99 protein-coding genes, 6 pseudogenes and 4 riboswitches (2 of these 109 running past the window's edge) are annotated in these 115343 nt (G+C 69.8%); of the genes and pseudogenes, 56 read left to right on the top strand and 49 right to left on the bottom strand.

Annotated features, from left to right (window positions below; translation table 11 throughout):
- Both OG247_RS38380 and OG247_RS38375 read left to right on the top strand, forming a co-directional pair.
- Nucleotides 1-1173 carry the 3' portion of a hypothetical protein gene (locus OG247_RS38380; protein WP_327256577.1) on the top strand. The gene continues 267 nt to the left of window position 1, outside the view, so the window shows 1173 of its 1440 coding nt (coding positions 268-1440); its start codon lies beyond the left edge, outside the window; its stop codon occupies nt 1171-1173.
- A 160-nt stretch (nt 1174-1333) separates the two neighbouring features.
- Nucleotides 1334-2428, top strand: a complete 1095-nt coding sequence (locus tag OG247_RS38375; RefSeq protein WP_327256576.1) for a hypothetical protein — start codon at nt 1334-1336, stop codon at nt 2426-2428.
- Nucleotides 2429-2619: 191 nt separating this feature from the next.
- On the opposite strand, the pseudogene OG247_RS38370 reads toward OG247_RS38375, so the two are convergent.
- The 4 genes and pseudogenes from OG247_RS38370 to OG247_RS38355 all read right to left on the bottom strand — a co-directional run.
- A pseudogene (locus tag OG247_RS38370) lies at nt 2620-3004 on the bottom strand (ATP-binding cassette domain-containing protein); the annotation flags it as partial.
- Nucleotides 2932-3186 carry a hypothetical protein gene (locus tag OG247_RS38365; protein WP_327256575.1) on the bottom strand — a complete coding sequence of 85 codons (255 nt, stop codon included), beginning with the start codon at nt 3184-3186 and terminating at the stop codon, nt 2932-2934. The gene OG247_RS38365 and the pseudogene OG247_RS38370, both read right to left, overlap by 73 nt.
- Nucleotides 3187-3410: 224 nt before the next feature.
- A complete protein-coding gene (locus OG247_RS38360) occupies nt 3411-3959 on the bottom strand; it encodes a GNAT family N-acetyltransferase (RefSeq protein WP_327256574.1) in 549 nt (182 codons plus the stop codon).
- Nucleotides 3960-4728: 769 nt separating this feature from the next.
- Complete coding sequence (locus OG247_RS38355) at nt 4729-4932, bottom strand: cold-shock protein (RefSeq protein WP_114041062.1); 204 nt, start codon at nt 4930-4932, stop codon at nt 4729-4731.
- 311 nt (nt 4933-5243) lie between these two features.
- Between OG247_RS38355 and OG247_RS38350 the strand changes: the two genes are divergently transcribed.
- Nucleotides 5244-7352, top strand: a complete 2109-nt coding sequence (locus OG247_RS38350; protein ID WP_327256573.1) for a SpoIIE family protein phosphatase — start codon at nt 5244-5246, stop codon at nt 7350-7352.
- Here OG247_RS38350 and OG247_RS38345 read toward each other — a convergent pair whose 3' ends face one another.
- Nucleotides 7353-8051, bottom strand: a complete 699-nt coding sequence (locus OG247_RS38345) for a substrate-binding domain-containing protein (RefSeq protein ID WP_327256572.1) — start codon at nt 8049-8051, stop codon at nt 7353-7355.
- Nucleotides 8052-8125: 74 nt separating this feature from the next.
- Here OG247_RS38345 and OG247_RS38340 point away from each other — a divergent pair, with 74 nt between their 5' ends.
- The 7 genes from OG247_RS38340 to OG247_RS38310 all read left to right on the top strand — a co-directional run bounded on the left by OG247_RS38340 (nt 8126) and on the right by OG247_RS38310 (nt 15242).
- Nucleotides 8126-8893 carry an IclR family transcriptional regulator gene (locus tag OG247_RS38340; protein ID WP_327256571.1) on the top strand — a complete coding sequence of 256 codons (768 nt, stop codon included), beginning with the start codon at nt 8126-8128 and terminating at the stop codon, nt 8891-8893.
- A gap of 103 nt (nt 8894-8996) precedes the next feature.
- Nucleotides 8997-10208 (top strand): 4-hydroxybenzoate 3-monooxygenase, encoded by a 1212-nt coding sequence (locus tag OG247_RS38335; protein WP_327256570.1) that lies wholly within the window; start codon nt 8997-8999, stop codon nt 10206-10208.
- Between the two features lie 28 nt (nt 10209-10236).
- Entirely contained in the window at nt 10237-11262 is a 1026-nt protein-coding gene (locus OG247_RS38330) for an amidohydrolase family protein (protein WP_327256569.1), read from the top strand.
- Between the two features lie 19 nt (nt 11263-11281).
- Nucleotides 11282-11971: a 4-carboxy-4-hydroxy-2-oxoadipate aldolase/oxaloacetate decarboxylase gene (gene ligK, locus OG247_RS38325; RefSeq protein ID WP_327256568.1), complete on the top strand. Its 690-nt coding sequence runs from the start codon at nt 11282-11284 to the stop codon at nt 11969-11971.
- A gap of 46 nt (nt 11972-12017) precedes the next feature.
- Nucleotides 12018-12935: an amidohydrolase family protein gene (locus tag OG247_RS38320; RefSeq protein WP_327257778.1), complete on the top strand. Its 918-nt coding sequence runs from the start codon at nt 12018-12020 to the stop codon at nt 12933-12935.
- A gap of 23 nt (nt 12936-12958) precedes the next feature.
- Nucleotides 12959-14266 carry a protocatechuate 4,5-dioxygenase subunit alpha gene (gene ligA, locus OG247_RS38315; protein WP_327256567.1) on the top strand — a complete coding sequence of 436 codons (1308 nt, stop codon included), beginning with the start codon at nt 12959-12961 and terminating at the stop codon, nt 14264-14266.
- Nucleotide 14267: 1 nt separating this feature from the next.
- Complete coding sequence (locus OG247_RS38310) at nt 14268-15242, top strand: Gfo/Idh/MocA family oxidoreductase (protein WP_327256566.1); 975 nt, start codon at nt 14268-14270, stop codon at nt 15240-15242.
- Between the two features lie 106 nt (nt 15243-15348).
- Here the strand turns inward: OG247_RS38310 and OG247_RS38305 are convergent, their stop codons facing one another.
- The 4 genes from OG247_RS38305 to OG247_RS38290 form a co-directional block, all read right to left on the bottom strand.
- Nucleotides 15349-15807, bottom strand: coding sequence for a MaoC family dehydratase (locus OG247_RS38305; protein WP_327256565.1), 459 nt, complete (start codon nt 15805-15807; stop codon nt 15349-15351).
- 69 nt (nt 15808-15876) lie between these two features.
- Nucleotides 15877-17424, bottom strand: coding sequence for an acyl-CoA synthetase (locus OG247_RS38300; RefSeq protein WP_327256564.1), 1548 nt, complete (start codon nt 17422-17424; stop codon nt 15877-15879).
- 11 nt (nt 17425-17435) lie between these two features.
- A complete protein-coding gene (locus tag OG247_RS38295; RefSeq protein ID WP_327257777.1) occupies nt 17436-18308 on the bottom strand; it encodes an amidohydrolase family protein in 873 nt (290 codons plus the stop codon).
- Between the two features lie 16 nt (nt 18309-18324).
- Nucleotides 18325-19236 (bottom strand): SDR family oxidoreductase, encoded by a 912-nt coding sequence (locus OG247_RS38290; RefSeq protein WP_327256563.1) that lies wholly within the window; start codon nt 19234-19236, stop codon nt 18325-18327.
- A gap of 257 nt (nt 19237-19493) precedes the next feature.
- On the opposite strand from OG247_RS38290, the gene OG247_RS38285 reads away from it, so the two are divergent.
- From OG247_RS38285 to OG247_RS38260, 6 genes are all read left to right on the top strand, one after another.
- Entirely contained in the window at nt 19494-19907 is a 414-nt protein-coding gene (locus tag OG247_RS38285) for a MarR family winged helix-turn-helix transcriptional regulator (RefSeq protein WP_327256562.1), read from the top strand.
- A 513-nt stretch (nt 19908-20420) separates the two neighbouring features.
- Nucleotides 20421-22424 (top strand): ABC transporter ATP-binding protein, encoded by a 2004-nt coding sequence (locus OG247_RS38280; RefSeq protein ID WP_327256561.1) that lies wholly within the window; start codon nt 20421-20423, stop codon nt 22422-22424.
- 94 nt (nt 22425-22518) lie between these two features.
- On the top strand, nt 22519-22929 hold the full coding sequence (locus OG247_RS38275) for an NUDIX domain-containing protein (protein WP_327256560.1): 411 nt from the start codon (nt 22519-22521) through the stop codon (nt 22927-22929).
- Nucleotides 22930-23007: 78 nt separating this feature from the next.
- Nucleotides 23008-24189, top strand: a complete 1182-nt coding sequence (locus OG247_RS38270; protein WP_327256559.1) for a tyrosine-type recombinase/integrase — start codon at nt 23008-23010, stop codon at nt 24187-24189.
- Entirely contained in the window at nt 24186-26531 is a 2346-nt protein-coding gene (locus tag OG247_RS38265; protein WP_327256558.1) for a tyrosine-type recombinase/integrase, read from the top strand. The genes OG247_RS38270 and OG247_RS38265 overlap by 4 nt, the downstream gene beginning before the upstream one ends.
- Nucleotides 26532-26652: 121 nt before the next feature.
- Complete coding sequence (locus tag OG247_RS38260; protein ID WP_327256557.1) at nt 26653-27204, top strand: hypothetical protein; 552 nt, start codon at nt 26653-26655, stop codon at nt 27202-27204.
- A 118-nt stretch (nt 27205-27322) separates the two neighbouring features.
- Here OG247_RS38260 and OG247_RS38255 read toward each other — a convergent pair whose 3' ends face one another.
- The 8 genes from OG247_RS38255 to OG247_RS38220 form a co-directional block, all read right to left on the bottom strand.
- Nucleotides 27323-27838: a hypothetical protein gene (locus tag OG247_RS38255; RefSeq protein ID WP_327256556.1), complete on the bottom strand. Its 516-nt coding sequence runs from the start codon at nt 27836-27838 to the stop codon at nt 27323-27325.
- Between the two features lie 483 nt (nt 27839-28321).
- Nucleotides 28322-28840, bottom strand: coding sequence for a hypothetical protein (locus OG247_RS38250; protein ID WP_327256555.1), 519 nt, complete (start codon nt 28838-28840; stop codon nt 28322-28324).
- A 230-nt stretch (nt 28841-29070) separates the two neighbouring features.
- Nucleotides 29071-29679, bottom strand: coding sequence for a recombinase family protein (locus tag OG247_RS38245; RefSeq protein ID WP_327256554.1), 609 nt, complete (start codon nt 29677-29679; stop codon nt 29071-29073).
- Between the two features lie 589 nt (nt 29680-30268).
- A complete protein-coding gene (locus OG247_RS38240; RefSeq protein WP_327256553.1) occupies nt 30269-32452 on the bottom strand; it encodes a hypothetical protein in 2184 nt (727 codons plus the stop codon).
- The gene (locus OG247_RS38235; protein ID WP_327256552.1) at nt 32449-33135 is read right to left on the bottom strand and encodes an ABC transporter ATP-binding protein; all 687 of its coding nucleotides are present in this window, start codon (nt 33133-33135) and stop codon (nt 32449-32451) included. The genes OG247_RS38240 and OG247_RS38235 overlap by 4 nt, the downstream gene beginning before the upstream one ends.
- A 101-nt stretch (nt 33136-33236) precedes the next feature.
- Nucleotides 33237-33608 carry a hypothetical protein gene (locus OG247_RS38230; RefSeq protein ID WP_327256551.1) on the bottom strand — a complete coding sequence of 124 codons (372 nt, stop codon included), beginning with the start codon at nt 33606-33608 and terminating at the stop codon, nt 33237-33239.
- 612 nt (nt 33609-34220) lie between these two features.
- Nucleotides 34221-34481 carry a hypothetical protein gene (locus OG247_RS38225; RefSeq protein WP_327256550.1) on the bottom strand — a complete coding sequence of 87 codons (261 nt, stop codon included), beginning with the start codon at nt 34479-34481 and terminating at the stop codon, nt 34221-34223.
- A gap of 138 nt (nt 34482-34619) precedes the next feature.
- On the bottom strand, nt 34620-35228 hold the full coding sequence (locus OG247_RS38220; RefSeq protein WP_327256549.1) for a hypothetical protein: 609 nt from the start codon (nt 35226-35228) through the stop codon (nt 34620-34622).
- 245 nt (nt 35229-35473) lie between these two features.
- On the opposite strand from OG247_RS38220, the gene OG247_RS38215 reads away from it, so the two are divergent.
- Together OG247_RS38215 and OG247_RS38210 are read left to right on the top strand one after the other, a co-directional pair.
- Nucleotides 35474-35725, top strand: coding sequence for a hypothetical protein (locus OG247_RS38215; RefSeq protein WP_327256548.1), 252 nt, complete (start codon nt 35474-35476; stop codon nt 35723-35725).
- A gap of 154 nt (nt 35726-35879) precedes the next feature.
- A riboswitch (cobalamin riboswitch) is annotated at nt 35880-35996 on the top strand.
- A gap of 141 nt (nt 35997-36137) precedes the next feature.
- Nucleotides 36138-36626 carry a DUF4430 domain-containing protein gene (locus OG247_RS38210; protein ID WP_327256547.1) on the top strand — a complete coding sequence of 163 codons (489 nt, stop codon included), beginning with the start codon at nt 36138-36140 and terminating at the stop codon, nt 36624-36626.
- Nucleotides 36627-36773: 147 nt separating this feature from the next.
- Here the strand turns inward: OG247_RS38210 and OG247_RS38205 are convergent, their stop codons facing one another.
- Genes OG247_RS38205 through aceA form a run of 3 tightly spaced genes read right to left on the bottom strand, consistent with a single transcriptional unit; the run spans nt 36774 to nt 40577 of the window.
- Complete coding sequence (locus tag OG247_RS38205; RefSeq protein WP_327256546.1) at nt 36774-37658, bottom strand: 3-hydroxybutyryl-CoA dehydrogenase; 885 nt, start codon at nt 37656-37658, stop codon at nt 36774-36776.
- Nucleotides 37655-39259 (bottom strand): malate synthase A, encoded by a 1605-nt coding sequence (gene aceB, locus OG247_RS38200; protein ID WP_327256545.1) that lies wholly within the window; start codon nt 39257-39259, stop codon nt 37655-37657. Before aceB ends, OG247_RS38205 begins: the two co-directional genes overlap by 4 nt.
- Nucleotides 39260-39296: 37 nt before the next feature.
- The gene (aceA, locus tag OG247_RS38195; RefSeq protein WP_442813689.1) at nt 39297-40577 is read right to left on the bottom strand and encodes an isocitrate lyase; all 1281 of its coding nucleotides are present in this window, start codon (nt 40575-40577) and stop codon (nt 39297-39299) included.
- Between the two features lie 401 nt (nt 40578-40978).
- Here aceA and OG247_RS38190 point away from each other — a divergent pair, with 401 nt between their 5' ends.
- On the top strand, nt 40979-42394 hold the full coding sequence (locus OG247_RS38190) for a short-chain fatty acyl-CoA regulator family protein (protein ID WP_327256543.1): 1416 nt from the start codon (nt 40979-40981) through the stop codon (nt 42392-42394).
- 15 nt (nt 42395-42409) lie between these two features.
- On the opposite strand, the gene OG247_RS38185 is transcribed toward OG247_RS38190, so the two are convergent.
- Nucleotides 42410-43324: a cobalamin-binding protein gene (locus tag OG247_RS38185; protein WP_327256542.1), complete on the bottom strand. Its 915-nt coding sequence runs from the start codon at nt 43322-43324 to the stop codon at nt 42410-42412.
- Nucleotides 43325-43385: 61 nt separating this feature from the next.
- Nucleotides 43386-43556, top strand: a riboswitch (cobalamin riboswitch).
- Nucleotides 43557-43746: 190 nt separating this feature from the next.
- Here OG247_RS38185 and OG247_RS38180 point away from each other — a divergent pair.
- From OG247_RS38180 to OG247_RS38160, 5 genes and pseudogenes are all read left to right on the top strand, one after another.
- Nucleotides 43747-45244 (top strand): annotated as a pseudogene (locus OG247_RS38180) (CoA-acylating methylmalonate-semialdehyde dehydrogenase).
- Complete coding sequence (locus OG247_RS38175; RefSeq protein WP_327256541.1) at nt 45241-46392, top strand: acyl-CoA dehydrogenase family protein; 1152 nt, start codon at nt 45241-45243, stop codon at nt 46390-46392. Before OG247_RS38180 ends, OG247_RS38175 begins: the two are co-directional and overlap by 4 nt.
- Nucleotides 46389-47474, top strand: a complete 1086-nt coding sequence (locus OG247_RS38170; protein ID WP_327256540.1) for an enoyl-CoA hydratase/isomerase family protein — start codon at nt 46389-46391, stop codon at nt 47472-47474. The genes OG247_RS38175 and OG247_RS38170 overlap by 4 nt, the downstream gene beginning before the upstream one ends.
- On the top strand, nt 47471-48373 hold the full coding sequence (gene mmsB, locus OG247_RS38165) for a 3-hydroxyisobutyrate dehydrogenase (RefSeq protein ID WP_327256539.1): 903 nt from the start codon (nt 47471-47473) through the stop codon (nt 48371-48373). Before OG247_RS38170 ends, mmsB begins: the two co-directional genes overlap by 4 nt.
- Nucleotides 48370-49155: an enoyl-CoA hydratase gene (locus OG247_RS38160; protein ID WP_327256538.1), complete on the top strand. Its 786-nt coding sequence runs from the start codon at nt 48370-48372 to the stop codon at nt 49153-49155. The genes mmsB and OG247_RS38160 overlap by 4 nt, the downstream gene beginning before the upstream one ends.
- Nucleotides 49156-49216: 61 nt before the next feature.
- Here the strand turns inward: OG247_RS38160 and OG247_RS38155 are convergent, their stop codons facing one another.
- A complete protein-coding gene (locus tag OG247_RS38155; RefSeq protein WP_327256537.1) occupies nt 49217-50629 on the bottom strand; it encodes a hypothetical protein in 1413 nt (470 codons plus the stop codon).
- Between the two features lie 139 nt (nt 50630-50768).
- Nucleotides 50769-50843: riboswitch (cobalamin riboswitch) on the bottom strand.
- 127 nt (nt 50844-50970) lie between these two features.
- Nucleotides 50971-51080: riboswitch (cobalamin riboswitch) on the top strand.
- Between the two features lie 138 nt (nt 51081-51218).
- Here OG247_RS38155 and OG247_RS38150 point away from each other — a divergent pair.
- The 7 genes and pseudogenes from OG247_RS38150 to OG247_RS44990 form a co-directional block, all read left to right on the top strand.
- Complete coding sequence (locus OG247_RS38150; RefSeq protein WP_327256536.1) at nt 51219-54026, top strand: prenyltransferase/squalene oxidase repeat-containing protein; 2808 nt, start codon at nt 51219-51221, stop codon at nt 54024-54026.
- Nucleotides 54026-54952 carry a hypothetical protein gene (locus tag OG247_RS38145; RefSeq protein ID WP_442813688.1) on the top strand — a complete coding sequence of 309 codons (927 nt, stop codon included), beginning with the start codon at nt 54026-54028 and terminating at the stop codon, nt 54950-54952. The genes OG247_RS38150 and OG247_RS38145 overlap by 1 nt, the downstream gene beginning before the upstream one ends.
- Before the next feature lie 4 nt (nt 54953-54956).
- Nucleotides 54957-56150, top strand: a complete 1194-nt coding sequence (locus OG247_RS38140) for an energy-coupling factor transporter transmembrane component T (RefSeq protein ID WP_442813519.1) — start codon at nt 54957-54959, stop codon at nt 56148-56150.
- The gene (locus tag OG247_RS38135) at nt 56147-57808 is read left to right on the top strand and encodes an ABC transporter ATP-binding protein (RefSeq protein WP_327256534.1); all 1662 of its coding nucleotides are present in this window, start codon (nt 56147-56149) and stop codon (nt 57806-57808) included. Before OG247_RS38140 ends, OG247_RS38135 begins: the two co-directional genes overlap by 4 nt.
- Nucleotides 57805-58605, top strand: a complete 801-nt coding sequence (locus tag OG247_RS38130; protein WP_327256533.1) for an ECF transporter S component — start codon at nt 57805-57807, stop codon at nt 58603-58605. The genes OG247_RS38135 and OG247_RS38130 overlap by 4 nt, the downstream gene beginning before the upstream one ends.
- 59 nt (nt 58606-58664) lie before the next feature.
- A complete protein-coding gene (locus OG247_RS38125) occupies nt 58665-59447 on the top strand; it encodes a MerR family transcriptional regulator (protein ID WP_327257775.1) in 783 nt (260 codons plus the stop codon).
- Between the two features lie 50 nt (nt 59448-59497).
- Nucleotides 59498-59622: pseudogene (locus tag OG247_RS44990) on the top strand (YnfA family protein); the annotation flags it as partial.
- Nucleotides 59623-59661: 39 nt separating this feature from the next.
- On the opposite strand, the gene OG247_RS38120 reads toward OG247_RS44990, so the two are convergent.
- Entirely contained in the window at nt 59662-60081 is a 420-nt protein-coding gene (locus tag OG247_RS38120; protein ID WP_327256532.1) for a DUF5990 family protein, read from the bottom strand.
- A gap of 130 nt (nt 60082-60211) precedes the next feature.
- Here OG247_RS38120 and OG247_RS38115 point away from each other — a divergent pair, with 130 nt between their 5' ends.
- Together OG247_RS38115 and OG247_RS38110 are read left to right on the top strand one after the other, a co-directional pair.
- Entirely contained in the window at nt 60212-61420 is a 1209-nt protein-coding gene (locus OG247_RS38115) for a cytochrome P450 family protein (RefSeq protein WP_327256531.1), read from the top strand.
- A 166-nt stretch (nt 61421-61586) separates the two neighbouring features.
- Nucleotides 61587-63200, top strand: a complete 1614-nt coding sequence (locus OG247_RS38110) for a phospholipase D-like domain-containing protein (RefSeq protein ID WP_327256530.1) — start codon at nt 61587-61589, stop codon at nt 63198-63200.
- Between the two features lie 162 nt (nt 63201-63362).
- Here the strand turns inward: OG247_RS38110 and OG247_RS38105 are convergent.
- Nucleotides 63363-63524, bottom strand: a pseudogene (locus OG247_RS38105) (pirin family protein); the annotation flags it as partial.
- Nucleotides 63525-63936: 412 nt separating this feature from the next.
- Nucleotides 63937-64461 carry a MarR family winged helix-turn-helix transcriptional regulator gene (locus OG247_RS38100; protein WP_327256529.1) on the bottom strand — a complete coding sequence of 175 codons (525 nt, stop codon included), beginning with the start codon at nt 64459-64461 and terminating at the stop codon, nt 63937-63939.
- 125 nt (nt 64462-64586) lie between these two features.
- Here OG247_RS38100 and OG247_RS38095 point away from each other — a divergent pair, with 125 nt between their 5' ends.
- Nucleotides 64587-65162 carry an NADPH-dependent FMN reductase gene (locus tag OG247_RS38095; protein WP_327256528.1) on the top strand — a complete coding sequence of 192 codons (576 nt, stop codon included), beginning with the start codon at nt 64587-64589 and terminating at the stop codon, nt 65160-65162.
- Nucleotides 65163-65281: 119 nt separating this feature from the next.
- Here the strand turns inward: OG247_RS38095 and OG247_RS38090 are convergent, their stop codons facing one another.
- The 3 genes from OG247_RS38090 to OG247_RS38080 form a co-directional block, all read right to left on the bottom strand.
- Nucleotides 65282-66433: an acyl-CoA dehydrogenase family protein gene (locus OG247_RS38090; protein WP_327256527.1), complete on the bottom strand. Its 1152-nt coding sequence runs from the start codon at nt 66431-66433 to the stop codon at nt 65282-65284.
- Nucleotides 66430-67299 carry an enoyl-CoA hydratase-related protein gene (locus OG247_RS38085; protein WP_327256526.1) on the bottom strand — a complete coding sequence of 290 codons (870 nt, stop codon included), beginning with the start codon at nt 67297-67299 and terminating at the stop codon, nt 66430-66432. Before OG247_RS38085 ends, OG247_RS38090 begins: the two co-directional genes overlap by 4 nt.
- A 140-nt stretch (nt 67300-67439) precedes the next feature.
- Complete coding sequence (locus tag OG247_RS38080; RefSeq protein ID WP_327256525.1) at nt 67440-68090, bottom strand: TetR/AcrR family transcriptional regulator; 651 nt, start codon at nt 68088-68090, stop codon at nt 67440-67442.
- Nucleotides 68091-68302: 212 nt separating this feature from the next.
- Here OG247_RS38080 and OG247_RS38075 point away from each other — a divergent pair, with 212 nt between their 5' ends.
- The gene (locus OG247_RS38075; protein WP_327256524.1) at nt 68303-69517 is read left to right on the top strand and encodes an acetyl-CoA C-acetyltransferase; all 1215 of its coding nucleotides are present in this window, start codon (nt 68303-68305) and stop codon (nt 69515-69517) included.
- 105 nt (nt 69518-69622) lie between these two features.
- Entirely contained in the window at nt 69623-71788 is a 2166-nt protein-coding gene (locus tag OG247_RS38070; protein WP_327256523.1) for a 3-hydroxyacyl-CoA dehydrogenase NAD-binding domain-containing protein, read from the top strand.
- Nucleotides 71789-71862: 74 nt separating this feature from the next.
- Here OG247_RS38070 and OG247_RS38065 read toward each other — a convergent pair whose 3' ends face one another.
- On the bottom strand, nt 71863-72633 hold the full coding sequence (locus OG247_RS38065; RefSeq protein ID WP_327256522.1) for a TetR/AcrR family transcriptional regulator: 771 nt from the start codon (nt 72631-72633) through the stop codon (nt 71863-71865).
- 346 nt (nt 72634-72979) lie between these two features.
- Between OG247_RS38065 and OG247_RS38060 the strand changes: the two genes are divergently transcribed.
- The 4 genes from OG247_RS38060 (at nt 72980) to OG247_RS38045 (ending at nt 78372) form a co-directional block, all read left to right on the top strand.
- A complete protein-coding gene (locus OG247_RS38060) occupies nt 72980-73915 on the top strand; it encodes a lipocalin family protein (RefSeq protein ID WP_327256521.1) in 936 nt (311 codons plus the stop codon).
- Between the two features lie 310 nt (nt 73916-74225).
- Complete coding sequence (locus OG247_RS38055; RefSeq protein WP_442813687.1) at nt 74226-76382, top strand: RICIN domain-containing protein; 2157 nt, start codon at nt 74226-74228, stop codon at nt 76380-76382.
- Between the two features lie 80 nt (nt 76383-76462).
- A complete protein-coding gene (locus tag OG247_RS38050) occupies nt 76463-77578 on the top strand; it encodes a glycoside hydrolase family 19 protein (RefSeq protein WP_327256520.1) in 1116 nt (371 codons plus the stop codon).
- A gap of 26 nt (nt 77579-77604) precedes the next feature.
- Nucleotides 77605-78372 (top strand): NPP1 family protein, encoded by a 768-nt coding sequence (locus OG247_RS38045; RefSeq protein WP_327256519.1) that lies wholly within the window; start codon nt 77605-77607, stop codon nt 78370-78372.
- An 80-nt stretch (nt 78373-78452) separates the two neighbouring features.
- Here the strand turns inward: OG247_RS38045 and OG247_RS38040 are convergent, their stop codons facing one another.
- The 5 genes from OG247_RS38040 to OG247_RS38020 are packed head-to-tail and all read right to left on the bottom strand — an operon-like array spanning nt 78453 to nt 84209.
- Nucleotides 78453-80231 (bottom strand): AMP-dependent synthetase/ligase, encoded by a 1779-nt coding sequence (locus OG247_RS38040; RefSeq protein WP_327256518.1) that lies wholly within the window; start codon nt 80229-80231, stop codon nt 78453-78455.
- Between the two features lie 17 nt (nt 80232-80248).
- A complete protein-coding gene (locus OG247_RS38035; RefSeq protein ID WP_327256517.1) occupies nt 80249-81151 on the bottom strand; it encodes an alpha/beta fold hydrolase in 903 nt (300 codons plus the stop codon).
- Between the two features lie 31 nt (nt 81152-81182).
- Complete coding sequence (locus OG247_RS38030) at nt 81183-82016, bottom strand: alpha/beta fold hydrolase (RefSeq protein WP_327256516.1); 834 nt, start codon at nt 82014-82016, stop codon at nt 81183-81185.
- A complete protein-coding gene (locus OG247_RS38025; protein WP_327256515.1) occupies nt 82013-83161 on the bottom strand; it encodes an FAD-dependent monooxygenase in 1149 nt (382 codons plus the stop codon). Before OG247_RS38025 ends, OG247_RS38030 begins: the two co-directional genes overlap by 4 nt.
- Nucleotides 83145-84209, bottom strand: a complete 1065-nt coding sequence (locus OG247_RS38020) for a zinc-binding dehydrogenase (protein WP_327256514.1) — start codon at nt 84207-84209, stop codon at nt 83145-83147. The genes OG247_RS38025 and OG247_RS38020 overlap by 17 nt, the downstream gene beginning before the upstream one ends.
- Nucleotides 84210-84287: 78 nt before the next feature.
- Between OG247_RS38020 and OG247_RS38015 the strand changes: the two genes are divergently transcribed.
- A complete protein-coding gene (locus tag OG247_RS38015; protein WP_327256513.1) occupies nt 84288-85007 on the top strand; it encodes a TetR/AcrR family transcriptional regulator in 720 nt (239 codons plus the stop codon).
- A gap of 16 nt (nt 85008-85023) precedes the next feature.
- Here OG247_RS38015 and OG247_RS38010 read toward each other — a convergent pair whose 3' ends face one another.
- From OG247_RS38010 to OG247_RS37990, 5 genes are all read right to left on the bottom strand, one after another.
- The gene (locus OG247_RS38010) at nt 85024-86148 is read right to left on the bottom strand and encodes a PucR family transcriptional regulator (protein WP_327256512.1); all 1125 of its coding nucleotides are present in this window, start codon (nt 86146-86148) and stop codon (nt 85024-85026) included.
- A 31-nt stretch (nt 86149-86179) separates the two neighbouring features.
- Entirely contained in the window at nt 86180-87082 is a 903-nt protein-coding gene (locus OG247_RS38005) for a bile acid:sodium symporter family protein (protein ID WP_327256511.1), read from the bottom strand.
- Nucleotides 87083-87201: 119 nt separating this feature from the next.
- The gene (locus OG247_RS38000) at nt 87202-88107 is read right to left on the bottom strand and encodes a LysR family transcriptional regulator (protein WP_327256510.1); all 906 of its coding nucleotides are present in this window, start codon (nt 88105-88107) and stop codon (nt 87202-87204) included.
- A gap of 54 nt (nt 88108-88161) precedes the next feature.
- Entirely contained in the window at nt 88162-89097 is a 936-nt protein-coding gene (locus OG247_RS37995) for a dihydrodipicolinate synthase family protein (RefSeq protein ID WP_327256509.1), read from the bottom strand.
- A 33-nt stretch (nt 89098-89130) separates the two neighbouring features.
- On the bottom strand, nt 89131-89916 hold the full coding sequence (locus tag OG247_RS37990; RefSeq protein ID WP_327256508.1) for an SDR family oxidoreductase: 786 nt from the start codon (nt 89914-89916) through the stop codon (nt 89131-89133).
- A 240-nt stretch (nt 89917-90156) separates the two neighbouring features.
- Between OG247_RS37990 and OG247_RS37985 the strand changes: the two genes are divergently transcribed.
- Together OG247_RS37985 and OG247_RS37980 are read left to right on the top strand one after the other, a co-directional pair.
- Nucleotides 90157-91260, top strand: coding sequence for a zinc-dependent alcohol dehydrogenase (locus OG247_RS37985; RefSeq protein ID WP_327256507.1), 1104 nt, complete (start codon nt 90157-90159; stop codon nt 91258-91260).
- Complete coding sequence (locus OG247_RS37980) at nt 91250-92428, top strand: DUF3500 domain-containing protein (protein ID WP_327256506.1); 1179 nt, start codon at nt 91250-91252, stop codon at nt 92426-92428. The genes OG247_RS37985 and OG247_RS37980 overlap by 11 nt, the downstream gene beginning before the upstream one ends.
- Before the next feature lie 72 nt (nt 92429-92500).
- Here OG247_RS37980 and OG247_RS37975 read toward each other — a convergent pair whose 3' ends face one another.
- Nucleotides 92501-93139 carry a TetR/AcrR family transcriptional regulator gene (locus tag OG247_RS37975; RefSeq protein WP_327256505.1) on the bottom strand — a complete coding sequence of 213 codons (639 nt, stop codon included), beginning with the start codon at nt 93137-93139 and terminating at the stop codon, nt 92501-92503.
- 193 nt (nt 93140-93332) lie between these two features.
- Between OG247_RS37975 and OG247_RS37970 the strand changes: the two genes are divergently transcribed.
- Nucleotides 93333-94430 (top strand): lipocalin-like domain-containing protein, encoded by a 1098-nt coding sequence (locus OG247_RS37970; RefSeq protein ID WP_327256504.1) that lies wholly within the window; start codon nt 93333-93335, stop codon nt 94428-94430.
- A 127-nt stretch (nt 94431-94557) separates the two neighbouring features.
- Nucleotides 94558-96084, top strand: coding sequence for an MFS transporter (locus OG247_RS37965; protein ID WP_327256503.1), 1527 nt, complete (start codon nt 94558-94560; stop codon nt 96082-96084).
- Here OG247_RS37965 and OG247_RS37960 read toward each other — a convergent pair.
- Nucleotides 96027-96725: an MmyB family transcriptional regulator gene (locus tag OG247_RS37960; protein ID WP_327256502.1), complete on the bottom strand. Its 699-nt coding sequence runs from the start codon at nt 96723-96725 to the stop codon at nt 96027-96029. The two genes, OG247_RS37965 and OG247_RS37960, sit on opposite strands and share 58 nt — an antisense overlap.
- Nucleotides 96726-96883: 158 nt before the next feature.
- On the bottom strand, nt 96884-97849 hold the full coding sequence (locus OG247_RS37955; RefSeq protein ID WP_327256501.1) for a pirin family protein: 966 nt from the start codon (nt 97847-97849) through the stop codon (nt 96884-96886).
- A 127-nt stretch (nt 97850-97976) separates the two neighbouring features.
- On the opposite strand from OG247_RS37955, the gene OG247_RS37950 reads away from it, so the two are divergent.
- Together OG247_RS37950 and OG247_RS37945 are read left to right on the top strand one after the other, a co-directional pair.
- Nucleotides 97977-98345: a tetratricopeptide repeat protein gene (locus OG247_RS37950; RefSeq protein WP_327256500.1), complete on the top strand. Its 369-nt coding sequence runs from the start codon at nt 97977-97979 to the stop codon at nt 98343-98345.
- 169 nt (nt 98346-98514) lie between these two features.
- The gene (locus OG247_RS37945; RefSeq protein ID WP_327257773.1) at nt 98515-99711 is read left to right on the top strand and encodes a methyltransferase; all 1197 of its coding nucleotides are present in this window, start codon (nt 98515-98517) and stop codon (nt 99709-99711) included.
- Between the two features lie 122 nt (nt 99712-99833).
- On the opposite strand, the gene OG247_RS37940 is transcribed toward OG247_RS37945, so the two are convergent.
- Nucleotides 99834-102608: a penicillin acylase family protein gene (locus OG247_RS37940; RefSeq protein WP_327256499.1), complete on the bottom strand. Its 2775-nt coding sequence runs from the start codon at nt 102606-102608 to the stop codon at nt 99834-99836.
- Between the two features lie 145 nt (nt 102609-102753).
- On the opposite strand from OG247_RS37940, the gene OG247_RS37935 reads away from it, so the two are divergent.
- Nucleotides 102754-103053 (top strand): DUF2087 domain-containing protein, encoded by a 300-nt coding sequence (locus OG247_RS37935; protein ID WP_327256498.1) that lies wholly within the window; start codon nt 102754-102756, stop codon nt 103051-103053.
- Here the strand turns inward: OG247_RS37935 and OG247_RS37930 are convergent.
- Nucleotides 103026-103790 carry a metallophosphoesterase gene (locus tag OG247_RS37930; RefSeq protein ID WP_327256497.1) on the bottom strand — a complete coding sequence of 255 codons (765 nt, stop codon included), beginning with the start codon at nt 103788-103790 and terminating at the stop codon, nt 103026-103028. The two genes, OG247_RS37935 and OG247_RS37930, sit on opposite strands and share 28 nt — an antisense overlap.
- A gap of 101 nt (nt 103791-103891) precedes the next feature.
- Between OG247_RS37930 and OG247_RS37925 the strand changes: the two genes are divergently transcribed.
- Together OG247_RS37925 and OG247_RS37920 are read left to right on the top strand one after the other, a co-directional pair.
- The gene (locus tag OG247_RS37925; protein ID WP_327256496.1) at nt 103892-104467 is read left to right on the top strand and encodes a TetR/AcrR family transcriptional regulator; all 576 of its coding nucleotides are present in this window, start codon (nt 103892-103894) and stop codon (nt 104465-104467) included.
- 102 nt (nt 104468-104569) lie between these two features.
- Complete coding sequence (locus OG247_RS37920; protein ID WP_327256495.1) at nt 104570-105358, top strand: SDR family oxidoreductase; 789 nt, start codon at nt 104570-104572, stop codon at nt 105356-105358.
- 58 nt (nt 105359-105416) lie between these two features.
- Here the strand turns inward: OG247_RS37920 and OG247_RS37915 are convergent, their stop codons facing one another.
- Entirely contained in the window at nt 105417-105968 is a 552-nt protein-coding gene (locus tag OG247_RS37915; protein ID WP_327256494.1) for a winged helix-turn-helix domain-containing protein, read from the bottom strand.
- A 710-nt stretch (nt 105969-106678) separates the two neighbouring features.
- Here OG247_RS37915 and OG247_RS37910 point away from each other — a divergent pair.
- The 4 genes from OG247_RS37910 to OG247_RS37895 all read left to right on the top strand — a co-directional run bounded on the left by OG247_RS37910 (nt 106679) and on the right by OG247_RS37895 (nt 110096).
- Nucleotides 106679-107884 (top strand): acyl-CoA dehydrogenase, encoded by a 1206-nt coding sequence (locus tag OG247_RS37910; protein ID WP_327256493.1) that lies wholly within the window; start codon nt 106679-106681, stop codon nt 107882-107884.
- A gap of 120 nt (nt 107885-108004) precedes the next feature.
- Entirely contained in the window at nt 108005-108463 is a 459-nt protein-coding gene (locus tag OG247_RS37905) for an RrF2 family transcriptional regulator (RefSeq protein WP_327256492.1), read from the top strand.
- Nucleotides 108464-108608: 145 nt separating this feature from the next.
- Nucleotides 108609-108707 carry a putative leader peptide gene (locus OG247_RS37900; protein WP_327256491.1) on the top strand — a complete coding sequence of 33 codons (99 nt, stop codon included), beginning with the start codon at nt 108609-108611 and terminating at the stop codon, nt 108705-108707.
- 276 nt (nt 108708-108983) lie between these two features.
- On the top strand, nt 108984-110096 hold the full coding sequence (locus tag OG247_RS37895; protein WP_327256490.1) for an aliphatic sulfonate ABC transporter substrate-binding protein: 1113 nt from the start codon (nt 108984-108986) through the stop codon (nt 110094-110096).
- An 88-nt stretch (nt 110097-110184) separates the two neighbouring features.
- Here OG247_RS37895 and OG247_RS37890 read toward each other — a convergent pair whose 3' ends face one another.
- From OG247_RS37890 to OG247_RS37870, 4 genes and pseudogenes are all read right to left on the bottom strand, one after another.
- Nucleotides 110185-110934 (bottom strand): nucleoside phosphorylase, encoded by a 750-nt coding sequence (locus tag OG247_RS37890; protein ID WP_327256489.1) that lies wholly within the window; start codon nt 110932-110934, stop codon nt 110185-110187.
- 47 nt (nt 110935-110981) lie between these two features.
- Nucleotides 110982-111239: pseudogene (locus OG247_RS37885) on the bottom strand (hypothetical protein); the annotation flags it as partial.
- Between the two features lie 369 nt (nt 111240-111608).
- Nucleotides 111609-112313 (bottom strand): annotated as a pseudogene (locus OG247_RS37875) (ATP-binding cassette domain-containing protein); the annotation flags it as partial.
- Between the two features lie 35 nt (nt 112314-112348).
- On the bottom strand, nt 112349-113542 hold the full coding sequence (locus OG247_RS37870) for an MFS transporter (RefSeq protein ID WP_327256488.1): 1194 nt from the start codon (nt 113540-113542) through the stop codon (nt 112349-112351).
- Nucleotides 113543-113714: 172 nt separating this feature from the next.
- Between OG247_RS37870 and OG247_RS44985 the strand changes: the two genes are divergently transcribed.
- Nucleotides 113715-113900 carry a putative leader peptide gene (locus OG247_RS44985; RefSeq protein ID WP_442813514.1) on the top strand — a complete coding sequence of 62 codons (186 nt, stop codon included), beginning with the start codon at nt 113715-113717 and terminating at the stop codon, nt 113898-113900.
- A gap of 334 nt (nt 113901-114234) precedes the next feature.
- Nucleotides 114235-115343: the 5' portion of an ABC transporter substrate-binding protein gene (locus tag OG247_RS37865; protein WP_327256487.1), read on the top strand. The gene runs 1 nt beyond the window's last position; the window shows 1109 of its 1110 coding nt (coding positions 1-1109); its start codon is at nt 114235-114237; its stop codon straddles the right edge of the window (only 2 of its three bases are visible, at nt 115342-115343).

Raw genomic sequence — 115343 nt, 5'->3', positions numbered from 1 at the left:
CTGGACTACGACGACGGCCTGTCGGCCTTCTCGGCCGTGCGGACGAGGAGCGCGGCGGTGCCGGGGGCGCGGGCCCCGGCACCGGACGGCCCGCCGGAGGGAGCCACCTTCCACGACTTGGCCGACAGGATCGTCAAGGAGCTGGGCGACAGGGCCTCGGACCAGAACCAGGGGCACACCGGGGTCGAGGGACTGCTCGACCGCCTCACCGCCGCCCCGGGCGGCCCCGGTGCGACCCGGGTGATCCTGGTGCGCGGTTGGCAGGAACCGGCTCCGACGGCGGCGACCGAACTGCTGCGCCGGCTGTCCGCCACCGTCAAGGCGGCCGGCCTGCCTCCCGAACGGCGCCCCCGGCTGCTCGTACTGGCCACGTCGGCGGGGCTGCCCGTGGAACTGCCGGAGCAGATCGCGCGCGAGGACATCGGCGTGCACTGGTGGTGGGGCGCCCTGGGCCGGCTGGACACCGCCACCGTGGTCGCCATGGCCCGGCCCCTCCCGTCCGGCCCGGCCGCCCGCCACCAGCTCCTCGAAGCGGTGGCGCAGGCCACCGTGGTCGAGGTGTGCGGGCCCTTCCTCGACCTCGCCGCGCGGCTGGCGGTGGAGTGGGACGGACTCCCGGATAGTCTTCCCGCGCAATTGCGGCTGCTCACAGGCGGCCGCGTACCCGAGCGGACCGCCGGGCCCGAGCGGAGCTCCGTACCCGGGCCGACCTCCGTACCCGAGCCGCGGAGGTCGGAACCCATCGCGGCCCTGCTCCATCCGAACGCCTCGCTGCGCCCCGAATGGGACCTGGGCAGGCTGGACCGGTGGGACGGACGGCTGCGCCACCGCCCCGGCGGCGCGGCCGAGCACGAGCACAGCGTGCGCACCCGCATCTGGCTGGCCCAGAATCACGCCTTGCTGCCCCTGCTCGACGAGGCCCGTGAGCAGTTCACCGAGGTGATCGGCGTCCGCTCGCGCCTCCCCCGGCCCGAACTCGCCGCCCTCTACGGCCAGCAGGCCGAAATGGAACTCGGGGTGATGTGGCACGCCCACCTGCAGGGCCACGTACGGCTCACGCAGCCGGAGGCCAACCGGCTGCGGACCCTGCGGGTGTCCCGCAACAAACTCGCGCACCGCACCGCGCTCGACAACACCGCTCTGGAGGGCCTGGTGCACGTACTGTGCTCCTGAAAATCCGGGCACGTTTCTTCGTGTCGCGGTCGGGGCAGGGCTCGGGCGTCGTGCCGTTCCCGCCGCCCGGGGGATCAACAGGGGTGGGCGGGTGCGTCCGGCGCCGTGTCAGTCCGAGAAGACAGGGGAGATCTTCTTGATACCCGTGGTGGTTTCCGCGATGTTATCCGTGATGGTGGCGCCCTCCGCGCTCTCCGCGCCCTCCGGCGTCGCCGTCTCGATGTACGAACTGCCGCTCCTGGCAGGCCATTCCAGTAGTTCGGCCCAGGCGATGAACGACGCCGGGGACGTCGTGGGGCTCTCGCTGGACGAGAACGAGGAGGGTTACCTCGTACGGTGGGGCGCCGACGGCTCCCTCACCCGCCTGCAGGCCGTCTCCGGAGGTTCGGGCGGGCAGGCGGTCAAGATCGTCGAGGACGGCACCGTGGCCGGCTTCACCGCCACGGCGGACGGCGTGCGCCATGCCGCCCGTTGGGACGCGTCGGGCGCCCTCACCCGGCTCCAGGAACCGCCGGGCTACGTCGACGGCGAAGCCCAGGACATCAACGACGCCCACGTCGCCGTGGGGCGTCTGTCGACGGCCGGGCGCACGCGCCCGGTGCGCTGGGGCGCGGACGGCCGGGCGACCGTACTGCGCCTGCCCGCCAGGGCTGAGGGGGGCGTGGCCACCGGGATCAACAAGCGGGGAGAGATCGCCGGCCACGTGTTCGTGCCGGGCGAGAAGACCCGGGCCGTGCGCTGGGACACAGCGGGCCGTGTCCACGATCTCGGCTCGCTCGGGGGCTCGTACAGCGAGCCGGCCGCGATCAACGACCGCGGCACGGTGATCGGCCGGGCGACCGACGGGGCCGGGGAGTGGAAGGCCGTCCGCGCCCCGCGCGGGAAGAGGTTCGAGGCCCTGCCGTCGCAGGGGATCGGCGCGCGGTCCGTGAGCGTCAACAACTCCGACGTCGTCGTCGGGAACGTCAAGGACCATGCCGTGAGGTGGGACGGAAACGACACCACCGAACTCGAGGTGCTGCCCGGCACGGGCCGGGTCTTCGTCAACGGGATCAACGACGCGGGGACCGGCGTCGGCACCTCCGACGAGCGTGCCGTGACATGGGACCCACGGGGGCGGGTCACCGCCCTTCCCCTTCCCGCCGGCATCGACACGACCCAGCCGCTCGCGATCAACGCGAGCGGGAACGTCGCGGCTGACGTGGGCAGTTCGAGGAGCTGGCCGGTCCGCTGGCGCGCCGTCGTCTGGCGGTAGCCGGCGCGGCGCCCGACCTCCCGCCGCTGCCCGCCCGGCCGGGACCACCCGTGCGGTGGTCCCGGTCCGGCCCCGGCGGGCACTTCTTGACGATCACGTGAACGTTCACGATCTTTCTGCCGCGTGCGGGACCGATCGGGTTCTCCTTGCCCGAGGTGACGTGGACTTCCGTCCGTCACCGGTACGCCATCGCCGTTCGGTGGCGAGGTCGAGCGCTGCGGTCGCCTCGTCGAGCAACAGGATGTCGGGGTCGACGAGTTCGGCCCGGGCGAGGGCGAGCAGCTGGCGCTGGCCCGAGGAGAGGCCGCGTCCGCGTTCCCCGATCTGCGTGAGGTACCCGTGCGCGGGCGTGGCCACCATCTCGTGGGCTCCGACGGCCCGGGCCGCCGCCTCCACCTCCGTGTCGCTCGCCTCGGGGCGTCCGTAGGCGATGGCGTCGCGGACACTGCCGCCGAACAGGTGCGGCTCCTGCGGGACGATGCCCAGTCGGCGCCGGTAGTCCGTCAGGTCGAGTTCGCGCAGGTCGTGGCCGTCGACGCGGACGGTTCCGGAGGCCGGATCGTAGAAGCGGGCGAGTGGGCATCGGTGTCTTCCGGACGGTCCGAGGTGGACAGCGGGGACCGGAAGAGGGCCGAGCGGGCGCGCAGTTCGGCCGGTGTGCCGATGTCGGTGATCCGGCCGCCGTCCATCAGCGCGACGTGGTCGGCGAGCTCGAGGGTGGACTCGCGGGGGGCGACGATGAGGCGCCCCGCCCGCAACCGCGAGGGCGAAAATCCACGGCGAACACCGGGTGACGGGCCGCCCCGCCGGCGGCCGCCGGGGGCGTCACCCGGGGCCGGCCGACACTACATCGGCATGAGTTGTACATGTTACTCGCGCCGTACGAGGGACCGCGGCGGCCCTCCTCCGGCGAGGCCGTGGCGCACACGGCCTCCCGGCCGGCGATCGGTGGTCTCGCGGACCCGCGCCGTCGAGCACGAGCTCAACCGGGCGGCAAGGCCGAGGACCACACGCCGAACCACTGCTCGGCGCCGTACTCCTCGAACCGCTCCAGCTCAGTGAACCCCAGCTTCGCCGCGAGACGCATCGAGCGGTCGTTGGCCGTTTGGGTGCAGAGCACCACCCGCTCGCCGGGAAGCGCGTCGGCGAGCCAGTCGAGTGCCGCCGCGCACGCCTCGGCGGCGTACCCGCGTCCCCATGCTCCGGGCAGCAGCATGTAGCCGAGTTCGGCCTCGCCGCCATCGGGGCGAAGGCGCCCCGGACGGTCTGCGTCGCGCCGATCGAGCGATACCGTGCCGATCATCTCTCCGTCGAGATCGATCACGAAAACGCCGGGTCGCCGCCCGGGCACCTCAGGCACCGCGCGTTCGAGTTCATCACGCGGTCGAGGGCCGCCCAGGTAGGTGCGCACCTCCGGCAAGGCGAACAGCTCGATGAACGCGGCACGGTCCCGGGCCTCGGAAACGCGGAGCACGAGCCGCTCGGTCCGTATCGGGTCAGGTGGCCAAGTGACGGGTCCAAGATCAGTCATGGCGGGCAACCTATCGTTCGAGGAGCACGACGACCGGTGTTCCCGGCCACTCGGATTCCCATACGGTGCACCGGAACCGGCCCGAGGCGGTGGACCCCGCAGGTCTTCGGCGCCACCGCCTCGGGCGAGAAGTACAGCCAGGACCTTCGACGATCAGTCGCACCGGCCGCACAGGTACTCGCGCGGCAAGGAGGACCGGGGATGGGCCACCCCCGGCACGGGGGCCCACCGGCCGCGGTGCGCCCGGTGCGACGGCGGACCGTACGGCGACTGCCAGGCCGGCCGGTCGCTTCGGCCCGAGGCGGCCGGGTCGCGGAGCCAGGCGTCGAGGAGCTTGTGGTGCGCGTTGACAAGGAGGTCGCCGTGCACCCGGAAGCGCCCGGAAGGGCACCTGTGGCAACGGCGGAGAACGATCGGCAGGCAGGTGGGAACGACCACCCGGGTTCGGGACATGGAGATACACCGGTTCCAGTGAGAAGACCGCAGCGGAAAGGAGCGCGGCGCACGGGTGCGACGCGCGACGGTTCAGCGCTCGGGGTGTCTCACTTGGTGTACAACGGCACGTCCTTGCCGGGGCGACTGCGGGCGGGAGCACGCTAACGGCCCACGGGAGCACGGGTCCACTGGTTTTCGGGCGCGGGTGGCGACGCAAGGTCCATCCGTCGGACTTCGGGCCAAACGAAAGCCCGGCCGGCACACCGTGCCGGCCGGGCTGTCATACAGCGGCGCCCGCTGTTACCGCGGCGCGCCCGCTATGAGGAGGTGAGCCTCAGGCGGGGGTGATGTTCTCCGCCTGGGGGCCCTTCTGGCCCTGGGTGACGTCGAAGTTCACCTTCTGGCCCTCCTGGAGCTCACGGAAGCCCTGAGCGGCGATGTTCGAGTAGTGGGCGAAGACGTCCGGGCCGCCACCCTCCTGCTCGATGAAGCCGAAGCCCTTTTCCGAGTTGAACCACTTCACGGTTCCGGTGGCCATGTGTCCTCCAAAGGACTAGAAACCGGTCCCGCACCATGCGGGAGCCGGAGGTGATCGCCCTGGTCCTCAGAGACTGTGAACAGCAAAATCGCCCGTGAAAGGTGCACTCACGGGCGACCGGTACTTCGGAACCATGACAGCTGCAGCTGACGCTACACGCACAGTCGCGCTCGCACCACGAGAACGCCTGTCCCGCTTGCCAGGACTGCCGACCGGATCGGGCGGGGGGAGGATGAGAGGAGCGCTTCCGGGCCTGTGAGGGGCTGGATCTCCGGCTCCGGGGCCCGCCGCACCGGTGAAGGAGGTCGGCCATGGTCACGACCGAGGCGTCCCGGGCCGGCCCCGGCCCGGTGAGAGTCGTTCCCTCCGAGCCCGGAGGTCTCCTGGACATACTGAGCGTGGCCGCGGTGGTCCTGGACACCGGGGGCCGGATCACCTTGTGGAGCCCTCAGGCTCAGGAGCTGTTCGGCTGGTCGGCCGAGGAGGCGCTGGGCAGCCACGCGGCGAAGCTGCTGGTCGCCGACGAGTACGTCGGCCTGGTCCTCGAACTGTTCGCCAAGGTCATGGCCGGGGGCGGCACCTGGGCGGGCGTCTTCCCCGTGCGGCACAAGGACGGCTCCACGCGGCTGGTGGAATTCCGCAACATGCGGCTGCAGGACGAGGACGGCGGCGTCTACGCCCTGGGGATCGCCTGCGACGAGACCGTCCTGCGGGGCGTGGAGCGCGACCTCGCGCTTTCGGTGCCGCTGGTGGCGCAGTCACCGCTCGGGCTGGCCGTGCTGGACACCGACCTGCGCTACGTCTTGATCAATCCGATGCTGGTGCGGATCAACGGCCTGCCGGCCGAGGAGCATCTGGGCCGTACGCCCCGGGAGGCATTGCCGTTCCTGGACACCGACGTGATCGAGGCCTCCATGCGCCAGGTCCTGGACACCGGCACGCCGCTGCTGGACCAGTACGGCGTCGGCCGTACTCCCGCCGATCCGGGCCGGGACCACGCCTGGTCGGGCTCGTACTACAGGCTGGAGGACCCCCGCGGGCGGGTGATCGGTGTTGCCCTCGTGGTGGTGGACGTCACCGACAGCTACCGCGCGGCCGAAGAGGCCGCCGAGGCCCGCAGGCGCCTGGACCTCATCGCCCGGGCGTCGGTGGCCGTCGGCACCACCCTCGACCTGGAACGCACGGCCCGCGAGCTCGCCGGCCTCGTCGTGACCGACCTGGCCGACCTCGCCTCGGTCGACGTACTCGACTCCGCCCTGGAAGGCAGTGCGGCCACGGCGCCCGGCCCCGGTACGAAACCCCTCTTCATGGCCCTGGCCGTCGCGGCGGCGTACGAGACGGACGCGCTCCGTGCCGCCGACCCGGTGGGCGAGCGCACCACGTATCCGGCGGAGCGCCTGGTCACCCACTGCGTGAGCACCGGGCGCCCCGTCCTGGTGCCGCGCACCACCGCCCGGGACCTGGGGCGCATCGCGCGCGACGACGCCTCCGCCGAGCTCCTCGCCCAGGAGGGCGCGCACTCCTACCTGGCCGTACCGCTGACGGCCCGCGGACAGGTCCTCGGAGCCCTCGGACTCCTGCGCACCCGCAATCCGCTCCCCTTCGACCACGACGACGTCACCCTGGCCGGCGAGCTGGCCACCCGCGCCGCCATCGCCATCGACAACGCCCGCTGGTACCAGCACGCCGCCGACACCGCCCTGACCCTCCAGCGCCATCTCCTCCCCCACCCTCCGCCCCGGTCCGCGGGCCTCCAGATCGCCTACCGCTACGAGCCGGCGGCAGCGGCCAGCGGCATCGGCGGCGACTGGTTCGACGCGATCCCCCAGCCCAAGGACAAGACCGCTCTCGTGGTCGGCGACGTCATGGGGCACGGTGTCCACGCCGCCGCCACCATGGGACAACTGCGCACGGCCACCCGCACCCTGGCCGACCTCGGCCTCGCCCCGGCCCGGGTCCTGCGCCACCTCGACCACATCACCGCCGAACTCGACGGGACCATGGCGACCTGCGTCTACGCCACCTGGGACCCGCACCGTTCCCGTTGCCGCGTCGCGCTCGCCGGCCACCCGCCACCCGTGGTGATCCGGTCGGGGCGGGCCCCCGAGTTGCTGGACCTTCCCGTCGGGGTGCCGCTCGGCACGGGCGGCCTCGGCGACGCCGACTTCGAGACCACCGCCCTCGACCTGTCGCCCGGAGACCGGCTGGTCCTGTACACCGACGGCCTCGTCGAAACCCGCGACGCCGCTCTGGGCGACCGCCTCGACCTGCTCCTGCGCCTCCTCGCCGATCCCGGTCTCTCCCCCGAGGCAACCTGCGACCGGCTCCTGTCCGCCCTGCGCCACGCCGACGCCACCGATGACGTCGCGCTCGTCATCGCCCACGTCCGACCCCACCCGCCCTGCTCGCCGGCGGACTGATCACTGGTCCGCGAAGGCCCGCATGCCCTTGGCGCGGGCGGTCTTCCACGCCGGGCCGGAGCCGAGGAAGTCGAGGACTGCGCGGGCACGGTCCGGCCGGGAGGAGACGGCCAGGACTCCCCCGCAGAACGTCGAGCTGATCGCGTGCTCGCCCGGCAGCGGGCCGGCCACGACGACGCCCGGCAGGTCCATCAGCTCGCTGTGCTGCTGGAAGGCCAGATCCGCCCGGCCGGACGAGAGCAGGCTGCCCGCGGGCACCCCCGGTGGCGCCTGGACGAGCCGGTCCCCCAGTGCGCCGGCGAGGTCCAGCCGGGTGATCAGTCCGACGAGGGCCGTACCGCTGGGGCCCGTGGAGTAGGCGATCCGCTTCGCCGACAGCAGCACGGCCCGCAGGTCGGATTCGGAGCGCAGTGCCGGGACCGGTGTCCCCTGCGGCACCGCGGCGACGACCTGCGAGACCCACAGCGGGCGCAGCGAATCACCGAGGACGTACCCCTCGTCGGCCAGCCCGGCCAGCGCCTCCTCCGCGAGCACGAGCACGTCGGACTCGGCGCCCGCGCGCACCCGCCGCGCGATCTCGACGCCACCCGCGGAATCGAAGCGCACCGCGAGCCCTTCGGCGCGCCGGATGTGTTCGGTGAGCTCGGCGAGTACGGGCCGCGTCGCCATCGAGGACAGCCCGGAGATCTCTTGGTCCACGTCTCCTCCTTGGTGTCCGGCAGATGGTACGGCGGACCGGGGGGGGCTCGAGACGGGTCTGCGAGACTGACCGCGTGAGCACAACCCGGAACACCGCGGCCGGAAAGGTCCTTCTCGTCCTGTCGGCCTTCGACCGCGAACACCCGTCGCAGACCCTGTCGGAGATCGCCCAGCGGACGGGTCTGGCCCTCAGCACCACCCACCGCGTGGTGGCGGAGCTCGCGGCGTGGGGGGCTCTGGAACGGGTCGAGGACGGGTCGTGGCACGTCGGGCTGAGGCTCTGGGAGATCGCCTCCGGTTGCCCGCGTACCCAGATCCTCCGGGACACCGCCCTGCCGTTCATGCAGGACCTCTACGAGGCGACGCACGAGAACATCCAGCTCGCGGTGCGCGAGGGCCTGGAGCTCGTGTTCGTGGAACGGATCGCCGGGCACCGGTCGGTGCGGCTGCTGACGATGGTCGGGAGCCGCTTCCCCATCGGTTCCACCGGAATGGGCCGGGTGCTGTTGGCGCACGCCCCGCGGGAGATCCAGGAGGAGGTCCTGGAGGCGCCGTTGCGGTCCTGGACCCCGCACACCGTCACGGATCCGAAGACGCTGCGCGCCCAGCTGGACGTCATCCGCCGCGAGCAGGTCTTCGTCAGCGACCGGCAGCTCTCCGAGGACACGGTCGCGGTGGCCGCGCCCGTGCGGATCGGCCGGACCGGGCCCGTCAGCGCCGCCCTGGGGATCGTCGTGGCGGCGCGTAGTGCGAACCATGCGCGGGGACTTCGGGAACCGCTGCTCAGGGCGGCGTACGCGATCTCCGACGAGCTCGGCCGGCGGGCCCGCACGGCGGACTGACGCCGGAGGGGCTTCCGCCTGGCGGAAACACCGGCGACCGGCACGGGCTCCGGCTGCCAACGTTCGGGGTGTCCGGAACGTTCGCAGCCGCTCAGGAGATGCCATGGCCGAAGCCCCCGTCGACACCGTTGCCTCGGTACCCGTCGCCGTCATCGGGGCCGGTCCGGCCGGCCTGATGCTGGCGCACCTGCTCGGGCGGGCGGGAGTCGAGGCGATCGTGGTCGACGTCCGCTCCCGCCACGAGATCGAGACGACGCAGCGGGCGGGCATCCTCGAGGCCGGTGCGGCCCGCGACCTGGTCGAGACCGGAGTCGGCGACCGGATCCTGCGCGAGGGCCACGAACACGAGGGCATCGAGCTCCGCTTCGGCGGCCGGCCGCACCGCATCCACTTCAAGGAGCTCGTGGGCGCCTCGGCGTGGCTCTACCCGCAGACCGACGTGTTCGTCGATCTGGCCGATGCCCGGGCCCGCGACGGTGGCACGGTCCATTTCGGGATCAGGGACACCGAGGTCCACGACGTCACCACCAGCGCTCCCCGGGTCCGCTTCACCGCACCGGACGGCGCCCGCCACGAGATCCGGGCCCGGTACGTGGTCGGCGCGGACGGCTCGCGCGGCATGTGCCGCGATCTGGTGCCCGAGGAGCGGCGGGTGCGCTACGGCAAGGAGTATCCCTTCGCGTGGTTCGGCATCCTGGCCGAGGCGCCGACGAGCGCGCCCGAGCTGGTCTACGCCCACTCCGAGCACGGTTTCGCGCTCATCAGCCAGCGCACCGAGAGCGTGCAGCGGATGTACTTCCAGTGCGACCCCCGGGCGTCCGCCGACGACTGGCCGGACGACCGCATCTGGGAGACGCTCCAGGCCCGCGTGGCCGGCCGGGACGGCTTCCGCCTCCATGAGGGGCCGGTCCTGGAGAAGACGGTGCTGCGGTTCCGTTCGTTCGTCCAGGAGCCGATGCGCTGGGGGTCCATGGCCCTGGCGGGCGACGCCGCGCACACCGTGCCGCCGACCGGTGCCCGCGGGCTCAACCTCGCGCTGCACGACGTGAAGGTACTCGCCGACGTGCTACTGAAGGCGCTCGGCGGCGCGGGCGAGGCCGCTCTGGACGACTACCAGCCGCGGGCCCTCCAGCGGATCTGGCGGGCGCAGAACTTCTCCTCCTGGATGACCCGGCTGCTGCACACGGAGCCCGGAGCAACCCCCTTCGACCTGCGGCGCCAGCTCGGCGAGCTCGACAACGTGGTGGGCACCCGCGCCGGGCGCACGTACCTCGCCGAGCAGTACACGGGCTGGCCGGCCGGCTCCTCGGGCTGACCCCGACCACACCACCTGGAGCACGCACATGATCATCGACTGCCACGGACACTTCACCACCGCACCGCCGCAACTCGCCCGCTGGCGGGACCGCCAGGTCGCGGCGGTCGGAGCGCCCCGGGACGCACCCCACCCCGACGACCTGGTCATCACCGACGACGACCTGCGCCACGCGATCGAGGACAACCAGCTGCGGCTCATGGACGCACGCGGCTGCGACCTGACGGTCTTCTCCCCCCGGGCCAGTTTCATGGCCCACCACATCGGCGACTTCGCCGTCTCCTCGACGTGGGCGCGGATCTGCAACGACCTGGTCCACCGCGTCAGCACGCTCTACCCCACCCGCTTCGCGATGGGCGCGATGCTGCCGCAGTCGCCGGGGGTCGATCCGGCGACCTGCCTGCCCGAGCTGCGCCGCGCGGTCGAGGAGCTCGGCGCGGTGGCGGTCAACCTCAACCCCGATCCGTCGGGGGGCAAGTGGACCGCGCCGCCCCTGACCGACCGCAGCTGGTACCCGCTGTACGAGGCGATGACCGAGTACGACGTCCCGGCCATGATCCACGTCAGTACGTCGTGCAACCCGGCCTTCCACACCACGGGCGCCCACTACCTCAACGCCGACACCACGGCGTTCATGCAGCTGCTCCAGGGCGACCTGTTCGCCGACTTCCCGACCCTGCGGTTCGTGATCCCGCACGGCGGGGGTGCGGTGCCCTACCACTGGGGCCGGTTCCGCGGTCTGGCGATGGCGCTGGGCAGGCCGGATCCCGAGGCGCTGCTGGACAACGTCTTCTTCGACACCTGCGTCTACCACCAGCCCGGCATCGACCTGCTCACCCGGGTGATTCCCAGCCGTTCCCTCCTGTTCGCCAGCGAGATGATCGGCGCGGTCCGCGACGTCGACCCGCGCACCGGCCACCACTTCGACGACACGAAGCGGTACGTCGAGGCCACCCCGCACCTCTCCGACGAGGAACGCGCCGCCGTCTACGGCGGCAACGCCCTTCGCGTCCACCCCCGACTCGCCGCCCGCCTCGTCGCGGCCGGCCACTGAACTCCCAGGAGACGAACGCATGGAACACACCGAGATCGGTGTCGTCCACACATCGATCACCCGCGCCGATCCCGAGGCCGTCGCCGCACTGTCGGCGTTCGGTGTCGCGACGATCCACGAGGCCATGGGCCGCGTGGGACTGATGCGCCCCTACCTGCGCCCCGTCTACCCCGCCGCCCGGCTGTGCGGTCCCGCGGTGACCGTGCTGCTGCAGCCCGGCGACAACTGGATGCTCCACGTCGCCGCCGAGCAGATACGGGAAGGCGACGTCGTCGTCGCGGCCTGCACGACCGAGAGCGAGGACGGCTTCTTCGGCGATCTGCTCGCCACCTCGTTCCGCTCCCGGGGTTGCGCGGGCCTGGTCATCGACGGCGGCGTGCGCGACGTGGCCGACCTGGAGGAGATGGACTTCCCGGTCTTCTCCCGGGCGATCAACGCCAAGGGCGCCGTGAAGGCCACGCTCGGCTCGGTCAACGTGCCGGTGGTCTGCGCCAACGCCCTGGTCAGGCCCGGGGACGTCGTCGTGGCGGATCGTGACGGTGTCGTGGTCGTGCCGCGCGAGCGGGCGGCCGAGGTCGCCGGGGCGTCGGCCCGGCGCGAGGCCAACGAGGAGGACAAGCGCGCCCGGTTCCGTGCGGGCGAGCTCGGCCTGGACATGTACGCGATGCGCGGCCCGCTGGCCGAGCTCGGTCTGCGGTACCGGGACTGACAGGACTGCGATGACCGAGATCACCGATGGCACCGATGGCACCGAGATGACGACCTTCGAGAAGACCCCCGGCTGGCTGGACTGGTACGCCGACCCGAGCCGGCCGGCGTTCCGAGTGCCCGACGGCGCCGTCGACGCGCACTGCCACGTCTTCGGCCCGGGGGCGCGGTTCCCGTACTCCCCCGAGCGGAAGTACACCCCGTGCGACGCGTCCAAAGACCAACTGCGCGCACTGCACGACCGGTTGGGCTTCGCCCGCAACGTGGTGGTGCAGGCGACCTGCCACGGCGCCGACAACAGCGCCATGCTGGACGCCCTCGAGGCGTCGGGGGGCCTGGCCCGGGGCGTCGCGACCGTACGGCCGGGGATCGCGGACGCCGAGTTGCAGAGGCTGCACGAGGCGGGCGTCCGCGGCGTGCGGTTCAACTTCGTCAAGCGGCTCGTCGACGCGGCGCCCCGTCAGGACCTGATGGACGTCGCCCGGCGGATCGCCCCGTACGGCTGGCACGTCGTCGTCTACTTCGAGGCGGCCGACCTCGCCGGCCTGCGCGAGTTCCTCCTGTCGATCCCGGCACCGCTGGTCGTCGACCACATGGGCCGCCCCGATGTCACGAAGGATCCGCACGGCCCGGAGTTCGAGGCCTTCCTCAGCTTCCTGCGGGCCCGGCCCGACGTCTGGTGCAAGGTGACCTGCCCAGAGCGGCTCACCGTGGGCGGCCCGCCCGCCCTCGACGGGGAGCGGCACGCGTACCGGGACGTGGTCCCCTTCGCCCGGCGCGTGGTCGAGGAGTTCCCCGACCGGGTGCTGTGGGGCACCGACTGGCCGCACCCGAACCTCACCGGCCACATGCCGGACGACGGCCTGCTCGTCGACTTCATCCCGCACATCGCGCCCACTCCGGCCCTGCGGAGGGGACTCCTCGTCGACAACCCCATGCGCCTGTACTGGCCGGACGCCGACTGATCCACCCACCACCGGAGGTCACCATGTCGCTGGACAAGACGTACAAAATGGTGCCGGGGACCACGGTCTTCGATGCCGAGCAGTCCGCCAAGGGCTACCACCTCAACCAGTTCTGCATGTCGCTCATGACGGCGGAGAACCGCGCCCTGTACCTCGCCGGCGAACGCGCCTACCTGGACTCCTGGCCGCTGCGCGAGGACCAGAAGCAGGCCCTGCTCGACCGGGACCTCAACGCCGCCGTGCGCGCGGGCGGCAACATCTACTTCCTCGCCAAGTGGGGCGCGACCCTGGGGTTCTCGTTCCAGCAGATGGCCGGTTCGATGACGGGCATGACCGAGGAGGAGTACCGCGCCATGATGGCCGGCGGCGGCCGCTCCGTGGAGGGCAACCGCATCGACCGCGCCGTCCTGGAGGCGGCGCACGCCGACCCGGCGCCGCCGGACGAGCACGCGGTGGTCACCGGCGCGGTCTTCACCTCCCACGTACCGGCGATCGGCGCGGCGATGGACCACGGCAAGACCGGCGAGCCGTACTGGCGACCGGTCTTCGAGGGATACGAGTTCTCCCGTCGGTGGGAGCGGGAGAACCTCCCCGACGTGATCTTCCTGGTCTACAACGACCACGCCTCCGCCTTCGACCTGTCCCTGATCCCGACCTTCGTGCTCGGGACGGGCGCCTCCTTCCCGACCGCCGACGAGGGATACGGGCCGCGCCCCGTCCCCGGCGTCGAGGGCGAACCCGACCTGGCCGCGCACATCGCGCACACGCTCATCACAAACGACTTCGACCTCACGCTCGCCAACGAGATGCCCGTCGACCACGGACTCACCGTCCCGCTGTCACTGATGTTCGGCGACGTCGAGAAGTGGCCGTGCAAGGTGATCCCCTTCCACGTCAACGTGGTGCAGTACCCCGTCCCCTCCGGGGCCCGCTGCTTCGAGCTGGGCCGGGCGCTGCGCCGGGCGATCGAGTCGTACGACCGGCCGCTGAAGGTCCAGGTGTGGGGCACCGGAGGCATGAGCCACCAGCTCCAGGGCCCCCGCGCCGGCCTCATCAACCGCGCGTGGGACAACGCCTTCCTGGACCGTCTGATCACCGACCCGGCCGGCCTGGCGCAGGTCCAGCACCTCGAATACGTCGAGGAGGCCGGTTCGGAGGGCATCGAACTGGTCATGTGGCTCATAGCCCGGGGCGCCATGAGCGACGTGGACGGCTCCGGCCGTGCCGAGGTCAAGCACCGCTTCTACCACGTGCCGGCGTCCAACACCGCCGTCGGCCACCTGATCCTGGAAAACCACCCGGGGGCCGAGACGCCCGCCGTGAAGGAGTGACATGACTGACGACCGAATCCTGAGGGTCGCCCTCGCCGGAGGCGGCGCCTTCGGGGCCAAGCACGCCGCCGCGCTCCGGCGGATCGAGGGCGTCGAGGTGGCCGCCGTGGTGAGCGGCTCCCTCGGCAGTGCGCGGAAGTTCGCCGAGGAGCAGGGCGTCGGCCGCGGCGTCGCCACCCTCGACGAGGTGCTGGCCATGGACGACATCGACGCCGTCGTCCTCGCCACGCCCACTCCGCTGCACGCCGAGCAGACGCTGGCCTGTCTGGAAGCGGGCAAGCACGTCCAGGTCGAGATCCCGCTGGCAGCCTCCCTGGGTGATGCCGAGGCCTGTCTGAAGGCCCAGCTGAGCAGCGGGCTGGTCGGGATGGTCGGGCACACCCGGCGCTTCAACCCCAGCCACCAGTGGGTGCGGGGGCGGATCCGGGCCGGCGCGTTCTCGCTCCAGCAGATGGACGTGCAGACGTACTTCTTCCGCCGCACCAACCTCAACGCCCTGGGGCAGCCGCGGTCCTGGACCGACCACCTGCTGTGGCACCACGCCGCGCACACCGTCGACCTCTTCGCCCACCAGACCGGTTCGCCGATCGTGCAGGCCAATGCCGTGCAGGGCCCGATCCACCCCGAGCTCGGCATCGCGATGGACATGTCCATCCAGCTGCGTGCGGAGAACGGCGCCCTCTGCACCCTGTCGCTGTCGTTCAACAACGACGGGCCGATCGGCACTTCCTTCCGCTACATCGGCGACACCGGCACCTACCTCGCCCGCTACGACGACCTCGTGACCGGCAAGGACGAGCCGATCGACGTCAGCGGCGTCGACGTGTCGATGGACGGCATCGAGCTCCAGGACCGCGAGTTCGTCGCCGCCATCCGCGAGGGCCGGGAGCCCAACTCCTCCATCGCCCAGGTGATGTCCTGCTACCGGACGCTGGCCGCTCTGGAGCAGCAGCTCGACGCCTCCTGCCGCCCGTGACCCGCTCGGCGGGCTGAAACCGGGAATCGGCGGGCCGAAACGGAGAAAGGGAGCGGCGGCGACCCACGGGGTCGCCGCCGCTCCCTCGTCCTACGGCACGGCGCCGTCAGGCGTAGTGGCGGTAGACGGCCTGGGCGACGCAGGCCGGCTTGTCGTTGCCCTCGACCTCTATGGTGAACGTCAGGGGCATCTGCACGCCGTTGCCCTTGACCTCCTCCACGGTGCCGACGGCGCCGTGCAGGCGTATCTTCGCGCCGACCGGCACGGGGCTGGGGAAACGGACCTTGTCCAGACCGTAGTTGACGCTCATCTTGGTGCCGGTGATGGTGAGGAGCTCGCCGAAGAGCGGGATGATCAGGGCGAGGGTGAGGTAGCCGTGGGCGATCGGGCCTCCGAAGGGGCCGTCCTTGGCCTTCTCCGGGTCCGTGTGGATCCACTGATGGTCGTCGGTGGCGTCGGCGAAGGTGTTCACCCGGTTCTGGGTGATGTCGAGCCAGTCGGTGCGGCCGAGGTCGGCTCCGCTGAGGGCTTCGAGTTCGTCGAGGCCGTGGGCGAGGGTGGGCACGGGAGTTCCTTTCGATGGCAAGGGCCTTGATGGATACGGCCCTTGAGGGTCTGGGCGCGCCGGCTTCCGCTACGGGTGGGGGCGCGCGGCGGGACCGGGTGCGTGGGCGTCGCGCACGGCGGGCTTGATGATCTTTCCGGAGGCCGTGCGGGGCAGCGCTCCGGTCACGACGAGGGACCTGGGGATCTTGTACTTGGCGAGCCGGCCCCGCAGGTGGCCCAGGATCGCGTCCTCGTCGGCACGGGCGTCCGGCGTGAGGACGACGACGGCGCGGCCGACCTCCCCCCAGACCGGGTCGGGCACGCCGATGACGGCGCACTCGGCGACGGCGGGGTGGGTGAGGAGGACCTCCTCCACCTCGGCCGGGTAGACGTTCTCCCCTCCCGAGACGAACATGTCCTTGACCCGGTCGACGATGTACGTGTAGCCGTCGGCGTCCGTCCGTGCGACGTCGCCGGTGCGCAGCCAGCGGCCGTCGGCGAAGGCGGCCCCGGTGTGCCCGGGCAGACCCCAGTAGCCGGTCATGACGTGGGGTCCCTCGACCAGGATCTCGCCGCGCTGTCCCGGCCCGGCCGCACTGCCGTCCGGCAGCACGAGGCGGGTGTCGGTGAAGAAGTGCGGCACCCCGGCGGAGCCCGCCCTGGCCGAGGTCTGCTCCCGGTCCAGGAAGAGGACCCCGGGGGACGCCTCGGTCATGCCGTAGCCCTGGCTGAAGGCCAGACCGCGGGCGAGGTAGGCGGCGATGGTCCGGGCGGGCACGGGGGCGCCGCCGCAGTTGACGGTGCGCAGGCTGGAAAGGTCGGCGCTCTCCCAGCGGGGCCGGGCGGCCATGGCGTCGTACATCGTGGGGACGCCGAACATGTACGTCACCCGCAGCTCCTCGACGAGTTCCAGGACGCGATCGGCGTCGAAGGCGCCGAGGAGGACCACCCGGCCGCCTTTGAGCAGGGTGGGCAGGCAGGTCATGTTGAGGCCCGCGGTGTGGAACAGCGGGGCCACGACGAGGGTCACCTCGTCGCCGGCCAGGTCGGTGTCGACGAGGACGTTGACGCTGTTCCAGGTGATGTTGGCGTGGGAGAGGACGGCGCCCTTGGGCCGGCCCGTGGTCCCGGAGGTGTACATGATCATGCACGGGTCCTCGGGTGCCACGGGCTCGTCCAGCGGGCCGCTCGCGGCGCCGGCGAGCAGTTCCTCGTAGCCGGGGGCGCCCTCCTCACCGGGGCCGGCGACCGCGATCCGGTGCCGTACGCCCGACTCGGCCGCGGCGGCGCGGGCCACCTCGGCCTGTTCGGGCGCGTGGATGAGGACGGTACTGCCCGAGTCGGCCAGGTTGTACGCCAGCTCCGGCGCGGCCAGGCGGGTGTTGAGCGGGACGAAGACCGCGCCCACCGTCCCGGCGGCGAACAGGGCCTCCAGGAAGGCCGGATGGTTGGGACCCAGGTAGGCGATCCGGTCCCCCGGGGCCACTCCCAGCGCGCGCAGGGCGTGGGCGAGGCGCAGGACCCGCCCGTGCAGCTCGCGGTAGGTCCAGGTGCGGCCCTCGTGGACGAGGGCGATCCGGTCGGGGGTCTTGCGGGCCCTGCGGGCCGGCCAGGAGCCGATGCCTTGGTTCAACACGAGCGGTTCCTTCAGTCGGTGAGCAGGCCGAGCAGGCGGGCGGCGTTCTCCTTGAGGATCTTCGGCCGGACCTCGGGCTTGATGTCGAGCTTCTCGAAGTCGGCGAGCCAGCGATCGGGGGTGATGACGGGATAGTCGGAGCCGAAGAGCACCTTGTCCTTGAGCAGGGTGTTGGCGTAGCGCACGAGCTGCGGCGGGAAGTATTTCGGGGACCAGCCGGACAGGTCGATGTGGACGTGCGGCTTGTGGGTGGCCACCGCCAGTGCCTCGTCCTGCCACGGGAAGGAGGGGTGCGCGAGGATGATCCGCAGTTCGGGGAAGTCCACGGCCACGTCGTCGACCAGCATCGGGTTCGAGTACTTGAGGCGGATGCCGCCGCCGCCCGGCAGGCCGGCGCCGATGCCGGTCTGACCGGTGTGGAAGAGGGCGGGCACGCCGAGTTCCTCGATGGCCTCGTACAAGGGGTAGGCGAGCGGGTCGTTCGGGGAGAACGCCTGGATGCTGGGGTGGAACTTGAAGCCGCGGACGCCGTGCTCCTCGACCAGCCGCCGCGCCTCGCGCACGCCCGCGCGGCCCTTGTGGGGGTCGATGCTGGCGAAGGGGATCAGCACGTCGGCGTGGGCGGCGCAGCTCTCGGCTATCTCTTCGTTGGAGATCCGCGGGTGGCCGGTGGCGTGCTCGGCGTCGACGGTGAACACCACGGCCGCCATGCGGCGCTCGCGGTAGTGGCCGGCCATCTCCTCGATGGTCGGCTGCCGGTGGCCGTGCGCCTTGAAGTACGTCTCGGAGGCACCGAACAGCTCGGGGCTCAGGGCCCCGTGGCCGTCCTTGGAGACCTCCGCGTGCGTGTGCATGTCGATGGCGGTCAGCCGCTCGAGGTCCAGCGCGAGGGCGCCCATCTCAGGCCCCCGGGGTCTGGGGCGCGGGGATGCCGTAGGTCTCGGGCTCGGCTCCGACGCCGCCCGGCCACTCGGCGGCGATGGCGTCGGCGCTCCAGCCGCCGTCCGCGAAGGCGACCGCCTTCTCCTGCGGGTGCGCCCACAGGGCGAGCCGGTCGCCGCCGATGCCGATGGCCTGTCCGGTGACTCCGTCGGAGGCGTCCGAGGCGAGGAAGGCGATCAGCGCGGCGACGTCCTCGACGGTGCCGAGGCCCTCGTCCTTGCGCAGCCGGTCCGGCAGCGGCTCGCCGGTGCGCTCGGACTCCTCGATCAGTGGGGCGAAGGCCGGTATGGACTTGGTCATCTCGGTGGCGGCGACGGGCACGACGGCGTTGACGGTGATGCCGGCGCGGCCCAGTTCCATGGCCCAGGTGCGGGCCATGGCGACGATACCGGCCTTCGCGGCGGCGTAGTTGGTCTGCCCGAAGTTGCCGCGCTGTCCGGCGGGCGAGGAGATGAGGACGAGCCGGCCGCCGGTGCCCTGTTCGCGCATGCGGACGGCGGCCGCACGGGCACAGGTGAAGGTGCCGCGCAGGTGGACGCGGACGACGTCGTCGAAGTCTTCGTCGGTCATCTTCCACAGCACCCGGTCGCGCAGGATGCCGGCGTTGGTGACGAGCACGTCCAGACGGCCGAATTCCTCGACCGCCGTGTCCACCAGCTGCTGCGCCGACGCGCTGTCGCCCACCGCCGCGACGACGCCGGTCGCCGTACCGCCCTCGGAGGTGATGGAGGCGACGGCGGCGTCGACGACAGCCCGGTCGACGTCGTTGACGACGACGGCGGCGCCGGCCGCGGCGAGGGCCCGGGCGTATGCCAGACCGAGACCTCGTCCGCTGCCGGTGACGACGGCGACCTTGCCGTGGAGCTTCATGAGCGGGGCCTCTCGTACGTACGTGAAGGGGGAAGGGGGGGAAGGGGGGGAAGGGGGGAAGGGGAACGTCGAAGCACCGAAGCACCGAAGGCACCGACCGGAGCCGGGATCGACAGGAAACCTGATGAACGCCAGTCTGTGCAATCAACAGGATTCCTGTCAATGACCTAATCTGGGGAGGTGCCGCCACCCTGGTGGCACCGACCTCGGGTGGCTCGACGGGCACCCGCGCGGACCATCACCACCGGAGGACGAACGTGGGCACCTCTTTGCTCTACCTGCTCAAGAGGACGGAGCTGGCGGTCCGCGCCCGCCTCGAGGAACTGGTCAGACCCGCCGGGATCACGGCGTTGCAGTACACCGCCCTGACGGTGCTGGAGCGGCACGACGGCATCTCCGCCGCACAGCTCGCCCGCGACTCGTTCGTCACCGCGCAGTCGATGGCCGACATGATCCGGGCCCTGGAGAGCCGCGAACTGATCCGCCGCGAGCCCAACCCCGCCAACCGCCGCGAACGCCTCGTCCTGCTCGCCGACCCCGGGCGGCGACTGCTCGCCGAGTACGCGGAGCCGGCCCGCCTCCTGGAGGAGCGCATGGTGGCCGGCCTGAGCGCCGAGGAGATCGGCATGCTCCGCCAGGCCCTGGTCGGGGCCTGGCGGTCCCTGTCCTAGCGGGGCGCGGCAGCCGATCACTCAGCGAGCCCCGCGCGCATGACGTACCGGGCCGCGTAACCCCACCCGTCACACGCGTATCAACACCGGCGTTTCGGCCAGCGCCCTCCCCGGCGGGACCCGCACGCCTCAAGGGTGGATGCACCCTGCACGAGCAGTCTTCCGCGCTCCTGTACGGGATCCGCTTCGTCTCAAACACGCGTGTTCGATCCGGTGCCCCTGGTCGTTGAGCCCGACACCATCACACGACAGCAACACACCTCGCAACGAATGCAGTTGACCTCCCCCGGCATCACCGGCACGTCCTTCGGCAGCCACGCTCCACCACCGTGCCGTCCGCGGCCACGGCGGTCGGCTCACAGGCAATCGCGCTCGCGCTCGCGCTCCACCGTCGAGAGGTAATCGCATGACGCCCGCTCGTTCCGATCAACTCGACCGCGACCAACTGAGCTACGCCGGGCCCCCAGTGGCCCACCACGGCGTCCCGACACGACGGGAAGCGGGGCGGACCGTATGACGGACCGGGGACAGACCGACGAAGAGTCCTCCGCGGTGTCGGAGTCGGAGCGGCTGCTGTTCGGTGGGGAGCTGGCGTACGACGTCGGTTGGGACCGGCACGAAGGCGTCTGGCTGAAGCTCGGCCTCGTGACCATGGCCAAGGCCTTGCCCCGCATGGTCGGCACCGGATTGAAGCTCGCGCACCTCGCCGACGCACGCGCCCTGCGCGTGGTGCTCGGCGCCGAGGTCGGGCGGGGCATCGCCCAGGCGGTCGGGCTGGTCGCGGTCAACGGCGTACTGGGCCACGTCCTGGCCGGCGGCACGACCAACCAGCGCCTGGCCCAGGCCGTTCCGTCGCTCGTACTGGTCGCGATCACGGCGTTGCTGGGTTCGCTGCTGCGCTCCGCGTCGACAGCGGCCACCGGGGAACTCGAACCCAAGGTCCAGCGGGTCGCCACGGAGCGGTACCTGGGACTGGTGCACCGGGTGGAACTCGCGGCGATCGAGGACGACGAGTTCCACCGGCTGCTGGACGCGGCCCGCTACGGGGCCGACTCCGCCCGCCGGATGATCCGGTACTGCACCAACACGCTGAACTCCGGGATCTCCCTGATCGCGGCCGCCGGGGTGCTCACGGTCCTCCACGTCGCGCTCCTGCCCCTTCTGGTCCTGATGACCCTGCCCAGCGCGTGGAGTTCGCTGACGATCTCCAAGCAGCGCTACATCAGCTTCCACGCCTACGTGCAGCACGCGCGGGCCGGGCACCTGCTGGGGCAGTTGCTGACCCAGCGGGAGGCCGCCGCCGAGGTCCGGGTCCACGAGGTCGGGCCCTTCCTCCTCGGTCACTTCCGGCAGATGGCCGAGACCAGCGAGCGCGAGCAGACCCACCTGGCCCGCACCGCCGCCAAGATCGGGCTGATCGCGGACGGCGCCTCCGGGGCCGCGACCCTCCTCACGTACGGGGCACTGGGACTGCTCCTGTGGAGCGGTCGGATGGACCTGGCGGTCGCGGGCACCGCGGTGCTCGCCATCCGCGCCGGCGCCTCCAGCCTCGACGGTCTGGTCCTGCAGATGGCCGACCTGCACCAGGAGTCGCTCTTCGTCGCCGACTACGAGCGGCTGTGCGTGGAGGCCGAGGCGCGCGCGATCCCGGAGAGCGGGGAGGATCTGCCCGAGCAGGTGCGGGAAGTCCGCTTCGAGAAGGTCACGTTCACCTACCCGGGCTCCGGCGGCGAGACCCCGGAGCCGACTCTGCGCGAGGTGTCCCTGTCCTTCCCGATGGGCAAGGTCATCGCCTTGGTCGGGGCCAACGGCTCGGGCAAGTCCACCCTCGTCAAGCTCCTGGCCGGCCTGCACCTTCCCGACGAGGGCGGCGGCACGATCTGGTGGGACGACGTGGACGCCGCCAAGGCCGACCGAGGACAGATCTTCGCCCGCATCGCCCTCATGTCGCAGTCCTTCTTCCGGTGGCCGTTCACGGTGCGGGTCAACATCGGCATCGGCCGGCCCACCGTGCCCATCGAGGACGAAGCGGTGCGGGACGCGGCGGCCTTCTCCGGCGCCGACAAGTTCATCGCCGCACTGCCCCGGGGCTTCGGCACCCTCCTGGGCCGGGGATACAGGGGCGGGCGCGAGGCGTCCGGCGGAGAATGGCAGCTGACGGGCATCAGTCGCGCCTGGTACAAACGCGCGGGGATCCTGGTGGTCGACGAGCCCACCAGCGCTCTGGACGCGGTCGCCGAGCAGCGGGTCTTCGATCAGATCCGCGCGCTGGCCGCGACCGGCCAGACGATCATCTTCATCACCCACCGACTGCATTCGGTGCGGCACGCCGACGTCATCCACGTCATGAAGGACGGCCGGCTCGCCGAGTCCGGGACGTTCCCGGAGCTCATGCACGAGGACACCGGCACAGGGGACTTCAGGGACTCCTACCTGATCCAGGCGGCCGCTTTCGCGGAATCCGTGCCCGCCCAGCGTGCCCCCGCCGCGGACACCAAGGCGGAGGAGCGCGCGTGACCCTGTCCGACCCGCTTGCCGCTGCCGGCGGCCGATACCGGTTCAGCGACCACGTGGTCACCGATCTGCCGGGCCGCCGGCCCGGGGCGGCGCGGTGAGCGGCGGCGCCCGGCACACGGTGCCGGTCGACGTCCACCTCATCCTGCGCCGCGACACCGGGAACGGCCCCGAGGCGCTGATGTCCCGCCGCGCCGGACCGGTGTACGCGACGGGGCTGTGGCACCTCCCGTCCGGGCACCTCGACCCCGGCGAGACCATGGTCGAGGGGGTGATCCGGGAAGCCCGTGAGGAGACCGGCGTCCTCATCGACCCGGAGGACGTCGCCGCGGCCGTCACCGTGCACCACCGCCCTCCCGTCGGATCCAATTCCCGGATCGGCGTGTTCTTCGAGGTCCGGCGGTGGTCGGGGCGGCCCCGGGTGATGGAGCCGGACCGGTGCGACGGCATGGACTGGTTTCTCCAGGGCTCGTTAGGTGTAGCACCTTGTGGCATCTCCTACGGGTGATGTGCTGCCCGAACCCGCATCTCAGGGGCTGATGCGGTCGTCGCGGCATGTTGCACACAAGTGAGCGGAGGACCACGAGTGAAGGCGTTCCCCGTGACGTTGCCGTCCGGCGAGCGGTACTGGACGGTGCTGAACGAGCAGATGGCGGTTGTTCCGGAGGCGGATGCGTTCCTGCGGCACGTCCGGTTCGGGCGGGCACAGGCTGAGCTGACCACGAAGACGTACGCCGGCGCGGTAGCTCTGTATCTCCGGTGGTGTGCGCGTACGGGACGGGCATGGACAACTGCTGCTGCGGACCTATCCCTGTTCATGACCTGGCTTCGCTATGCCCCTGTGGAGCTGACAGGCGTCGTGGCGCCAACCATCGGCTCCGCGATGGTGATGACCGGGCCTGGCATGAAACCGCAGCGCGGTGGCGCCAGGATTGAGAACGTCCTGGTCGGCGTGCGGACCTTCCTTCGTCACTCTGTGAACACTGGCAGCGCACCTTCCTCGGTGCTTGCTCAGCTCTATGAGCTGGGAGATGAACGTGATCTGCCCTTGGAAGCCAAGAGCGAGCGCGAACGGATGGCCTATCGCCTGCGAGCCCAGCACCGCGTGAGCGTGCCCCGAGCGCGTCGGGACCGTGCGGCCGATGAGGAGGTCCTTGCTCTGCTGAAGGCTTGCCGTCTCTCGCGCGACCGGTTCATCGTGTTGCTGCTCGCTCGTGCTGGCCTACGCCGCGGCGAGGCGGCAGGGCTGCGCCGCGAGGACATGCATTTCATGCCAGATTCCTCGCCACTCGGGTGCAAGGTGAGAGGCTCCCACGTCCATGTTGTCCGCAGGGCCAACACCAACGGGGCCTGGGCGAAGTCGGTGCGCGGGCGGTGGGTTCCCGCCGACTGGCTGGTAGTGCAGGCGTACGACCAGTACGTGCTGGAGCGACTTTCGTTTCCGCATGGGGAGCACAGCGATTTCGTCCTGATCAACCTGCTGCGAGGTCAGCTCGGTGCCCCGATGCCCCCGGACGCTGTGACCGAGCTGATCGAGCGGTTGGGCCAACGTGGCAGGGTCGACCGCTCAGTGACCGCTCACATGCTCCGGCACGGCTTCGCCAGCAATGTGGGCGACAGCGGCGGCACCGTGGATGAGATCGCGAAGCTGTTGGGCCACTCCCAACTCTCCAGCAGTGAGCCGTATCTGCATCCGGCTCAGCACCGGATCCGCGAGGCTGTAGAGCGAGTTCCCTCGCCGCTTGGCGATTGGGGAGGCGCGCGGTGACCAGCAGCATCGCGTCCCGTGTCGCACCAGCGATGGCCGCCGTGCCGGCTGAGGATCTTGCGGAGTGGTTCTGGAGCTTGGTCAGGCCCGATTTCCCGGCGGAGATCGGCTTCGATCGGAACCTGAGAATCCTCAGGCCTCCGTCCGAGCATCCATTACTGGGCTGGTCATCCTGCAAGGTTGTGGGCTGCGAGGTGGTGGTCTTGTCACGTGGGATGTACTGCTCGTCCTGCGCTCGTCGCCAAAGCGAATCAGGCATTAGCGACGTCGACTTCGCCATGCTGCCTCGGCCGGACTCTCGGCGTCGCCGCTTCGTGCAGAACTGCTTGGTGGCCCGGTGCGAGCGGCCGTGGATCGACGCGCCACGCTCGTTGTGCTCGTCGCATTACTACCAACAGAGCATGGTGCTCAAGTGCTCTCTCGATGGATTCCTCGCTCGCACGGACCTGGTGCCGCTGCCCAGTCTCGGGCCGTGCTCAGTTGCGTCCTGCACCCGCCAATCCGGCGTCTTGAAGTCCTTGGTGTGCCACGCGCACAACTGCCGCTTGGTTGACGACCGACGTGCGAATCCGGATCTGGATATCGACCTGTGGAAGGCCACCCAGACACCCATCCCCGAGGGTGCCGAGGTCAGCTTCCGCGGGCTCCCCGAGCTGGTCGTGGCCCAGCTGGTCTACGGCATCCAGCAACGGTGCGCCGACGGCGCCCAGACCACGCATCACCGGCTGCGTAATCTCACCGCCTGGCTGCGCCGCCAGCAGGTCTCTTCCCTGGAGGGCATCAACCCTCTCCAAGCCGTGGCCAGCGGAATCGACCGACTCACCCGCGGCCCGCTGACGACGATCATCACATCGGTCAGGCGGGCTCGGCTGACGCCCGAGACCGAGTACCCAAAGGACTGCTGGGACCTGACCGTTTTCGGACACACCGGCACCATTGACTTCAGCGGCATCTCACAGCAATGGCTCAGGGAAACCGCCAAACGCTGGGCCCGGCACACCGCGCCGCAGGTCCGAGGGGAACAGGCCGGAGCCCACTTGCGCAAGAAGGTGAACGATCTCGGCATGCTCTCCCAAAGCCTGCGTGCCCGCACCGATCGCGGTGACGATCCCGAAGAGCTCGGCCGCCAGGACATAGAGAACTTCCTGAACCGGATGTCCCACCTGCATGCCACCGGTCGGATCAGCGCGTACAACCGCCGCGGCATCATCTACGCGACGGGCGCCATCATCAAGCGCATGCGCAGCCTGGGGCTGACCCGGACGGGCGAACCGATGCACGGGCTGCCTGACCACTTCTCAATGCTCCGAGGCGACCTGCCCGCCAAACCCGAACCGGACGAAGCCGGGCAGGATCTACCCGCAGAGGTCATGCGGCTGCTCTGCACCAAACTCCACGGCATCGAGGAGCGATCCGAGCCGGAGGTGAGAGTCGGCATCGAGCTGCTTATCGACACCGGTCGGCGACCGGACGAGGTATGCGAGCTTCCCTTCGACTGCCTTGACCAGGACGGCGAAGGCAAGCCCGTACTGATCTACAACAACAGCAAGAAGAACCGTCCTCGACGTGAGCTCCCCCTGCACGAGTCCACTGCCGAACTCATCCGTACGCAGCAACAGGCTGTGCGCTCCCGGTTCCCCAACACCCCCGCGCGCGAGCTGAAGCTGCTACCGTCGCCCATCCGCAATCCTCGCGGTGTCAAAGCGATCAACGAGGGCACGCTGAGCCAGAACACTCGGATCTGGGTCGATGCGCTCCCCGATATAGCGCTGGAGAACGACACCGTCTTCGACAAGGCGAAGATCTTCCCCTACGCCTTCCGGCACACCTACGCACAGCGGCACGCCGACGCCGGAGTTCCGGTCGACGTCCTGTCCAAGCTCCTTGATCATGACACGTTGGAAGCCACCCGGGGCTACTACCGTGTCAAGGAGAAGCGGCTGCGCCAGGCGGTCGACAAGGTCACCCGGCTGCAGTTCGATCGTCATGGAAACCGCACCTGGCAGCAGGCCAGAACCCTCCTCGATACCGAGCGCAATCGACGCTCCGTGGGCGAGGTTGCGGTGGCCTTCGGTCGCTGTTCCGAACCGACCAACGTCTCCGCCGGCGGCGGCCAGTGTCCACTTAGGTTCCGCTGCCTGGGCTGTGACCACTTCAGCACGGATGTCTCCTACCTTCCTGAACTCCGCGGCCACCTGGACGACTTGCTACGGAGCCGCGAACGGCTGAGCGCCATGATCAGCGCGGACGAGTGGGCCAAGCGCGAGGCAATGCCCTCGGACGAGGAAATCGACCGGGTCGGCGCCTCATCCGCCGAGTCACCGAGGATCTGGGCTCACTAACCGAACAGGAGCGAGGCGAGATCGATGAGGCCGTCGCCGCGGTCCGCAAGACCCGGCAGGGCTTTCTCGGTATGCCCAAGATCCGGCAACCCTTGCCCGACGTCCGCCCGGAGCGTCCATCGTGACGCCCGGCCCGAGCGCAGGCGAGCGCCTCATTGAAGGCCGCCGAGCCGACTCCGCGCGACGCCGCCAGCGAGTCCTCAACGTCCTAGATGAGCTCTCACGCAATGGCGGCACCGTCTCTGTCTCCGCCGTCGCGCGCAGCGCCAGAGTCGACCGGACGTTCCTCTACCGGCACCCCGACCTGCTCGCCCACGTCCATGTGTTGGCCACCGAACCACCTCCGGGCACGGGCAAGGGCCCGACGGTCAGCCGAGCGTCGTTGCACGCAGACCTCCTGACCGCAAACGCGCGATGCACCCGGTTGTCTGAACAGGTCCGGCGACTCGAACAGCGCCTGTCCGAAGCCTTGGGCGAGCAGGTCTGGCGCAGCACCGGCATTGGACCGCCCACGGACATCGACAGGCTGCAGGTCCGTATCACCGAGCTCGAGCAGCAGAACCTCAACCTGCGCCTGCAACTAGGGGAAAAGGAAGAGGAGTTGACTGCGGCGCGGGCCGCGAACCGCGAACTGACCAAGGCCATCAACCAGGAACCCGGGAGAACCTCATGACCAGCCGTTAGCGCAACATAGTCGAGGTCTACCTGTTTCTACGCAGAGCCACCGACCGCTTCCTGGTCAGACAACGCTTGATCACAGGTTACGCGGACAGCCAGCTCTGCCGGGAGCACTACCAGGGGGCGGTCGTGCGCTCCTTGTAGAGCTGGAAGCCGTACGCGGCCATCTGCACTGCGCGTGTCGTGACCCAGACCATGATCTTGGAGTCGGTCGAGAGCTTGGTGAGTGCGACGTTTCCTACCTGGGCGACTATCTCACGCTCAAGGAAACCCATGCTATGGACATCTCCATGCGCGAGCGCGCTGCATGCGCTCCAGACGGCCTCGGCCTCGTCCGCCCCCACGCCAGGGAGATGCTCGCCAGCAGTGCGGACCATCTTTTTGTAGCCGAAGGACAATTCCCTCTTCACGTCGCTCTGCGGGATCCCGGCAGCGACAGCCAGATCCGTGATCTCCTTCGCGCGGTCGACCGTGGTGCGCGTCGGGGGTGTTCCGAGCAGCTGGTGCATGCGGTCCGAGTACGTGTTGTTGTCTGCCTGCACCGCCAGTCGGCGCTGAATGCGCGTCAATCGCTTGCCCGGCGCCAGAAGCCAGACCGCGCGAGCGCTGTTCTCGAACGCCCCGCGCAACAGAGTTGCCTGAGCGTAGGCTCTTGGCGTCGTCGCCGGCCAGGGCGCTGCCCGGCTGCACGTTCCAGGCAGACGAGGCCGTGGAGGTCAGAGCCTCATACGGCTTCGTCTGCTCCAGCTGCGTCAAGATCGCCCGAAGGTATTGCTGTTCGTCGGTGCTCGTTGTCACTGGATGAGGGTATTCGCCGAACGCAGTTACATGCGACTCACTTTCGAGTACGACTCAAGAGCCAGTTCTCTGGGTCGGCCCGTATCCCGCCCGACCTGGGGTGCCGTTAACGAGCGGCGAACCAGGTGACAAGTAACCCGTTGGTAGCTTCAGGACTTCGTGACGATGCTCTTCCTGGCCCTGTAGTCCTAGCGCGGACGCCAGGGAGCAAGTAACCCGCCAGTAGGTTCGGCTCCAAACGGCGGGAACCCGGTGGCCCGAGATCTTCTCGGGGCCACCGGGTTCCCGGCCTACGCGATCTTCATCGCAATCGGTCAGTTCGACGGAGCGGTGGGCGCGACGTTCAGCGTCGTCTCGCGCATCAACTCCTTCGCACACCGGCATGGCTGTCGCAGGTAGACCGCGACGGTGTTGCCGAAGACATCCTCGTCGGAGGAGTCGACGTATCGAAAGCGGCGGCCTCCGCACGACTGGCAGGAGTGTGCCCAGCGGTCTCCCGCGAGGAAGGGTTCGCCGGCGTGGACTCCGGCGGTGCAGTTGTCGTGTTCTGCGCGACCGCAGCCCCGGCAGAGTCCGCACACGATGTCCAGGAGGACGGGACGGTCAAGCCGTTCGGCGGGCACCATCGCCTGCTCACCCGGCTTGCTTCCGCGACCGCCGCACACGGGGCACGGCTCGCTCTCGCCCAGGTCTGGTGCGGGGATGTCGAAGACATACATCTTCGGCTGCTGTTCTGAGGCGGACTTCGCGAGGGCTCTTACGGCGGCCTGGTGGCCCTCACTGGTCGTCTCGCGTCGCCGACGGGCTTCGTTCTTCCGAGCGTGATGCTTCACCACGGCTGTCCCAGCTTCCGACGCACCGGTCCCGTGACCCTGCGCGCCTGTTCAGGGAAGCGCGTTGGTGGGGGTCGCCTTGTTGATGCGGGGCACCTTCGGGCCGTTATCGCCGCACGGTCACGGGCCGTTCGACTGGGCCGCAGCCGCCGCAACGGAGCGGCTGGGAGGCCAATCCTAGCCGGACGGCCCCGGCTCCGCCGATGGGAACATATGCCCGCCGGATGCGATCAGCCCTTGCCGGGCGTCGTCCTCTTCGGTTGGCGGGGAACGGTCTTGGCCTTGTCGAGGTGCCCGTACACCGTGGAACGGGGCACGTTGAACATGTCGGCGATCTGTTGAACGGTCTTCTCCCGGGCGTCATAGAGCTGCTGGGCGAGCTCAGCCTGGTCCTCGGTCAGCTTCGGCCGACGCCCGCCGACCCGGCCGCGGGCGCGGGCGCGGGCGGAGGCGAGTCCATCGTTGGTGTTCGCCACGATCAGCTCGCGCTGAAGCTCGGCAAGCACCGACAGCATCCCGAACATCGCCCGGCCCTCCATCGTGGAGGTGTCAATGCCCTGCTCGATGACGTGAAGTCCGATCCCGCGCTCGCGCAGTTCGGCGCCGAGGGTCACCAGGTGCAGCACGGAGCGCGAGAGCCGGTCTAACCGGGTGACCTTCAACGTGTCGCCCTCGCGCAGCAGCTGAATGACGAGGTCGAGCTTCGGGCGGGACGCCTTCGCGCCGCTGGCCTTGTCGACGTGGATGTGGTCGCGGTCGACACCAGCCCGCAGCAGGGCATCGATCTGATGCTCGGGGTTCTGGTCGGCGGTCGAGACCCGCGCGTAGCCGATGAGCATGTGTCGGAATCTATCGGCCTGACCGTTCACCGACGTTGATTTCCGACGCAAGTTGTCGACAGCGCTCACCTGCGGGTTTATGACTACAGGCCTGAGTGTCGACAGACAGTCGTTTGCCGACACATCAGCGTCGGTGCTGCGCCGTTCAGGAACGGATCGGTTGATGCACACCCTGCGTCGGACGACCCGTCACCCCTGCTGCGACACTTCGGCGGTGAGCACCACGCGACGCCGCCCGCCTCGACGACGACCAGGCGGTGCGTGGTCCCCGTGGCCGTACGGCTGCGGAGCGGGCCGCCGAGGAGGTCCCGTCCTCGGCGCCGATGCCGGAGGAGCTCCCTGGGGCTGGCCGCCGGCGGCTGGGGGCGGGACCTCAGGCGATGTCCTCGTAGTCGGACAGGATCTCGGTGTTGCGGCAGACCTTGAGCTCGACCTCGGCGTCCTCGGGCACCACGTCGTAGAGGGATGCCGTCACGAGGGCGGCGACGTCCCGTATCGGCTCCGGCTACGTCTCTGGGGCGGTGCCAGGGCCGGTGTATGGACAGCCCTGCAGGTCAACCCCGGGTCACGGACGGGCTAATGCCCGAGGTCACTCGCCAGATGGCCTCCAGGCAGCTGCCGCCGAAGCCGCCGCCCGTGCTCCCCACCACGCCATCACCACCGTGCACACCAATCCTGCGGCTCCCACCGTTGCCAGGGCTGCCAGTCTGTTCGCGCCGCTGGCCGGAAGTGGGGATGTGATGAACCACGACACGAGGACCGCGGCCACCACCGCGATGACGGCTGGTCCCAGCAATGACCATGCGGCGATCGAGTAGTACACCCGCTGGTTGCCGGCGAGCACCGAGACGGGGCCCAGTTCTCTTCCGGACCGCACGAATTGCGCCATTACCCCTAGGCAGGCCACGATCGCGACCACCGACACACCGATCAACGACAACAGTGCCAGCCACCGTTCTGCCACGAGTGCTTCTCCGGCGACGCCCATACCATTCATGCCAAAGATCTCCACCTGCGTGGACATCCCCAATTCGGCGTTGGCTGCTCGGTGTATCCGCGCCGTTGAGAGCTGCCCTCCGTCGCTTGCCAGTACGAGATACCTCGGCCCGCTGGCTCCTTGCATGGTTTTCTCCGCCTGTCCTGCGCGGGCGAAGATTCGCGTGCCCGACGTGCGTTGCAGAGCCATCGTCCGCGCGAGGCCGCTGTGCCGCACGGTCTGGATCTCTGCAGGAGCCGAGGTGCATGCGACGTTGAGCCGCTGCCACACCGGGCACTCGGCGACTACATCGATCCTTCCTTGGTCCGGCAGGGACCACATCGTCAGCATGCTGACGTCGGTGCCCAGCTGTCGCTGGAACGCTGCCACACGAGAGGCGGACGGGGGCGTCCGTACGCTCGGCGAAACCTGAAGAACACTGGTGCCCAGCTGATTCGCCAGCGTTTCAGCCCTCTGGCTCATCTCGGTGAAGATGCTGATGGCCACCTGCCCTTGAGCGGCCAGACCGATCGCGATGACCAGAGCGGCAACCAACCGTGTCACCGATCGGCTCCCGCCGGCCAAGCGGCGTCCGGCAACCAGCAGCCCAGCGCTTCCGCGGCCGGCTCCCACCTTGGCCATGGCCGGTCCGGCTGCAGCCACGATGGCGCCGACGACGCCGGGCAGCAGCGCGAGAGTGACCACCGATCCAGCCGCCAGGACCGGCAGCCGCAGGTCGAGCGGCGCCAGATCGTTACCGCGGACAGTGACGAAGAGCGCCACGGGGAACAGCCACAGCATCCACTCCCGACGCCGTCTCCCGGAGACCGGGCGGGTCGACCCGCCCGCCTTGTAGGGGGGCTGCAAGAACAGCAGGACCGCCAGCACCGCCAGCGGCACACCCGTCACGACTGCTGCCAGTTGTACTGCGGCCGCGCGTACGTCAGGGGCGAAGAGGACAAAATCCACGAGCGGCATCGGGACATCGACCACCAGCACCGGTGCGATCGCCACCGCAGCCACAAGAGTGCCGAACGCCACCGGCAGGGCCGCTTCGCCCACTGTGAACCAGCGGCGTGCGCCCGGCGAGGCGCCCAGGGCAGCCAGCACGGCAGTACGCCTGTCCCGGGCGGCGGCTCCCACCCTGGCGGCGATCACCACGAAGAGCGCGGCGGGCAGCCCCACCAGCGTCGTATAAGTCCAAAAGAACTGCTCCGGACTGAGGTTGTACAGGTGCTCACCCACCGGTGGCATCTCCTGCAGCTCGACTCCGAAGCCGGATACTTTAATCATGGCTTTGGCGTCCAGCAGGGCGGCAGAGGGCCGCACATAGGCGAAGTATTCGCCCGGCGCTTCAAGCCCTTCGGCCGAGATCGTGCCCGCGACATCTCCGAACTTGTCCGCCTCGCCGTGACCGGCGTTCTTCAGCGCTGGGGAGACGATCACCTCACCCGGCTCGGGCCACTGCGCAAGGCCCGGTGGAAGCGGCGCGTCTTCGACCAGTGGCTCGAGGTACACCACGTCGTACTGGCGGTCTTCTGCTGACGCGATCGTGGGGAACCACAGGAGCTTCGCTTCCTTGTCCGACGCGGGCTCGACGATGTGCGCCCAGCGAGCCGTGCTGCGCTCGGCGCGCCCGTCGAACGAGGCGGAAGCGAGTACGAATCCGGCCACGGCCAGGGTGGCGACAGCCGTGGCCGCCACCAGTGCGAAGAAGCGGATTCGACCCGCTTCGGCAGCCTTGGCCGCGGCCCGCCCCATACGGAGCAGCTGACGTCGCAGCATGACGTTGCTCATCGGGTTCCCTGGTTCTGCACCAGCTGCCCGCCGGTGAGGCGGAGCTGGACATCGGCACGGGCGGCAACCCCAGCGTCGTGAGTAACGACGATCAGGGCGCAGCCGTGGGCGCGTGGAGTGGCATACAGGAGGTCGGCCACCGCTTCGCGTTGTTCTTCGTCCAGTGCACCGGTGGGTTCGTCGGCCAACACCAGGCTGGGCTTGTTGATCAGGGCGCGGGCCACGGCCACGCGCTGTCGCTCCCCGCCGGACAGGGCGTGGGTGGCTGTGGCGGTGGGGACACCGAGATCGGCCAGGAGGCTCTGGGCTCGGGAGTTGGCGCTGTCCGCTGCTTCGCCGGCCAGCAGCGCAGCCAGCGTCACGTTCTCGACAGGCGTGAGCTCGGGCAAGAGCTCACCGAACTGGAAGACCATGCCCATGTGCTGGCGGCGGTGTGCGGTCAAGGCTCTGGGCGAGAGTGTGGTGATGTCCTGTCCGGCAACGGTGATATGGCCAGAGGTGGGACGTATCAGTCCCAGGATGCAGGTCAGCAGGGTGGACTTCCCGCTACCCGAAGCCCCCATCACGGCGACGGACTGGCCGGAATGCACGGTCAGGCCGGCGCCGGACAGCAAGGTCCGGTCGGCGACGGAGTAGGTGACATCGTCGAGGTGAAGGACGGGCGAAGCGGCAGGATGGGGCACGCGTGACTCCAGGGCAGCATGGCACGGAACGGGGCCGCCCGGACGGCAGGCATCCTGCCGTCCGGGCGGCCCGGCTAGAAGCGACCAGACGGGTCAGAAGGTCACCCAGTCACCCAGGAGGTGTACCTGTCCGGCGCGTTGTTCCGCACGACAACGCCTCGCAGCTTGAAGATCGTGGAGTACTGGCCGCTCTCGACGGTGCCAGGGTTTCCGTCGTTGTCGGCCGGCCCGCTAGGCCCGTTCTTGTTCCAGAGGGTCAGCATGGAGCCGGGGTTGGCGTTGCGGTAGTACTCCGACTTCACCTGGTAGCTGGTGCCAAGGTCCCGGAGGTTCAGGATGCTGTCCGAGGCTTCGGTCCACGTGACGAGCTCACCCTCATACTTGACCTCGAGAGCGAAGGCGGGTGAAGCAGCGGTGAGAGCCAAGGCCGCGACGAACCCGGCCGCTAAGCGCGCAGCGGTTTTGCTTTTCACAGTTTTCCTCCTGCTAGTGGAGCAGGGGAATTTCATGGGAACCGATGTTCCTACCCCCCGCAAGAACGCTTGAGAGTTCCACGGAGGGGGTTTCAACGTCAACGAAAAACCCTTACCGGATGATCACATTCTGTTCGCCATGGCTTAAATTTCTCCAACCAGTTGCTACGAAATACCCAAGGACGCACCCCAGGCGGCCCTCCGATAACCATCCACCCCACCCCCAACCGGGGCTTCCCAGGCAAGCGCTCTCTGTAACCAATCCCTGGTTCTTTGGCCGAGAGTGCATACCCGACCCAGGTTGAGCACTGCTTGCCGTGGCATGGCCGGTCCCGGAAGTTTCAAGTCCAGTGAGGCACGGCCACGGATGGGAGGTGCGCCAGAGCGGCCCGCTCAAGCTGTGGGACTGCCATCGAGACGGTCCTGAGTGCCTACGACACCGCAGGCCGGCCGGCCTGGGCCGGAGACGTTCCGGCTACACGTCTACGACGGCGGGCAGCACCTGCGTCACCCGCAGCCGTCCGAGCACGCGATCCACGCGTCGTTCCCGAGCGCGTACAGCGTCAGCCCCGTACGGGCGTCACACGTACGACAGGTGACCGGCATCCGCCACTATTGCCCGACCGAGGCGTCCACCCAGACCGCCTCCCCGTCGACGCGCGCCTCGTAGCACTGCTCCGTATCCATGTGGGCCTCTCCGGCAGGTCCGCCCTCGGCGCCGATGCCGGAGGAGCTCCCCGGGGTGGGGCGCCGGCGGCTGGGGGCGGGACCTCCGGCGATGTCCTCGTAGTCGGACAGGATCTTCACGTTCCGGCTGACCTTGAGCTCGACCTCGGCGTCCCAGGGCACCACGTCGAACTGGGACGCCTCCACCGCCGCGGCGACATCCCGTACGGCCTCGGGGCTGAGCCTCCAGTCCCGGGTGATGTCACAGAGTCTTCGTGTCCGCGTACATCATCGTCCTGCCCGGCCGGACCGGGTGTCCGGCCGGGGCAGAACTGGGTCGGAGGGTCACCGGCTCATGCTGGGTCCGGACAGGTCTGGTCCGTTGAGGTAGTGGTCGGTGTAGCTGTCGTAGTTGGCGGCCTGACTGCGCTTTCTGGCTCGCTCGGTGGCCGCGGCCGCCTGCTCCTTCTGCTGCTCGACGGTGCGGGCGGCGGTCTCCTGCTGGTGGAGGCGGGGGAACTTCGAGGCGATCTCGACGCGCTGTCCCTGCTCGGCCTGGGCGAGGCGCAGGTGGCTGCTCCATTCGACGGCCTTCTCCCCGGCCTTGACCGCGTTCCCGGTCAGGCGGGCGGCGTCCTGCTGGTGGGAGTCGTCGAGCCGTTGAGCGACCTGGGCCACGCGCTCGCGGATTTCGCCCAACTTCTCGCCGAGCGCACCAGTCTCCTGCGGGGCATGGCCGGTCACGCCGAGCGCGCTGGCGTATGGGCTGGTCCTCAGGGTCTCCCACGCGGCGGCCTTGGCGTCGTAGCTCGCTTGATGGGCCCGCCGCTGTTCGCCGGTGCTGTCGAGGATCTCCCCCTTGTGGTGCGAGTACATCGACTCGACTTCCTTGCGGCTGAGGCCCGCTGAGCGCAGGGCCCACCAACCCTCCTTGCGGTACTTCTCGCGCTCCATCTCCTGCAAACGGCGCTCGTCTTCGTGAACACCCTCATGATCCAGAACATGCTCGCCGCCCCGAATGGGCCGATGTCCTCACCGACGAGGACAAACGCGCCCTGACCCCGCTCTTCTGGATGCACATCCAGCCGTACGGCGAGGTCCGGCTGAACATGGGCAGCCGCCTCTTGCTCGCGGTCCCCGCTCCGGTCGACCCTGAGACAGAACCGGAGCCGGCCGCGGTTGCAGAAGGAGATCGCAATATGCAGCGTCCTGACCTGTGGAGACAGAGCTGGCTGCCGAGCGAACAGGCAGATCGAACCCAGAGAAACTGGTACCCCCTGGACGGGCTGCCGGAGCCGATGGTCGCGTACTGCCGGGCCGGCCTGGACGCCTACCGCGCCGGGCTGCCCGCCGCCGTGCACTTCCAGCACCCCGGCGACCCCGTCCAGCACGCCCCGGCCGGCCCCGACCGCAGCCGCCTCCTGCCCGGCCCGCCCACGGACGGGGTGTAGTTGCCTTACCGGCTGCGGGCGTTCGCGCCGGCGCGGCACCGGCCGTTGCCTGAGCTCCGCGTGGACGGCGAGAGGAGCCGGTGACACCGGAACGTGGCCACTAGCCACCACGTTGTTACGACCGTACGATTCGTGTGCCCGGTCGGACCGGGCGACAACTGCATCGCCGTGTGGCCAGGGGGAAGCCGGTGTGAATCCGGCGCTGACCTGCAACCGTGTGGGGCGCCTTCGCGCCCCGAGTCGGATAGCCCGCCATACGGCTCGTACCGCCTCCCACTGTCACGGACTGCAGCGCGGAGCCTTGAGTCGCCGACTCGCCACAGCCCGCTCCCGCCGCATCGGGGATCGGTCCTGCCGGGCGATGCCGCAGCGGAGGGGCCCGGCTGCGCCCGCTCTGCCCGAAAGGCAACCCATGCGCCCGAACCTCGCCCGTCGCACCCTCGTCACGACGGCCGCCCTGGGACTCGCGCTCGCCACCGCACCCGCCGTCGCCCACGCCAAGCCGGCACCGAACACGAACGCCCCGGTCAAGGTCAACCTCACGGTGCAGGGCCCCAACGGCCTTCTGTTCAAGGGGAGGATAAAGACCAAGGGGCACGACGTGACCACCCTCACCGGCGGGACGCACACCTGCGACGGCACGAACGGCGGCGCCAACCCGAGCGCCGTGCCCACCCCGACGGCCGCACTGGACGACGCCGCGAAGAAGAGGCACTTCACCTGGGACGGCACCTGGTACGCCTCGTTCGACGACTTCTCCGTCGACACGATCAAGAACGTCAGCGGTGGCGGCTCCGCCTACTGGAGCATCTCCGTCAACGGCACCCCGACCCCGGTCGGCGGCTGCCAGTTCAAGCTGAAGGCCGGTGACCAGGTCGCCTACACCTGGACCTCCTTCTAGCGGGTACAACAGCCCCGCGGTCGCGCTGCCCGCCTTCGCGCGGACCGCGCGGGCGCACGGTGGGGGTGCGGCGACACCACTCGCCACACCCCCACCGCCTCTGGGCGCCTCCGGCGCACCCTCATGGCCGGAGGTCTGCCGGGCCCCTCAGACCCGGCCGTACGTGTGGAACCCGCGACCGCTCTTGCGGCCCAGCATCCCCGCCTGCACCATCCGCTGAAGCAACGGGGGCGGGGCGTACAGCGGTTCCTTGAACTCCTCGTAGAGCGATTCGGCGATCGCCGCGACCGTGTCCAGGCCGATCAGGTCCGCCAGCTTCAGCGGACCCATCGGGTGGGCGCAGCCCATTTCCATGGCCGCGTCCACGTCCGTCGCGCCGGCGAAGCCCGATTCGGCCATGCGGACGGCCGAGAGGAGATAAGGGATCAGCAGGGCGTTGACCACGAAGCCGGCCCGGTCCTGGGAACGGACCGTGGTCTTGCCCAGCGTGTCTCGGGCGAATGCCTCCACGGAAGCGAGGGTGTCCGGCGAGGTGTGGAGGGAGGACACGACCTCGACGAGCGGCAGAACGGGCACGGGGTTGAAGAAGTGCAGGCCCACCACCCGGTCCGCGCGCCCCGTGGCCATGCCCAGCCGCATGATCGGGATGGCGGAGGTATTGGTGGCGAGGATTCCCCCGGGGTCCTCCACGATCTTGTCGAGGGCGGTGAAGACCGCCGTCTTGGCCTCCGGGTTCTCCGTCACCGCTTCGATGACGAGCTGCCGGTCGGCGAGGTCCTCCAGGTCCCCGGTGAACACCAGCCGGGCCAGGGCGTCCTCGGCGGAGCTCCGGTCCAGCTTCCCCCGCTGAACGGCGCGCTCCAGGGAGACGGCGACGCGCTCGCGGGCGGCCCGGGCGGCGGCCGCGTCCGCCTCGGCGACCACGGTGTCCAGTCCGGCGCGGGCGCACACCTCGGCGATTCCGGCTCCCATCCGGCCGCCGCCGACCACCCCGACGCGCAGGATCCGGTCCGGCCGTACGGGGGCGTTCATGCGGTCACCTGCGCGGCGAGGGAGGTACGGCGGACGAGGTGGCGGGTGTAGGCCTCGGGGGTGAAGAAGGCGGGGAGCTGCATCGAGAGGGCGGTGTCCACGAAGACCTCCCTGGCTTCGAGGGCGAGTGCCTGCGGGTCCTCGGCCTCCAGGGCGGCGCATTCGGCGTCGAGGAGGTCGATGACCGTCCGCCGGTCCACCCGGTCGTGGCGGAGCCACTGCCAGATCTGGACGCGGGCGATCTCGGCGGTGGCGGCGTCCTCCATCAGCCCGTTCAGGGCAACCGCCCCGCTGCCGCGCAGCCAGGCGTCGAAGTAGCGCAGCGCCACTGCCACGTTGGAGCGGACGCCTTCCGAGGTCGGCGGGGCGGCGATCCGGCGGACGGACAGGAGGTCGGCGGCCGCGATGTCGACGTCCTCACGGGTCCGGTCCAGCTGGTTCGGGCGTTCTCCCAGGACGTTGTCGAAGACCTCGCGGCAGACGCGTACGAGCCCGGGATGGGCGACCCAGGAGCCGTCGAAGCCGTCTTCCGCCTCCCGCTCCTTGTCGAGGCGGACCTTCGCGAGCGCGGCGGAGTTGGCTGCGGTGTCCTTGCTGGGGACGTGGGCGGCCATGCCGCCGATGGCGTGGGCCCCGCGCCGGTGGCAGGTGCGGACGAGCAGCTCCGTGTAGGCGCGCATGAAGGGGGCCGTCATGGTGACGGCGGCCCGGTCGGGGAGCTGGAAGTCGGTGCGGTGGCCGAAGGTCTTGATGAGGCTGAAGAGGTAGTCCCAGCGGCCCGCGTTCAGTCCGGCGCTGTGCTCGCGCAGTTCGTAGAGGATCTCCTCCATCTCGAACGCGGCGGTGATCGTCTCGATCAGGACGGTGGCCCGGACGGTGCCGCGCGCAATGCCGAGCAGGTCCTGGGCGAGGACGAAGACGTCGTTCCACAGCCGTGCTTCGTACGCGTTCTCCAGCTTGGGGAGGTAGAAGTACGGGCCGTGCCCGGCGTCGATCTGCCGCTGTGCGCAGTGGAAGAAGTACAGGCCGAAGTCGACGAGCGACGCCGAGACGGGCCGGCCGTCGATCGCCAGGTGCTCCTCGGTGAGGTGCCAGCCGCGCGGACGGACCATGATCGTGGCGAGGTTCTCGCCGAGGCGGTACTCCTTGCCCTCCGCCGTGGTGAAGTCGATGCGCCGCTCGATGGCGTCGAGCAGGTTCAGCTGGCCTCCTATGACGTTGTCCCAGGTGGGCGCGGTGGCGTCCTCGAAGTCCGCCATCCACACCCGGGCGCCGGAGTTCAGGGCGTTGACCGTCATGCGGCGTTCGGGCGGCCCGGTGATCTCCACCCGGCGGTCGGTGAGCCCGGGGCCCTGAGGTGCGACCCGCCAGTGGGAGTCGTCGCGTACGGCTCGCGTGGCGAGCGGGAAGACGAGCTGCTTCCCGTCGGCCAGGTGGGCGGAGCGGCGGCGCCGCTCCTTGAGGATGTCGAGGCGGCGGTCGGCGAACGCCGCGTCGAGCCGGCCGATGAACTCCAGGGCCGGGGGCGTCAGGATCTCCTCGTGGCGCTCACCCGGCACACCGAGGACCTGGACACTGCTGATCAGGGGCTTGAGTGACATGCGGATCTTCTCCTCGGCGGGGGGCGGGGGGCGGGGGCTAGTGGAACTGCTCTTCCTCGGTGGAGCCGGCCAGCGCGGTGGTGGAGGAGGCGGGGTTGACGGCGGTGGAGACGAGGTCGAAGTAGCCCGTGCCGACCTCGCGCTGGTGCTTGACCGCGGTGAAGCCCTGCGCCTGTGCGGCGAACTCCCGCTCCTGGAGGTCGACGTACGCGGTCATGCCGTGCTCGGCGTAGCCGCGGGCCAGGTCGAACATGCCGTGGTTGAGGGAGTGGAAGCCTGCCAGGGTGATGAACTGGAAGCGGTAGCCCATCGCGCCCAGCTCGCGCTGGAACTTGGCGATCTGATCGTCGTCCAGTGCTGCCTTCCAGTTGAAGGACGGCGAGCAGTTGTAGGCCAGCATCTGGTCCGGGTACTGCGCGTGGATCGCCTCGGCGAACTCGCGGGCCTGCTCCAGGTCCGGGGTGCCGGTCTCGACCCAGATGAGGTCGGCGTACGGGGCGTAGGCAAGGCCACGGGCGATCACCGGGGCCGTGCCGTTCTGCACGCGGTAGAAGCCCTCCGCCGTGCGCTCGCCCGTCACGAACCGGGCGTCGCGCTCGTCGACGTCGCTGGTGATCAGGTTCGCTGCCAGGGCGTCGGTGCGGGCGATGATCAGGGTCGGCGTGCCGGCGATGTCGGCGGCGAGGCGCGCCGCGTTGAGGGTGCGGATGTGCTGCGAGGTGGGGACGAGGACCTTGCCGCCGAGGTGGCCGCACTTCTTCTCCGAGGCGAGCTGGTCCTCGTAGTGGATGCCCGCGGCGCCGGCCGCGATCATCGCCTTCGTCAGCTCGAAGGCGTTCAGCGGTCCGCCGAAGCCGGCCTCGGCGTCCGCGACGATCGGGGCCAGCCAGTCCGTGGTGTCGGAGCCGCCTTCGGCCGTGGCGATCTGGTCGGCGCGCAGCAGCGCGTTGTTGATCCGGCGGACCACCTGGGGAACGGAGTTCACCGGGTACAGGCTCTGGTCCGGGTAGGTGTGCCCGGCCTGGTTGGCGTCGGCGGCCACCTGCCAGCCGGACAGGTAGATCGCCTGCAGGCCGGCCCGCACCTGCTGGACCGCCTGGCCGCCGGTCAGCGCGCCCAGCGCGTGGATGTAGTCCTGCTCGTGGAGCTGCCGCCACAGGCGCTCCGCTCCTCGCCGGGCCAGGGTGTGCTCCTCTCGGACGCTCCCGGACAGCCGGACCACGTCCTCGGCGGTGTACGTCCGCTCGATGCCCGCCCACCGCGGGTCGTCCGCCCACCGCTGCTTCAGCTGCTCGGCCGCCGCCGTCGCCGCCGTCATCGTCGTGTTCGCCTCTGCCATGACCGTCACCGTTTCCATCCGTCGCTTGTCTTGCCAATGCCCTGGACCGAAGCCCAGGTGGTGGCACTCTGTGCCTGAGTGCGAGATGCGGCCGCCGGACCGCCTACGGGGGGCGGAGCTGAGCAATGCTGCCGATCTACCGGAAGCGGGATGGCCGGATCACCGAAATCAGGGCATTGATCGGCGACCCGGGGTCCGTTCCGGCTACCGGTACCGGCTGGCCGCAGGACCGACTCTGGCAGTGGCACTGGATGCCATCAAGGGGGTACAACTGCCAAGGTTTGTGAATCTTCGAGGCCGAATTTGCCAAGTTTGCGAAGCCTCGGGAAAGGCGAAGTCGCCCTATGCTGACGGAGCCCGTCCGACCCTGGAGGAGTCCGGTGAGCAAGACGTACGCGGGAGCGCGGCTGCGCAGGCTGCGTGAGGAGCGCCGCATGACCCAGGCCGACCTGGCCAGGGTCCTCGGCATTTCACCCAGCTACCTCAACCAGATGGAGCACGACTCGCGCCCGCTCACCGTCCCCGTACTGCTGCGCCTGACCGAGGCGTTCGGGGTGGATCCCGGCTTCTTCTCGGAGCGTGACACCAGCCGTATGGTGGCCGACCTGCGCGAGGCCCTCGCCCAGCAGGTGGCCGAGGCCCGCGTGTCCCCTTCCGATCTGGCCGACCTGGCCACCCGGATGCCGGCCGTGGCCTCGGTGCTGCTGGACCTCGGCCGCCGGAGCCAGCTGCTGGCGGAGCGGCTCGCCGACGCCGCCGACGGCCGCGACGCGGTGGCGGAGTCTCCGCGTTCGCCCCACGAGGAGATCCGCGAGTTCTTCTACCGGCGGCAGAACTACCTCCATGACGCCGACTTCGCCGCCGAGGAGCTGGCCCGCGCGATCGGCATCCGCCCCGGGGACGTCATCCGCGCGCTGAACCTCCGACTCGCCGACCGCCACGGGATCCGCATCTCCGCGGACTCCGACCGGCTGCACCACTACGACGCCGCCGCCCGGGTACTCCACCTGTCGAACCGGCTCCGCCCGGGCCAGCAGGCCTTCCGCATGGCCACCCAACTCGCCCTGATCGAGTACGGGGACGAACTCGACCGGCTGGCCACCGAGGACTTCACACCCGGTTCCCCCACGCACGCCCTGGCACGGATCGGCATCGCGAACTACTTCGCGGCCGCCCTGATCCTCCCCTACACGGCCTTCCACACCTCGGCGGAGGAGTTCCGCTACGACATCGAGCGGCTCACCGACCACTTCGGGCTCGGCTACGAGACGGTCTGCCACCGCCTCAGCACCCTGCAACGCCCCAGGCTGCGCGGCGTCCCCTTCTCCTTCGTCCGGGTCGACCGCGCCGGGAACATGTCCAAGCGGCAGTCCGCCACCGGGTTCCACTTCTCCCGCGCGGGCGGCACCTGCCCGCTGTGGAACGTGTACGAGTCCTTCGCCGCGCCCGGCCGCATCCACGTCCAGGTCGCCGCCATGCCCGACGGGCAGCGGTACTTGTGGACCGCGCGCGCCGTCACCCGTCACCGCGGCGGCTGGGGCGAGCCGGGCAAGACCTTCGCCATCGGCCTCGGATGCGAGACCCGGCACGCGTCCCGGCTCGTGTACGCGGACGGACTGGACCTCGACAACAGGTCGGCCGCCACCCCCATCGGCATGGGCTGCCGCCTGTGCGAACGGCTCGACTGCCCCCAGCGCGCGGTCCCGCCGCTCGGCCGGACCCTGGCCGTCGACGAGAACAGCAGCACCTTCGTCCCGTACCCGGTTGCGGGCATTCCCGCCTCCGCCCGCGACTGACCGGAACCCGGCCGCTCAGTCCGTGCGGCGGGCCTCGCCCGCGGTGACGGGATCACCCGCCTGCACGCCGTGCAGGACATGGGCGAGCACCTCGGCTCCGCGTACGACCCTCGGGCCGGGGCGGTTGAAGTAGGCGGGCCCGTCCAGCACCCAGACGGCCCCTGCCCGTACCGCGGGGAGATCGTTCCAACCGGGGAGGGACGTCAGCAGGTCGCGCTCGCGGAGCGTGCGTTCGGGCGGAAAACCGCAGGGCAAGAGCAGCACCACGTCCGGGCGGGCAGCGCGGACCGCCTCCCAAGTCATCGGCTTCGTGTGCTCGCCCTGTGCGGCGAGCAACGGTTCGCCTCCCGCATACGTGATCTGCTCGGGCACCCAGTGCCCGGCGGGCCACAGCGGGTCGAGCCACTCGATGGCCACGACCCGGGGCCTGGCACGGCCTGCCGTCAGCCGCCGTACCTCCTCGAGCCGGGCGCGCAGCGCCGTCCGCCGGCGCTCCGCCCGCTCGCGCACTCCGAGCAGTTCCCCCACGGTGACCAGGCAGTCCAGTACGTCATCGAGGGTGCGCGGCTCCAGGCTCAGTACGCGGGCACCGCCGTCGAGCACGCGCACGGCTCGCGAGACTCCTTCGTAGGACACGGCGCACACGTCGCACAGGTCCTGGGTGAGGACGAGTTCCGGGGCGAGGGCGGCGAGCGCCTCCGTGTCCAGGGTGTAGAGCGAGGACCCGGAGTGGGCGGCCCCGCCCACGGCCTCGGAGATCTCCCGGCTGCTGAGGTCCTCGGCGGCGAACTCGGCCCGGGTGACCACGGGTACGGAGGCGACCGCCGCGGGCGGCCAGTCGCATTCGTGGGTGCGTCCGACCAGGTCGGCGGCGAGGCCGAGTTCCGCCACGATGTCGGTGGCCGCCGGGAGCAGGGAGACGATGCGCATGCACCGACTGTAGGCGCGCGGGCGGTGGGTCTGGACTTACTAGGACGTCCAACTATATGTTCGTGCCCATAAGGTCCGCGGTGCAGGGAAGCCGGTGAAAAACCGGCACGGTCCCGCCACTGTGACCGGGGAGTGTGCTGCCATCCACACGCCACTGACGAGGTCTGTCGGGAAGGCGGGCGGCACGCGGGGATCCGGGAGTCAGGATACCGGCCGCGGATGTTCCGTGTTGTCCACGAGGATGGAGCAGACACGCATGGCACCGGTTTGTACCCACGACCCTGGTGATCCGGCGGAGCGCGCGCACACCACTTCCGCGCGCTCGTAGTCCCACGACCTTCCCCAGCGGCGCATCCCATCGGGTGCCGTCCGCCGGCAGGCCGTGCCATTCCCCGGATCTCACCTGACGAGAGCAGGCACCCATGGTCCGCGAGCTCACCCATTTCATCGGCGGCAAGCACACGGTCGGAACCTCCGGCCTCTTCGCCGACGTGTACGACCCCAACACCGGGACGGTCCAGGCCCGGGTCCCCCTGGCCGGGCGCGCCGACACCGAGGCCGCCATCGCCAACGCCGAAGAGGCTCAGGCCGACTGGGCCCGGTGGAACCCGCAGCGCCGCTCACGCGTCCTGCTGCGCTTCCTCCAACTGATCGAAGGGGAACGGGACTCGCTCGCCCGGCTGCTGTCCGCCGAGCACGGCAAGACCGTCGCCGACGCCCACGGTGACCTGCAACGCGGCCTGGAGGTGGTCGAGTTCGCCGCCGGGATCCCGCACCTGCTCAAGGGAGAATTCACCGACAACGCGAGCACGGGCATCGACGTGCACTCCTTGCGCTCGCCGCTCGGCGTCGTCGCCGGGATCACCCCCTTCAACTTCCCCGCCATGATCCCCCTCTGGCAGGCCGCCCCCGCCCTGGCCTGTGGAAACTCCTTCGTCCTGAAGCCCTCCGAACGAGACCCGTCCGTACCGCTGCGGCTGGCCGAACTCTTCCTGGAGGCAGGCCTGCCGGCCGGCGTGCTCAATGTCGTCAACGGCGGCAAGGAAGCCGTCGACACCCTCCTCGAAGACCCCCGCGTCCAGGCCCTCGGCTTCGTCGGATCGACCCCGATCGCCGCGTACGTCTACGCCACCGCCGCCGCGCACGGCAAGCGCGCCCAGTGCTTCGGCGGGGCCAAGAACCACATGGTCGTGATGCCCGACGCCGACCTGGACCAGGCCGTCGACGCGCTGATCGGCGCCGGATACGGCTCTGCCGGGGAACGCTGCATGGCCGTCTCCGTCGTCGTGCCCGTCGGCGAGGAGACCGCGGATGCCCTGGTCGCGAAGTTGAAGGAGCGCCTGGCCACGCTGCGCGTCGGCCGCTCCGACGACCCCGAGGCCGACTTCGGGCCCCTGGTCAGCCGCGACGCACTGGACCGGGTGGACCGCTACGTCGGCATCGGAGCAACCGAGGGGCCGAACTCCTCGTCGATGGACGCGGGTTCACCGTGCCCGGGCACGAGAACGGCTACTTCACCGGGCCCAGCCTCTTCGACCGCGTCACCCCGGGGATGCGGATCTACCGCGAGGAGATCTTCGGCCCGGTCTTGAGCGTCGTACGGGCCGCCGACTACGAGGAGGCGCTGCGCCTGCCCACGGAACACCCGTACGGCAACGGCGTCGCGATCTTCACCCGGGACGGGGACACCGCCCGCGACTTCACCCGCCGGGTGGGCGCCGGCATGGTCGGCGTCAACGTGCCGTCCCCATCCCCGTCGCCTACCACACCTTCGGCGGCTGGAAGCGGTCCGGCTTCGGCGACCTGAACCAGCACGGTCCCGACTCCATCCGCTTCTACACGCGCACGAAGACCGTGACCTCGCGCTGGCCCTCCGGGGCCAAGGAAGGCGCGAACTTCAGCATTCCGACGACGGGATGAGCCCGGTGGCCACCCTGACCGAGGACCAGCTCGCCCTCGCCGAGGTCACCCTCGACTTCGCCCAGGAGCATCTCGCTCCCCACGCCGTCCTGTGGGACCGGACCAAGCACTTCCCCGTGGAGGTCCTGCGCCGGGCCGCCGGTCTGGGCCTCGGCGGGGTCTACGTCCGCGAGGAGCACGGCGGTTCGGGTCTCAGCCGGAGCGACGGGGTCCTCGTCTTCGAGACCCTCGCCACCGGCTGCCCGTCCATCGCCGGGTACCTGTCCATCCACAACATGGTCGCCTGGATGATCGACCGCTACGGGAACCGGGGCCAGCGAGAGCGCTGGCTTCCCGGCCTCTGCTCGGCGGACACCCTGGGCAGCTACTGCCTGACCGAGCCGGGCGCCGGCTCCGACGCCGCCGCCCTGCGCACCCGCGCCGAGCGGGAGGGCGACCACTACGTCCTGACGGGCGTCAAGCAGTTCGTCTCCGGCGCCGGAGCCTCGGGCGTCTACGTGGTCATGGCGCGGACGGGCGAGGCCGGCCCGGGCGGCATCTCGGCCTTCGTCGTCGAACGCGAAGACCCCGGAGTCTCGTTCGGCCCCAACGAGGCCAAGATGGGCTGGAACGCGCAGCCCACCCGCCAGGTCATCCTCGACGCCGTCCGGGTCCCCGACGATCGCCGCCTCGGCGTCGAGGGGGACGGCTTCCGCATCGCCATGAACGGCCTCAACGGCGGGCGCCTCGGCATCGCCGCCTGCTCGCTGGGCGGCGCGCAGAGCGCCCTGGACCGCAGCCTGTCCTACCTCGCGGACCGCGAGGCCTTCGGCGGCCGGCTCCTGGACGCGCAGGCGCTCCAGTTCCGGCTGGCCGACATGGCCACGGAACTCGCCGCCGCCCGCGCCCTGCTCCGGCAGGCCGCGGAGGCCCTCGACGCGGGCGATCCGCTGGCCCCGCGACTGTGCGCGATGGCCAAGCGGTTCGCCACCGACACCGGCTACGCGGTCGCCGACCGCGCCCTCCAACTCCACGGCGGATACGGCTACCTCAGCGAATACGGCATCGAGAAGATCGTCCGCGACCTGCGCGTCCACCAGATCCTGGAAGGCACCAACGAGGTCATGCGCGTCATCGTCGCGCGCGGACTGACGGAGACCCTGCGATGAACCACACATCCCCCGAAGAACCCGACCACGTCCTCCTGCGCACCGAGGGCCACGCCGCCTACATCACGCTCAACCGTCCCAAGGCCCTCAACGCCCTCACGCATCCCATGGCCCTGCGCATCGACCAGGCCCTCACCGTCTGGGAGCACGACCCGGCCGTCGAGACGGTGGTCATCGAGGGCGCCGGCGAACGCGGCCTGTGCGCGGGTGGCGACATCCGCGCGATCTACGAGGACGCCCGCAGCGGCGGCACGGCCTCGGCGGACTTCTGGCGCGACGAGTACCGCCTCAACGCCCGCATCGCCCGCTACCCCAAGCCGTACGTGGCCCTGATGGACGGCATCGTCATGGGCGGCGGCGTCGGGATCTCCGCGCACGGCACCGTCCGCATCGTCACCGAACGCTCCCGCATCGCCATGCCCGAGACCGGCATCGGCTTCGTTCCCGACGTCGGCGGAACGTACCTGCTCGCTCTGGCCCCCGGCGAGCTGGGCACCCACTTGGCCCTGACGGGGACGCCGGTCGGCGCGGCGGACGCCCTGCTGTGCGGCCTCGCCGACCACTTCGTACCCGCCGACCGGCTGCCGGCGCTGGCCTCGGACCTCGCGCACGGCTCCGTACACGAGGTGCTGGAGCGGTTCGTGGAGCCCGTACCCGTCGGCGTGCTCCACGGCCACCGGGAGTGGATCGACCACTGCTATGCCGCGGACACCGCCGAGGAGATCCTCGCGCGGCTGCTCGCCGCGGACCTCCCGGCCGCGAAGGCCTCGGCGGACACGCTGCCGGCGAAGTCCCCCACCGCGGTCAAAGTCACCCTGGCCGCGCTCCGCCGAGCCCGCCGGCTCGGCCCCCTGGAACGGGTCCTGGAACAGGAGTACCGCGTCTCCGTCGCCGCCCTGTCCTCGCCCGACCTCGTCGAAGGCATCCGCGCCCAGGTCATCGACAAGGACCGTGACCCGCGCTGGTCCCCCGCCACCCTCCAAGCCGTCGGCCCGGCGGAGGTCGAACGGTTCTTCGCCCCGCTCGGCGACCGCGAACTCCGCCTCGCCCCGTCCCCGTCGTCACAGGAGGTCGCCTGGTGACCAGCACCGTCGCATTCATCGGACTCGGCCACATGGGCGGCCCGATGGCCGGCAACCTGGTCAAGGCCGGGCACCGCGTCCTCGGCTTCGACCTCGTACCGGACCAGCTGGCGGCGGCTGCCGCCGCCGGTGTCGAACCCGCGGCATCGGCTGCCGACGCCGCCACTCGCGCCGACGTGGTCATCACCATGCTGCCGGCCGGCCGCCACGTCCTCGCCCTGTACCGGGAAGGGGGACTGCTCGCCGCCGCCCGGCCCGGCACCCTCTTCGTCGACTGCTCCACCATCGACGTCGCCGACGCCCGCGCCGCGCACGAGGCCGTCGTAGCGGCCGGTCACCGGGCGCTCGATGCCCCGGTGTCCGGCGGTGTGGTGGGCGCCGAGGCCGGCACGCTCACCTTCATGGCGGGCGGGGGCGCCGCGGAATTCGCCGCGGCGCAGCCGCTCCTGGACGCCATGGGGAAGAAGGCCGTCCACTGCGGGTCCGCGGGGGCGGGGCAGGCTGCGAAGATCTGCAACAACATGATCCTCGCCGTCTCGATGATCGGCGTCAGCGAGGCTTTCGTCCTCGCCGAGAGCCTCGGCCTGGACCACCAGGCCCTCTACGACGTCGCCTCCACCGCTTCCGGCCAGTGCTGGGCGCTCACCGTCAACTGCCCCGTCCCCGGGCCGGTTCCGACGAGTCCCGCCAACCGCGACTACCGGCCCGGCTTCGCCGCGCCGCTCATGGCCAAGGACCTCGGCCTGGCCGCCAACGCCCTGCGGGCCGGCGGTGTGGACGCGCCACTGGGCCTCAAGGCCGCCGAACTGTACGCCGCGTTCGCGGAGGGCGAGGGCGCCGGCCTGGACTTCTCGGCGATCGTCCGCACCCTGCGACCCCAGAACGGAGCCACCCCATGAGCGACGGCACCACGTACGAGACCATCCTGCTGGAACGCAAGGGACGGGTGGCCGTCCTCACCCTCAACCGGCCGCAGGCCCTCAATGCCCTCAACCTCCAGGTCATGAACGAGGTCGTGGCCGCCGCCGAGGCCTTGGACCGGGATGCCGAAGTCGGCTGCATCGTCCTCACCGGCTCCGCGAAGGCCTTCGCCGCCGGCGCCGACATCAAAGAGATGCGCCCGCGGAGCTACATGGACATGTACCTCTCCGACTGGTTCGGTGCCTGGGACCGGCTCGGCCAGGTCCGTACGCCCACCATCGCCGCGGTCTCCGGCTACGCGCTGGGCGGTGGCTGCGAGTTGGCGATGCTCTGCGACATCCTCCTCGCCGCCGACACCGCGAAGTTCGGACAGCCCGAGATCAAACTCGGCGTCATCCCCGGGATCGGCGGATCCCAACGGCTCACCCGCGCCGTCGGCAAGGCCAAGGCGATGGAACTCTGCCTGACGGGCCGCACCATGGGCGCCGAGGAGGCCGAGCGCGCGGGGCTCGTCTCACGGATCGTCCCGGCGGACGAGCTGCTCGCCGAGGCCCTCTCCGTGGCGGAAACCGTCGCCGGGATGTCGAAGCCGGTCGCGATGATGGCCAAGGAGGCCGTGAACCGCTCCTTCGAGACCACCCTCACCGAGGGCGTCCGGTTCGAACGCCGCCTGTTCCACGCGGTGTTCGCCACGGCCGACCAGAAGGAGGGCATGTCCGCCTTCGTGGACAAACGGCCGCCGCACTTCACCCACGGTTGAGCCATCGGGCGGTCCGAAGCGGGTGCGGGCCCCGGTAAGCCGGAGCCCGCACCCGTGGGGATCAGGCGCCCCAGCGCAGGGCGATCGTGTCTCCCACATTGATCGCCTTGTTGCGGGCGGCGCCGGCGAAGGCCGAGCCGTCGACGCTGACCTTCCAGGTGTTGGAGCCGCTGTTGGCCTTGCCGTTGACGGCGGTGATCGTGCCGGTGCCGGAGGACGGGGTGACGCTCGTGACGCAGCCCGACGGGGTGGCGCCGGTGGTCGCGGCGTTCAGGACGCCGCCGAGGGTCGTGGTCGTACCGGTCGGCGTGAAGGCCACCGAGCAGACCTTGAGGTTGCCGGCGCCGTCGTCGACGGTCAGGGCCAGCTTGGTGGCGGTGCCTGCGGTGAAGGTCGACTGGGCGACCCACTGCGGAGCACCCGGGGTGACGGGGACCGGCGGGGCGGTGGTGAAGCCGCCGCCGACGACGGCGCGCAGCGCGTCGATGGTGGCGTAGGCGGAGGGCGAGGTGTCGGCGGGCTTGTACTTGAAGCCGCCCGCCGGGTTGTACTGGTTGGCGATCAGGAAGTCGATCGGGGTCTTGCCGTTGGCGGTGAGGAAGTCACCGGTCTGCGTGTTGATGCCACAGGCGTTCAGGCCCGCCACGCCCCAGCCGTTGGAGCTGGTGTTGACGCCGTACATGGAGTTGAAGGCGCCGGTGGTCGCGACCAGCTTGCCCTTGAGGAAGTTCTTGGCCTGCACGACGTCCGCGTCGGTGCCGGGCACGCCGGAGACGCAGAGGGCGGCCATCGCGGCGCCGGTCATGTCGACGTCGCTCGCGGAGTTGAGGACGGTGGGGTTGCCCTCGGCCTTGTTAAAGGTCCAGCCGCCGTCCACGTGCTGGTTGGCGCGGATGCGGGTGACCATCGAGTCGGTGAGCGCCTGCGGGATGCGGTGCGCGCCGCCCTGGGTCTTGGCCCCGCGCAGCGAAAGGGCCGCGAAGACGGTGCCGTTGAAGTTCCCGGACGGGCCGAAGTAGCCCGCCTCGGCCGTCTGCCAGTAGGAGTAGATGTTCGCGACGAGGTTGCGCGAGGCGGAGACGCGCGCCGGGTCGATGCCCGCGGCGTACGCGTTCAGGGTGCCGCGCTCGTAGTCGGTGACCACGGGGGAAGCCTGCGGCCAGCCCGCCGTGGAGAGCAGGTTGCGGTAGACCGTGCGGGCGTTCTTCGTGGTGTCGCCGCCTGGGGCGACATCGACGACGGCCGTACCGGCGGCGGCGAAGGTGCTGAACGCCCATTCGTTGGACAGCCCGGACCCGGCGTACGAACCGTCCGCAGCCTGGAGTGACTTGAGATAGGCGACGCCGTTCGTCTTGGACGTGGCCATCTGCGCCGGGCTGGAGGTCGCGAAGGCGGGCAGCGCGGTGAGGGCGAAGGCGCCGAGCGCGGCGGGAACCGCGAGTGCGAGGCGGCGGGAGGTACGGGGACGGGACATGGCCTGCTCCTGGAATCGGCGAACGCCGGCCGCTGCCCGCGCACGCCCGCAGGTCACCGCACACGAGCGCGGCCGGGGCATGGTCGGAGGGCCGCCGTCCGGAACGCGTGGTACGGCTTCCTGTACTGCATCGCCGCTTGGGCATTCGGGCTCGGAACGGCCCCCGCCGTCCCACACCGCTGCGCGTCAGCTCCGGCTTCTCACCGGATTCCCCCACGTGGCAGCCCAGGACGCTACCGGAGTGATCAAGGGTCCGCCAGCCACCCGGACGGCGTGCACGTGCCGGGCCGAAGCCGCTGCCACCGGGGCCGTCCGGTGAGACTCAAGCCACCTTGACGCGTCAGCGACATCCGTGTTGCACTCCGGCTGATAACTGCTCAGTACCAGGGGAAGCCGGTCGAATTCCGGCGCTGACCCGCAACCGTAGACCCGGGGCGTCCCGGGTGAGCCGGAATGCCTGGGGCTGGGTCACAGTACGAAGAACGCCGTCGCGGACTGCGGTGTGGTCGTCGCAGCCTCCCCATGGCGCATGAGCCGTGCGGGGGCGCATCGCCACGTACGCAGCCGCCCGGCAGAGACGAGGGCCGCGGTGGGGACCGACCAGCAGGCGAAACGGCATTCGGGGACGAGACGGCGGTTCTTCTCCCTCGTGACCGCGTCCTTCCTGACGCTCGGCGCGGGAGTGGCCTTCCTCACGGTGCCCACCTCCGCGAACGCCGACCCGATCGACCAGTGCACGGCCACCACCGGCGCCATCGTCGCCGTGGACTTCGGCCCCTTCGGCGGCAAGGTCGAGCGCGGCTGCGACACGACCCCCACCACCGGCTACGAGCTGCTGCACACCGGTGGCTTCACCACCGAGGGCACCGTCCACGACGGTGACGGGTTCATCTGCCGGATAGGCAAAGGCTCCTTCAACACCGGTACGGAGTACCCCACTCCGGACAAGGAGGACTGCGTCCTCACCCCGCAGGCCACCGCGTACTGGTCGTACTGGACCGCCTCCCCCGGTCAGAAGAACTGGACCTACAGCTCGCTCGGCGCCATGTCCCGCACCCCGCAGGCCGGCGACGTGGACGCCTGGGTCTACGGAGGCACCGACATCGGCGGCACCTCGGGCAAGCCCGGCTTCTCACCCGACGACGTACGCGCCGGGGGCGGTTCCACCCCCGATCCGACCGTCCCGACGGCCCCGCCCACCGTGCCCGCGGGGTCGGTCGACGTCCCCGCGGCCACCCGCTGGATCACCGGGAGGCTGACGGACGGGGAGCGCGTCGTCGACGAGGGCTCCACCACCCCGAACCATTTCCTCACCACCGAGGTCGCTTACGCCCTGGCGGCCGCCGACCCGAAGGGCCCGGCAGCCAAGAAGGTCGCCGACTTCCTCGCCACGCCCGCGCAGACCGACGCGTACGCCTACCCGGCCGGCAAGGACAAGATCCCCGACGCCACCGCCGCCGCCCGTCTCGCGCTCGTCGCCGAGGCCACCGGCAAGGACCCCCGAGCCTTCGGCGGTCACGACCTGCTCGGCGACCTCCTGAAGTACGTCTGCCCGCGCGACATCGGTGACGGCGAGAACATCGAAGGCTGCCTGACCAAGGGCGACTTCCGCACCACCGGCCAGTCCGACGCTCAGGCCATGGCCGTCATCGCCCTGCTCAACGGCGGCGTGACGCCCCCGGCCGACGCCGTGAACCGGCTGACCGGCCTCCAGTGCGAGGACGGCGGCTTCACCGGCATCCTCATCCGCTCCGGCGAATGGTGCGACAGCGACGCGAACGCCACCGGGCTCATCACGCTGGCCCTCAAGCGGGCCGGCGGCCACGACGCCGCCGTGCAGAAGGCCCGCGACCACCTCAAGAAGTCCCAGCTGGCGACCGGCGCTTGGCCCTCCGCCTCGTACATGACGACCGGCAGCCCGGCCTCGACCGCCTGGGCCGCCCAGGCCCTGCGCGCACTCGGCGACGAGGCCTTCGCGGACGCGGGGGTCTCCTGGCTCTCCCGGCACCAGTTCCCGGGGGCCGGTTTCGGCTTCGAGGAGGACGACACCGAATCGCGACTGTTCGCGACCACCCCGGCCGCCATCGCGGGCGCCAAGAGCGACCTGGTCGCGCTGACCACGAAGAAGACCGACCCACCGACCACCCCGCCGGTCACTCCCCCGGTGACCCCACCCGTTACTCCCCCGGTCACCCCTCCGGCCGGTGACGGGCCGGACCTGAAGAAGGGCTCGGCCTACCTCGCCGACCACAGCCGTCTGATCCAGGGCCGCTACTACGAGAGCGGCGCGGGCACCGGCTTCGCCGACTACGGCCTGACCATCGACGGTGCCTACGCACTCGCCGCCACCGGACAGGACAACACCACGCTGCGGGGCATCGTCGACTTCCTCGACAAGGGTGGCAAGGACGGCAAGGGCCGCACCATCAACGACTGGACCCTGATCGGCACCAAGTACGCCGGCGGCGGCTCCCTCGGCAAGGCGGCCCTCCTCGCCGAGACCGTGGGCCGCGACCCCCGCGACTTCGGCGGCCAGGACCTCATCGCCGCGCTCGCCCAGGGCATCTGCACCGCGAAGAACGACACCCCCAAGCAGTGCGCGGCGAAGGGCAACTACGTCTTCGCCACCTCCGTCTTTTCCCAGTCCCTCGGCGTCATCGCCCAGGTCCGGGCCGGCGAGACGGCTGCCGCGGCCGAACCGATCGCCTACCTCAAGAGCCTCCAGGACCCCTCGGGCGCCTGGCCCAGCCTGATCGGCGAGGCCAGCCAGGCCGAAGTGGACTCCACGGCGATGGCCGCCATGGCACTCGACCTGCTCCCCGACGCCGCATCGCAGGCGGCCGTCGACAAGGCCGTCGCCTGGCTGGCCACCCAGCAGAAGGACGACGGCGGCTTCCCTGGCGCATCCGGCAATTCCGTCAACTCCGCGGCTCTCGCCGTACAGGGCATGTCCCTGGACGCCACGAGGTACGCGGACCGCATCGCCAAGGCCCGCAGGTTCCTCGTCTCGCAGCAGAACGGCGACGGCGGCTTCACCATCGCCAAGGGCGGCCAGCCCGGTTCCGACGTCCGCGCCTCCGCGCAGGCCGTAGGCGGCGCCACCGGCATCTCCTTCGGCCTGCTGACCCGCGACCTGAGCGGCACCACCCCCCAGCCCGTCCCCAGCACCTCGGTCCGGCCGTCCGGCTCCCCCTCCCCCTCCCCCTCCTCGCCCGTCATCGTGACCCCGGGTGAAAGCGGGGGCGGCTCGGGCTCCGGCGGGGGTGGTGGCGGCCTCGCCGCCACCGGTGCCCAGGTCGGGGGGCTCGCCGCAGCGGCCCTGCTCCTGACCCTCGGCGGCTGGGGCCTCACCCGCGCCGCCAAGCGCCGCCGCGAAACCACCGGGGGCGGGGCGTGATCCGCAGCCGCGCACTGCGGATCCTGGCCCGTACCGCCGCCGCGCTGGGCCTGACGGTGGCGGCCCTCGCCGCCACCGCGGCCCCGGCCGGGGCCGCCCCGCTCCCCATGGGACAGTGCACGACCTCCTCCGGGGCCGTCCTCGCCGTGGACTTCAGCCGCTGGGGCGGCCCGGTGTACCGGTCCTGCGGCAGCACGCCCACCACCGGCTACGAGCTCCTCAACCAGGGCGGCTGGGCCACCACCGGCACCGGCCACGACGGTCCCGCCTTCATCTGCCGCATCGGCTACAGCGGCTTCCAGGGCGGCAGGCAGTTCCCCACGCCGCAGCAGGACGACTGCGTGCTCACGCCCCCCGCCTCCGCCTATTGGTCGTACTGGCACGCCAACCCCGGCCAGAACGCCTGGGAGTACAGCCAGCTCGGCGCCATGCTGTACAAGCCCAAGCCGGGCAGCGTAGACCTGTGGATCTTCGGCGGCACCAACATCGAGGGCACCGAGGGCAAGCCCACCGTCACCCCCGACCAGCTTCGTGCCAAGAACACCGCGCCGACGGGCGGCCCCGCACCCAAGGACACCCGCACCGCGGCGCTTCCGCCGCCGAGCGTCGACACGGGCCCCACGCCGGAGAACCCGACCGCGCCCGACCCGACGCCGCCGTCCAGCCCCCCTGCTTCGCCGAGCCCGTCGGCTTCGCCGAGCCCCTCCGGGAGCGTCTCCCCTACGCCCTCCGCTTCGGCGTCGTCCAGCGCGCCGGCGGCAGCCGCGCCCGCCCCGGGCCCCCAGGTCGTCGAAGCGGCCCCCGCCGCCGACGCCACCCATGACGTGGGCTCGTACCTGCCCGCCGTCGCCACCGGAGCCCTGGTGCTCCTGATCGGTGGCGCCGCCGTGTACGCGGCCAGGCGCCGCCGTCGTAGTACGGAGTAGCCGCGTGTCCCGCACCACCACCACCACCGTGGCCGCGGCCAAGACGCCCGCGTCCGGCATCACGTCGGACGCGGGCGGTCGCCGGCTGCCCCGCACCCTGCATCCGGTCGCCTGGTGGATCTGGGCACTGGCCCTGGCCACCGCCGTCAGCCGCACCAACAACCCGCTGCTGCTGTTCCTGGTCCTCGCCGTCCTCGGCTACGTCATCACCGTGCGGCGCACCGAGGCCCCCTGGGCGCGCGGGTTCAAGTACTACCTGTACCTGGCCCTCACCGTGGTCGCGATCCGGGTGCTCTTCCGCGCCGTCTTCGCCACCGGCATCACCCCCCGCGACCACTTCCTCTTCTCCCTGCCGCACATCCCCACACCCGACTGGTACGCGGGGATCCAGCTCGGTGGCCCCGTCTCGCTGGAGGCCCTGCTGTCCGCCGCCACCGACGGACTGCGGCTCGCCTGCATGCTGTGCTGCATCGGCGCCGCCAACACCCTGGCCAACCCGAAGCGCGCCCTGCGCGTCCTGCCCGGCGCCCTGTACGAACTGGGCGTCGCCGTCACCGTGTCCATCAGTGTCGCGCCCCAACTCGTCCAGAGCGTGCAGCGGGTGCACCGGGCCAAGCGGCTGCGGGCCGGCCGGTCCAAGGGACTGCGCGCCCTGCGGGGCATCGTCGTACCGGTCCTCGAAGACGCTCTGGAGCGGTCCCTTCGTCTCGCCGCCGCCATGGACTCCCGCGGCTACGGCCGCGCGGGCACCGCCACCCGCCGCTCCCGCCGGCTGACCGGCGCCCTCATGCTGCTCGGCATGTGCGGCCTGTGTGCCGGGGCGTACGGACTGCTCGACGCCACCGCTCCGACACTGCTGGGCCTGCCTTCCATGGGCGCCGGTGCCCTGCTGTGTTTCGCGGGACTGCGCCTGGGCGGCCGCCGCATCACCCGGACCACCTATCGGCCCGACCCCTGGCGCGCAGCCGAGTGGTCCGTCGCCGGCTGCGGGGTCCTCTCCGCGGTCCTCCTCTTCGCGAACGTCGGCTTCAACGCCGCCGAACTCAACCCTTCGATCTATCCGCTCAGTTGGCCCACCCTGCCGCTCGTACCCGCCGCCGCGATCCTCCTCGCGGGTACCGCCGGCTTCCTGGCCCCGCCCCCGGCCCCGCCCGCCCGCGTGGTCGTCCCCGCACAGCGCACCGAGGAACCCAAGTGATCACCTTCGACGAGGTCACCGTCCAGTACGACGACGCGGAGGAACCGGTGCTGCGCGACGTGAACCTCACCGTGGAGGAGGGCGAACTCTGCCTGGTCGTCGGCCACACGGGCGTCGGCAAGTCCACCCTCCTCGGCGCCGTCAACGGCCTCGTTCCCCACTTCACCGGCGGCACCCTCTTCGGCCGCGTCGTGGTCGACGGACGGGACACCGCGGCGCACCCCCCACGCGAACTCGCCGACGTGGTCGGGGTGGTGGGGCAGGACCCGCTGGACGGTTTCGTCACCGACACGGTCGAGGAGGAACTCGCCTACGCGATGGAGCAGTTGGCTGTACCACCGGCCACCATGCGCAAGCGCGTCGAGGAAACCCTCGATCTCCTCGGCCTCGCCGACCTGCGCCACCGCGCCCTGCACGAGCTGTCCGGCGGCCAACAGCAGCGCGTCGCGATCGGCTCCGTCCTGACCGCCCACCCCCGGGTCCTCGTCCTCGACGAGCCCACCTCCGCGCTGGACCCGACGGCCGCCGAGGAGGTCCTCGCCGCCGTCACCCGCCTCGTCCACGACCTCGGCGTCACCGTGCTGCTCGCCGAACACCGCCTTGAGCGCGTGGTCCAGTACGCCGACCGTGTCATCCACCTCCCCGGCGACGGCCTCGTCGTGTCGGGCACACCCGCCGAGATCTTCCGTACGTCGTCCATCGCACCACCCATCGTGGAGCTCGGCCGCGCGGCCGGCTGGACCCCGCTGCCGCTCTCCATCCGTGACGCCCGACGTGCAGCCGCTCCTTTGCGGAGCCGGCTGGCCGACCGCACTCCCCCACCGGTACGCCCCACCCCGACGGCCACCCACCCGGAACTCCTCACCGCGCGCGGCGTCACCGTGACCTACCACGGCGTCCCGGCCGTACGGGAGGTCGACCTCTGCCTCCACGGCGGTGAGGTCACCGCGCTCATGGGCCGCAACGGCTCCGGCAAGTCCTCGCTCCTCTGGGCGCTCCAGGGTTCCGGCCCCCGCAAGGCCGGCACCGTGGCCGTAAGCGCAGCCGAGGCCGGCACGAAGCCTCAGGACCCGCGGAAGCTGTCCGCCGCGCAGGCCCGGCAACTCGTCGGTCTCGTCCCCCAAACCCCGACCGACCTCCTCTACCTCGAATCGGTCCGGCAGGAACTCGACCAGGCCGACACCGAGTCCGCAGTCGCCGCGCACGGGATCCGGGCCCGCGCCATCCTGGACCGGCTCGCACCCGGCATCCCCGACACCACCCACCCCCGCGACCTCTCCGAGGGCCAGAAACTCGCCCTCGTCCTCGCGATCCAGCTGACCGCCGCCCCCCGCGTCCTCTTGCTGGACGAGCCGACCCGCGGCCTCGACTACCGCGCCAAGAACGAACTCGTCCGCATCGTCGACGACCTGGCCGCGGAGGGCCGGGCCGTCGTGATCTCCACCCATGACGTCGAGTTCGTCGCACGGGCCGCCGACCGCGTCGTGGTGATGGCCGAAGGCGACATCGTCGCCGACGGCCCCACCACCGAGGTCATCGTCGCCTCCCCCGTCTTCGCACCTCAGACCGCGAAGATCCTGGCCCCGCTGCCCTTCCTCACCGTCGACCAACTGGCCGCCGTACTCACCGCCGCCGACGGAACGGACCCGCACGCGTGAACACGTACACCGCGGCCATCCGCATCCGCCCCCGGGCCGGAATCGTCATCACCATGGCGGCCTTCCTCGGGCTCGTCGCGTTCTTCTGGCCCTTCCTCGTCGTTCCCGGCACGTTCGGCTCCCACTACGCCCCACCCCTGATCTTCGGCGTTCTGCTGGTCATCGTCCTCTCCGTCGTGATCTCCGAGATCGCGGAGGGCGGCATCAACTCCAAGGCCCTGGCCATGCTGGGCGTCCTGTCGGCCGTCAACGCCGCCATCCGCCCGCTCGGCGCGGGTACCGCCGGCATCGAAACGGTCTTCTTCATCCTCGTCCTGGCCGGACGCGTCTACGGCCCCGGCTTCGGCTTCACCCTGGGCTGCACGTCCCTCTTCGCCTCCGCCCTCATCACCGGCGGCGTCGGGCCCTGGATGCCGTACCAGATGTTCGGCTGCGCCTTCGTCGGCATGCTCGCCGGCTTCCTCCCCAAGGCCACCGGCCGCCGGGAAATCGCGATGCTCGCGGTCTACGGTTCGGTCTCCGGCTACCTCTTCGGCTTCCTCCTCAACCTCTCCTTCTGGCCCTTCTCCCTCGACCCCAACAGCTCCATCGCCTACCTCCCCGGCCTCCCCTTCACCGAGCAGTTCCACCGCTACCTCGCCTTCGACCTCGCCACTTCCCTCGGCTGGGACACCGGCCGCGCCGTCACCAACTTCGTCTGCGTCTGCCTCGCCGGCCCGGCCGTCCTCACGGTCTTCCGCCGCGCCGCCCGCAAGGCCCGCTTCCAGGCCCCCATCCGCTTCGTGGCGCGCCCGTAGGGCTTGACGGCTTGACCTTCGACCCGGGTCGAAGGTTTATCGTCGATGGTGTGAGCACGATGCGGATCTCCCAGCTGGCCGAGCGTTCCGGTGTTCCGGCGACCACCCTGCGCTTCCACGAGGGCTCCGGGCTCCTGCCCGCCGAGCGGACGCCGGCCGGCTACCGGGTGTACGGCGAGGCAGCACTCGAGCGGTTGGCCTTCATCGGCGCGGCCAAGCATCTGGGGCTTCCGCTGGAGGAGATCGGCGAACTGCTCACGGTGTGGGAGGCCGGGGCCTGCATTGACGTCAAGGCCGACCTGCGGCCACGGCTCGCCACCCGCCTGAGCGAAGCCGAAACCCGCACGGCGCAATCGGCCGCGTTGGCCGCCTCCCTGCACTCGGCGCTGGAACACCTGGACGCGCTGCCCGACCGGGCCGGACGGTGCGACCCCGAGTGCGGCTTCCTCGTACCGGGACCCGCGCCGACTGCGACCGCCGGTCCGGGAGACGTGGCGCTCACCGGCCGTCGGACCGCCGACCGGGAGACGGAGCACTGGCGCACCGCGCCAGTGGCCTGCTCGCTGTCCGGGAAGGCCATGAGCGAACGCGCCGCACAATGGGCCGAGGCCGTCGGCGGCGCCGTCCGGACCCGGATCTCCGACGGGCTGCGCCTGACCCTGCCCGTGGAGCAGGCCGTGGCCCTGACCGCGCTGGCCGCTGCCGAGCAACAGTGCTGCCCGTTCTTCGACTTCCGCCTCCACCTCGACGGCACCCAGGTCCATCTGGAGGTCCGCGCGCCCGCCGACGGCGCCGCGCTGCTGGCCGACCTGTTCGGGCCGGCCGTCGGGCCGGCCGCCTGACCTCGCTCGCTCCTCCCCCCGTCCTTCTCCAGAGAGACTCCGCTGTGCTCGTCGTCGGTTCCATCGCCTGGGGCATGGGCGCCGACGGGTACCGCCCCGACCCCTACGACGTCATCGGCACGCACTGGTCTGCCTCGCCCGGATGGCGGTCATCATGTACGCCCCACGCGGCAACTGGCCGACGTCGGCGGCACGGTGTTCCCTCAGGTTCCGCTCAGCTCCAGGTGAGCCCGGGTGGGCGCACCGCAGCGCACACGGGCATCCCGCACGCGTCCGTCAGTCCGAGCCGCGCTTCGGCGGCGCCCCGTTCGACGGCCTGCGGCGGGAGGTCGTCGAGCATCAGCTTGGCGCGGCGGAACATCGTGAACGCTCCGCCGGGCGGCAGCTCTCCCCACGTCAGATACAGGAACCGGGCCCCGCGTCGCCCGTGGACGTAAGGGCCGCGAAAGTCCCAAGCGCCGTCCGGCGCTGCGACCGCTTCCACGGTGAACTCCCAGACCGCCTCCGCCGCATCCCCGGGGACAGCGGCTTCCGGCTCGCGCCCTCGCTGCACGGCGACATGGACGTCCCGGTAGGCGCCGCATTCACGACCCGGGAGATCACGGCCCATGATCCGCAGCGAGAGTGGTGGCATGCGCACCACTCTGCCACGCACCGCGCTCCCATGGGCGGGGGCTGTCGCGACACACCGCCGCGGTCGGGTTCCCGGCCATCGCGGCGCCAGGGCCTGCGGCCCGTCCCCACAGCCTGGCTAGGGTGGCGCCATGGATCTCCAGGCCGAGCTGATGAACCACCCGCACGAGGCGTACCAGCACCTTCGTGACAACGCGCCGGTGCAGCGGGTACCGGGGCCCGGCGGCGAGCCGGCGTGGCTCGTCACACGGTACGAGGACGTGCGCGCGGCCCTCGTGAATCCACGGCTCTCCCTGGACAAGAGCATGGCCGCGGAAGGCAGTTACCGAGGTCTTTCCCTGCCACCGGTCCTCGACGCCAACCTCCTGAACATGGATCCCCCGGACCACACCCGCATCCGCAAGCTCGTGAGCGGCGCCTTCACCTCGCGGCGCATGGAGGGGCTTCGGGCTCCGATCCGCCGCACGGCGGATCAACTCCTCGACCGTCTGGGCTCGCACGGCCGCGCCGACCTGATCGCCGCGTACGCCGCGCCGCTGCCGATCGCCGTCATCTGCGACCTGCTGGGCGTCCCCGAGGACCGGCGCACGGACTTCCGCTCCTGGACCAACGCGCTCGTCGCCCCGGATCCCGGCCGGCCGACGGCCGCCAAAGAGGCGGTGGGGGCGATGGTCGCCTTCTTCGTCCAGCTCATCGCGCACAAGCGCCGTCACCCCGCCGACGACCTGCTCTGCGACCTGATCGCCGTACGCGACGCCGACGGGGACCGCCTGAGCGAGGACGAGCTGACGTCCCTGGCGTTCCTCATCCTGGTCGCGGGCTACGAGAACACGGTGCAGCTCATCGGCAACGCGATCCACGCACTGCTGCGGCATCCGGCCCAACTGGCGCGGCTGCGCCAGGATCCGTCGCGCATTCCCACCGCGGTCGAGGAGCTCTCACGCTACGAAGGACCGGCACTTCTCGCCATCCGCCGCTTCCCGACCGAGGACGTGACGATCGGGGGCATCACGGTTCCCGCGGGCGAGACGATCCTGCTTTCCCTGGCGTCCGCCAACCGCGACCCCGCCCGTTTCGATGAGCCCGACCGCCTTGACCTCGACCGTGACACCTCCGGCCATCTGGCACTCGGCCACGGCATCCACTACTGCGTGGGCGCGCCCCTGGCGCGGATCGAGACCGAGATCGCGCTGGCGACGCTCCTCGAACGGTTCGCCGATCTGGCCCCGGACCCGGACCCGGCGGAAGCGGGAGACGAAGCCCGCTGGCGGCCGTCCCTGCGAGCCCGCGGCCTCGTCGAGCTGCCCGTGGTGTACGGGACGGCGCGGACGGCCGGCTGACGAAGCCGGGGCGCCGCGCGAGTCGGCCCTTCGGAGGGTGGCCGGAACTCGCCCGAGGCGGGTGAACAGAGGGCTACGCGCTGGTAACTTGCCCGAGTTGATCAAGGTCGGAGCCGTGGTGGACCACGCTCCGGCCCGGAGCCACCCCCTCAGTCAAGGAACCACATTGGCACGCACCGTCCGTACGGCCGCACTCGTCTCCACAGCGGCGCTCGCACTCGGCTTCTCCCTCCTCGGCGCCATCACCCCCGCCTCCGCCTCGGAGGCGCCGGCACCCACCCCGCACCTGGACGCGGTCGAGCAGACCCTGCGTCAGGTCTCGCCGGGCCTGGAGGGCTCGATCTGGGAGCGCACCTCCGGCAACCGGCTCGGCTCGTCCGAGCCCGGGGGCGCCGACTGGCTGCTCCAGACTCCCGGATGCTGGGGCGACGCCGTGTGCGCCGACCGGCCCGGATCGCGCCGCCTCCTGGACAAGATGCGGCGCGACATCGCCGACGCCCGGCAGACGGTCGACATATCAACCCTGGCGCCCTTCCCCAACGGCGGTTTCCAGGAGGCGATCGTCGCGGGCCTTCGGGAATCCGTACAGAAGGGCAACCGGCTGAAGGTGCGCGTCATGGTCGGCGCCGCGCCCCTCTACCACTCCACGGTGATCCCGTCGTCCTACCGGGACGAGCTGCTCACGAAGCTCGGCCCGGCCGCCGCGGGCAACATCACCTTGAACGTGGCCTCGATGACCACCTCGAAGACCGCCTTCTCCTGGAATCACTCCAAGCTGGTCGTGGTGGACGGCAGTTCGGTGATCACCGGTGGCATCAACAGCTGGAAGGACGACTATCTCGAGACCTCCCACCCGGTGAGCGACGTCGACCTCGCCCTGTCCGGACCGGCGGCCGGTTCCGCGGGCCGCTACCTGGACTCCCTGTGGGACTGGACCTGTCGCAACAAGAACAACTGGAGTGCGGTCTGGTTCGCCGCCTCGCCCGGCGCGGACTGCATGCCCGCCCTGCCCCGGCCCGCCTCCCCGCAGGGCGAGGGGAACGTGCCCGCACTGGCCGTCGGCGGGCTCGGCGTGGGCATCCGCCAGAACGACCCCGCCTCCGTCTTCCGCCCGGTCCTGCCCACGGCCGGCGACACCAAGTGCGGGATCGGGGTGCACGACAGGACGAACGCCGATCGGGACTACGACACCGTCAACCCGGAGGAGAGCGCGCTGCGCGCCCTGATCTCCAGCGCGACCTCTCACATCGAGATCTCCCAGCAGGACGTGCACGCCACCTGCCCGCCGCTGCCCCGCTACGACGTGCGCCTCTACGACGCCCTCGCCGCGAAGCTCGCCTCCGGCGTGAAGGTTCGCATCGTCGTGAGCGACCCGGCGAACCGCGGCACGATCGGCAGCGGCGGCTACTCGCAGATCAAGTCGCTCTCCGAGGTGAGCGACGCCCTGCGCGGCCGGGTGACGGCCCTGACCGGCGACGGCGCCCGAGCCCGGACGGCTCTGTGCGAGAACCTCCAGCTGGCCACGTTCCGCGCCTCGGACCAGCCGACCTGGGCGGACGGCAAGCCGTATGCCCAGCACCACAAACTGGTGTCGGTCGACGGATCGGCCTTCTACATCGGCTCGAAGAACCTGTATCCGTCCTGGCTGCAGGACTTCGGGTACATCGTCGAGAGCCCGGCCGCCGCCGGACAGCTGAAGAGCGACCTGCTGGACCCCCAGTGGCGCTACTCCCAGGCCACCGCGACGCACGACTACACCCGCGGCGTCTGCCAGGGCTGATCCCCCGGACACATGGACACCTGACGCGAACGTGCACCTCACACACCTCGTCGAGACCGCCCCGCGCCGAGCGAGCCCAGCCGGAAGGACTGGCGAACCCTCCGGCAGCGGAACGGACCGGCAGCCACGCGTCCCAGCCGCCTTGGACGGCATGTACGCGGTTCAGCGCACCCTTCCCCTCGGCTTCAACCGAGTTGGGGGCAGCTCCGGAGCCGGAATCGGAGGGCCGTCGTAGCCCTTCACCTCGCCGTAGCGGGTGCCGTCCGTCCAGTCCTCGCGGAACTGGACGATCTCCTCGTTGGAGCGTCCGATCCAGTTCCAGAACCATTGGATCTTTCAACATTTCCGCAGGTCAGAGCGTTACAACTCCCTCAAAGTCAGCAAAGTCAGCATCGGAGCGACCCGGTCACTGGCGCGATCAGGGGGATTCTTTTCTCCCGGAACTGGATCGGAGCGGCTCCGCCACCTCGTCACGCCTACCCAGAGTTCCACCGCTGACCAACCTTGCACGCGGAACCGGCATGGCCATCGTTCGCATCAAAGACGGTGCCATCATCGGGCTCTACACGATCGTCACCGAGATCCACCAGCCGTCCCATCCCATCCAGGCCGGGGCCGACGTGGCAGGTGCGATGGACTTCGGGAGGCGAGGACCTGGGCCGCTCGCTCGGCGGGTTCACCAGCAAGCTCCACGTGAGCGCGGACGGCCGTTGCCGCCCACTGCCACCGGTCGGACTCACGAGGACTGCCGACCAGGCTCGGCATCGTCGCAGCGGTCGGTGTCGGCGTCGCACGGCTCGGGGTCGCCGAGGCCGCGAGCGACTCGTTGCAGCAGGGCCCGGAACAGCTCGCGGTCACCCTCGTCGATCGCGGAGAGGAGCCCACCCTCCGCCTCTTGCACCCGTCCTTGCAGCTCCCGGACGGTGTCGACGCCGTGACCGGTCGCGACGATCTTGCGTCGGCGCCGATCGGCGGGGTCGAGTCGGCGCTCGACCAGTCCGGCCGCCACGAGCTCGTCGATCAGGTAGGTCATCACGGTGCGGTCGATCCGCAGGTATCCGGCCAGGGCCAGTTGATTGGGCTCGTCACCCTCGACCACGGCAGCGAGCGTCTGGTAGCCGCGCGCACCCTGCGGGACGCTTTCGAGCGCCGAGGAGACAGCGGAGCGGTAGGCATGCGCCACCGCCATCAGCGAGAACCCGAAGTCCCCGGTGAGGTCGCCGCACCCGGCGACCGGTGCGGTCGGCGTCTCGCTGCCCATGACAGGAATGATACCAATCGACCCGTTGTTGAGTAGATCGTCTGCCTCGCAGACCATCTGCCTGGCAGCGCACTCCCGCAGGTGCCACGCAACAAGTGCCGTGAACGAGGAAGGCCAGGCCCGTCATGCTCAAGATCGGCATCATCCTCGGCAGTACCCGTCCCAACCGCAACGGTGAACAGGTCGCCCGCTGGGTGCTCGACATCGCCTCACGCCGCACTGACGCCGAGTTCGAACTCCTCGACCTCCGCGACTACCCGCTCCCCCACCTCGACGAGCCCATGCCGCCGTCGCTCGGCCAGTACCAGAACGAGCACACCCGGCAGTGGGCGGCCAAGATCGCGTCGTTCGACGGGTTCGTCATCGTGACACCGGAGTACAACCACGGCATCCCCGGCGTCCTGAAGAACGCCCTCGACTTCCTCTACGCCGAGTGGAACAACAAGGCCGTCGGCTACGTGTCCTACGGCGGCGTGGGCGGAGTCCGCGCGGTCGAGCAGCTGCGCCTGGTCGCCGGCGAGCTCCAGATGGCCGACGTACGCCAGCAGGTCGCACTGTCGCTGATCACCGAGTTCGAGAACTACCAGGTCTTCAAGCCCGGCGGCTACAACCTGCCCGCCTTGAACACGATGCTCGACCAGGTCATCGCCTGGACCACCGCACTCGCGCCCCTGCGTACGACCGCGACCGCCGCAGCCTGACCCGGCCCGCCCGCGGACCGACGGCCCACCCCCGCCGCCCGCGGTTCGGAGAGGGCTCAAGTGGGTATCGCCGGAGATCCGACCGCGGCCTGAGCCTCGCCCGTTTAAGGCTCCGCTCGTCACAGCGACCTGGCTATGAGCTCCTTCATGACCTCATTGGCACCGGCCAGGATGCGCAGGACCCGGTTGTCCGTGTACATGCGGGCGATGGGGTACTCGAGGCAGTAGCCGTAGCCGCCGAAGAGCTGCTGGCAGCGGTCCACGACCTCACCGGTGCGGTCGGTGATCCAGTATTTGGCCATGGAGGCGGTGGTGGCGTCGAGTTCGCCGCGCAGGTGCCGCTCGATGCAGTCGTCGAGGAAGACACCGTTCACGCGGGCGATGGTGGCGCATTCGGCGAGCTCGAAGCGGGTGTTCTGCAGGCTGAAGAGAGAGCGCCCGAAGGCCTGGCGTTCCTTGGTGTAGTCGATCGTGACGGCCACCGCGTTCTCCGTGAGCGCCTGCGCGATGACCGCGGTGATCAGACGCTCCTGCGGCAGCTGCTCCATCAGCTGGTAGAAACCCAGGCCTTCTTGGCCGCCGAGTACCTGGGTCGCGGGAATGCGCAGTTCATCGAAGAACAGCTCGGTGGTGTCCTGGCCCTTCTGGCCGATCTTCTTGATGAGCTGTCCGCGGGTGAAGCCGGGGGTGCTGTCGTCCACTTCGGCGACGAGCAGGGAGATGCCGGCGGCGCCTTGCGAGGGGTCGGTCTTGGCGGCGACGATCAGCAGGTCACACAGGTGTCCGTTGGAGATGAAGGTTTTGGCGCCGGTGACGACGTACTCGTCGCCCACCCGTTCCGCGCGGGTGGCGATCGCCTGCAGGTCGGATCCGGTACCGGGTTCGGTCATGGCGATGGACCCGACCCACTCACCGCTGCACAGCTTCGGCAGCCAGCGCTGCTTCTGTTCCTCAGTCGCGTACGCGAGCAGATAGTGCGCAACAATGCCCTCGCTCACGGCGAAGCCCATGCTTCCGCCGCCGCTGCGCAGCTGTTCCTGGATCAGCATGGCCAGGTGCGCGAAGGAGCCGCCACCCCCTCCGTACTCCTCGGGGATGGTCATACCGAGGAGGCCGAGCTGCCCGGCCCGACCGTACAGCAGCTTGTCCGGGTGTCCCTGAGCCGCGTGCTTCTCCTCGTTGGGTGCGACCTCCTTCTCGAAGTATCTGCGCGCCAGGTCCCGCGCCGCTTCGAGTTCGTCGTCGCTCCAACGCGGACGTACGGCCGTCATGCTTCCTCCGTGGATTCGGTACGGGTGTCGGAGTGCCAGGGCAGGAACTCCGGCTGGTCTTTCGTGACGTGGCCCCTGAACGCGGGCGGGCGGCGCTCCAGGAAGGACACGACACCCTCCACCGCGTCGGCGCTGTGCGCGCAACTGGCGATCAGCCGAGAGTCCAGCGCGAAGGCGGGCTCGGGCGAGTCGAGGGCGCTCATCCGGTAGAGGGCCTGCCTGATGACCGCCGTTGACACCGGCGCGGTCTTCGCGATGAGGTCGCGGGCCAGTTCGTAGGCCCTGTCGAGTACGTCCGCAGACGGGTGCACCGCGGTCACGAGCCCTGCGGCGAGGGCTTCGTCGGCAGGGATGAGGCGACCGCTGATCATCCAGTCCAACGCGCGGCCCATACCGACGAGCCGGGGCAGGAACCAGGTGGATCCGCCTTCGGGATAGATGCCGCGGCGTGAGAAGACAAAGCCGAACCTGCTGTCCGCTGCGACGATCCGGTAGTCGGCGGGCAAGATCATCGTCGAGCCGACTCCGACCGCCGCACCGCGTATCGCGGCGATGACCGGCTTCTCGCAGCGATAGAGCAGCCGGGTGACACGGGTGGCAGGCTCGGTCCACGTCGATGCGGCCGAAGGGTCGCCGGTCGCCGTGACGCCGAGACCACCACCGCTCAGGTCCGCGCCGACGCAGAAGTCGTCGCCGGCGCCGGTGAGGACGATGACGCGTACGTCGTCGTCGGCGCTCGCGACCCCCAGCGCGTGGGCGGCCTCGTCGGCCATTCGGATCGTGTAGCCGTTGCGCGCCTCGGGTCGGTTGAGCGTCACCGTCGCGATGCGCTCGCGCACCTCGTAGCCGATCTGGGTGTACTCCATTGCTCTCCTCCGCAGGCTTATGGGGGCCAGCATGGGGAAGTTATTGGCAGGGTGTCAATAGAGCAGGCCGACATTGATCAAGGACTGGCGCGGGCAGCGTCGGGCCCTCGCAGGGTTCCGGCTCGTCGGGGCGTCGGCGCTCAGCGCCCTTCGTGGGAGGCGCGCAAGGCCGGGTAGGTGACGTGAAGGAGGTGCAAAAGGGTGTCGGTCAGCAGTACGTGCAGATCGCTACGGCTCAGTGCGCCTCGCACGAGCCACTCCCTGGAGGCCGCCCGGACCATGCTGCCGAAGGACCGCACCATCGCCCTGAGCTCCTCTCGCCCCTCTTCCACCTCGGTGAGCCGGGCTGCCTGCAGCACCCAGTCCGTGGCGATCTCATCGCCCTCGAAGAGGATCTGGCCGATCTCGGAGTCACGTCCGACGGCCTCACTGCCGATGGCCGTGAGCCACATCGGAGCATTGTGTTCGACCACGTCGAGCCAGCGGTCGATGAGCACCGTGACGCGACGTTCGACCGTGGAGTTGGGCAGATTGTCGGCAACGGGGGACGGTGCGGTCACCAGCTGGCGGACGACGGCCAGGTACAGCCCCCGCTTGCTTTCGAAGTAGTGATTGATCAGCCCACGCGCGACGTCGGCCTCCCGTGCGATGTCCGTGGTGGAGACCGCGTCGTAGGACTGCTCCCCGAAGAGCCGGCGGGCCACCGCCAAGATCTGCGCCCTGCGCGCGTCCGGCTCGAGTCTCTGTCTCGACCGCGGCTCAGCGCTCAATGTCTTGTCCTCACTGCTCATGTGCCAACAGGGCGGGGTGGTGCGTGCTGCGGCCTCATTCTAGGCAGGGTCACCGACAGGCTTATTGGCGGTGCGTCAATAAATCGCCCCAGACCTCTTGACGGTTGTCAATTTGATCCCGCAGGTTAGAGCCATCGGGTCGTTCCGGCCCGACAGAAGGGCGGGCCGAAGGCCATCTGCCGCCTCGGTCCGTACAGAGAGGACCGCCTTCCTTGACCACTGAAGCCTTCATATACGAGGCAATCCGGACGCCCAGGGGCCGGGGCAAGCAGACCGGCTCACTCCACGGGATCAAACCCGTCTCCCTGGTCGTAGGCCTGATCGACGAGATACGCCGACGCAACCCCGCCCTGGACCCGCAGCTGATCGAAGATGTCGTCCTCGGGGTCGTCAGCCCCGTGGGCGACCAGGGCTGTGACATCGCCAAGACGGCCGCCCTCGCGGCGGGGCTGCCCGACACCACCGCGGGTCTGCAGGTCAATCGGTTCTGTGCCTCCGGCCTTGAGGCCGTGAACCTCGCCGCGCAGAAGGTGCGCTCGGGCTCCGAAGACCTGGTGCTCGCCGGCGGTGTCGAGTCCATGTCCCGGGTGCCCCTTGGCTCGGACGGCGGGGCCTGGCCACTGGACCCGGCGACTTCCTACGACACCTACTTCATCCCCCAGGGCGTCAGCGCCGACCTGATCGCGACCATCGAGGGCTTCTCCCGCGAGGACCTGGACCGCTATGCACTGCGGTCGCAGCAGCGAGCCGCGGCAGCACAGGCGGACGGGTTCTTCAAGAACTCGGTCGTGCCAGTACGCGATGTCAGCGGCCTTGCGGTACTCGATCGCGACGAGTACCTGCGTCCCGACACCACCCTGGAAGGTCTCGCCGCGCTCACCCCCTCGTTCGCGGTGATGGGCGAGGCGGGCGGCTTCGACGCGGTGGCGCTGCAGAAGTACCACCAGGTGGAGAAGATCAACCACGTACACCACGCGGGCAACTCCTCCGGCATCGTCGACGGCGCCGCGCTGCTGCTCATCGGCAGCGAGCAGGCCGGCCGTACGGCCGGGCTGAGGCCGCGGGCACGCATCGTGGCGACCGCGCTCTCCGGCTCCGACCCGACGATCATGCTCACCGGTCCCGTGCCGGCCAGCCGCAAGGCGCTCGCCAAGGCAGGGCTGACGGTCGACGACATCGACCTGTTCGAGGTCAACGAAGCCTTCGCCGCGGTGCCGCTGCGCTTCGCCAAGGACATGAACGTCCCACTGGACAAGATCAACGTCAACGGCGGGTCGATCGCCCTCGGCCATCCGCTGGGCGCGACCGGCGCGATGCTCGTCGGCACGGTGATCGACGAGCTGGAGCGGCGCGATCAGCGCTTTGGACTCTGCACGCTCTGCGTCGGCGGCGGCATGGGCATCGCCACCGTCATCGAATGCCTTTGAGTGCCTCGGGCCGGCGATACGAATGACCGCCTCACCTCCAGCGATTCGAACACAACCTCCTTTCCCGCGGCACGACCCGCGACAGACGAGACGAGAGCATCAGCGATGAGCGAGCAGAACCACTTCCGCTGGGAGCAGGACGCGGACGGTGTCGTCGTCCTCACGATGGACGCCCCCGGGCAGTCGGCCAACACGATGAACCGGACGTTCATCGACGACTTCGCCGTGGTCGTCGACCGCCTCGAAGCCGAGCGGGACGGCTTGGCCGGCGTAGTGATCACCTCCGCGAAGAAGACCTTCTTCGCCGGCGGTGACCTGACCGAACTCATCACGGCGGGCCCCGAGGACGCCGCCGATTCGCTCGCCTTCGTCACCCGGATCAAGGCCCTGCTGCGCAGACTTGAAACACTCGGCAGGCCCGTCGTGGCGGCCATCAACGGGGCGGCGCTGGGCGGCGGTCTGGAGATCGCCCTGTCCTGCCACCACCGCATCGCCCAGGATGCCAAGGGTTCCCAGATCGGACTGCCCGAGGTCAGCCTGGGCCTGCTGCCCGGCGCGGGCGGCGTCGTACGCACAGTACGGCTGCTCGGCATCACCGACGCCCTGCTCAACGTGCTGCTCCAAGGGCAGCGGCACAAGGTGCGAGCAGCCCTGGACCTGGGACTGGTGGACGAAGTCGTCGACACCCCCGAGGAGCTCATCGGCCGTGCCAAGGCCTGGATCGCCGAGCACCCCGACGCCGTACAGCCCTGGGACGCCCAGGGCTACCGGATCCCCGGCGGCACCCCCGCGACCCCGAAGTTCGCCGCCAACCTCCCCGCCTTCCCCGCCAACCTGCGCAAGCAACTGCGTGGCGCCGACTACCCCGCGCCGCGCAACATCTTGGCGGCGGCCGTCGAGGGCGCACAGGTCGATCTGGACACCGCATTCCTCATCGAGAGCCGCTACTTCGTGCAGCTGGTCACCGGCCAGATCGCGAAGAACATGACTCAGGCCTTCTTCTTCGACCTCCAGCACATCAACAACGGCGGCAGTCGCCCCGCGGGCCACGACACCTGGCAGGCGACGAAGGTCGGCGTGCTCGGCGCCGGAATGATGGGCGCCGGCATCGTGTACGTCTGCGCACGGGGCGGCATGGAAGTGGTCCTCAAGGACATCTCCCTCGAGGCCGCCGAACGGGGGAAGGCCTACTCGGCCGGCCTGCTCGACAAGGCCGTCAGTCGCGGGAAGACGTCTCGCGAGCGCGCCGACGAGGTGCTCGGGCGGATCAGGCCGACGGCGCAGGCCGAGGACCTGCGCGGCTGTGATCTGGTCATCGAGGCGGTCTTCGAGAGCCCCGAGTTGAAGAGGAAGGTCTTCCAGGAGATCGAGGACTTCCTGGAGCCCGGCACCCTGCTCGGCTCCAACACCTCCACGCTCCCCATCTCCCGACTCGCCGACGGCGTGCGGGATCAGGAGAACTTCATCGGCCTGCACTTCTTCTCCCCGGTCGACAAGATGCCCCTCCTCGAGATCGTCGTCGGCGAGCGAACCTCTGATGCGGCGCTCGCCAGAGCCCTCGACGTCGCTCGACAGATCGACAAGACACCGATCGTCGTCAACGACAGCCGGGGCTTCTTCACCAGCCGGGTGATCGGCAAGTTCCTGGACGAGGCCGTGGCCATGGTCGGTGAGGGCATCCACCCCGCCTCCATCGAGCAGGCGGCGCTCCAGGCAGGTTATCCGGCGCCGGCCCTACAGCTGATGGACGAACTGACGCTGACCCTGCCGCGCAAGATCCGCCAGGAGACCGCGGCCGCCTTCGAGGCCGAGGGCGGTGACTGGCCCACGCACGGATCCGAGGCGGTCATCAACCGGATGATCGACGACTTCGCCCGCAAGGGCCGATCGACCGGCGGCGGATTCTACTCGTACCAGGACGGCAAGCGAACCGGCCTGTGGCCGGGCCTGATCGAGCACTTCACCAAGCCCGGCCACGAGATCCCCTTCGAGGACATGAAGGAGCGCATGCTCTTCGCCGAGGCAATCGACACGGTCCGCTGCCTCGACGAGAACGTGCTGCGCTCCGTCCCCGACGCCAACATCGGGTCGATCTTCGGCATCGGCTTCCCCGGTTGGACCGGCGGCGTCATCCAATACATCAACCAGTACGAGGGCGGACTGGCCGGCTTCGTCACCCGGGCACACCAACTCACGGACCGGTACGGCGACCGCTTCATCCCGCCCGCCTCACTGGTGGCAAGGGCCGCGCAGGGCCGCGTGTACGCCTGAGCCCCGTTGCGCGGGTGGGTGACTCGGGCCTCCTGTGCCCACCCGCCAACCGCTCGTCCGTCGCGTGGCAGCAATCAGCTCTGCGGCTCGGTGGCTCGCCGTAGCCGCAGCTCCACGCCATCGAGCAGGCATCCCAGGCCGAATTCGAACTCCTCCGTGCCGGTGCGCGACGTCAGTGCATCGGCCAGCTCCACGAGTTGCGGGAACTCCTCGGCCGGCAGTGAGCGGTAGAAGTCGCGCAATGTCAGGCCCTTCGAAGCGCCCAGCCCTCCGGTGCGGAAGTCGTTGGTCGTCTCCTGCAGGACGGAGGCGAACACCTGGTGGGCCAGCGCGGTGTAGACATCGGCCGCCAGAGTCCGATCGAAGCCGCGGTCTCGCAGGACGCCGAGGGCCAGTTCCCTGGCCCGCAGTGAATTCGGGCCCACTGGGATCGCGGTGGCGAGCAGCGCGGCGATGTTCGGGTGGGCGCTCAGTACGGTCCGGATGGAACGTGCCAGCTCCTCCAGGAATGGGCGCCACCCCAGACCCTCCACGGGGCGACGGAACCGGGCCTCACCCAGCACCACGTCAGCGACCAGCACCAGCACCTCGTCCTTACCGGAAACGTACCGGTAGAGCGTCGTCGTGCCCGTCTGGAGTTCGGCGGCCAGATTCCGCATGCTCAGCGCGGCCAGGCCCTCGCGGTCGATCAGCTCAAGCGCGCCGGCGACGATGCCGGCCAGTGTGACGGGAGGGCGTCGGGCCGGCTCCTCCCTGCCCTGGCGGGCCGCCCACCAGGCCGGCGAGCCCGGGGCTGCCAAGTCCTGCTCTTGATTGCCCGTCTCGTTCGCGTGCGTTCCTGTCACCGGAACACTGTAGCCACCCTGGGGACAGCCTCTTGGCGAGGGGGAATCGGCAGGCTTGACCTTGAAGTGGGCACGCCAATACCTTGGCGGGAACAGTGTTCCCAGTAAGGGATCAACGTAACCGAAACGGAGAGTGGCCATCATGGGGCTACGCGCTCGTCTCGTCAGACCACGGCTTTGGGTGTCCACGATCGCCGCGCTGGTCTTGCTGGGTGCCGGGGCCGGGCCGGTTCAGGTCGCCGCCGCCCAAGCGTCAAGCGCCGGCAGTGTCGACGCCTGTACCAATGTCACCGCCCCCGACGCTTCGCCTGCGTCGTCCGCGGCCACACAGAGCCCGTGGGGCGGCGTGCGGATCCCCCGGGACGAGGCTCCGCACCAGGATCCGGACGAATGGTGGTACTACGTCGGACATCTCTCCGGTGTCGACGCGGACGGGCACCCACACTGCTACGGATTCGAGCAGGTGGTCTTCCAATTCCTCGACCAGGCACCGGAGCCCGTCTACGTCGGGCACTTCGCCATCACGGACCTCACCCGGGGAACCTTCCAGTACGAGGCGACGCCGGACTCGTATCCAGTGCCTGACACGCCTGCCGAATTCGCGCTGCACACCGGCGACTGGACCATGGCCGGCGGATCCGGCAAGGCGAAGCTGCATGCCGCCCTGCCGGAATACGAGCTGGATCTTCAGCTGCAGACCACGAAGCCGGCCGCACTGCACGGTGACCACGGCACCATCCCGTACGGGCCTCTGGGCACGTCCAAGTACTACTCGTGGACGTCCCTGAATGCCACTGGGACGATCATCGACCACGGAGTTCCGGTGAAGGTCACCGGACTGTCGTGGTCGGATCACCAGTGGGGCGCGTTCGATTTCTCCACCGGCGCCGGGTGGGACTGGTTCAGCATTCAGCTGACCAACGGCAAGCAGTACATGCTGTACTTCGTCCGCGACAGGTCCGGGGCGATCGTCGAAACCCTCGGAACCCTGGTCGACCGGAGCGGCCGGACCACGAACCTGAATCCCTCGAGGGTGAGTGAGACGGCCACGGGCTCCTGGACCAGCCCGACGACAGGCATCACATACGGCTCCGGCTGGAAAGTGAACGTGCCCGGCGGTCGCTTGACCATCACGCCGAACCTGGTCGACCAGGAACTCGACCTCCTGTCCACCGTGGGCGTCGCCTACTGGGAGGGCTCCGTCAGCGTGAGCGGCGAGATCGGCGGCTCGCCCGTGACGGGCGTCGGGTACACCGAGATCAATCCGCCGCAGCCGTCCTGACCTGAAATCGCCCGGCCTGGAGAGTGGGATACCACTCTCCAGGCCGGGCGTCCCAGCGAGGGGCCTGGCCGAAAGCAGTAACTCGCTTTCTTCATTACTTACTTCACTACTTGACGAAACTGGTCCAGACCTTTAGGTTCACGGCTCAGCGTCGCACCGTGAGGCGCACCCACTGTTCATGAGGTGAACGCAGCCTCGTTGGCCATCCCCCCACGAAGGGGCCCTCTGCGTGCATGCCCAGACCGGAGAATCCGTGTTCATCTACTTACGCACCGCGCTCAATCGCCGCCGCAGGTCCACAGCCGCCGCGCTGGTCACCGCAACCGTCGCCTCCGTGCTCGCCTCCGCACCCACGTCCGCGAACGCGGCGGCCAGCGCGGCGGAGGCTCTGCCCGCCGGCTTCGCCACCGTCATGAACGCCGCGAGTGGCAGATGCCTCGACGCCAGGTCGGCTGCCACCGCCAACGGCACCGTCGTGCAGCAGTACGCGTGCAACAGTTCGGCGGCCCAGCAGTGGAGCTTCAACGCCACCAGCGACGGCTACGTCCGCATCAACAATGGCAACAACACCAGCCAGGTCGTGGACGTCGCCGAGGTGTCCACGGCTGACAACGCTCCTGTCCACCTGTGGATCTACGGCGGCGGAGCCAACCAGCAGTGGCTGCCGGTCGACGAGGGCGGAGGCGCCTACCACTTCGTCAATCGCAACAGCGGCAAGTGCCTGGACGACCCCGGCGCCTCGACCGCCGACAGCGTCCAGTTCGTGCAGTACGCCTGCAACGGCAGCGCCGCCCAGCGCTTCCAGGTGGTCCCCGTGACCCAGTCCGGCACGAATCCTGACCTCGGCCCGAACGTCGTCGTCTTCGACCCGTCCATGTCGTCCTCGACGATCCAGAGCAGGCTGAGCTCGGTCTTCCAGCAGCAGGAGACGAACCAGTTCGGCTCCCAGCGCTACGCCCTCCTGTTCAAGCCGGGTTCCTACAACGCCGACGTCAACGTCGGCTTCTACACCCAGGTCGCAGGTCTCGGCATGACCCCGGACGCGGTCACCATCAACGGCGCGGTGCACGCCGAGGCCGACTGGTTCCAGGGCAACGCGACGCAGAACTTCTGGCGTGGCGCCGAGAACCTGTCCGTCAACCCGACCGGTGGCACCGACCGTTGGGCGGTCTCGCAGGCCGCCTCGTACCGCCGCATGCACGTGCGCGGCAACATCGCCCTTGACGACAACGGCTGGTCCAGCGGCGGCCTCCTCGCCGACATCAAGATCGACGGGCAGGTCAACTCAGGCACCCAGCAGCAGTGGCTGACCCGCAACTCCCAGCTCGGCAGCTGGACCGGCTCCAACTGGAACATGGTCTTCGTCGGCAGCCAGGGCGTCCCGGCCACCAGCTTCCCCAGCCGGCCGTACACCACGGTCGGGCAGACCCCGGTCAGCCGGGAGAAGCCGTCCCTCTATGTCGACGGCAGCGGCGCCTACCAAGTCTTCGTGCCGTCCGTGCGGTCCAACTCCACCGGGACCAGCTGGGCGAACGGATCCCCGTCCGGCACCTCGCTGTCTCTCGACAGCTTCTACGTCGTGAAGCCGGGTGCGACCGCGGCGGACATCAACGCAGCGCTGGCGGCGGGCAAGAACCTCCTGGTCACCCCAGGTGTCTACCACCTCAACCAGACGCTCCAGGTGAACCGCGCGAACACCGTCGTCCTCGGTCTGGGCCTCGCCACCTTCATCCCGGACAACGGCATCACCGCGATGAAGGTGGCCGACGTCGACGTCGTGAAGGTCGCGGGCGTCCTCTTCGACGCGGGCACCACCAACTCGCCCACCCTGATGGAGGTCGGCCCGACGGCCTCGTCCGCGTCCCACACCGCGAACCCGACGTCCCTGCACGACGTGTACTTCCGCGTGGGCGGCGCCGCTGTGGGCAAGGCGACCACCAGCCTGGTGATCAACAGCGACAACGTCATCGCCGACCACACGTGGATCTGGCGCGCCGACCACGGCAGCGGAGTCGGCTGGAACACCAACACCGGGGACACCGGCCTGATCGTCAACGGTGACAACGTCACCGCATACGGCCTGTTCGTCGAGCACTACCAGAAGCACCAGACGATCTGGAACGGCAACGGCGGCCGGACGTACTTCTACCAGAACGAGATGCCCTACGACCCGCCGAACCAGGCGGCGTGGATGAACGGTTCCACGCAGGGCTACGCCGCCTACAAGGTCGCCGACTCCGTCACCAGCCACCAGGCCTACGGACTCGGCAGCTACTGCTACTTCAACGTCAATCCGAGTGTGGCCGCCGAGCGGGCCATCGAGGCGCCGAACAACCCCAATGTGCGGTTCACCAGCATGGTGACGGTCTCCCTCGGCGGAGTGGGCACCATCCGGCACGTCGTCAACGGTGCGGGCGGCCCGTCCAACTCCGCGACCAACATGGCCAATCTGACCAGCTACCCCTAAGTACGCCGACACCGCCGACGGCCGTCCCCGCGCCCAAGGGACGGCCGCTCCACCCCCACACCCAAGGAGCGTCCTCAACCATGAACAGACCCCCATTCCTCGGCCGGTTCGCGGTCTTCGCCGCCCTCTCCGCGGTCCTCACGGCCCTGTTCACCGTGACGCCCGCCCAGGCCGCCAACGGCGCGATCACCGGGCTCGCCGGCAAGTGCGTCGACGTCGCGGGCGCCGGCAGCGCCAACGGCACCGCCGTACAGCTCTACGTCTGCAACGGGACAGGAGCCCAGATCTGGTCCAACCAGGGTGACGGCACCCTGCGTGCGCTCGGCAAGTGCCTGGACGTCGTCGACCGCGGCACCGCGGACGGCGCCGCGGTCCAGCTGTGGGACTGCTCCGGCAGCACCAATCAGCAGTGGATCGTCAGCGGCGCGAACGACATCGTCAACCCGGCGGCGAACAAGTGCTTGGACGTCCGGGACGGCAACAGTTCCAACGGCACCCGGCTGCAGATCTGGACCTGCTCCGGCGGCGCGAACCAGAAGTGGAGCGCGCCCGCGAGCGGCGGCGGTGGCACCCCGTCCGGATTCGTCGTCACCGAGGCCCAGTTCAACCAGATGTTCCCGACCCGGAATTCGTTCTACACGTACAGCGGCCTCACCGCCGCGCTCAGCGCCTATCCCGGCTTCGCCGGCACCGGCAGCGACACGGTGAAGAAGCAGGAAGCCGCCGCATTCCTCGCCAACGCCAACCACGAGACCGGCGGTCTCGTCCACATCGTCGAGCAGAACACCGCCAACTACCCGCACTACTGCGACTGGAGCCAATGGTACGGCTGCCCGGCCGGCCAGGCCGCCTACTACGGACGCGGCCCCATCCAGCTGTCCTGGAACTTCAACTACAAGGCCGCGGGCGACGCGCTCGGCCTGGACCTGCTGGGCAACCCGTGGCTGGTGCAGAACGACGCCTCCGTCGCCTGGAAGACCGGCCTGTGGTACTGGAACACCCAGACCGGCCCCGGCACCATGACCCCGCACAACGCCATGGTCAACCAGGCCGGCTTCGGCCAGACCATCCGCTCCATCAACGGCTCCCTGGAGTGCGACGGCAAGAACCCGGCGCAGGTGCAGAGCCGCGTGGACGCCTACAACCGCTTCACCTCGATCCTCGGCGTCACGCCGGGCAACAACCTGTACTGCTGACGCCGGCCGCACGACAAGGAGCCCCCATGCGCAAGTCGAGATCCCTCGTGAACGTTCTTCTCGGCGGGCTCGGCGCGATGACGCTCGTCGTCGCGATCCCCGGGTCCGCCCACGCGAACGTCCTGACCCTGCTGCCGCAGAACGCGGGCGGCCTGGAGCAGACCTTCTCCCCCGCCTACGACTACGACCGTGACGGCTGCTACGCCACCGCCGCCATCGGCGCCGAAGGCACCATCAACCCCGGCCTGAAACTCGGCGGCGACGTCAACGGCAAATGCCACGACCCCGCCCAGCTGAACAACGCCAACACCTACTCGCGCGAGAAGTGCAACAACGGCTGGTGCGCGGTCATGTACGCCAGCTACTTCGAGAAGGACCAGATCACGCTCGGTCCGGCGGCCCTCGGGCACACCCACGACTGGGAACACGTCATCGTGTGGATCAACAACAACCAGGTCCAGTACGTGTCGGTGTCCCAGCACAACACCTACCAGACACTCGCCCGGTCGGACATCCGCTTCGACGGCACTCACCCGAAGATCGTTTACCACAAGGACGGCGCCTCCAGCCACTGCTTCCGCTTCGCCAACAGCAGCGATGAGCCGGCGGAGAACGCCACGGGCAACTGGTTCTACCCGCGGCTCGTCGGCTGGGACGGTTACCCGGCCGGCTACCGCGACAAGCTCAGCAGCGCAGACTTCGGCTCGGCCACCTTCAAGATCGACGACGGCGACTTCCAGTGGGCTCTCGACTACACGAGCCCGGCCGGAATCCCCTTCGACCCGTACGCCTGACGCTCGGCCAGCAGAGGTCGGCAACGGCATGCCGAAAGGGCCCCGCGGGCTCGCAGCCAACGTCCTCCGAGCAACGACCCCTAACCAACCGCCGTGTAGAGCTTCTCGATTTCGTCGGCGTACTTGGTGGTGATGAAGCGGCGTCTGAGCTTCAGGGTGGGGGTCAGTTCGTCGCCCCCCGGCTCCCAGGTCTGGGGCAGGATGATCCACGAGCGGACGTGCTCAACTCGGGAGAGGCGGGCGTTGGCAGCGTCAACGCCCTGCTGTACGGCGGCCTTGACGATCGGGGACACCGCCAGTGCTGCAATCGACGTATCGGCCAGGCCCCGCTGAGCGGCGAAGGCCTGGGTGGCTTCCGCGTCGAGGGTGAACAGCGCGCTGACATGGGGGCGGCGGTCGCCTATCGCGATGGCGGTCGAGACGAGGGGACAGGCGGTCTGCAGGGCGTTCTCGATGTTGGCGGGCGACATGTTCTTGCCCGAGGCGTTGATGATCAGCTCCTTCTTGCGGTCGACGATGGTCACGTAGCCGTCGGCGTCGATGCGGCCGACGTCCCCGGTGTGGATCCAGCCGTCGCAGTCGATGGTGTCGGCCGTCTTGGCAGGGTCGCCGCGGTACCCCTTCATGAGCGCTGCACTACGGACGAGGAGTTCGCCGTCCTCGGCCACCCGGACTTCCGTACCGGGCAGGGGAGTTCCGACGGTGCCGAGTCGCGGCTTCGACGCGGTGTTGAGGGTGGTGACACCGGTGGTTTCGGACAGGCCCCAGGCCTCGCTGATCGGCAGGCCCAGCGCGAACAGGAAGACCATCGCGTCCTGATCCAGCGGGGCGGAACCGGTGACGACGCTGCCGGCCTGGTCCAGGCCGATCTGCCCCCGGATCCTGGCCAGCACGAGGCGATCCGCGACCAGCTCCGGAAGCCGGGACCATGTGGGGCGCCGGCGCCCCGTCAAGGTGGCCCGCGCCTTGGCCTTGCCCGTACGCATGGCCCAGCGGGCGAGCGCACCCTTGAGCCCCGACTGCTGGTCCAGGCCGGTTTGGATCGACGCTATGAAGCGGTACCACAGCATCGGTACGCCGACGAAGTCGGTCGGGCGCACCTGCCGCAGGACCTCCGGCAGGCGCCTGGGCTCGTTGAGGGTGACCGTGGTGGAGTGGAACACCATGGGCGCGTAGTGGGCGCTGAACCGGTTGACGATGTGCGCATCCGGCAGATAGGAGACCACACGGCCGCCGGTGGAATCCCCGAGGACCATGGGCAGCCGGGTCAGCACATAGGTGAGGTTGGCGTGGGTCAGCTCCACCCCCTTGGGCGGTCCAGTGGTTCCCGATGTGTAGATCAGGGTGAGCACGTCCTTGGGGGACACACTTTTCCAGGCGGCATGGAAGTCGAAGTCTGCGGTGCCGGCGGTCTCGAGGTCGGCCAGCGACAGGACCGGGTCGAGGTCGCGGCCCGCCGTGTCGACGCACACGATCGTGTCGACGGAAGAGCCTTCGGCAGCTGTCCGGACCGCCGTCAGGAACTGTTCCTCGCACACCACGAGCCTGTTGCCCGCGTTGGAGAACAGGTAGGCGATCTGCTCCGTGCTGCTGGTGTTGTAGATCGAGTAGGGGATGGCGCCCAGGTGCATGACGGCCGCGTCGACGATGTGGAACTCGGGCCGGTTGGTGAGCATCAGCGCCACCGTGTCGCCACGCTCGACCCCATGGGAGGCGAGGCCGCGCGCCACGCTCTCGACGCGTTTCCCGTACTCGCGCCAGGTCAGCACCGACTGGCTGTCGGCGTCCCGCAGCGCCACCGCGTCTCCGTGCTCGGAGATGGTCTGCTGCATCAACGCGCAAAGCGTTGCGTTCTCCATGCTGTTCCTCCGTTCCGTCATGGGGTCTGGGGGCGGTGGAGCCCGTTGAAGAAGTCGCTCATTTCGACCGCTGTCTTCTCCGGGAACTCGAAGGGCACCATGTGTCCGCACCCGGTGATGACCTGACAGAGCTTCGGGCTCAACAAGGCTTTGGCTTCGGGGAGTTTCCCGATCGGGGCGACCTGATCCTCCTCACCCCACAACAGCAGGGTGGGTATGCCGAGCCGCCCCGCCTGCAGGTAGAGGTCCTGCTGGTGGTGGAGTTCGTAGTCGCGCAGAGTGGCGAAGAGGGCGTACATCGAACCCTCGCAGCGGTAGGTGTCGCACACCATGTCGGTGAGGGTCCGAACCTGCGCGGAGGTGCGGACGTTGTGGGACAGGTGTGTGCGCAGGAGGAGTTGACCGAGGTGCTTGCCGAGGAACGGGCCGATGCCCGGCCGAGTGGCCAGCCGCACGGGCGGGGCGTCGCCCTCGGTGAATCCCGCCGGGCCGATGAGGGTCAGGGACTTCGTCTGCTCGTGGCTGCGCTGCAGCAGGCCCAGGGCGGTGAGCGCCCCCATGGAGGAGCCGGCCGTGTGCCAGGACCGCGGTACGTCGAGGGCCTTGATCAGGTCGTGTGCCTGGCGCACGAACAGTTCACGGTCGTACGGGCCCGCGACGCGGTCCGAATAGCCGCGTCCGTACGCGCTGTAGGTCAAGGTGCGCAGCCCTCGCCGGTGCAGATGGTCCAGGACGCCGTCCCAGTAGAACAGCGGGACGGTGAGGCCCCCGAGGAAGAAGACCAGTTCGCCGTCGGGGGGTCCGGTGAGTTCGTAGTGCGTGATGCCGTCGGACAGCTGGATGAAGCTTCCCCGCAGGCGGCTGCGGGTGTCCGGGTTCAGGGGGAGGTTCTCGCCCCTGGCTCGGTAGAACGTGGGCATGGCGGAACTCATTCCTGGGAGGCTGCGGGGCTCATTCCTGGGTGGTGGAGGAGGGAAGCTTCAGATGTGACCGGATGGCTTCGCTGATTTCTGCGGGGGCTTCTTCGGGCATGAGGTGCCCGATCCCCGTGAGGACCGCTTCGCGACTGCCGGGGATGTCCCGGTGGAAGTGCTGGCCGTCGATGAGGTCGCTGCGCAGGACCAGGGTCGGGGCGGTGATCTCCGGTATCCGGCCGGAGCGGTCCGGCTGGTCGGTGTTGGCGAAATCGATGAAGGCGGACCGGTTGCCCGGCCGGCTCATCATCGAGGTGACCCGGTCGACCAGGGCCTGGTCGACGTGCATGCGCGGGCCGACCGAGGAACGCAGGTTCTGTTCGGCCGCCCCGCTCGGTGCCCACCGGCGGAGCAGCGGGCGCAGCAGGGGGTTGCGGGCCAGTCGCATTGCCTTCGGCAGGGACTTCTCCGGATATCCCGTGGCGTTCATCAGGACCAGCTTCTGCACCCGCTGCGGGTGGGCGACCGCCAGGTTCCAGGCGATGTTTCCGCCCAGCGAACTGCCGGCGACGTTGAGCTTGTCGAGGCCCAGGCCGGCGAGGAATTCCACGACGAAGGACACGTAGGCCTCGATGCGGTAGTCCCGGTCGGGCCGGGGGCCGGTCAGGCCGAAGGCCGGCAGGTCCAGCCTGATGACCTCGCAGACGGTTTTGAGGTCGTCGGCGATGGGGTCGAAGGCCTGGAGCGAGGAGCCACTGCCGTGCAGCAGGAGAAGGGGAGGACCGCTGCCTTCTCGCTTGAAGTGCACCCGCACTCCGTTGACCCAGGTGAAACGGGACTCCTCGTCGACGTATGCATCGGCAGCGGTCATGTGTGGGCTCCGTCGAACATGCGCATCACTGAGGTGCGCTCCACTCGGGCGGGCAGGCCGCGCAGCACGGCGTCCCGTGCGGTGCTGAGCGGTCCTGGGGGCACGGAAGCGATCTGATTCATACGGATCGCCTGGCGCTGGATCCACCGGACCCGCGCGCGACGTTCTTGTTCGTAGGCTCGGAAGGCGTCAGCCACGGAGGCGGCCTTGTCCAGGCGGCGGGCCAGTACCGCGGCGTCCTCGATGGCTTGGCCGGCTCCCTGCCCGAGGTTGGGCAGCATCGGGTGGGCGGCGTCGCCCAGGAGGGTCACGGCGCCGGATCCGCCGCGCCACGGCCGGTGCCGCAACTCGACTTCGATGGTGTTCTTCGGCTCTGTGGCGGCCATCAAATCCCGTACCTGAACAGGAAATTCGCGGTAGAGCCGCTGATAGAACCCGAGACGGTCTCCCGGGTCCTGCACGGGGCGAGTCGGCGTGGGGATCAGGGCGAACCAGGAGCTGCGTCCGTCAGGCAGTGGAATGATCCCGAACTGCAGTCGGTAGCCCCACCATTCCAGCACCTCGTCAGGCCGCTCCGCCGGAGTCTCGGTGACTCCGCGCAAGCAGGTCGTCCCCGAGCGGACGGCCGGCCGGTCCCCGTGCAGGCGGGCCCGTATCCGCGAGTCGATGCCGTCCGCGGCAACCAGACCGCGGCCCTGCAGGCGCTCGCCCGAGCGTAGGTACACCGCCACGCCCCCGGCGGTCGTCTCGAAGCCGATCACGGGATCGCCCGCGATCAGGGTTCCGTCCTGCAGCCGGGAGAGCAGGGCCTCGTGCAGGTCGGCGCGGTGGATCCCGAGCGCGGGGGCGCCGACGGTGCCCTCCACGTCTTCGGCCTTCACCTCGGTGAGGACCTTGCCGGTGACCGACATGATCGAGGTGTGGGCTATTCGCCGGCCCTTGGGTGCCAGGCAGCGGGCGATATCCAGTTCGCTGAGCACCCGCATGGTGTTGTTCTGGAGCAGGATGCTCGCGTTGATCGCCGTCGGGCGGGGCGTTGCCTCGATGATCGTGCAGGCGATACCGCGTCGCTGGAGCGCCACGGCGGCGGTCAGGCCGCCGATGCCCGCTCCGGCGATCAGGATGTGCTCAGGCGATGTCGACAACGACCTTCCCCTTTGAACGTCCGCGCTCGACGTGCTCGTGAGCCGCGGCGATGTCGGCCATCGGGTAGGTCTGCTCGATGACGGCCCGCACCTTGCCCTCGGCGGCAAGGCGGGCGAGCAGCTCCAGCGCGCGGCGGTCGGGGCCGAACAGGCTCCAGCCGTAGCGTCGGCGCCGCAGAGCCTCACGGAGGCGTCGGCCGATGAGGGTCGCGGCAGCCTGAACACCGCCGATGAGCAGGCCCTTCTCGTCGACAAGGCGCATCAGAGGGTGGACGAGTGTGCCGTAGCCGGCTCCCGGGCCGCGGTGCAGGATGGAGAGCATCTTCTGCTCCTCGCCGTCGTCGGCCAGGCAGATGGCGAAGTCGAAGTCGCGCAGGCGCTGTGAGAAGTCCTGCGTCCGGTAGTTGATCACCTCGTCGGCCCCGAGGCTCTCGCACAGTTCGATGCCTGCCGGCCCGGCCGTAGTGGCGACGTGCGCGCCCAGGGCCTTGCAGACCTGGATCGTGACCACACCCGTGCCGCCCGAGCCGCCCTGCAGGAACACGCGCTTCCCGGCCGCGGTCTCCGGCCGGAATCCCGCGTCCTTCAACGCGGACCAGGCCGACAAGAAGGCATAGGGCAGTGCGGCGGCCTCGCGGTAGGAGAGCCCTTCGGGCTTGGCGACGAGGTCGTCGGCCTTGACGACGCAGTATTCGGCGTACGTGCCCTGGGGTGAGGGCCTCTGGGCACCGAAAACGGCGTCTCCGACTTTCAGGACGGAAACGCCCGGGCCGACGGCCACGACGTCTCCGGAGACGTCGTTCCCCAGGACGAGGGGGAAGCCGGTCAGCCCGCGCAGCTTCATCAGCTTCTGGCCGTAGCCGCCGCGCCTGCGGCAGTCGATCGGGTTCACCGAAGTGGCACGCTGCCGGACGAGGACTTCGCCCTGGCCGGGCGTGGGAGTCGGCGCGTTGCCGACCACCTCGAAGACATCCTGAGCTGCGCCGAAGCGGGCGATCTGGGCGGCTTGCATGTGACGGGGGGTCGTGGGTGCGGTACTGGAACTCATAACGGATACGCTAGCACCGAAAAGCATTTTATGGCTACAGCGACTCCGAAACGTGGGAGTGCAGACGGGAGAAGATTCATGGCCGCGGAGAGCTCTGCCGTACCGGGGAGTCCGGCCTGGTGGGCGAGTCGCCCGCCGGCTCCCGTCCAGCGGCGCGGGCGGCCGCCGGTGGACGTGGGCAAGATCATCGACACGGCTCTGAGGCTCATCGACGAGGTGGGCGTTCAGGCGCTGACCCTGCGCATGCTGGCCGACACTCTCGGGTCAGGCACAGCCACCCTGTACCGGCACTTCGCCGGCAAGGACGAGCTCCTGGCCCATGTGGTGGACCGGATCCTCGGTGAGGTGCGGCTGACACCGGAGGCCGTCAAGGGACTGTCCTGGCGAGAAGCCGTCACGGTGGGGGCCGAAGCGCTCTACGACACCCTGCGGCGGCATCCCCATGCGCTCCCCCTACTGGTGTCGCAGGTACCTGTCGGCCCGAACGGCCTGGTGAACCGGGAGCGGGCCATCGGTCTGCTCCTCAGCTTCGGTTTCTCCGTCGATCTCGCGGCCCGTGGGTTCACCGCGATCGGCCACTACGTGATCGGATTCGCCATCCAGCAGCACGGCCCGGGAGCGGCCGGCCCTGAAGACCAGCCCCAGCTGCACGACTACTACCGGTCCCTCGACCCGGCCGCATACCCGGCCACGAGGGCCGCCGCGGAGGAACTCACCGGCGTCCCGCTGCACGAGGAATTCCGGTTCGGACTCGGTCTCCTCCTCGACGGGCTGGAACGCGCCCTGCCCGCGAAGTGAGGCCGGAGGCGAGCGATCACTTCCTGCTCTCGGGTGTGTCGTTCACGCGGAGGTGCTGGAGGGCCCACCAGATGGTGACGGTGTCCTCGGTGTGGTCCACGCGCAGGCCGCTGAGCTCTTCGAATCTGCGGATGCGGTACCGCAGTGTGTTCGGGTGAACGTGCAGTTCGCGTGCGGTGTCCTCGAAACGCAGGTCGTGCGCGAGGTGCGCGGTGAGTGTCGCCTCGAAGGTCCATCGTTGGTCGCGCGGCTGTGGGAGCGAGGCGAAGCATCGGCCGTAGGCGATTTCGGCCAGCGCCCGACCCGTGATCGATCCGGCGCGTGCGGCGACATCGCCGATGTCCACGTCGCCTTCGAGCCCGTACAGGCGGGCGGTCTCGAGTGCGAGGGTCGCCTGCGCGAAGGAGTCGGCGATCGAGGTCAGCGGCACGGCGAGACCGAGCGCGATCAGGTCGGGACTGCGGTTCGGAGGCTGGAGCAGCACTCCCGCCAGGTCGCCGTCGATCACCTCATGAAGCGCCGAGCTGCCGAGCATGCGTTCGAGTCTCTGGCGTGCGCGAGGACCGTCCAACGGCGCGCGGAACGCGCGGTAGACCCGGCTTGGGTCGAGGCCGTGCCGTGGTGCGAGCGACATCGTGTCCGCTCGGCCGAGGGAGCCTAGGAGCAGGCGCCTGATGAAGTCCGCGCGTGGCCCGGAGTCCAGCCGGGCCAGTTCGAGCTCCATGCTGTGATGGGCCTCGGAGGCGACGGCGAGCGCGTCGACCACCCATTCCCAGACTCGTTGCGTCACCGCGTGCAGGTCGGCCTCATGCACGTTGAGCTCGTACCGGTCGTTGTAGTCGTGAGCAGCCTCGATGACGACCCGGGCCGCCTGGCGGAATCCCTGGACCAGGGCTTGGAGGGGGATGCCCTGCTCGGCCCGGTGGGCGCCGAGCCCGGCGAGTTCCGCGAGCTCGGCCGCGCTGGCCGGTCTGTCCTCGCGGAACGCGGCCAGGGCGGAGACGAATCCGGCCCGGATCGCGGGCCGCATCTCCTCCGGCGGCAGCCCGGCAAACTGCGGTGTGTCACGCTGCACGCGCGTGACCGAGCGCTCGACCATCTCGTCGAGGTGCTCACCGACCAAGGTCAGCAGATGCTGCACACCCGTCCCTTCCCACATGCCGCCACCCTGGTCAGGCAGATCCTGAAGAAACCGATACGGGCGTCCCTGTCTTCGCGAGACGCCTGCTCATCACATACGTGAACGCGCCGGCGATGAGCAGGGCCATCAGCGAGTACGTCGCGGGCGCGACCGCCATCAGCGGATCGTCCAGGAGCTGGGGGCTCAACGCGATGGCAATCGCCAAGGGGGTGTTGTGCAGCCCGATCTCCAGGGAGGCGGCGACCGCCTGACGCTCGGGAACGGCAAACATCCGGGGCGCGAGATAGCCGACTGCCAGGCTCCCTGCCAGCAGCAGCGTCACGACCACGCCCACGTCCACGAACGCCTCCGCGAGGTGCTTCCACTCCGACATCATCGCCGAGACGACCGCCGTGGCCAGAGTGAGCATGGACAGCACCTTCACAGGACGCTCCATCCGTACGGCGAAGCCAGGCCAAGCGCGCCGCGCGAGCATGCCCAGGCCCACGGGCACGAGCACGATGGCGATCACTTGCACGACCTTGTCCGGCTGCATTCCCAGGCTCTGCCCGTCCCCGAGGAAGTGAGTGATGGACGCGTTGATGATGAGCGGTATGGAGACCACGGAGATCACCGAGGTGACGGCAGTGAGGGTGAGGTTCAGCGCGACGTCGGCTCCGCACAGGTGGCTGTAGAAGTTGGCGAGCGTCCCACCGGGGGTGGCTACCAGCAACATGACCCCGACGGCGACCGCGGGCTCGGGCCGGAAGAGCATGATCAGCCCGAGTCCGAACAGCGGCACCACGACGAGCTGGCACACCAGCGTTATCAGCACCACGCGGGGCCGCCGGACGGCACGAGCGAAGTCGTCCGCGACCAGAGACAGTCCGAGTCCGAACATGACCACGCCGACCGCGAGCGGCAGAAAGAGGGTTCCCAAAAGTGAATCACGCATGCTGGGAAGCGTGACCCACCGCGCTCTCGTCGGCTATGGAGGTTCCTCACACTACGTTTGGCCGCTCCCACAATGTTGGCCTTACGCCCAGCCCCCAGCCGACGCATCGTCAGGGTGCTTCAGCAGCAGAGCGCGTCCGGCGGCAGCTCGCGTCCGGCAGTCAGCGGCAGCTCTGCCGAGGTGAGCATGTTTCGGTAGTCCTCGGCCAGCTGGGACGGCTGCTTCCGGCTGAAGGCGACGAGTTCGCGGAACACGCCGGACCCGATCCTCCGCGCATGCCTCGCCCAGACGCCGGGGACGGCGTTCTCCGGAGCCAGCGCCATTCCGATGCCCTCGACGGCGAACTGCAGGGCCGCGGAAACCTGGTCGGTCCGAGCGACCGCCCGAGGAGTGAAGGCGAGGTCGGCGGCCACCCGGTCGACGACCTCGCTCATGCCCTGCTCGGGCTCGTAGAGCACCCAGTCGGCCGATGCGAGTTCCGACGGCTCCGCAGCCGCGCCGATTTCGTACGCGTCCGGTCCAACGACCACCATCTGTTCGAAACCGAGCGAGACGACCGGCCCCTCCCAGTCCGAAGGCCGCGGCCCGACTGCGATGTCACCCTGCCCGCCGCGAACTGCTTCCTCCAGGTCACGACGGTGCGAGAAGTCGTGCAGGCGAAGGACCGTCGTCGGGAACAGGGAGTGCCACCGCGCAGCGGACGGGGGCAGAACGCCTGAGGCCACAGACCTCACCGTCAGCACGTGCACGTCGCCCTTGCGGCCTTCGACCACCCGGCGAACGGAGTCCTTGGCATCCTGGGCGGCCTGGACGACGCGTTGCGCTTGGGGCAGGAAAGCCCTGCCCGCAGGAGTCAGAGTCACACCGTGGCGGCCTCGTTCGAGCAGCTCGGCGCCGAGCTCCCTCTCCAGAATGCGGATCTGCTGCGACACCGACGGCTGGGCGACGTAGAGCCTGGAGGCGGCTCCGCTGAACGAACCGCTCTCCCAGATGGCGAGGAAGTACTCCAGCTGGCGCAGCTGCATCCGCTCAAGCTACCTGACACGACACCTGAGCAGGTTCACGGCCGGCGGATCTCCCTACCCGGCCCAGGAGATGCTCCTGCCCTGGCGCGCCAGCCGTGACAGCAAGTAGTCCACCTCCGTTCGCGCTGCGGCCGTCAGGACGGCTGCCGGGTTGCGCTGACTGTCGGACGCGAGCAGTCCACGCCGTTTCATGACGTATTTGCGCACCGCCAAACCGATGCCCGGCTGCTGCTCGTAGCGCAGCAGCGGCAAGTGCGCGTCGAAGACGTCGTGCGCGGAATCACGGTCCCCTGCCGCCGTATGCCGGACCACTTCCACGAGCATCTCCGGGAAGCAGTAACCGGTCATCGCGCCGTCCGCGCCACGCTCGGTCTCGAAGTCCAGGAAGAGCCCGCCGTTACCGCACAGGATCGACAGGCGCGGCATGTCCCCCGCAGCCTCGAAGCGCCGTAGCGCACTGATCTTCTCCAGGCCCGGCCAGTCCTCGTGCTTGAGCATGACGCAACCAGGGGCATCGAGCGCAATGCGTGCGATGACCGAGGGGCTCATGATGACGGAGAAGGACAGCGGATAATCCTGGATGACGAGGGGGACTTCCTCGCCGATCTCCTCGGTGACCCCTTGGTAGTAGGACACGATCTGGTCATCGGTTCGAAGCGTATTCGGTGGGGCGACCATGACACCCGACGCACCAGCCGCCATGACATCGGAAGTGAGTGTACCCATGGCCGCATATCCGGGTGCCGATATTCCGACGACGACCGGAAGTCTGGTCCTCTTCAGAACGTAGGTGACTATCCGAACTGCTTCGCCATGAGTCAGCTTGGGCGCTTCCCCCATCTGGCCGAGCAACGTCAAGCCGGCGACACCGGTCGATTCGTAGAAATCCACGAGTCGACCGAGCGACTCGAAATCAACGCTCCCTTCGATACCGAAAGGAGTCGGCACGATGGCGAAGACTCCCTTCGCCTCTCGGGTCAGCATCACCATGGTCCGGACTCCTCTACTACAGCATGTTGTGGATCAAAGGCTCGCAATGAGACCGCCGTCGACACGTACCACCGAGCCGGTTATATATGAGGCTGGCGCACCGGCCAGGAAGGCGACCGCGGCGGCATACTCGCGGGGTTTTCCGTAGCGGCCGGCGGGAATGGCCGCGAGGCTCTCCGCCCAGACCTGCTCGACGGGCTTCCCTTCCCGCTCGGACTTGGCTCGGTCGAGAAACTCGGTCCGCTGTGTTCCGATCCTCCCCGGCACGACGACGTTGCACGTCACGCCATCGGCCGCCACCTCGCGGGCCAGCGTCTTGGACCAGCCGAGGAGACTGGCGCGAAGGGCGTTCGACAGGCCCAGGTTCGGGATGGGCGCGATGACGCCGGAGCTGGTGCTGGTGATGACGCGCCCCCAGCCCCGGCTCCTCATGCCGGGTACGACACTGTCGGTGATGGCAATGACCGAGAGGACCATGGACTGGAAATAATTGAGCCAGGCAGTGGGATCCTGACCAAGAACAGGTGACGGTGGAGGCCCGCCTGTGTTGTTCACGAGTATGTCGATGGGACCAAGGGATTCCTCAACGACTCTGACGTTTCCTTCAATTGCGTCGAATTCGCTCAGATCCCATTCCACGCCCAATGCCCGTCCCCCTGCCTCGACGATGGCCGCGACTCGCTGCTCGGCCGCCTCGGGATTTATGTCCGCGACGGCTACCTTGACCCCCTCCTCGGCGAGTATCTGGGCAATCGCACCGCCGATTCCGCCTCCTCCGCCCAGCACGAGCGCAGCCCTTCCGGAAATGCCGAGATCCATGGCGCCGCTCCTCAAATGGCGATCACACTCTCCGATCGCTCAGTGAATGCCTGATTCGGCGACTTTTGCACACCGACCGGCGTGTGACCAATAGGGATTTTCCACACCAGCCATAGGGAGCGCCTATGCGACTCGTATAGGCGCTCCCTATACGAGTCGGCAACGAATCCTCTTGGACAGACTTGCCCTGCTCACCAAGACTCACGGTGATGCCCACCGGGGCGCGAAGGGAGTCACATCATGTCCTTGCCGAAGACAATGCTGGCCGCGGTGCTCGGCGAACCGGGAGTCATCGGAACCAGACGGCTGCCCGTCCCCCAAGTCGGAGCGGAGGACGTACTCGTGCACGTCCGCCGGGCGTCGCTGTGCGGAACTGACCTCAAGATTCGCAGCCACCAGTTCTTCGGCGGCGGCGGGCCCGCCACCGATCCGTTCGTACCCGGCCACGAGTACGCGGGGGTGGTCGCCGCCGTCGGGAGTGGCGTCGACGAGTTCCAGGTCGGAGATCGAGTGGTCACAGAAGCCCACCGGGGCTGCATGCGGTGTGCCAACTGCCTGGCTGGGGCCTATACGGACTGCCTCAACTACGGAGACAGGCGCAAGGGTCATCGGGTGCAAGGGATGACCGTCGACGGAGGCTTCGCGGAGTACGCGCTCAACCACGTGTCGACCCTGTACCGGCTCCCGGACTCGGTCGACTTCGACTCGGCGGTGGTACTCACCACGGCCGGCACCGTCATGCATGCCCTCCATGTCCTCGGGTCGCTGATCGTCGGCGCAAGCGTCGTGGTGATCGGCCCCGGCCCCATCGGACTGATCGGCGTGCAAGTCGCCCGCGAGCTCGGTGCCCAGATGGTCGCCCTGATCGGCACACGGGATGACCGCCTGGACATCGGCAGAAACTTCGGCGCCGACCTGACGGTCAACTCCCGTGAAAGTGATGCCGTCGAGGCGGTCCGACGCGCGACCGGGGGGCAGGGCGCCGACATCGTCCTGGAATGCTCGGGCGCCCCCACCGCGGTCGACGATGCCCTGCACATGGCCAAGCGCTCCGGCAAGGTCGTGCTCGTGGGGTTCTTCGACCGGCCCGTCCTGGCCGACCTCAATCACGCCGTGATGAACGGCATCACCATCGAGACGGTCCGGGGCGAGGGGGCCGGCTCGGTAGCCAGAGCCGTTTCCCTGGCGGGCCGCGGACGGCTCCGCACCTCTGATCTGGTGACACACCACTTCGGGCTCGAGGACATCGCGGAAGCCTTTGACACGTACGCGGAGCGCAGGGGAAACGCCATCAAGGTGATGCTGGACGTGTCCGAGGACACGGAGCAGTCCCATGCGGGCTGAAAGCCAACCGGCACTGGCGTCCACCACCATGGTCCCGGCACGTGAGGCGGCTGCTACCGCCATGGCCGGGGCGGCAGCAGCGTGGTTGCGCTCGCTGGCGCCGGAGCAGGTGGCCGTCGCGCTGTTCGACTCCCCGCTGACGCCGGGGGCGGAGGCCGAGCGCCTGAAGTGGTTCTACACCCCGACCGACCACGGCGGACTGGCCATCCGGAACCAGACGCCGCACCAGCAACGCCTCGCGATGCAGTTGGTGGCGTCTGGACTGTCCAAGGCGGGATACGCCACGGTCGCGATGGTGATGGGCCTCGAGAACATTCTCGACCAGGTCGAAGGGTGGCAGGTCAACTGGGGCCGGCAGCGGGGCCGGGACCCGGGGCTGTACTGGCTCAGGCTGTTCGGCCGACCCGGAGATCCGACCTGGGCATGGCGATTCGGCGGCCACCACATTTCCCTGAACAACGTGATCGTCGCGGGCAGAGTCGTGTCGACGACGCCGTGCTTCGTGGGCGCCGACCCCGCAGAGACCACACTCCTGGGTGCATCGTTGCGACCGCTCCACGGACTGGAGCATTCGGCCCGGCAGTTGGCCTCGTCCCTTGGTGCAAGGCAGTGGCGGCAAGCGCTGCTCCATGGACGAGCAGTCTCTGACATCGTGTCCGGGAACAGGCCGATGGTCGCCCACGGCGACACCATGATGCACATGCAGGACTTGTGGCGCGGACGGTTCGCAGACCCGACGCTCGCAGGCGTCGTCGATGACATCGATCGGCGCGCGGAGGACGGCAGCGGGTACACGGAGAGGGATCACGCCGCTGTGGCCATCTCCATCCCGCCAAAGGGCCTCAGCGCCCGGGACATGGGTGCCGACCAGCGCACGGATCTACGACGGCTGCTCGCCCTGTACACCGGCCGGGCTCCGGAGGATCTCGCCGATGCGTACGCCGCGCACTACCTGACCGAGTCGGTGCTCGACGAGGTGCACTTCAGCTGGGCGGGCAGCACGGACGCCGGCCGGCCGCACTACTACCGGGTCCAAGGCCCCAACGTACTCATCGAGTACGACAACACCCAGCGGGCCGCCAACCACGCGCACTCCGTATGGCGGGATCCGGTATCGGACTTCGGACTCGACGTCCTCGCCGAGCATCGGGCACGCGCTGCCCATTAGTGTCCACGGGCCCCTGGCTCGCAGGCGAGGCCAGGCAGCGTCCGGCTTCCGGATACGGGTCGCGTTCGTATTTCAGGGGCGAAGGGCGTTGATGATGAGGTCGGCGAAGGTGTCGGCGTACTCGCCGGCGCGCTCCGGCGCGAGTGGCGCATCCGTGAAGAGCCGCGTGGTCAGCCCCCGGCTCGCGAACATGGACCCGCCACCAGACGTGATCATGTGGAAGATCACCTCGGGCGGTACCGGCCTGATCTCACCGCGTTCGACCAGGGCATCCCGCAGCGGCAGGAAGAGGTCGATGATCGGCTCCACGAAGGTGTCGGCGATGTAGTCGAGCCGGTCGCTGGACTGGACACCCTCGATGTTCATCACCCGCAGGAGTTCCGGGTGCTGGGCGGAGAAGTGGACGAAGGTCCGCACGAAGGAGTGCAGCCGGGCCATTGGCTCGCCTGATTCGTCGTCGGAGCCGAGGAGTTCGGCCACTAGGTGGCCGAAACCCCAGTCCACGGAGGCGCGCCATACGGCTTCCTTCGAGCCGAACCGCTGGTGGAGCAGGTTGTGGCTCACTCCGAGTTCGCGGTTGAGGGTGCGTATCGACACTCCACCGAAACCGTGCGTGGCGAACGCGCGCAGCGCGGCTTGGAGTACCTCGTCCTCGGGGGCGGGTGCCTCGTCCTTGCGGGGGCGGCCCCGAGTGCGCACGGCGTTGACCATGCCTTCATCGTACGGGCGCGAGCGGCTGGGCCGGGAATCCCGGTCCCGGGGGACCGCCTCGACACGCGGAGTGCTCGTCTCGTCACTCGGTTCCTCACTCGACGATCCTCTTCGTTTGCTTTTAATTGTCAGGTGTCTATTATTTACGGCAGGGGGCTGACCGCAATGCATTCGAGAGAGTGAGGCGAGGACGATGTCCCGCACCGAGGACTGCCGCATGGCCGAGCGACCGGCCGACTACCAGCGTCTGGGAATCGCCAGGGGCGAGATCGCTCCCTGGGAGGACGGCTTCCGCTCCCGGCCCGGGGGCCCCGGGACCTTCGAGTGGTGGTACTTCGACTCCGTACTCGACGACGGCTCCACCCTGGTCATCAACTTCATGGCCAAGGACTTCCGCGTGGGCAAGGGAGTCGACCAGCCGCCGGCGCCCGTGGTCACCATCGAGCTCGACCGCCCCGACGGCAGCCATATCGAACGGACCTCGCCGACACATCCGGACGACTTCGACTTCGCCACCGACCGGTGCGACGTCCGGATCGGCCGCAACCACTTCTCCGGTGACCTGCACACCTACCGAATCCACGCCGAGATCGATGGTGTGGTCGCCGACATCACCCTCACGGGGCAGGTGCCCTCCTGGCGGCCGGAGACCGGACACGTCGTGTTCGGTGAGGAGAAGCAGAAGTACTTCGCGTGGCTGCCGTCCGTCCCGCAGGGCACGGTCGAGGCCACCCTCACCATCGACGGCAAGTCCGAGACCCGCACGGGCACGGGCTACCACGACCACAACTGGGGCGACGCGGAGATGGCCCGCCTCATGCACCACTGGTACTGGGCACGCGCCGAGGCGGGCGACTACACCGTGATCGCTTCGTATATCACCGCCGCCAAGAAGTACGACTCCGCCGAGATCCCCATCTTCATGCTCGCCAAGAACGGCAAGATCGTCGCCGACAAGGGGCACCTGGTGCGCTTCACCAAGTCCGACGAGCAGCCGGACCCGGTCACGGGGAAGCCCGTCGCGAACACCGTCGTGTACGACTACGACGCCACCGCCGAGGGCGGCGAACGCTTCCGCGTCACCTTCCGACGCGAGAACACCATCGTGCAGGACCGCATGATCGAGTCCCTCGACGGCCCCAAGCGGGTCCTTGCCAAGCTAGCCGGATTCAACGGGGCCTACCTGCGCTTCACCGGCCAGGTCACCGTCGAGCACCTCACGCACGGCGTGGACGCCGACAGCGTGAGCGCACCGGCCCTGTGGGAACTCATGTACTTCGGCAAGCACTGAGTAAGGCACTGCATCGGATGGCACCACCCGCCTACGAAGCAAGCCGTCCCTCCCGCGCTGCTGTCCCCTGATTCCCTCCCCACACCATTCCGTCCGTCCGTCCGTCCGTCCTGGAGCAACACCCCCCATGTCCCACGTACCAACCCTCGTCAAAGACGTAGCCACCCCGCCATCCCGGCCCGAACAGGCACCGCGCCAACGGCCCGACGAGGCATCACGCCACCGCTGGTGGGTCCTCGGCATCATCGGCATAGCCCAGCTGATGGTCGTCCTCGACGGCACCATAGTGAACATCGCCCTGCCCTCTGCCCAGCAGGACCTGGGCTTCAGCGACGGCAACCGCCAGTGGGTCATCACCGCCTATGCGCTCGCCTTCGGCAGCCTCCTGCTGCTCGGCGGACGTATCGCCGACCTGTTCGGCCGCAAGGCCACCTTCCTGGTCGGGCTCGTCGGCTTCGCCGGCGCCTCCGCCTTGGGCGGGGCGGCCACCAGCTTCGCGATGCTGGTCACCGCCCGAGCCGGACAGGGCGTGTTCGGCGCCTTGCTCGCCCCTGCCGCGCTGGCCCTGCTCACCACCACCTTCACCGACCCCCGGGAACGCGCCAAGGCCTTCACCGTCTACGGCGCCATCGCCGGCGCCGGCGGCGCCATCGGACTGCTGCTGGGCGGGATCCTCACCGAATACCTCAACTGGCGCTGGACGCTGTACGTCAACCTGCTCTTCGCCGTCATCGCCTTCGCCGGTGGCAAGGCCCTGCTGCGACGCACGGCCCGCGACAAGAGCGCCACTCTGGACATCCCCGGCACGATCCTGGTCTCCGCCGGCCTCTTCTGCCTGGTCTACGGGTTCGCCAACGCCGAGACATACGACTGGGACTCGCCCGCCACCTGGGGCCTGCTCACCGTCGGCGCCGTACTGCTCGCCGCTTTCACCCGGTGGCAGACCAAGGCCGCTCACCCCCTGCTGCCCCTGCGGGTCCTGCTCGACCGCAACCGCGGTGCTTCTTACCTCTCGGTCCTGATCAGCGGCGCGGGGCTGTTCGGCGTCTTCCTGTTCCTGACGTACTACATGCAGCAGAGCCTGGACTACACGCCGGTCAAGACGGGCCTGGCCTTCCTGCCCATGGTCGCCGGCCTCATGATCACCAACGCTCTCGCCACCACGGTGCTCGTCCCCCGCATCGGCCCCAAGCCCGTCGTCCCGCTGGGCATGGGCCTCACCGCCGCCGGTATGGCCTGGATGACCACCCTCGACCTCACCAGCGGCTACGCCTCACACCTCATGCCCCCGCTGATCATCGTCGGCCTCGGACTCGGCCTGGTGATGGCGCCCGCGATGAGCCTGGCCATCTCCGGTGTCGCCGCGGAGGACGCGGGCGTCGCCTCGGCCACCGTCAACACCATGCAGCAGGTCGGCGGATCGATCGGCACCGCACTCCTCACCACGCTCTCGGCCGGCGCCGCGACGGATTTCCTGGCCGGCAAGAACCCCCAGGACCCGGTCATCGCCGCCCAGGCCGCGCTGGAGAGCTACTCCACGGCCTACTGGTGGTCGGCCGGATTCTTCCTCGCCGGCCTCGTCATCAGCGCCCTGCTCTACCGCCGCGGAGTCCCGGCCCAGGACGAGAACGCCGCCCCCGTCGTCCACATGTGACGTCCGGTTGCCCCCAGTTTGGGGGCCGTTCGGCCCCTGGACGCCGCCCGGCGTTGGCCGGCCGTCGGCTGATCCGGGATGTGGGACGGGGGCTCGCCGCTGCCGGCCGAGCGCCCGGTGACGTTGCACGAGGTCAGGCAATGCCAGCCCAGGGCCCCCTCCGCGCCGGGTCGGCCGACCCGATGGTCGGCCCACATCGAGGAGATGGGGCTCTTGGCGCTCAGGTCACCCAGCAGTGCGTGCAACGCGGTGTCCTGCGGATGCTGGGCCGCCACCAGGCGCAGGTTCCCCACCACCGCCCCGGCCTTGCTCGGCCAGTCCGCGTAGAGGTCGCGGGTATGACAGTCGAGGACACCAGTCTGGCCATGTTGGGACGCCGCCCGGACAGGTCCGAGGCATGGGCCCTGCCGAGCGACAGCGGCGGCTGCAACACTGCGCTTTGTTGACCATCCACAACATCGCGCGCCGGCCTCCGCGACAGACCAACAGCGGGCTGCAACCTCGGATGAGAGCTCACCCGGAACTGTCCGCGGCAGCCGAAGAGTCCAGGACCAGACGCCTCGGCATGACGACTCCCCTGCCGGGAGCCGCGCCCGAGCTTCCTCTCCAGATACCTGACTACTTGTCAGTAGAGTCAGCATTCGTTCGACTAGAACTGACCACACCCTGACCCACATGAGACTCGACGCCAAGATCAAAATGCCACTGCCGAGATCGTGTCGACTCCCGCCGGGCCCTTGGAAGCGGAACGATGCGAGCCGCCCCGTGCAGGCCGCACCCTTGATGACATCAGCACTGTTCAGCGCGTTCTACCCCTGGGCTTCAAGCGAGTTGGGGGCAGTTCCGGAGCAGGAATCGGAGCGCCGTCGTAGCCCTTGACCTCGCCGTAGCGGGTGCCGGTCATCCACTCTTCGCGGAAGCCTGCGATATCCTCCTGGGACCGGCCGATCCAGTTCCAGAACATCACGATCTCCTCCTCGAACGGCTCGCCGCCCAGCAGCATCAGGCCGGCGTCCGAGACCGCGCGCAGCGGGAGGTCCGTGCGGCCGCAGCCGAGGTAGAGCATGGCGCCCGGGAGGACCGGGACGCCGTCGACGTGGGCTTCGCCCGACATCGACAGGACCGCGTACTCGAAGTCCGGGTTCAGCGGGAGCCTGGTCTCCGTGCCCGCCGCCAGGGTCAGGTCCGCGCCGACGATCGGGCTGTACGCGGTTCCGGGCGAGGTCGCCGAGTCCAGGGTGCCCAGGATGACCGTCGCGGTCAGGCCCGGGGCGCTGACCTGCGGGAGGTCCGCGTGGTGCTGGAAGTGTGGGTCCACGTCGCGGTGCGCGTCCGGGAGGGCCACCCACAGCTGTGCGCCGTGCAGGAAGCGGGCGTGCGGGCGCGGGCTCTCCTCGGAGTGGCTGATGCCCCGGCCGGAGGTCATCAGGCCGAGCTCGCGCGGGCGGATCGTCGCCAGGCTGCCGACGCTGTCGCGGTGCAGCACCTCGCCCTCGTGCAGCCAGCTGACCGTCTGGAGGCCCGAGTGGGGGTGCGGTGCCACCGCCATGCCGGGCTCGTCGGCGATGTCGTCGGGGCCGTAGTGGTCGACGAAGCACCAGGCGCCGACCATGCGGCGGCCCAGGTTCGGCAGGAGGCGGCGGACCTCGGTGGACTCGCCGAGTTTGACGGTGCGCGGGCTCAGGAGCTCGCGTACGGGCTCGGCGACGACGAAGCCGCGGCCGCCGCAGGTGGAGAGAGCGGGCTGGCGATCGAGATTGCTCATACCGCACAACTTAGTCCCGGCGCCGCCCCCGAGGTCATGGGAATGTGCGTAGGGATCCACGTGTTGAGCAGCCGGACGGTTCGATGGACGGAGCAGGGCACGGCACCTGTACGACGGAAGGGATCCGATGGACGTCATGGGCGCGATCGACGGGCAGCAGGGCTACCTGGAGCACGGGACCGCCGCCGAGCGCTGGGACCGCGGCCTGCTCTTCTTCGAGGCGAAGGAGTACGCGAACGCCGCCCGCGTCCTGCACGGCGTGGCGGCCGAGTCCCCCGAGCTGCTGGCTCCGCGGCTGCTGCTGGCCCGCGCCTACTACCACTCCGCGCAGCTCTCCAAGGCCGAGCACGAGCTCCGCGGCGTCCTGGACCGCTGGCCCGTGGAGGACTACGCGCAGCTGATGCTCGGGCGGACCCTGGAGCGCCAGGGCCGGGCCGCCGAGGCGGCTCCGTACCTGCGGATCGCCGCCGCGATGGCCGGGGACTTCCCGGAGTAGCGGTACCGGTAGCGGTACCGCTACCGGGGAGGACTGGTCGCGGAGGGGTCCGGGACCGGGTCCGGGGTGGGCCTGCGGCGGGGCCGTGTGCCCCGCCACCCACTCTCCCGGCCCCGCCCGTGCGGGACCGGGGCGGTCCCTCGGTTAGCCTGGGGGCAATATGAACCGTCTGACCACGCCCTTCGGCTCCTACGAGCTCGCCCGCTTCCCCGAGGACCCGCGCGACCGGCTCTTCGCATGGGACGCCGCCGACGAGTACCTGCTCCGCCACCTCGAATCCGGTACGGGTGAACGCGGCCCGGTGGATCTGGCCGGCGCCGGGCAGATCACCGTGATCGGTGACCGCTGGGGGGCGCTGACGACGGCGCTGGCCGCGCACCACCCCACCCAGATCACCGATTCCAGCCTGACCCGCTCCGCCACCGCGGCCAACCTGGACCGCAACGGCATCGGCACCGCCAAGAGCACCGTGACCCTCCTGACGACGCAGGACGCGCCGCCGGAGCGGATCGACGTGCTCCTGGTGCGGGTGCCCAAGAGCCTGGCGCTGCTGGAGGACATGCTCTACCGCCTGGCCCCGCACGTGCACGCGGGCACCGTGGTCGTCGGCACCGGCATGGTGAAGGAGATCCACACCTCCACGCTGCGGCTCTTCGAGAAGATCCTCGGCCCGACGAAGACCTCGCTGGCCGAGAAGAAGGCCCGGCTGATCTTCTGCACGCCGGGGAACCCCGGCGCCGCGCATCCCCGGACCGACGGTCCGTGGCCGGTGACGTACACCGTCGACCAGGACGCCGGGTCGGGCTCCGGTCTGACCGTGGTCAACCACGCCGGGATCTTCTGCGCGGACCGCCTCGACGTCGGCACCCGCTTCTTCCTCCAGAGCATTCCGACCAACACGGACGGGGCCCGCGTCGTCGACCTGGGCTGCGGCAACGGCATCGTCGGCACGGCGGTCGCGGTCGCCGACCCGGAGGCCGAGGTCGTCTTCACGGACGAGTCGTACCAGGCGGTGGCCTCGGCCGAGGCCACGTACCGCGCCAATGTCCAAGGACGCCTGGACCGCGCCGAGTTCATCGTCGGGGACGGGGTCTCGATGCTGCCGCCCGGTTCGGTGGACCTGGTGCTCTGCAATCCGCCCTTCCACTCCCACCAGGCGACGACCGACGCGACGGCGCTGCGGATGTTCGCGCAGTCGCGCAAGGTGCTGCGGCCGGGCGGCGAGCTGTGGGTGGTGGCCAACCGCCACATGGGCTACCACACCCACCTGCGCCGCCTCTTCGGCAACAGCGAAGTCGCCGCGAGCGAGCCGAAGTTCGTGGTCCTGCGGGCGGTCAAGCGACGCGAGCAGCCCCGCGGCGCGTGACGTGACCGGCGAGCAGGACTCCGCCGATCCGCCGAAAAGGGACCCCCGTGCGCGAGGAGGCCCGCCGGTGCCGGATCACTCCGGGCCGGCGGGCCTTCGTGCACTTCCCGCACAAGGGGGCCTCAGCGGTGGGCGGGGAACTCCACCACCTGCTGATAGGTGGGCCGGTTCTGCCAGTTGATCTGCGGGTGGGCCAGGCCGCCCACCGGACGCTGCACGATCGCGTCCGCGCACCACTGGTTGCCCGCGGCGCAGATCCCGTCCGCCGGGTACACGGCGGCGGGGGTGGCGGTCGCGGCCTGCTTGAGCGACGCCGTCATGGCGTCCCGGCATCCGGAGAGCGAGCCGCCCCCGCAGTAGGCGCGGGCCAGTGGTCCGGACACCGGGCGGCCGAGCACCGTACGCAGGTCCTTGTCCACGTAGCTCCACCAGCCGTACTGGAAGGCCGAGCCGGCGTGCGAACCAGTGGGCCCGTGACCCGCGTTGGGTGCCTCGTCGATGGTGAGCGAGGCGCGCAGGGCGTCATAGAGCGGCGCCCCGAGGCCGGGCTTGAACTCGGCCTCGACGAGCAGGGGCCACCAGGCGTCCATGATCCGTACGGCGTCCGCGTGCGCGTACGTCTTCGAACCGCGCGCGGTCTCCTTGCGCTCGGCGCCCGCCGCCTGCCACGCGGTGAGCTTGTCGATCGCGGCCGCGACGGCCGGATCGGTGACGGGCGCGCTGCGCAATACGGCCAGCAGCTCGGGCAGCAGGTTCTCGGCGCGCAGGTCGGTGACGGCCGCGTCGGCCATGGCCTGGGTGAGTTTGGCCCGGGTCACGCCGCCCGCCGCGACGAGTGGTTTGACGCGCTGGTCGAGGAGGTCGCCGCGGTGCACGGAGCCCATCCCGAATCCGGCCGCGCCGTACCCCTTGGCCTGCTTGTTGTTCCAACTGACGTAGTAGTCCTGGCCGATGGACTGGGGGTGCTCGGACGGCGGAGTGTAGGCGGCGGTGTTGGCGGCCGGGTCGAAGTCCTGCCATTCGTAGATCTGCTTGCCCTGGATGGGCAGTGCCGCGTCGACTCCCGCCGGACGCACCGGGTTCGAGCCGCTGTTGTAGTAGGCCGCTTCGCGCGAGTCGGCGTAGAACCAGTTGAAGGCGTAGCCGATGTGCCGGGCCGCTTCCTGGAAGGTGCGGGCGTCCTTCACGTAGGAGGGGTCGTTGAACATCTGGAAGCCGATGATCGAATCGGCTTCGTGGCGGTACGTGGAGCGCAGCGCGGTGTAGGCCACGGGCTTGCCCGCGACGGTCGCGCGGTGCGTGACGATGCCGTAGTGCGTGCGCCACACCTGCATCCGGTAGGAGCCGTCGGGGGTGGGGTCCGCGACGGAGGACTTCCAGGCGTTGGTGTGTTCCAGCTTCTCCATGGGCGTGCAGGCCCCGCGGTAGACGTACGAGGTGCTCGCCTTGGTGGGGGCGCCGCCGCCGGGCTCGCACAGTTCGACGGCGAAGGTGTCGGTGATGTCCTGGCCGGCCGAGGTGGCGCTCCAAGCGTAGTCCTGGCCGCGCCCGAGCTGTACGTACATGCTGACGCCCGCGAAGGAGGCGCCGCGCGCGCTGATGCCCGGACCCTGAAGCTCCTGGAGCATGAGGAGTTGGGGCGCGAGGTAGCCGGTCTGCGGGCCGAAGACGGCGACCGGGTGGCCGCTCGCGGTCTTCGCGCCGGAGACGACCAGGGCGTTGGACATGCTCTGCTTCACCGGCTTGGGCGGGTTCGCCGCGGCGGCGGTCGCGGCCGAGCCCGTGCGGTCGTACACGAGCTGCTCGGCGGTGACCGAGCCGGCGTCGGGCAGGGCCGCGCCCTGCGGGTCGGCGGGCTTCTGCGCGTAGGGGAAGCTCGTCCCGTCGTGGACGGTGAGCACGGCTTCCGGGTCCTCGCGCTCACGGAAGGACTCCCAGACCCGGGTGCCCTCCTCCAGGCCGTACTTCTGCTGCGCGGACAACAGGGAGAGCGCGGCCTGCACTTCGCCGCCTCCACCGCCGCCGAACAGGCCGCCCACGACGGAGGCCAGGGCGATCAAGTCGGTGATCTTGAAGGGCTGGATCTCACCGGCGTTGGTGATCGAGTTGATGTGCCCGGTCAGCACGTACTCGCCGGGGAAGTAGCGGCCGTTCTTTGACTGCACGCGATAGGCGTTGATTCCGTCGACGTAGGCCTGGGCGTCCTCCATCGCGAGTCGCCCGCGCTCACCTTCCGCGGTCCGGATCCGGTCCACCTGGGCCTGGAGGTCCGGCTCGGTGTACGGGGCCTGCGGCCAGAACTGCTGCTCCAGGCCCTGGTTGGCGAGGGCTCCGCCGGCGAAGGGGGTGAGGTCGCCCCGGCCGACGTGCCGGAAGAGGTCCATCTGCCAGAGCCGGTCCTGGGCTGCCGCGTAGCCGGCGCCGAAGGAAGTCCCGTAGCGGGTGGTGCCCTTGATGTGGGGGACGCCGCTCTTCTTGTCCCGGGTGATGGTGACGTCGGAACGCGGGCTGCTCGTGGACTCGACCTGGTCGGCCGGGACGCCGAAGGAGGCGTCGTTGAAGAACTCGTTGACCTTGGCGTCGGTGAGGCCGGGATAGCCGGCCACCAGGGAGTCGTAGCGCGCCAGTTGGTCGGAGGTGTGGGCGGGCAGCGTGCCGAACGCCTTGTGGGCGAGGATCTGCGCGAGGGTGGCGTTGCCGCTCTGGCCGGGCGGCAGGATGTCCGCGCACTGCCCGCCGCAATAGTCGGCATAGTCGGCGATCGGGAGCGGCGCCGGTGCGGCGGCCGCCGAGGCGACCGGGGCGGCCGGGGTCAGCAGGGCCGCCCCGAGGGCGATCAGTGCGGTGGCGACGGCAGTTCTCGTGCGAGCTCTCGTGCGCGTGGTGGGGCGTCGCATACGTGCTCCTCCGTGGGGGGCAGGAACCGGTCACGGGGGAGGGTACTGGCAGGTGCTACCACTCAGTAAGATGAACGACCGTCACTTTTCGCGCGTGCGGAAAAGTGGTTGCCCCGGGGCGACCGGCCGGGTGAAGCTCCATGGCATGTCCCAAAGCACCACAGAAACCAGCACGCGCACCCGGCGCGGCGTCACCGACCTCTTCTCCGCCGGCGGTCGTCTCACGGCGATCCCGCGCAAGGCGGCCCGCCGCGAGCAGTTGCTCGCCCACCTCACCGAGACCCTCTTCGCGGCGGACCGCGCGTACACGGAGCCGGAGGTGAACGACCTGCTGCTCACCGTTCACGAGGACTGCGCGGCGCTGCGGCGCTACCTGGTCATCGCCGGGCACCTCACCCGCACCCGCGACGGCTCCGGCTACCGGCGGGCCACGACCACCCTGTAATGGGTCGTCAGCCGGCCGTCCTCGCCGACCACGTGGAAGGCCACGGCCGGCGGCTCGTCCGTGTGGACGTACTCGCTCTCCCCGGACGCAGCCTCCCACGGGAGCCGGGTCGTGGACACCACGCCGGGAGCCACGAGCAGCGGCCGCCCCGCGAAGGTGGTCGCCGCGCCGGTGTGGGCGTGCCCGCACAGGAACGCCGTCAGGTGCGGGTGCCGCTCGGCCAGCGCCGCCAGCCGCTCCTCTCCGAACTGCCGGATGCCGTCCACGTACGGGATGTGCAGCGGGACGGGCGGGTGGTGGAAGGCGACCAGTACCGGCACCTCGCGCGGGGTGTCGGTGAGCACCCCGTCCAGCCAGGCGATCGTCGAGTCCTCCAGATACCCGCGGTGTTCACCGGGTACGGACGAATCGCACACCGCGAGGACGAAGCCGTCGCCGCGCAGCACCTGGTCGACCGGGGCCGCGGACGGGTGTTCCTCCCCCAGCAGACCGCGCCGGAAGGCGGCCCGGCCGTCGTGGTTCCCGGGGCAGACGACGAGCGGATGGCGGGAGCCGAGGGCCTTGCGCGCCTCCTCGTACTCCTCCGGGCGCGCGTGATCGGCGATGTCCCCGCTCACCAGTACCGCGTCGAGTGCGTACGGGAGCCCCTCCAGGTACTCCATGACGACACGGGTCCGCTCGGCGGCCCGCTCCCCGCCGTCGAGGTGGACGTCGCTGAGGTGGGCTATCACGATCACGGGAGGTGACTCCTTCGGTCCGGAAGCTCGGATTGTATGCCGGGGCCACCAGGCCGGGCAGTATTGTTGACCTTGAGGTCAACAATCGATAGCGTGGCGTCATGGGCAGGCCGAAGAACTTCGAACCGGACGCGGTCATCGCACAGGCGATGGAGGCGTTCTGGACCAACGGCTACGCCGGCACCTCCCCCGCGGACCTCGCCGAGGCCACCGGGGTGGCCAAGGGCAGCCTGTACCACGCCTTCGGATCCAAGCGCGAGCTGTTCGGCAAGGCCCTCGAGCTCTACGGTCGCGCCGGCTCCGAAATGACCGAGGAGTTCCTCGCCCGGCCGAGCACGACCAAGGAATGCATCCGCGACTACCTGATCCTCCTCGTGGACACGGACCTGGAAGGGCCGGTCAGGCGCGGCTGCTTCGGCACCAACGTCGCACTGGAACTCGGCGGGCGGGACGAGGAAGCGACGCAGGCGGTCCACCGCATGGGTCAGCGCACCATCCAGCTCCTCACCGACCGCATCGAGCAGGGCCGCCGCGACGGCGATGTCGCCCCCGAGGTCGACGCCAGGGCGCAGGCGCAGTTTCTCCTGAACACCATCGTGGGGCTGCGCGTCATGGCCAAGACCTTCGACGGACCGACCCTGCACGGGGTCATCGACACGGCTCTGGCGGGCCTCTGATCCGCGACGCCCCCACCGGGGCCCTTTTTTACGCCCTAGTTTTTGACCTGCAGTTCAAAAACCCTGTGGTTCAAAAACCTATAGCCACAAGAAAGTGGAGTCATGGACCTCGGAATCAGCGGGAAGACCGCCATCGTCACCGGCGCGGGCCGAGGCATCGGTCTCGCCATCACCCAGGCCCTGGCGGCGGAAGGCGTACGGGTGGTGGGCGCCGCACGCACCATCACGCCCGAGCTGGAGAAGGCCGCCGCCGCCACCGTGTCCGTCGACCTGAGCACACGCGACGGAGCGACGAGGGTGGTCGGGGAGGCGATCGACGCGGTCGGCGGGATCGACTTCCTGGTCAACAACGTCGGCGCCGGCGATCCGGACGCGCTGTCCCTGGGCGGCTTCCTCGACGTGGACGACGATCAATGGCAGGCCGTCTTCGACCTCAACCTGTTCAGCGCGGTCTGGACGACCCGGGCGGCGCTGCCGAGCATCCTGGAGCGCCGGGGGGCGATCGTCAACATCTCGTCGATCAATGCCCGCGTGCCCGCCGGTTCACCGGTCGGCTACGCCGAGGCCAAGGCGGCACTGAACCAGCTCAGCAAGCGGCTCAGCGAGGAACTCGCACCGCGCGGCGTGCGCGTCAACACGGTCTCCCCCGGCTTCGTCTCGAGCCCGCTGTGGACCGACCCGAACGGTTTCGGCGGCAAGGTCGCCGACGCCTACGGCGTCAGCCACAGCGACCTCCTCGCGAACATTCCCGGGCAGTTCGGCCTCGCATCGGGACGCGTCACCACACCCGAAGAGGTCGCCGACCTGGTCACCTTCCTCCTGTCCGAACGCGCCGCCAACATCCACGGCGCCGACCACGTCATCGACGGCGGCACCCTCAAGGCCGGCTAGACGCAGCTTCCTTGCCGCTCGGAGTCCGCCGGTTCGGTTCACGGACCGGCACCGGAGGCTACTGATGGTCGGGCACGTACTTGTAGCCCACGCGCCGCACCGTGGAGATGCGGGCCCGGTGGGCGGGGCCGAGCTTGCGGCGCAACCGGGCCACGTGGACGTCCACGGTGCGGCCGTCGCCGATGTGCCCGTACCCCCAGATGCCCGAGATGAGCGCATCGCGCGTGTGAACCGTGTGCGGGTGGGCCACGAAGTGCGAGAGAAGGTCGAACTCCAGGTAGGTCAGCTCCAGTTCACGCCCGTCGACCTCGACCAGCCGACGCTCCCGATCGACCCGGATGGCGTCGTCGGAGTGGACGGGCCCGGGGTGGGGGGCCGGTTTCGGATCGGGAGCCTGCGACGCCCCGAGCTCGAGGGGAGGAACCTCCGGGCGCACACCGTGCGATCTCATCAGCGCCACCGGGTCCACGTTCGCCGGCAGGAACACGAGGTATCCGACGCGGCCGCCGTCCGTTCCGTGGGCGGGTACGAGGGCAGGGTGGTCACCGACCAGCTGCAGTCGGGGCGCGGGGGAACGGTGGGTGGCGGGTGCGGGAAGTGCGGTGGTCACGATGAGCCCCTTCGGCTGCTCGGAGTGAACTGCGGATGCCGGGTGTTCGGACACGACAGGGTGTGGCGGATCCGTGACGGATCCGCCGGAGAGGGCGGGCACGCCGTACACGCGGCGGACCCCGGTGACTCGGCAGGGAGACCCGGAGGGGCAGGCGCCGGGAGAACCGCCGCCCGTTGGAGAGGAAGGCCCACGGAGAGAAGCGGCGGCCGGAACGCCTGCGCGCGACGTGGAAATGCCCTGTCGAAGAAACCTCAGACGGGTCGGCAGGCGGCGCTGGCGACGAGACGGAAGTCAACGTGCCTGCGGCGTACGAGCAACGGCTGCGACGGGGACATGGTCACATCGTGGGGTGCTCCACGGGCCCGCGTCAATACTTCCCTACTGATTCTATAGGGAATTATGCCTCCGGGCTCCGGGAAGTCTTCCGACCCTGCGTCATCTCTCATGGAGAGACGGGGCTGTCCGCCATGCGGTCACGCACTTGCCGGGAAGGCCGCTTGGGGCAAGTATCCCTATCAATCCGATGGGAAAGGTGGGGATCCGGTGAAGCCCGGCCCGAGCGTCTCCCGCGCCACCCAGCGAGCAACCGGCCGACACCCCCAACGACGTTCCGGAGTAGCCGACATGACCACCGCCACCCCCCATGGCACCGCTGTCCGCCCAGCCCCAGCGCCATGCGGCGACGCCCGGGCGTGTCGGTGACTCCCGTGCCGACGAAACCGAGCGCCCTCGGCCGCCGGTCCGCCGACGAGCAGCGCCGGGCGTCATTCCTGCGCACCGCCCACGACCTGGCGGACGATCTCGCCGCGGACGCCATCTTCCGCGACCGGGCGGGCAGGCCGCCGACCGACGAGGTGGCCCGGCTACGGGAGGCCGGCCTCCCCGCCGGCCTCACGCCGCCCGGGCCGGGCCGGGGAGCGGACTGGCGCACCGGATGCACCGTCATCCGGAAGCTGTCCACGGCGGACAGCTCCGTCGGAGACGTACTCGCCCGCCACTACGTGCACGCGTGGAGCGGACGCTTCTACGCGAGCCATGACCACGCGACCGCCCTCGAAGAGCAGTCGGTTCGCGAGCAGTGGCTGTGGACCGGCGCCATCCGCACCGCGGCGCCCGACGACGACACCGGCCGTCCGGACCTCACGCTGCAGCCCCGCAACACCGGCTACGTGCTCAGCGGGCGCCGTTTCGTGGATACGGCGGTGTCCGTCGCCGACCAGATCGTGGTCGACGCCGTCTGCGCGGTGACCGGTGACGTCCTGGTCGTACGGATCCCGCCCGGCGTTCCGCGCATGACCATCGAACCCGCCCACGACCGCCTCGGGCAGCGCGTGGTCGGCGCCGGCGAGGTGGCCTTCGACCGGGTCACCGTCACGCCCGGCCAGGTACTGGGCCGCCGCCCGTACGACGAGGAGCCGACCGCCCCCTTCACCGCACTCGCCGATCCGGCGCTCCGGCTGGCCCTGTGCCACGTCGGCCTCGGCATCGTCGAGGGCGCCCTCACCGAAGCGCGCGACCTCAGCAGGGGCGGTCACGCATACCGACTGCCCGGTGCGGATCCGGACCTCTTCCTGACGTACGGGGAACTCGCCTCGGCCGCCCAGACGGCCACCGCCGTGGTCGACCGCGCGACCGAGGTGATGGCGCAGGCCCTGGACCGGGGTGGGCAGCTCGATGCCGAGGAACCCGCGGGCATCGCCGCCCTGGTCGCCACGGCCGAGACGGTGACGTCGAAGGCCGCCCTGCACGTCACGGCGCGGGTGCTGGAACTCGCCGATGCCCCCGGCCTGGACCGCTTCTGGCGCAACGCCCGCGTCCTGACGGCCCACCACCCCGCCGCGCACCGTCTGCGCTCCATCGGCGAGCACTACCTCAACGGCTCCCACCGCGCGGTGGCGGCGGCCTTCCACTGACACGAGGCACCCCTGCGGGGTGCGGATCCCCGGCCGCGGGGCGGGTGCCCGCACCCGCCCCCGCGGCCGGCTGCGCACCCGCGGCGGACGCCGGACACGGGCATGCGGGATAATGGCTCCATGCGGATCTCAGCCAGGGCGGACTACGCGGTACGTGCCGCACTGCAGCTTGCCGCGTCGCAGGATGACGGGCCACTGAAAGCCGAGGCCATCGCCGACGCCCAGGACATCCCGCACAAGTTCCTCGAGGGCATTCTGAACGACATGCGCCGAGGTGGTCTCGTGCTGAGCCAGCGCGGCGGCAACGGCGGATACTGGCTGGCCAAGCCCGCCGCGTCCATCAGCATCGCGGACGTCATCCGCGTCGTGGACGGACCGCTCGTCTCGGTGCGCGGGGTCCGGCCCCCCGACCTGGCGTATACCGGCCCCGCCCAGGCTCTCCTCCCCCTGTGGATCGCCCTTCGGGCCAACGTGCGCGAGATCCTCGACGGCGTGACGCTCGCGGACGTCGCGTCGTCCGACCTGCCTCCCGACGTGTCCGCCCTGTCCCGCGCCCCTGACGCCTGGACCAATTCCTAACCTCCGCCCCTCCCCCACCTGCGGTTTCTCACAACTCGAGATGCAACCGTCCAGCATGTGGTCATGCTCTTGGGGCGCGTCTTCCTGTCTGCCAATATGCCTACCAACCAGGTGGGAAAACTAGGAATCAGGGGGTGAGGCAGCCGTGCGGACACTGCAGCGCGCCGGCCGGATCCTGCCCCTGACCTCCCGCCGGCACATCGACCTGGTCCGTACCTCCAGCGCCATCTGTCAGCCTTCCTGACACCGGCCGCAGGGCCCGGCACCCCGCGCGGAGCACCGCCGAGGCACCGAGCAGCCCCTCACCGTCGGCAGGCTCGGCCCCTCGGCCGACATCACCACCCGCATGTTCGAGCGACAGCGATCCCGCCGCCCGGCCGGGTGCGACTGCCGCGCGTGCCGACGGCTCCGCGTCGCCGTCTCCGTACCGCTTCGTCTCCGTACCGCTTCGTCTCCGGACTTCCCGTCTCCGTACTTCCCTCCGTACCTCCCCGACCGCCACCCGTGAAAGGACACCTCCGTGTCTGCCGCAAGACCGCTCACCACCCTGCGTGCCATCGCCCTGACAGCTGCGCTCCCCCTGCTGCTCACCGCCTGCGGCTACGGTTCCGACGCGAAGAAGGACGACGCTCCCGCGAAGGCGAACGTCGCCGCCGACGCGAAGAAGCTGTCGGCCTCCGAGGTCCGCATCGGCTACTTCCCGAACCTGACCCACGCCACCGCGCTGGTCGGTCTCCAGGAAGGCCTGATCGCCAAGGAACTCGGCGCCACCACGATCAAGCCGCAGTCCTTCAACGCCGGCCCCTCCGAGATCGAAGCCCTCAACGGCGGCTCTCTCGACATCGGGTTCATCGGCCCCTCGCCTTCGATCAACGCCTACGTCAAGTCCAAGGGCTCCAACCTGCGGATCATCTCCGGCTCCGCCTCCGGCGGCGTCAAGCTCGTCGTGAACCCCGCCAAGATCAAAACCCTGGACGACCTCAAGGGCAAGAAGATCGCCACCCCGCAAAAGGGCAACACCCAGGACGTCGCGTTCCTCAACTGGATCGCCGAAAAGGGCTGGACGGTCGACCCCGAATCCGGCAAGGGCGACGTCTCCGTCGTCCGCACCGACAACAAGGTCACCCCCGACGCCTTCAAGCAGGGCTCCATCGACGGCGCCTGGGTCCCCGAGCCCACCGCCTCCAAACTCGTCGCCGACGGCGGCGCCGTCCTCCTCGACGAAACCACCCTGTGGCCCGACAAGAAGTTCGTCATCACGAACATCATCGTGTCCCAGAAGTTCCTCACCGAACACCCCGACGTCGTCGAGGCCGTACTCACCGGCACCGTCAAGACCAACGCCTGGATCAACGCCAACCCGGACAAGGCCAAAGCCTCCGCGAACGCCAAGCTCGCCGCCGAAGGCGGCAAGCCCCTCGACGCCAAGGTCATCGACCCGGCATGGCCCAGCATCCTCCTCACCAACGACCCGCTGGCCGCCACGCTCAAGACGCAGTCCGAGTGGGCGGTCAAGGCCAAGCTCATCGAGCAGCCCGACCTGGGCGGCATCTACGACCTCAAGCTCCTCAACAAGGTCCTCAAGGCCGCCGGCCAGCCCGAAGTCTCCGACGCCGGCCTCGGCGCCAAGTAGCACACGCTCTGCCGATGCGATGGCGGTCCTCCCGGACCGCCGTCGCATCGGCGTTGGCCCCCACCTCACTTGGCGGCTGAACCCGTGCTCACCTCTCGGCCTCGGCGAGCAGCCGCAGCGCCTCCAGGGCCACGGCGCTGCCCCTCGCGACCCCGTCCGCGACCACCTCACGGTGCGGGTCGTATCCGCCGGTCGCCTCCTCGTCGACGAGGCCGTCGGCGTTCGCCCCGTCCATCACCAGCACTCCGCCCGCGGTCAGCCCGCGCAGCGAAGCCGTCACCAGGAGCGCGGAGAGCTCCATCTCGATCGCGGCGACACCGGCCTTCTCGTACGCCGGGAGGGGGACGAGCCCCGGCTGGAAGGCGGCGCGCGTCCAGACGATGCCCCGGTGGTGGCGTACTCCCGCCTCGCGAGCCGCCCGCTGCAGCGCCAGTACCGCCTCGGGAGCGGACACCGCGGGATACTCCGGCGGCAGCAGCTGCCCGGTCACCCCGTCATCACGTACCGCCGCCTCGGCGATCACCAGGTCCCCGTCGGCGATTCCGGGACGGATCGCACCCGCCGTACCGCATCTGATCAGGGTGCGCACGCCCGCGTCGGCCAGCTCCTGGAAGAGCAGGATCGCGCCGGGTCCGCCGACCCCGTGGGACGCGACCGTCACCGGGAGCCCTCGCCAACCACCGCTGAACACACGGTACTCACGGTGGTGGGACACCTCCTTCGCGTCCTCGAGCCATCCCGCGACGGCTTGGGCCCGCGCGCGGTCGCCGACGACCAGCGCGGAGGCCGGCAGGCCGGTGCGGGGGACGCGGGTGAGGGGCAGCAGGTCCTGGGTCATGCGACAGCTCCGGTTCTCGTACGGGTGGCAGTGGCACGGCGGCGGGCCGCCGCGGCCTCGGGCGCTTCGCCGACCCCGCGCAGCCTCAGCCCCCACACGTGGCGGGACAGCGCGAAGGCGGTGAGTGCGACGGCGGCCCAGGAGAGGTAGGCGAGCGGTGACTGCCCGCCGATCAGCATCATGCCCTCAAGGCCGATGTTGAAGACGCCGGCCCACTCGCAGATCGCCCCGCCGAGCGCGGCGAGCAGGATCGGGGTGAGCGCGCGCAGCACCGAGAGGAAGAGGTCGGTTTCGAGGGACGTCAGGCGGCCTTCACGTTCGCGCCCCGGAGGCGAGCGGGACGATGACCAGGGCCTGGAGCACCTGGGTCAGCTCGCGCGGCACCTCGGTGGCCCGCTCCATACTCAGGCCTCCGACCTGCAGGACCGTGAAGAAGAGGGCCGCGAGGACGGTCCCGGCCGGGGCCCGAGCGCGGGCAGTTCCACGCCTTCGGGCAGCCGCCGTGTCTGCGGCAGGCCGGAGCCGGGTTCCTTCAGCGGATACCGCGCCATGTAGGAGGCGAAGGAGACCGCCGGATAGGACAGGAGCAAGCTGCTGAGCCGGTGGAGCCGGTGGAGCCGGTGGAGCCGGTGGAGCCGGTGGAGCCGGTGGAGCCGGTGGGCAGGGTGCTCATGTCAGACCTCCGCTCCGGCCAGGGCCAGGCCCAGGGTGTGTTCGTCTGCGTCGTCCCGGGTGTAGGAGGCCGAGATCCGGCCCTCGTACATCACCAGGATCCGGTCCGACAGGCCGCGGATCTCGGTGAGTTCGGCCGAGACCAGCAGCACGGCGTGACCCGTGTCCCGGTAGGCGACGAGCTGTTCGTGGATCTGCTGGATCGCACCGATGTCCACGCCGCGCGTGGGTTGTTCCACCAGCAACAGCGGAGCTTCATGGGCCAGTTCACGGCCCACGAGGAGCTTCTGGAGGTTGCCGCCGGACAAGGCGCCCGCCGGGGTCCCGGGTGAGGGCGCCTTGATGCCGAAGCGTTCGATCAGGGACCGGGCATGCGCGCGCAGGGCCGCGGGACGCAGTAGTCCGTGCCTGGTGGCGAGCGATTTCCGGTGGTGCCCCATCGCCAGGTTCTCCGCGACGGAGGCGGCGGGCGCGGTGCCCACCGCACGGTCCTCCGGTACGTAGGCCAGGCCCGCCGTCCGGCGCCCGGCCGGTGACGCGTGGGTGATGTCGCGCCCGGCCAGCTCGACACGGCCGGCGGTCACGGGGCGCAGCCCGGCCAGCGCCTCGATCAGCTCGCTCTGCCCGTTGCCCGCGACGCCGGCGATGCCGACGACCTCCCCGGCCCGGACGGTGAGGTCCACTCCGCGCACGCCCGAGACGGACAGCACCACGCCGGACCGCCCGGCGGTTGTCCCGTCGGTCAGGACGCGGGCCGCACGGTCCGCATCCGCCCGTAGGCGTACACGCACCCCGCGAGCGCGAGGTCCGACAGCAGCATGAAGCCGATCGAGTAGGAGTCCTTCGCGCTGTAGATCGCGCCCATCACCAACGGGGGCACGAAGCCGCCGAGGCCGCCCATCGCTCCGACGATGCCCGTCACGCTGCCCACCTGCGGCTGCGGAGTCACCTGCGAGACCAGGGCGAAGACACTGCCGCTGGCCGTCCCGAGTCCGGCCGCCATCAGGAGCAGGGCGCACGTGCCGACCGGGTTCATCGCCGGGTCGAAGGCCTGCACGATCGCGAGGAGAGCCACCAGGCCCAGCGCCCCGGCCGTGACCTGTGCCGGGTGGATCCGGTCCGACAGCCAGCCGCCGATCGGCCGGAAGACCACCGTGACCAGGGCGAAGCCCGCCGCCTTGGTACCGGCGTCGGTCGCCGACAGCCCGTACCAGGTCTTCAGGTACGTCGGCAGGTACACCCCGAACGCGACGATCCCCCCGAAGCCGATCGCGTAGAGCGCGGCCAGCTCCCACGTCACCCGCAGGCGCCCGGCGTCGCGCAGCCGCGAGGCGAGCGAGGCCGTCGGCACGGGACGGCCGGGCCGGTCCCGGAGCAGCAGGGCAGCCAGGACGGCGTACGCGGCGAGCGCCAGGGCCACCACGAGGAAGGGCAGGTCGGGGTCGTGCTTGGCGATGCGCGGTGTGACGTACCCGGACAGTGCGACACCGCCCATGCCCATCCCGAAGACCCCCAGCGCGAAGCCCCGCCGGTCGGGCGGGAACCAGGAGTTGACCAGGGGGATGCCGATGGCGAACGTCGTGCCGCCCAGACCCAGCAGGAAGCCGACCCCGAGCGTCAGACCGTAGCTCTCGTGCGCCGGGATCAGCAGCAGGACGGGCACGATGGTGAGCGCGGACACCACCGGGAACATCAGCCTCGCGCCGTAGCGGTCGGTCAGCGCGCCCACCGGGATCCGCCCCAGCGACCCGACCAGCACCGGCACCGCGACGAGCAGCGACTGCTGGAACGAGGAGAGGTGGAGCCGGTCCTTGTAGTCGCCGGCCAGTGGCGCGATCAGGTCCCACGCCCAGAAGGTGAGCGTGAACCCGAGGGTCGCCAGGACCAGATTGCGGTACCCGGCGGACGAGGGCCGCGATGTCGGCGTGGAGTCCATCCCGTCAGTCAAGACTCCCCGGGACGTCCGGTCACGCAGGACTGCGCCAAAAGGATCACGGACGCCGGCCCCGGCGGTCACGGCGCCGGGTTCACCGGCCCGCCACGCCGTCGCCCCGATCCCTGCCGGGCCTCCTGCGTGTTTCACGTAGTGAAACGCGCCCGTCCATCATGTGGGCAACCCCTTGGGCGGTCGACTCCCGCCTGTCAAGATTCCTGTCAACCGGATCGGAAAACCAGGGAGTTGTGAGGTGGCCGTGCAAACACCGCACCACGCGCGCCCTCTGCTGCCCTCCCTCACTGCCCGTCGGTACATCGACCTGGTCCGGACGTCCAGCGCCATCTGTCAGCCTGCCTGACGTCCCCCGTAGGGCCTAGCTCCGCGCGCGGTGCGCCGTCGTGCGCTTCGCCTTCCCGCTCTCCTGGAGCCGGGCAGCCCTTCGGCGGACCCCACGGCCCCGCGCCGCCTTCGCGCGCGGCGTGCGATGTACGGCGTGCGATGTACGGCGACTCGACGTCCGCTCCGCGGCATCCCCGACACCTGCCCCTCGCCCGGCCCTGCTACGGCGTTCCACCGCCGGCGGCCGGAAGGGGGTGCGGGTGCCGTGCGTGTCGACGACGTCGCGCCGCCCGCCTCCCTGCCTTCCTCCCGCCGGCGCTCCCGAACACCCACCCCCGTGAAGGGACACCTTCGTGTCTGCCGCAAGACCGCACATCACCCTGCGAGCCATCGCCGCAACGGCGGCGCTTCCTCTTTTACTCACGGCCTGCGGCTACCCTGCCGAGGCGAAGAAGGAGGACGGCAAGACGCACCTCGCCGCCGGTGCCGGCAAGAAGCTGTCGGCCTCCGAGGTCCGCATCGGTTACTTCCCGAACCTGACGCACGCCACCGCGCTGGTCGGTCTCCAGGAGGGCCTGATCGCCGAGGAACTGAACGGCACCACGATCAAGGCGCAGTCTTTCAACGCCGGCCCGTCCGAGATCGAAGCCCTCAACGGCGGCTCTCTCGACATCGGGTTCATCGGTCCCTCCCCCTCGATCAACGGCTACGTGAAGTCCAAGGGGTCCAACCTGCGGATCATCTCCGGTTCCGCCTCCGGCGGCGTGAAGCTGGTGGTGAACCCGGCGAAGATCAAGACTCTGGACGACCTCAGGGGCAAGAGGATCGCCACCCCTCAGAAGGGGAACACCCAAGACGTGGCGTTCCTCAACTGGATCTCCGAAAAGGGATGGAAGGTCGATCCGGAGTCCGGCAAGGGCGACGTCTCCGTTGTCCGCACCGACAACAAGCTGACCCCCGCCGCCTTCAAGCAGGGCTCCATCGACGGCGCCTGGGTGCCCGAGCCCACCGCCTCCAAACTCGTCTCCGAGGGCGGCGAGGTCCTTCTCGACGAGGGCTTCCTCTGGCCGGAGAACAAGTTCGTGATCACGAACATCGTCGTGTCGCAGAAGTTCCTGAGGGAGCACCCGGACGTGGTCGAGGCCGTTCTGCGCGGCACGGTGAAGACGAACAGGTGGATCCGCTCCCACCAGGACGCGGCAAGGGCCTCCGCGAACGCCAGGCTCGCGGCGGACACCGGCAAGCCTCTCGACCCGGAGGTCATCCACCCGGCGTGGCCGAGTTTCACGGTCACCGACGACCCGCTGGCGGCGACGCTGAAGAAGCAGGCCGACCACGCGGTCAAGGCCAAGCTCATCGAGCAGCCCGATCTGAACGGCATCTACGACCTGCGGCTTCTGAACAAGGTGCTCAAGGCGGCGGGCAAGCCCGAGGTTTCCGACGCCGGTCTCGGCGCCAAGTA

Source organism: Streptomyces sp. NBC_01244 (assembly GCF_035987325.1).
Lineage (GTDB): Bacteria > Actinomycetota > Actinomycetes > Streptomycetales > Streptomycetaceae > Streptomyces.
This window is presented reverse-complemented; position numbering and strand designations above follow the sequence as displayed.

Bases quoted from the DNA above. Each gene is read 5' to 3' on its own strand.
- OG247_RS38375 (WP_327256576.1), top strand. From the start codon at position 1,334: ATGTTATCCGTGATGGTGGCGCCCTCCGCGCTCTCCGCGCCCTCCGGC.
- OG247_RS38360 (WP_327256574.1), bottom strand. From the start codon at position 3,959: ATGACTGATCTTGGACCCGTCACTTGGCCACCTGACCCGATACGGACC.
- OG247_RS38355 (WP_114041062.1), bottom strand. From the start codon at position 4,932: ATGGCCACCGGAACCGTGAAGTGGTTCAACTCGGAAAAGGGCTTCGGC.
- OG247_RS38350 (WP_327256573.1), top strand. From the start codon at position 5,244: ATGGTCACGACCGAGGCGTCCCGGGCCGGCCCCGGCCCGGTGAGAGTC.
- OG247_RS38335 (WP_327256570.1), top strand. From the start codon at position 8,997: ATGGCCGAAGCCCCCGTCGACACCGTTGCCTCGGTACCCGTCGCCGTC.
- OG247_RS38330 (WP_327256569.1), top strand. From the start codon at position 10,237: ATGATCATCGACTGCCACGGACACTTCACCACCGCACCGCCGCAACTC.
- ligK (WP_327256568.1), top strand. From the start codon at position 11,282: ATGGAACACACCGAGATCGGTGTCGTCCACACATCGATCACCCGCGCC.
- OG247_RS38320 (WP_327257778.1), top strand. From the start codon at position 12,018: ATGACGACCTTCGAGAAGACCCCCGGCTGGCTGGACTGGTACGCCGAC.
- ligA (WP_327256567.1), top strand. From the start codon at position 12,959: ATGTCGCTGGACAAGACGTACAAAATGGTGCCGGGGACCACGGTCTTC.
- OG247_RS38310 (WP_327256566.1), top strand. From the start codon at position 14,268: ATGACTGACGACCGAATCCTGAGGGTCGCCCTCGCCGGAGGCGGCGCC.
- OG247_RS38290 (WP_327256563.1), bottom strand. From the start codon at position 19,236: ATGAAGCTCCACGGCAAGGTCGCCGTCGTCACCGGCAGCGGACGAGGT.
- OG247_RS38280 (WP_327256561.1), top strand. From the start codon at position 20,421: ATGACGGACCGGGGACAGACCGACGAAGAGTCCTCCGCGGTGTCGGAG.
- OG247_RS38245 (WP_327256554.1), bottom strand. From the start codon at position 29,679: ATGCTCATCGGCTACGCGCGGGTCTCGACCGCCGACCAGAACCCCGAG.
- OG247_RS38240 (WP_327256553.1), bottom strand. From the start codon at position 32,452: ATGAGCAACGTCATGCTGCGACGTCAGCTGCTCCGTATGGGGCGGGCC.
- OG247_RS38220 (WP_327256549.1), bottom strand. From the start codon at position 35,228: ATGGAGCGCGAGAAGTACCGCAAGGAGGGTTGGTGGGCCCTGCGCTCA.
- OG247_RS38215 (WP_327256548.1), top strand. From the start codon at position 35,474: ATGCAGCGTCCTGACCTGTGGAGACAGAGCTGGCTGCCGAGCGAACAG.
- OG247_RS38210 (WP_327256547.1), top strand. From the start codon at position 36,138: ATGCGCCCGAACCTCGCCCGTCGCACCCTCGTCACGACGGCCGCCCTG.
- OG247_RS38205 (WP_327256546.1), bottom strand. From the start codon at position 37,658: ATGAACGCCCCCGTACGGCCGGACCGGATCCTGCGCGTCGGGGTGGTC.
- aceB (WP_327256545.1), bottom strand. From the start codon at position 39,259: ATGTCACTCAAGCCCCTGATCAGCAGTGTCCAGGTCCTCGGTGTGCCG.
- aceA (WP_442813689.1), bottom strand. From the start codon at position 40,577: ATGACGGCGGCGACGGCGGCGGCCGAGCAGCTGAAGCAGCGGTGGGCG.
- OG247_RS38185 (WP_327256542.1), bottom strand. From the start codon at position 43,324: ATGCGCATCGTCTCCCTGCTCCCGGCGGCCACCGACATCGTGGCGGAA.
- OG247_RS38175 (WP_327256541.1), top strand. From the start codon at position 45,241: ATGAGCCCGGTGGCCACCCTGACCGAGGACCAGCTCGCCCTCGCCGAG.
- OG247_RS38170 (WP_327256540.1), top strand. From the start codon at position 46,389: ATGAACCACACATCCCCCGAAGAACCCGACCACGTCCTCCTGCGCACC.
- OG247_RS38160 (WP_327256538.1), top strand. From the start codon at position 48,370: ATGAGCGACGGCACCACGTACGAGACCATCCTGCTGGAACGCAAGGGA.
- OG247_RS38155 (WP_327256537.1), bottom strand. From the start codon at position 50,629: ATGTCCCGTCCCCGTACCTCCCGCCGCCTCGCACTCGCGGTTCCCGCC.
- OG247_RS38125 (WP_327257775.1), top strand. From the start codon at position 58,665: ATGCGGATCTCCCAGCTGGCCGAGCGTTCCGGTGTTCCGGCGACCACC.
- OG247_RS38120 (WP_327256532.1), bottom strand. From the start codon at position 60,081: ATGCCACCACTCTCGCTGCGGATCATGGGCCGTGATCTCCCGGGTCGT.
- OG247_RS38115 (WP_327256531.1), top strand. From the start codon at position 60,212: ATGGATCTCCAGGCCGAGCTGATGAACCACCCGCACGAGGCGTACCAG.
- OG247_RS38100 (WP_327256529.1), bottom strand. From the start codon at position 64,461: ATGGGCAGCGAGACGCCGACCGCACCGGTCGCCGGGTGCGGCGACCTC.
- OG247_RS38095 (WP_327256528.1), top strand. From the start codon at position 64,587: ATGCTCAAGATCGGCATCATCCTCGGCAGTACCCGTCCCAACCGCAAC.
- OG247_RS38090 (WP_327256527.1), bottom strand. From the start codon at position 66,433: ATGACGGCCGTACGTCCGCGTTGGAGCGACGACGAACTCGAAGCGGCG.
- OG247_RS38085 (WP_327256526.1), bottom strand. From the start codon at position 67,299: ATGGAGTACACCCAGATCGGCTACGAGGTGCGCGAGCGCATCGCGACG.
- OG247_RS38080 (WP_327256525.1), bottom strand. From the start codon at position 68,090: ATGAGCAGTGAGGACAAGACATTGAGCGCTGAGCCGCGGTCGAGACAG.
- OG247_RS38070 (WP_327256523.1), top strand. From the start codon at position 69,623: ATGAGCGAGCAGAACCACTTCCGCTGGGAGCAGGACGCGGACGGTGTC.
- OG247_RS38050 (WP_327256520.1), top strand. From the start codon at position 76,463: ATGAACAGACCCCCATTCCTCGGCCGGTTCGCGGTCTTCGCCGCCCTC.
- OG247_RS38045 (WP_327256519.1), top strand. From the start codon at position 77,605: ATGCGCAAGTCGAGATCCCTCGTGAACGTTCTTCTCGGCGGGCTCGGC.
- OG247_RS38040 (WP_327256518.1), bottom strand. From the start codon at position 80,231: ATGGAGAACGCAACGCTTTGCGCGTTGATGCAGCAGACCATCTCCGAG.
- OG247_RS38035 (WP_327256517.1), bottom strand. From the start codon at position 81,151: ATGCCCACGTTCTACCGAGCCAGGGGCGAGAACCTCCCCCTGAACCCG.
- OG247_RS38030 (WP_327256516.1), bottom strand. From the start codon at position 82,016: ATGACCGCTGCCGATGCATACGTCGACGAGGAGTCCCGTTTCACCTGG.
- OG247_RS38020 (WP_327256514.1), bottom strand. From the start codon at position 84,209: ATGAGTTCCAGTACCGCACCCACGACCCCCCGTCACATGCAAGCCGCC.
- OG247_RS38015 (WP_327256513.1), top strand. From the start codon at position 84,288: ATGGCCGCGGAGAGCTCTGCCGTACCGGGGAGTCCGGCCTGGTGGGCG.
- OG247_RS38005 (WP_327256511.1), bottom strand. From the start codon at position 87,082: ATGCGTGATTCACTTTTGGGAACCCTCTTTCTGCCGCTCGCGGTCGGC.
- OG247_RS38000 (WP_327256510.1), bottom strand. From the start codon at position 88,107: ATGCAGCTGCGCCAGCTGGAGTACTTCCTCGCCATCTGGGAGAGCGGT.
- OG247_RS37995 (WP_327256509.1), bottom strand. From the start codon at position 89,097: ATGGTGATGCTGACCCGAGAGGCGAAGGGAGTCTTCGCCATCGTGCCG.
- OG247_RS37990 (WP_327256508.1), bottom strand. From the start codon at position 89,916: ATGGATCTCGGCATTTCCGGAAGGGCTGCGCTCGTGCTGGGCGGAGGA.
- OG247_RS37985 (WP_327256507.1), top strand. From the start codon at position 90,157: ATGTCCTTGCCGAAGACAATGCTGGCCGCGGTGCTCGGCGAACCGGGA.
- OG247_RS37980 (WP_327256506.1), top strand. From the start codon at position 91,250: ATGCGGGCTGAAAGCCAACCGGCACTGGCGTCCACCACCATGGTCCCG.
- OG247_RS37975 (WP_327256505.1), bottom strand. From the start codon at position 93,139: ATGGTCAACGCCGTGCGCACTCGGGGCCGCCCCCGCAAGGACGAGGCA.
- OG247_RS37970 (WP_327256504.1), top strand. From the start codon at position 93,333: ATGTCCCGCACCGAGGACTGCCGCATGGCCGAGCGACCGGCCGACTAC.
- OG247_RS37965 (WP_327256503.1), top strand. From the start codon at position 94,558: ATGTCCCACGTACCAACCCTCGTCAAAGACGTAGCCACCCCGCCATCC.
- OG247_RS37960 (WP_327256502.1), bottom strand. From the start codon at position 96,725: ATGCTGACTCTACTGACAAGTAGTCAGGTATCTGGAGAGGAAGCTCGG.
- OG247_RS37955 (WP_327256501.1), bottom strand. From the start codon at position 97,849: ATGAGCAATCTCGATCGCCAGCCCGCTCTCTCCACCTGCGGCGGCCGC.
- OG247_RS37950 (WP_327256500.1), top strand. From the start codon at position 97,977: ATGGACGTCATGGGCGCGATCGACGGGCAGCAGGGCTACCTGGAGCAC.
- OG247_RS37940 (WP_327256499.1), bottom strand. From the start codon at position 102,608: ATGCGACGCCCCACCACGCGCACGAGAGCTCGCACGAGAACTGCCGTC.
- OG247_RS37935 (WP_327256498.1), top strand. From the start codon at position 102,754: ATGTCCCAAAGCACCACAGAAACCAGCACGCGCACCCGGCGCGGCGTC.
- OG247_RS37925 (WP_327256496.1), top strand. From the start codon at position 103,892: ATGGGCAGGCCGAAGAACTTCGAACCGGACGCGGTCATCGCACAGGCG.
- OG247_RS37920 (WP_327256495.1), top strand. From the start codon at position 104,570: ATGGACCTCGGAATCAGCGGGAAGACCGCCATCGTCACCGGCGCGGGC.
- OG247_RS37905 (WP_327256492.1), top strand. From the start codon at position 108,005: ATGCGGATCTCAGCCAGGGCGGACTACGCGGTACGTGCCGCACTGCAG.
- OG247_RS37890 (WP_327256489.1), bottom strand. From the start codon at position 110,934: ATGACCCAGGACCTGCTGCCCCTCACCCGCGTCCCCCGCACCGGCCTG.
- OG247_RS37870 (WP_327256488.1), bottom strand. From the start codon at position 113,542: ATGGACTCCACGCCGACATCGCGGCCCTCGTCCGCCGGGTACCGCAAT.